Source organism: Streptomyces spiroverticillatus, assembly GCA_014650415.1.
Taxonomy (GTDB): Bacteria; Actinomycetota; Actinomycetes; order Streptomycetales; family Streptomycetaceae; genus Streptomyces; species Streptomyces spiroverticillatus.
In genome coordinates, this window is sequence record BMUX01000025.1 from 1 (window position 1) to 89794 (window position 89794).

An 89794-nucleotide genomic window follows, 5' to 3' on the forward strand; every position below is an offset into this window, starting at 1 on the left:
GAGTCGGGTCGGGTGCGGCGGGCGGGTGTGTCGTCGTTCGGTATCAGTGGGACGAATGCGCATGTGGTGCTGGAGCAGTTCGAGGCGGCTGAAGTGGTGCCGCAGGCCGAGGTTGTGCCAGGTGTATTCCCGTGGCTGGTGTCTGGCAAGACACCAGAGGCTCTGCGCGACCAGGTCGGGCGGCTGCGCACGTACGTCGAGGAGGCGGAGCTGCGTCCGGTGGACGTGGGTCTGTCCACGCTCACTCGGTCGGTCTTTGCTCACCGGGCTGTGGTGCTGAATGGCGACCAGGTCGTCGAGGGCAAGGTTCGTGCCGGGAAGACGGCGTTCCTGTTCTCCGGACAAGGGTCGCAACGGCTGCGTATGGGGCGTGAGTTGTATGCGCGTTTCCCGGTGTTCGCGGCCGCCTTCGATGCGGTGTGTGAGCAGTGGGATGTGCCGGTGCGGGAGGTGGTGTGGGGTGAGGACGCGGAGGCGGTGAACCAGACCGTGTTCGCGCAGGCCGGGTTGTTCGCGGTCGAGGTGGCCCTGTTCCGTCTGGTGGAGTCGTGGGGTGTGCGGCCGGACTTCGTGGCGGGTCACTCGATCGGTGAGGTCGCGGCCGCACATGTCGCCGGTGTCCTCTCCCTCGTGGACGCGTGCACGCTGGTCGCGGCGCGGGGCCGGTTGATGCAGGCGCTGCCCGAGGGCGGTGCGATGCTCGCCGTACAGGCCACAGAGGATGAAGTCCTGCCGCTCCTGGGCGAGTTGGTGTCGATCGCGGCGATTAACGGCCCGACCTCCGTGGTCGTGTCCGGCGCGGCGGACCAGGTGGAGTCCGTACGAACCCACTTCGAGGACCTGGGCCGCAAGACGACCCGCCTGCGTGTCTCGCACGCGTTCCACTCCCCGCTGATGGACCCGATGCTGGACGACTTCCGTACGGTGGTCTCCGGGCTGTCCTTCTCGGCTCCCGTGATTCCGCTGGCCAAGGATGCGGAGTCGGTCTGCGACCCGGAGTACTGGGTGCGCCACGTCCGCGATGCGGTCCGCTTCGCCGACGACATCGGGACTTTCATCGGCCTCGGCGTCACCCGGTTCCTCGAACTGGGCCCGGACGGGGTCCTGTCCGCCCTGGCTGCCGGCTGTCTGCCCGAGGACAGCGACGCCGTCCTCGTACCCGTACTGCGCAAGAACCGGGACGAGGAGACGGCCGCCCTCCAGGCACTCGCCGAACTCCATGTGAGTGGCGCGAAGGTCGACTGGGCGGCCCTCTTCGCCGGCAGCGGCGCCCGGTCGGTGGATCTGCCGACCTACGCCTTCCAGCACCGGCGCTTCTGGCCCATCGGCACTCCTGTCGGCAGGGGTGGTGCGGAGGCGCTCGGGCTGCGTTCCGCGGAGCACCCGTTGCTCTCTGGGGCGGTGGAACTGGCCGGCTCCGACGGGTTCCTGTTCACCGGACGCCTCTCGGTTGCCACACACCCGTGGCTGGCTGATCACGTGGTCATGGGCTCGGTCCTGGTGCCCGGCACGGCCCTGCTCGAACTGGCCGTCCGCGCCGGCGACGAACTCGGCTGCCCCACTGTCGAGGAACTGACCCTCGCCGCACCGCTCGTGCTGCCCGCACAGGGTGCCGCCGTGCAGTTGCAGGTGGCCGTGGCCGCCCCCGACTCCGCAGGCCGGCGTGCGCTCAGCGTGCACTCACGGCCCGCCTCCGGCGGCGCCCACGAGCCGTGGACGCGCCACGCCGACGGTGTTCTCGCGGGCGGCCCCGCACCCACCGGTGTGCCGCTCGACGCGACGGTCTGGCCGCCGACCGGGGCGGAGTCCCTCGACGTGACGGACGTCTACGAACGGTTCGCCGAGGCCGGGTTCGAGTACGGACCCGTGTTCCAGGGGCTGCGGGCGGCCTGGCGACTCGGTGAGGACGTGTACGCCGAGATTTCCCTGCCCGAAGGCACCGAGGGTTCGGCCTTCGCGTTGCACCCGGCGCTCTTCGACGCCACCCTGCACGCGTTCGCGCTGTCCGACGGGACCGACGGCGCCGCCGAGGGGCGGAGCGGAGGGGTCCCGTTCTCCTGGACCGGTGTTTCCCTGCACGCCTCCGGTGCCTCGGCGGTGCGGGCGCGGCTGAGCCGGTCCGCTACCGGCGGTGCGGTGTCCCTCGCCCTCACGGACGCCACGGGTGCGCCGGTGGCTTCCGTCGAGTCCCTGGTCGTACGGCCGCTGAGCCCCGAGCAGCTGGGTGCGGGCGCCGGGGTCCACCGCGACTCCCTGTTCCACCTGGACTGGACACCCGTCGAGCCTGACGGTGAGGGCTACGGCGACCTGCGTACCGCGGCACTCGCCACACCGCTCGCCACACCCGGTGGTGCTGCCACCACAAGCCCCCTGGGCGACCACCCGGTGTACGCCCATCTCGCCGATTTGGCCGCCGAGTTGGACGCCGACGCCGCGCGGCCCGTACCGGACGTCGTCCTCGTACCGCTGCTCTCCGAAGGCGGCCAGGACCGCCACGACAGCCCGGTCAGCCACGACAGCGGTACGCCGGAGACCGTGCACGGGACGACGCTCCAGGTTCTGGAGCTGGTACAGGCCTGGTTGGCGGAGGACCGCTTCGCCGATGCACGCCTGGTGTTCGTCACCCAGGGCGCGGCCTCGGGCACGGACCTCGCGGCCGCGGCCGTCTGGGGGCTGGTGCGCTCGGCAATCTCGGAGAACCCGGGCCGCTTCGGCCTCGTGGACCTCGACGGCGCGGAGGCGACGGCACTGCTGCCGCGGGCCCTCGCCACCGCAGAGCCACAGGTCCTCCTGCGTGGCGACATGGTCCTCGCGGCGCGGCTCGCCCGGGTCACCGACCCGGCGGGCTCCACCTCCGCCGGCACCGGACCGGCCGCCCCGGTGTGGGCTGGTGACGGTGCGGTCCTGATCACCGGTGGTACCGGTGGCCTGGGCCGGGTGATCGCCAGGCACCTGGTGGTCGAGCACGGCGTGCGCGAACTGGTCCTGGTCAGCCGACGGGGCGCCGAGGCCGAGGGCGTGGCCGAACTCATCGAGGAGCTCGCCGGGTTCGGTGCCCGTACGGCCGTCGAAGCCTGCGACGTCGCAGACCCGGCGGCAGTGGCCCGGCTCGTCGCCCGTCACCCCGTGCGCGCGGTGGTCCACACCGCGGGTGTGCTGGCCGACGGGATCGTCGGCCAACTGACCCAGCAGCGGCTCGCGGAGGTGCTGCGTCCCAAGGTGGACGCGGCCTGGAACCTGCACGAGGCGACCCGACACCTGCCTCTGGAGGCCTTCGTCCTGTTCTCCTCCGCGGCAGGCACCCTCGGTAACGCGGGGCAGGCCAACTACGCCGCCGCCAACGCCTATCTGGACGCCCTCGCCCGGCACCGCCGAGTCGGCGGCCTGCCCGGAACGTCGTTGGCCTGGGGCCCGTGGACCCGCAGCGGCGGCGGCATGACCGGCGAGCTGACAGCGGCCGAGGCCGAACGCATGGCCCGGGCCGGACTTCCGCCGCTCACCCCGGAGCAGGGGCTCGCATTGTTCGACACCACGGTGGGAGGCGCAGAACCGGCCGTGCTGCCGGTCCGCCTGGACCTCGCCGCGCTCCGCGCCCGTGGAGAGGTGCCCGCCCTGCTGCGTGGCCTGATCCGCGGGACCGTGCGTCGCTCCGCCGCGGCGGACGCCACGGGCAGTGGGTTCGCCGACCGGCTCGCGGCCCTGCCGCAGGCCGAACGGTACGACGCACTGTTCGCCGAGGTGCACGGTCAGGCCGCGTCGGTCCTCGGGCACGCCGGGTCATCGGACGTCGACCCGGGGCGCTCCTTCCAGGAACTCGGACTCGACTCGCTGAGCGCGATCGAACTGCGCAACCGGCTCGGCGCCCTGACCGGGACCCGGCTGCCCGCGACCCTGGTCTTCGACTACCCGACGACCCAGGACCTTGTGGACCACCTGTACGGGCTCCTCGACCTGCGGCCGCAGGCGCAGCCCGACGCCTCCGCCACCCTGCTGGCCGAACTGGCGCGTCTGGAGCTGGCGTTCACCGGGGCGGAGGTGAGCGACGAGACGTTCGAGCAGGTGGCGGGACGGCTCGACGTCCTGAAGGAGAAGTGGGGCGCGTTGCGCACCGCGGCTCCTGGCGAATCCACCGAGGAGGACGACGAGTTCGACTTCGAAGCGGCCTCCGACGAGGAGGTGTTCGACCTGCTGGACAAGCAGCTGGGCCTGTAGCCGCCCCGCCGGTCCCGGAACCCGGGCCGTATCCCGGGCCCGATCTCCGGGACCGACCCGGCCGGCTCGGTTCATGGCCGTCGGCCAGCGAAAAGCCCCCGGGCCCGGACTTCCTCGGAAGTCCGGGCCCGGGGGCTTCGTGCGTGCCCCGCACAGGACGGAGCACGGAGCGCGTGTGGTCAGTGCAGCGGTCGGCGGAAGCCGAGAACCGCCAGCACACCGCCGACGGCGGCGATCACACAGCCGATGACCAGCGCCGGGACGATCGCGTCCGCACCCGGGATGCCCAGCGCCAACGCGCGGGTCGCGTCGATCGCGTACGTGAGCGGGTTGACCCCGGCGACCGCGGCCAGCCAGCCGGGCAGGTCCTCGACCGGCATGTAGGCACTGGACGCGAACATCAGCGGCAGGATCGCGATCACCGCGAGGTTCTGCATCGGCTCGGCCCTCCGCAGCCAGGCACCGGCAGCGATGAACGCCCAGCCCAGTGCCCAGCTCATGAACAGGGTCAGCCCGACCGAGGCCGCCACGTCGGTTGCCCCACCCGCAGGCGCGTAACCGAGCACGCCGAACGCCAGCGCGAGGATGACCACGGCCTGCACCGCGCTGCGCACCAGGTTGGCGAGGCTGCGGGCGATGAGCAGCGACGACGGCATGATGGGCAGGGACCGCAGCCGCGCCACCACCCCGTTCTTGAGGTCGTCGACGAGCCCGACACCCGACTGGACCGCCGATTGCACCGCGTTGTCCACCAGCACCGCGGACAGGATGAAGTCGAGGTAGGTGATTCCGGCGGGGAAGTTCGGCGGAGCTCCCATTTTGCTGAACACCTGGGTCAGCACGAACAGGATGATCACCGGCTGGAGCAGTCCGAAGAGCACCACCCCCGGGTCGGTCGCCATGGAGCGCAGCGAACGTGTGGTGAGCACCCGGATCTGGAGGAACACCGAGCTGTCCGGCCATTTCTGCCGGCGCGGCGCGGCGGGGGCCACTTCGGTGATGGTGGTGGCGTCGGGGGTGACAGTCGCACTCATGCGGCGGATCCTTCGGACAGGGCGGGGGAGCCGGACCGGACGGGTACGGGGGTCCGGCCGGCCAGGGCGAGGTAGACGTCGTCGAGCGTGGGCTCGCCGAAGGACAGCTCGGATGCTTCGGCCCCGGCCTGGTCCAGGGCGCGGATCACGGTCGCCACGTCCTTCGACGCGTCGATCGGGATGACGAGAGAGTCGTTCTGCAAGGCCACCGACGGTTCCAGCGCGGCCCGGCGCAGGGCAGCAACCGCGCTCTCCAGGTCGGCGGCCGGGTCCAGCGTGACGGTGACGGTGCGGCGGCCGACGGCCGCCTTCAGCTCCGCCGCCGTGCCGTCGGCGATGACCCGGCCGCCGGACAGCACGGTGATGGAGTCCGCGAGCCGGTCTGCCTCCTCCAGGTACTGGGTGGTGAGCAGCACGGTGGCGCCTTCGGTCACCAGTCCCTCGACGATTTCCCACAGGCCCAGCCGGGCCTCCGGGTCCAGGCCCGTGGTCGGTTCGTCGAGGAAGACCACCTCCGGGTGACCGACCAGGCTTGTCGCGAGGTCGAGCCGTCGGCGCAGCCCGCCGGAGTAGGTGCGGGCGCGGCGTTCGGCCACGTCCTGGAGAGCGAACAGCTCCAGCAGCTCGTCCGCGCGTGCCCGCGCCGCCCGGCGGCCGGCGCCCAGCAGCCTGGCGATCAGCAGCAGGTTGTCCCGGCCGCTCAGCTGGCCGTCCACCGAGGCGAACTGTCCGGTCAGCCCGATGCGCCGGCGTATCTCGTGAGGTTGGTGCACCACGTCGTGCCCGGCGACCGACGCCGTGCCGGAGGTCGGGGTGAGCGCGGTGGTGAGGATGCCCACCAGGGTGGTCTTTCCGGCGCCGTTGTGGCCCAGCAGGCCCAGGACGGACCCGCGGGGCACGGACAGGTGCACCGAGTCCAGGGCGCGCACCGTGCCGAAGGTCTTGCTGAGGTTCCGTGCCTCGATCATGGTTTCGGGAGGTTCGATGGGGAGCCCGCTCATGGGAGTTCTCCAGGGTTGTCGGGGGTGCTCGGGAAGGGGGGAGCTCGGGAAAGGGGAGAGGGGAAAGGGAGGAGACGGAGGGCGGGGGCATGGAAACAGCCGACCGGCACGGATGCCGGTCGGCTGTGGCGTGGAACCGCAACGGCCCGTCAGCGGTCGATGCCGTCCAGGCGTCGGAACAGGTCCTCGTCCGAGGCGGTGTCGAGGTCGAAGGGGTCTGAGCCCGACCGGGGTGCAGGAACAACCGGTTCCCGGTGGGGTACGAGGGCGCGCAGGAGGTCCGCGCTGTCCGCGTCGAGGTCCGAGCCCGCCGACAGCAGCGCGTGCAGCTCGGCCACGAGTGCCGCCACCGTGCGGTCGCCCGGCCCCGCGGTCTCCGCGAGGTCCCCTCGCAGCAGGTCGGCCAAGGACGCCGGGGTCGGATGGTCGAACACCACGGTGGCGGGAACCCGCGCCCCGGTGCTCGCCCGCAGCCGGTTGCGCAGCTCGACCGCACCGACCGAGGTGAGGCCCATGTCCGAGAAGGAGAGGTCCGCGTCTGCGGCGCTCAGCGTCCGGCCGCCGAGTACGGCCCCGGTCTCCTCCAGCACCAGCCGGACCAGCAGCGCCCGCTGTTCGGCCCCGCCCAGCCCGTCGAGCCGCCGCGCGAACGGTGCCGGGGCTGATGCGGTCGGCGTCGGCGATACCGGTGCCCCGCCCGCGGCCCAGTAGGTGCGGTGCTGGAAGGGGTACGTGGGCAACGGGGCGGGCAGCGCGCCGTGCAGCACCGACCTCCAGGCCACCGGCACCCCGTACAGGTGCAGCCGGGCGAGCGCCGTGAGCACCGAGCGCTCCTCGGCCGTGCCGCCCGCGGGGACGACAGCCCCGGCGGCCGGGCGTCCGGCCAGGCACTCCTCCAGCATGGGCGCCAGCGCGGGCTCCGGGCCCAGTTCCAGGAACGCGCCGGTGCCGTCGGCCAGCAGCCTGTCGACCGCGTCGTGGAAGCGGACCGGCTCCCGGACGTGCCGGACCCAGAACTCCGGGTCGCACGCCTCGGCGGCGGTGAGCGGCGCCCCGGTCAGCCCGGAGACGACCGGCAAGGCGGGTGCGGCGAAAGCGAGTTGGGCGACGACCTCACGGAACGCGTCCAGCACCGGGTCCATCAGCGGGGAGTGGAAGGCGTGGCTGACGGCGAGCCGCTTGGTCCGGTGCCCGGCGGCCGACAGCCTCCCGGCCAGCTCCTCCAGAGGCTCCACCGCGCCGGAGAGGACCAGCGAACGCGGTCCGTTGACGGCGGCCACCGCCACCGGCCCATCACGCGTGCCCTCCAGCCAGGGGCCGAGTTCGGCCTCCGCGAGCCGTACGGCCAGCATCGCTCCGCCCTCGGGGAGTTGCTGCATCAGCCGGCCCCGGGCGGCGACCAGCTGGGCCGCGTCCGCGAGGGAGAGCACACCCGCGACGTGCGCGGCGACGATCTCGCCCACCGAATGCCCCGCCAGCCGGCCGGGCACCACCCCCCACGACTCGAACAACCGGTACAGGGCCACCTGGTGGGCGAAGAGGGCGGGTTGTGTGTACTCGGTACGGTCCAGGAGTGCGGCGTCCGGACCGTCGGCGGCCCACATGACCTCGGTCAGTGGCCGGTCGAGCAGTGGATCGAGTACGTCGCAGACCTCGCGCAGCGCCTTGGCGAACACCGGGTGCGCGGAAGCCAGTTCACGTCCCATGCCGGGGCGCTGGCTGCCCTGCCCGGCGAACACGCACGCCAGATCGCCCTCGCCGGCATCACTCGGGGGGAACTCCCGGTCGGCCAACTCCCTGACGCAAGCGAGGAGTTCCTGAGTGTCCGCGCCGACGACGAACGCCTGGGCGCCGGAATGCACGGTGCGTCCGACGGCCAGCGAGTAGGCGACGTCCGCCACCGGCAGTTCCGGCCGGGACTCCACGTGCGCCGCCAGTTGGTGGGCCTGGTCGCGCAGGGCGGGCGCGTCACGCGCGGACAGCACCCAGGCCACCGGGCCGTCCCCGGGCGCGGGCCGCTCGGCGACGGATTCCTCCGCGTCCCCGGGGGCCTCCTCCACGATCACATGTGCGTTGGTGCCGCTGATCCCGAACGAGGACACCGCGGCCCGGCGGGTCCGCCCGGCTTCCCGGGGCCACGGCCGTGCCTCGGTGAGCAGCCGGACCGTCCCCGGCGACCAGTCGACATGGGTGGTCGGGGTGTCCACGTGCAGGGTCCGGGGCAGCACGCCGTTGCGCAGGGCGAGCACCGTCTTGATCACACCGGCGACGCCCGCGGCGGCCTGCGCGTGCCCGATGTTCGACTTCACCGAGCCCAGCCACAGCGGCCGCTCGGGCTCGCGTGCGGCGCCGTACGTACCCAGCAGTGCCTGCGCCTCGATCGGGTCGCCGAGCGTCGTCCCGGTGCCGTGCGCCTCCACCGCGTCCACGTCGGTGGCGCTCAGCCCGGCGTCGGCCAGAGCCTGCCGGATCACCCGCCGCTGCGCGGGCCCGTGCGGGGCGGTGATCCCGTTGGAGGCGCCGTCCTGGTTCATCGCCGAGCCGCGGACCAGCGCGAGCACCTGATGCCCGTGGCGCCGGGCGTCGGAGAGCCGCTCCAGGACGAGCAGCCCGACCCCTTCCGACCAGGCCGCTCCGTCGGCGGCGTCGGCGAACGACTTGCAGCGGCCGTCGGGGGCCAGCCCGCGCAGCCGGGAGAACTCCGTGAACGAGGCCGGGGTGGCCATCACGGCGACCCCGCCCGCCAGCGCCAGCGAGGACTCGCCCGACCGGAGCGAGCGGCACGCCAGATGGAGCGCCACCAGCGAGGACGAGCAGGCGGTGTCCACGGTCAGTGCGGGGCCCTGGAGGCCGAAGGAGTACGAGATCCGGCCGGCCAGGGCGCTCCCGGCGGTTCCCAGGGCCAGGAGCCCTTCCAGTTCGGGCCGGTCCTCGCCGGACGCTGACGGCGCGTAGTCGTGGTACATGGCGCCCGTGAAGACCCCGGTGTGCGAGCCGTGCAGGGTGGCCGGGTCGATGCCCGCCTGTTCCAGGGCCTCCCACGCGGTTTCCAGCAGCAGTCGCTGTTGCGGGTCGGCGGCCAGTGCCTCCCGGTCGGAGAAACCGAAGAATCCCGCGTCGAACGCGCCCGCCCCGCCCAGGAATCCGCCCTCACGGGTGCAGGAGGTGCCGGGGCGTTCGGGGTCCTCGTCGAAGAGCCGGGCGAGGTCCCAGCCGCGGTCTTCGGGGAAGGGCCCGATCGCGTCCCGGCCGTCCGCCAGCAGGGCCCACAGATCCTCGGGGCCGCGTACCCCGCCCGGCAGTCGGCAGGCCATGCCCACGACGGCGACGGGATCGTCGGTCGTCGCGGCGGGGGGCCCGGCGGCGTCCGAGGCCGGCTCGCCCCGTAGGTGGCGGGCCATCGCGTGGGGAGTCGGGAAGTCGAAGGCCAGGGAGGCGGGCAGGGGGAGGCCGGTCGCCTCGGCGAGCAGGTTGCGCAGCCGGATGCTCCGTACGGAGTCCAGCCCGTGGCCCCGGAATGTGGTGGTCGCACCGATCGGGGCGGACTCCTCCGTGGGCGCCAGCGCCTCGGTGACGCAGGCACGGACCAGGGCCAGGGCCGCGGCGTAGGACGCGGGCACGGACGCGCCACCGGCGCCGGCACTCGGGTCCCGCTCTGCCAGCAGGGCCTCCAGGGAGCGCCGGTGCAGTTTGCCCGCGGGGGTGAGGGGCAGCACGTCGACCGTCACCAGCTCCAGCGGAATCTTGTAGTCGGCGACGCCGCGCTCCCGCAGGAACGCCGTCACCGTCGCCAGGGTGACGGCGCGTTCGGCGCGCCCGGTGACCACCAGGCACGGGTACTCGCCCAGCCGCCGGTCGGGCCTGGCGACGACGGCGGCGGGGCCGAGGCCCGGCAGGTCCGCGAGGATTCCCTGGATCTCGGTCGCGTCGAACTTCCGGCCGCCCACGTTGATCAGCTCGGCGGAGCGGCCCACGAAGCGGACCCGGCCGTCGCCGTCCACGCTCGCCCGGTCCCCGGTGCGCAGCCAGCCGTCCTCGGTGACCGCGGTCGCGGTCAGTGCGGGCTCTCCGTGGTAGCCGCGGAACATGCCGGGGCTGCGGTAGTGGAGCTCGCCCGTCTCACCGGGAGCGCACTCGGTGCCGTCCTCCCCGACGATGCGTACAGCCGCGCCGAGGGTCGGCCGGCCCACGCTGCGGGTGGCCACGTCGGCGGGGTCGGCGGCGGACGTGCAGGTGCCGGTGCCCAGTTCGGACATGCCCCACACCACGACGAGCGGACTGCCGAGGAGTTCGCGCACCTGGGTGACCAGTGCGGCCGGAACAGCCGCGCCCGCCGTGCGCACCTCGCGCGGACTGAAGCCGGCCGGTGCGCCGGACTCGGTGATCCGCGCGGCCACGTCGTGCAGCTGGGTGGGCACGGCGAAGACCACGCCGGGGCGGGCCGCGCGGGCCAGTTCGAGGAACCGGTCCGGGTCCCAGCCACGCAGCAACACCTGCCGGCAGCGGGCGAACAGGGCCGCGTGCAGGGACTGGAGGCCGAAGAGGTGGGTGAGCGGGCAGGCCGTGAGCACCCCGCCCTCGAAGGCCTCGGCCGCCTCCTGCGTCACCGCCGCCGTGTTGGACATCAGACCGTCGTGACTGTGCAGGCAGATCTTGGGCCTGGCGGACGTGGTCCCGGAGGAGGGCAGCAGCACGAAGGGCATCTGGGGCCGTACGTCCACACGGCGCGGAACAGCACCCGCCCACCGTTCCAGCAGCGCGTCGATGCCGAAGAGGCCCGCCGAACCCGCGCCCGCCACCAGGACCGGCCGCAGTGAGGGCACGGCCGTCCGCAGAGCGGCCAGGGCCTGCGGGTCGGCGGTGTGCGCGGAGTCCGCGGGCAGTACCGCCGCCACCGGCGCCACCCGTTGCACCAGCGCCAGCACGTCGGCGCTGCCGTGGCCCTGGTGGACGGGCATCATGACAGCGCCGATCGCCGCGACGGCGAGGTGCAGGGTCTGGTACTCCCAGCAGTTCGGCAGTTGGACGGCGACCACGTCGCCGACGTCGACGCCGAGTTCCTGGAGGGCCCGGGCGAGCGCGTCGACGTCCGCCGCCCACTGCCGCCAGGTCCGGTGCCGGTCGCCGTCGCTCAGGGCGACGGCATCCGGGGCCTGCCAGGCGGCGGCGCGGAACACGGCCGGCAGGGTGAGCCCGCGCAGTGCTCCGCTCGGATCGGCGGCCGGTCGGACCGCGTAGTCATCGACGTGGACGGACACCATTACTCCCGAGAAAGCCGGCCGCTGGGGATGTTGCGTCTCCATGCTGACTCCGCTCCCACCGGGAAAAGCCCTAGATGTGAGCCCCTTCGACCCGTTCCCCTCCGACGGCCCGGGCCCGGTCCGCCGCCGGGCCCGGTGCGTGCAGCAGGGCGCGCAGCGGCGCCGACTTGACCAGCGTCTCCTCGTACTCGGCGGCCGCGTCGGACAGGGCGATCACCGCGCCGCCCACGCCGTAACGCAGGGTGCCGCCGCTCAGCAGCACGGTGCGGATGACGATGCTCAGGTCGGCCGCGCCGGTCAGCGAGAAATATCCGATCGCGCCGGAGTAGACGCCTCGGGGGCCGCCTTCGAGCCGGTCGATGATCTGCATGGTGCGGATCTTCGGCGCACCCGTCATGGACCCGCCGGGGAACGCCGCGCGTACGCCTGCCACCGCACTCGTGCCGGTGCGCAGTTGCGCCCGTACGGTGCTGACGAGCTGGTGCACGGTCGCGTAGGACTCGACCTGGAACACCGGGTCGGCGACGACCGAGCCGACCTCGGCGCACCGGCTGAGGTCGTGCCGGACCAGGTCGACGATCATCAGGTTCTCGGCGCGGTCCTTCTCGCACTGTGCGAGATCGGCGACGAGCAGGGCGTCCTGGGCCGGGTCGGCGTGCCGTGGCCGGGTGCCCTTGATGGGCTTGGACTCCATCGCGCCCTGCCGGTCGATGCGCAGGAACCGTTCGGGCGAGGTGCTCAGCACTGCCAGCGGGCCGAAGCAGAGGAAGGCGGCGAACGGGGCCGGGCTCGCCCGGCGCAGGTGGCGGTAGGCCTGCCAGGGGTCGAGGCCGGTGTCCGCCTCGATCATGTTGGTCAGGCACACCTCGTACGTCTCGCCGGCGCGTATCTCCTCGTGGCAGACGTCGATGAGTTTGAGGTAGGCGTCGCGGTCGTGGCGCGGGCGCAGATCCGCTTCGGTGAGCCCCACCGGCGGCGGGCAGGGGGCGGGTGTCCGCCCGGCGAGCCGTGCCAGCTCGGCCGTGGTGCTGCGCAGCCAGGCGCGGGCGTCGTCCTGCGCACCGTCCTCGGTGAGCGCGAGGACGTACGTGGTGTCCGTGCGGTGGTCGAGTACGACGGCCCGGTCCGCGAAGACCATCACGGCGTCCGGGTCGGGGGAGTGGTGGGCCGCCTCGCCGCCGCACTCCGACTTGAGTTCGTAACCCAGGCAGCCCACCCAGCCCAGGGCGAACTCGAAGGGCAGTTCCGGGACCTCGGTGTGCAGCCCGCCCAGATCCCGCTCCAGCCAGTCGAAGAACGGGCTCCGCACGCTGTGCGCCTGCCCGTTCGCGGTGACGGTGACGGTGCCTTCGGACACGTCGGCGGTGACGGTGCGGGCCAGCGGCCCGGAGGCGTCGCCCATGACGGAGATCTGGCCGAGGGAGGGGTCCGTGCGGCTGCTGTCCAGCCAGAAGGGGTGGTCACCGGTGCGGAAGAGGCGGTCGAAGACCGGTTCGGCGTCCCAGCGGGTGGCGAGTTGTTCGGCCAGGACCCGCAGCCTGCGGACCGGAGCAGCCGGGGGCGGGGCTTCGGGTGCCGGCTGCGGTGCGCGCGCCGGGCTCCGTCTGCGCCTGCCGTGCGCGGACGTCAGGTCGCGGAAGTTGGCCAGCAGGTGGTGTCCGCCGGCCGTGCCGATCGACTCGGGGTGGAACTGCACGCCCCACAGCGGCAGGCTGCGGTGGCGCAGCGCCATGACGACCCCGTCGTCGGGGCTGTGGGCTATTGCCTCCAGGGCGGGCGGCAGCGAGGTGACGGCCAGCGAGTGGTAGCGGACCACCTCCAGCGGATCGGGGATGCCCTCGAACAGCCCGGTGCCGTAGTGCCGCACCCACGAGGTCCGCCCGTGGCGCGGTTCCGGTGCACGGCCGACCTCGCCGCCGTGCGCGAGCGCCATGCCCTGGTGACCGAGGCACACGCCCAGCACCGGGAGCCGGCCCTCCTCGGCGATGCGCGCGCACAGACCGAAGTCGGCCGGGCGGTGCGGGGTGCCGGGCCCCGGAGACAGCACCACGTTGTCGAACTCGTCGAGGAGCCCCGCCCGCCAGGCGGGGTCGTCGTTGCGGATCACCTCGGGTTCCCGGCCGTTGACCTCGGCGAGGTAGTGGAACAGGTTGTAGGTGAAGGAGTCGTAGTTGTCGACGAGGAGGGTGCGCATCACAGGATCCCGAGTTCGCGTGCCATCTCGTCACCCACGGACCTGATGTGGTCGGTGAGGAAGAAGTGACCGCCGGGGTACACCTCCATCCGGAAGGCGCCTTCGGTGTGCCTCTGCCAGGCCAGGGCCTCGTCGGACGAGGTGCGCGGGTCGGCGTCGCCGGTGAGCACCGTGATTGGGCAGCGGAGCGTGCGGTCGGGCGGGCACTCGTACTTCTCGATGGCCTCGTAGTCCCCGCGGATGGCGGGCAGTGCCATCCGCAGGATCTCCTCGTCGCCGAGGAGATCGGGGTTGGTGCCGTTGAGGAGTCTCAGTTCTTCGATGATGCCGTTGTCGTCGCGGCGGTGCACGGTCTCGGTGCGCACGGTGGAAGGACCGCGGCGACCGGAGGCGATCACCGACTTCGGTGCGTGGGCGCCCTTGTGCTCCAGCCGCCAGGCCGTCTCGAAGGCGAGCACCGCGCCCATGCTGTGTCCGAAGAACACGGTGGGCTTCTCGTCCTGGGACAGCAGCTCGTCGACGATGCGGTCGGCGAGGGTGGCGAGGTCCGGCGCGCAGGGTTCGTGTCGACGGTCCTGACGGCCGGGGTACTGCAGTGCGATGACGTCGACGGCCGGGGAGAACCGCACCGACACCGGGTGGAAGAAGCTGGCAGACCCGCCGGCGTGCGGGAAGCAGACCAGCCGGACGGGACGCTCCGCGGCCGGGTGGAAGCGGCGCAGCCACAGGGCCGAGGAGTGGTCCGTGCTGTTCAAGATGCGGTCCTTTCTGGGAAACGGCGGTACGGGTCCGGGCGGTCGCGGGGCCGCCCGTCAAGGTCAGTCCTCGTTGACGGTGATGGCGTGGGCGGGACACAGGTCGCCCGCCTGCTGCACGACGTCGTGTTCCCCCGGGGCCGGACGGGGGTCCAGGACGACCACCAGCCCGTCCTCGTCCTGGTCGAACACGTCGGGGGCGGACAGCACGCACTGTCCGGCGCCGACGCAGCGGTCGGAGTCCACGGTGATACGCATCGGTTCTCTTTCGGGAGGGCAGGAGGCGGGCAACGGCTACCAGCGGACGGGAAGTTCGTGCAGCCCGTACAGCACGCCGTCGTACTTGAGGGGGAGTTCCTCCACCGGTACCGCGAGTTCGAGGGTCGGAATCCGCTCGAACAGCCGTCGGTAGACGATCTCCATCTCGGTCCGGACGAGGTTCTGGCCGAGGCACTGGTGCACGCCGTAACCGAAGGCCACGTGATGGCGCTCGGTGCGGGCGGGGTCGAAGGCGTGCGGACAGGCGAACGCGGACTCGTCGTGATTGGCGGCCGCGGCCAGCGGGATGACCCCCTCGCCCGCCCTGATCAGGTGGCCGCCGATCTCGACGTCCTCGACCGCGACGCGCAGGGAGACCAGGTCGGCGACCGAATGGAAGCGCAGCGTCTCCTCCACGGCCCGCTGGTCCCCGACCCACTGCGGATTGAGGAGCAGGGTCACCACTCCGAGGGCGATGTTGTTCGCGGTCGTCTCGTGGCCGGCGATGAGCAGCAGCATCAGCACCCCGGTCATCTCCTGGACGCTGATGCTGCCGGTGGCCAGGAGCCTGGTGATCAGGTCGTCGCCCGGCCACTGCGCCTTGATGCCGACGAGCCGGTTGATGTAGCGCAGCAGTTCCTTGGCGGCGGTGTCGCGCTGCTGCTCGGTGGAGGTGCGGATGGAGACCAGGGTGCGGGTGCGCGACTCGAAGAAGTCCCGGTCCACGGGCGGGATGCCGAGCAGGGTGGAGATCACCAGGGAGGGCACCGGCAGGGCGAAGTCCGCGACCAGGTCCGCCGAGTTGCCGGCGGCCAGCATCGTGTCGATCAGCTCGTCCACGGTCCGCTCGATCGCCGGCCGCATCGCGCGCACCCGGCGCACGGTGAACTCCGGGATCAGAGCCTTGCGGAACCGGTCGTGCTCGGGTGAGTCGAGTCCGACGAACCAGCCGGGAATCTGCTCCTGGCGGGGCACGCCCATGGTGTCGCTGATGTGCGGGAAGCCCTCGCGGTCGGGGTTCGCGCTGATTTTCTTGCTGGTCAGCACGGCGCGTACCTCCGTGTGCCGGGTCACCAGCCAGACCCGGTTGCCGTTGGGCAACTGGGTCGGCACCAGCCCCTCGCGGCGGCGGTACTCCTCGTAGCGGGGCGGGGGGAAGGGTTCGCCCGGGACGCGCAGCGGGAAGGGTACGGTCTTCGGTTCGGTGCCGGTCATGGCCCTCGTTCTCCGTCGTAGAGGTGCGCGGGTTCAGGCCGCGTCGTAGAAGGCGCGGATCTTCCCGGTCACGTATTCCTGGTCCGCGGCGGTCAGTTCGGTGTACGTGGGCAGGTAGAGCCCGTCTTCGCTGAACCGGCTGGCGTTCAGGTACGGCCAGACGGGGTCGTGGTACCCGGGCTGACGGCTCATCGGCTTGAAGAAGACCCTGGTCTCGATGCCCTCGGCGGTGAGGAAGGAGCGCAGTTCGTCCCGGCGTTCGGCCCGTAGGTCGTACATCCACAGGACGTCACGCGGAGGCATCACGGTGATGCCGGGAATGCCCTTGAGGCCCTCGTCGTAACGGCGTTCGATCTCACGGCGCAGGGCGAGGAAGTCGTCGAGCTGTTCCACCTGGGCGAGTGCCACGGCGCCCTGCATGGCGGTCATGCGGAAGTTGTAGGCCAGCTTCTTGTGCAGGAAGCTGTGGTCCTCGGTGAACGCCATCGCGCGCAGGTGGGCCATCTGTTCGGCCAGCCGGGAATCGTTGGTGAGGCAGATGCCGCCCTCGCCCGAGGTAATGATCTTGTTTGCGAAGAGCGAGTAGCAGGCGACGTCGCCGACCGGGGGCACGCCGTGCGCCTCGGCGGAATCCTCGACCACGCGCAGGTTGTAGTCGTGGGCGATATTCATGATCGCGTCCATGGCGCAGCGGCGGCCGTAGACATGAACGGGCATGACTGCCTTGGTACGGGAAGTGATCTTCTCCTCGATTTTCGACGGGTCGATGTTGAGATCGTCGGCGCAATCGACGAACACCGGGGTCGCGCCGGTGTGGCTCACGGCCCAGGCCGAGGCCACCATGGTGAATTCAGGAACGATCACTTCATCGCCGGGGCCGATGCCGAGCGCGCGCAGTGCCAGGGTCAGGGCCGTGGTTCCGGAGGAACAGGCGACGCCGTGCGCGATTTGGTTGTACGAGGCGAATGCCTCCTCGAAGCGCCGGACATAAGGCCCTTGGGAGGATATCCAGCCGTCAGTGATCGTTTCAGTGACGTAGGCGAGTTCCTGACCCTTGAGACTGGGCCGGGAAACGGGGTACTTGATGGACATGTCGTCCTCGGTCGGAGTGGGCAGGGCAAGGGGGCTGTTCACGACAGGGCGGGCAGCTTGAGGAGGAGGTCGGCCGCGCGCTCGCGTCCGCCGGCCGCGTGCTGGAGTTCGCCGATCCGTTCGGCGCGTTCGCGGAATCCCGGTTCGCCGAGGACCCGGGTCAGCTTGTCGACGATGTCGTCCGGGTCGACGTCCCGCGGCCGGTCGAGGGTCAGGCTCAGCCCGAGGTCCTGGCCGCGCACCGCCTGGTCGTAGCAGTCGACCCAGAGCGGGCGGATCACCATCGGCTTGCCGAAGTACATGCCTTCGTTGAAGCCGTTGCCGCCGCCGTGGGTGAAGAACACCCGGACGTTCGGGTGCGCGAGCACGTCGAGCTGGGAGGGCAGCCAGCTCTCGATCCGCAGGTTGGCGGGCAGGGTGCCGGCGGCCGGCAGCAGGTGCTGCTGCTCGGCGGGCAGCCGCCACAGCACCTGATGGCGGTCCTGGAGGCGGCGGGCCACCTCGACCAGCGAGGCCACGTGCTCCCGGGTGAGCCGTGTGATGGTCCCGAAGCCCATGTAGACCACCGAGGACTGGGCGTCGAGCCAGTTGGCGAGCCCGTCGGCGTCCTGGCCGGGCGGTGCTTCCGGCAGCGGCGGCACCATGGCCCCGACCAGTTCCATCCGGTCCGGCACGGTGAACGGGTAGTCCAGCTCGGCGACGGAATTGCACAGGATCAGCTCCGCCCGCTCGACCCGGGTCATCGGACTGGGCCTGGGCAGGCCGAACTCCTTGCGCAGGCGCGCGTCCTCGGACAGCACTTTCCCCATGGTCGGGTGGAAGAACATGCCGAGGGTGCGGTATTTGAAAAGCTCATTGCGCACGCGCTGGGAAAAATTCATCGGATAGGGAAGACCGGAATGCGGAACGGGGAAGTCACGGGGAGTCCCGGACGGCCCGAACGGGTTGAGAGAGGTGAGGACGTTGGTCGGCAGGAAGGGGACGCTGAGCACGAAGGGAATGCCGTGGGTAAGTGCCACGTCGACACCGAAGGAGGCGACGCAGTCGATCACCATGAGGGCCGGTTTGGCCTTTTCCACCAGAGAATTCAGGCGCTTGAATTTCTCGGCCTGGAGGTCGGGGCGGTAGGACTGGCGGACCACCGCGCGGTGCGCCTTGAAGCGCGACGCCTGGGTCACCTCGCGGTACACCTCGTCCGGCCAGCTGACCGCCGACAGCTCGGAGAAGACCTCGCCCAGCGACGCGAACTCGACGCCCGAGCCCGCCGTCAGGCGCTCCACATCGGCCCGCCGGGGCTCGTCGGTGGCGAACCGGAGATCGGGCACGCCCCGCCGCGCGAGCTCGGCCGCAAGCACCAGCAGCGGGTTCACCAGTCCGCTCTCCGGCAGGCTGACGAAGAGGACGGGGCGCTGCGCGGTGTTCTGGGCGAGGCTCATCGCGCTCCTGGGGGCGTCGTCCGGTGGGGTTGGCTGCACCCCTACTTGGTCTCACGGGCCGTACCGGGAATTCCTTAGACTCGGTGGGTCCGGGAGGGGCGGCCGGGTGCCGGGGCGGGGGCGCAGGGGGTTGTTCGACGGGTCGTTTGGTTCCGTCAAGGCGGCGTTAGCTTTCTTGTTCTTGGCTGGATTCCGAGCAGATCGGTCCGGTTGACTCCGGTACGCTGCCACAGGATGATCGTTTTGATTCCTGCGGAAATTGGGTCTGATGGGGGTTCGACCCTTTCCGTTCCATGTAGGGGGCGTCTTTGTCTGACCAATCGAGCCCGGCAGGCTTGAGTGGAGCCGTATTCGGCCGCGACGCGGAAATCGGCGCGCTCTCGGCACGGGCCGCGACGGCTCGCGCGGGTCACTCCGGAATAGTGGTCCTCACCGGGCCGCCCGGTATCGGGAAGAGCAGCCTCCTCGACGCGTTCCTCGACGGCCACAGTGACGGAACCCCCCGCGGACCACGGGGCATGACGGCGCTTCGCGGAACGTGCGCGGAGGACACCGCCACCGTCCCGTACGAAGGCGTCCGCGCCCTGCTGAGGCCGCTCGGCCTGGTGGGTGAGAGCGCCCCCGGGCACCCGTTGCTGCGGGGGAGCGCCCGCCGGGCGCTGCCCGCGCTGATGCCCGGGACGGACCGCCCGCCCTTCGCCCATGACGCCGACTACCCGGTGCTCCAGGGGCTGTTCAGCCTCACCGTCCACCTCGCGGAGCGTCACCCCCTCGTTCTCGTACTGGACGACGCCCACCTCTGCGACGCGTACACCCTGCGCTGGCTCGACTTCCTGTTGCGCAGGGCGGACGGGCTGCGCCTGCTGCTGATCCTGGCCCGCAGCACCGAGGCCCCGACCGCCGACAACGCCCCGTGGGCGAGGTTCGCCGCCCACCCCTCGTGCACCACTGTGCCCCTGGGACCGCTGAGTCCCGCCGCGGTGGGTGAGCTGGCCCTTCGTACCTACGGCTGTCCGGTCGTGCCGTCCTTCGCGGCCCGGCTCGCCGACGTCTGCGGCGGCAACCCCGGCAACGCGGTCCGGCTCATGGCGGAACTGCGCAGCGCTGGGGTACGGCCCGACCGCGACGGCGCCCGGGACGTGGCCGAATTGGGCGGTCGCCTGATCGCGAGCTCGGTCAAGTCCCTCTTCAAGAGGGAAGCCGGCTGGGTGGAGTCCGTCGCCACGGCCCTGGCGATCCTCGGCCACGACCTGCCCGACCACGTCGCTTCGTTGGCCGGCGTGTCCGCCGTCCAGGTCGAGGACGCGATATCCGTGCTCTGCCGCGCGGAGGTTCTCGCGCCCGGTGGCACCGCCTTCACCGGCGGCGGTGTACGCGCAGCGGTGCTGGAACCACTGGGAGCCGCCGCGCGCGCCCGGCTCCGCGCCCGGGCGGCCCTGCTGCTCAGCGACGCGGGCCGCCCGGCGGAGGAAGTCGCAGGCCACCTGCTGGCGATCCCCGGGGCCCCGCGCCCGTGGATGACCTCACTGCTGGCGGACGCCGCCGCCACCGCCGAGGACCGCGGTGCCCCCCTCGATGCCGCGCGCTACCTGCGCCGCGTGCTCGACGCCAGGCCCGAGGACCACGCCCTGCGGCTCAGGTTGGCGGGCCTGGTCGCCCACAGTGACCCTGACGCCGCCCTCGCACTGCTGCGCGACACCCTCGACCGGGCACCCGACCTCCGGACGCGGGCCGACGCGGCCCTGCGGTACACCACCGTCTGCCTGGCCGCGGGGCAGAGCGTCGCCCCCGGCCACGGCCCCGTACGGGTCCTGGCCGAACTCCGCTCCGAAGCCGGCCTCCGGGAGCGGGCCCTGGCTCTGGAGTCCGCTCTGCTCCTGGCAGGTTCGTCCGCACGAAGAACCACCGCGGGGCCGGGCGGCGAAGAACGCGCGCCCGGGCCCCGTCCGGCCGGCGGGGAGGCGGACACGGAAGCCGTCAGCGCCCTGACCGCCGCGCTCTTCGACAACGCACGTGACACCGCGACCACCCACGCCCGCCGGGCGGTGGACGCCCCCGGCCCCCGGGCCTCCTGGCCGGTGCTCACCGCCTGCACGGTGCTCGCCCTCGCCGACGAGAGCGCCGAAGCACTCACCGTCCTCAACCGGGCGGTGGCCGGGCCCGGCGGGCCGGACGCGGGCTGGGCCGGCGCGTTCGCACTGTCGGCCCGAGGCCTCGTGCTGCACGCCACCGGGGCGATCCCCGAGGCGATCGCCGATGCCCGCGCGGCCCTGGCCGCGGCCGATGAGGCGTCGCAGCGCCTGGTGCTGCCCCGACTGGTGCTCGCGGCGGCCCTCATCGACAGCGGTGAGGCGGCCGGTGCGGAAGACCTCCTGACGGAAACCGACCCGCAGGCGTCGGCCGGGCCCGTCGTGGAGCAGCACCTGCGCCTGATGGCCCGCGCCCGGGTCCGCCGCGCCCTCGGCGACCGGGAAGGAGCGCTGCGCCTCCTGCTCGCCTGCGGCCGGGCACAGCGGGAAACCGGCCTCGCCAACCCGGTGTTCGCCCCTTGGTGGGCCGAGGCGTGCTTGCTGCTCGCCGCCATGAACCGCCCGCAGGACGCCCACGCCCACGCCGAGTTCGGCGCCGAACTCGCCCGGCGCTGGAGCACCGCGTACGCCCTGGGCACAGCCGCCCTCGCCCGCGGAGTCATCACCCCGGGCAGGGCCGGACTCGGACTGCTGGGGGAGGCCGTCGACGCACTGGCCGCCTCGCCCGCCCGTACCGCCCACGCCCGGGCCGGGTTCGCTCTCGGCCGCCGTCTGCTGGACCAGGGAGACCGGGTGAAGGCACGCCCGCACCTGCGTTCCGCCGCCGACCTCGCCCACAGCTGCGGGGCGGTGCCCCTCGCCCTCGGCGCGCGCCGCCTGCTCATCGCCGCGGGCGGGCGCATGCCTGAGCTCACCGGGTCGCGCGAGGACCTGCTCACCGGAGCCGAACGCAGGGTCGTCGGGCTCGTCCTGGACGGTGCCAGCAACCGGGAAGTCGCCGAGTCGCTGTGCGTCACGCTGCGCACGGTCGAGACCCATCTCACCAGTGCATACCGCAAGTTGGGTGTTCAGCGCCGGGCCGCTCTGGCCACCACCCTCCGCACCTCGGGCGCCCGCGCTCCCGTGTGCGGCGGCTGATCCCGGCACCCGACCCACCCGCGTCCCTGCGCACAGCCCCCGCGCCAACAACTGTCCGCGCCGACCGCACCGTCCACGCACCGCCGATCCCGGAACCCGGTCACCCTCATGCCACCCACGGCCTTCCCGGACCCCCGCCGCCCCGCTCCGCCGGATCCCACACCATGGAGCGCCGACGGCCCGTTGCCCCACCACGGCCGTGAGCAGCACACCCTGGGTCTCCTGCTCGACGGTCTCGCCGCAGGACACTCCTGCGTTGTCACCCTCACCGGACCTCCCGGCCACGGTCAGGACGCCCTGGCCCGCTGGTCCGCGCGGCTCGCCCCTTCACGGGGCCTGCGGGTGCTCAGCGCCAGGGCGGTGCACTCCGAGTCCGGGACGCGCCACGGGGTGGTCTCCCAACTGCTCACCGGTCTCGGCGTGTCCGTCCACGCCGGACCGGCTCCGGTACTGCGCGCCGCCCGCCGGCACCCCCTCCTGCTGGTTCTGGAGGATGCCCAATGGGCCGACGCCGATTCCCTGCGGTGGCTGCTGGCCCTGTTACGACGCGCCGCCAACGCCCCGGTGGGCGTGCTGGCCAGTGGCAGCGACACCGCCTTACCCGGCACCGGCTGGCGCTGCCTGGCCCCCGGTTTCCCCGACCCCGACGGCGCCCACGAACTCGTGCTGGAGCCGCTGACCCTGCGGGATGCCGCACGCACTGTACGCGCCGTCTGCGGGGCCGAGGGCGAACCGGAGTTCACCGCCGCCGCGCTGCGTACGTCAGCGGCGATCCCGGCCGTGCTCCTCACGGCCCTGCGGCAGTTCGCCCGGCGAGGGCACCTCCCGGTCGCCCGGCGCACCGCCGAACTCGAAGCCGTCGGCCGGGCGGTGCTGGACGACCACATCGGCCGGGTGCTGCGCGGACTGCCGTCCGAGACGGTCGCGGCGCTGCGCGTCCTCGCCGTCACCGACGGGGTCCTCGACTTCCCGGCCGTCTGCGCGCTCGCGGGACTCGGGCATCTCGCCGAAGCCCGGCTGCGCACCGTCCTGGACGCCACCGGCCTCCTCCGTACGTCCGGGGCGGTCCCTCGTATCGGCGTCGAGGCCGGCCTGCGAGTCCTGGCGGGAATGGAGGCGTCGGAACGGGCGGTCCTGCACGCCGCCGCCGCCCGTCTCGCCCGCCGCGCGGGCGCCACCGACCAGGAAGTCGGCGGACTCCTGCTGCACTCACGCCCCTTCGACGCCCCCTGGGCGGCACCCGTGCTGCACCGCGGCAGCGTGGCGGCCCAGAGCGCGGGCGACCACGTCCGCGCGGCGGCCCTCCTGGCCCGCGCCCTGCGTGAACCGCTCGACGAGGAGATGCGCGCCCGGACGATGCTCGACCTGGCCGCCGCCGAACTCCTCACCGTGCCGCAGGCGGGCATCCGCCGGATCGGCGCGCTCACCCGTACCCGGGCGAGGGCCCGCTCCGCCGTTCGGCTGCGTGCGGTGGACCTCGGGCTCGCGGCGGGGGACGCCGACGGGATGTGCCGGGCCGCGGCCGAGGCCCTTCCGGCCGCCGCGACTCCTGAGGAGGAGCAGGCCCTCGTCGCCCTCTTCTGGGCGGCCGACCCGGCCGACCGGGAACGTGCCGAACGAGTGGTTCCCCGGATGCCGCCGCTGCCGGCCCGCCCGTCCTGCGACGTTCAGGCCGGACCCCGGGCCTGGCAGCTCGCCCTGGCCGGAGAGGGCCTCGCCACGGCACGGGACCTCGCCCGTGCCGCGACGGCCCGGCCGGTGCGCGACACCCTGGTACTGCCCCGCCTCGCGGCGTGCGAGGCGCTGTGCCTGACCGGTGACTACGAGGAGGCCGACGCCGCACTGAGCGCGCTGCTCACCGGCGTCCGGGCCGACGGACGTCGGATCGCCGCCCCCCGGGTCCTTGCCGCGCGGGCGGAGCTCAACCTGCGCCGGGGCCTGCTCGCCGCTGCCGAGCAGGACATCGGCGCCGCCGAGCGCGCGATGCCGCAGCCCAGTACGACCGCCGCCGTGACCGTACAGCTGCGAGCCGTGCGCATCCTCGTCGACCTGGAACGCGGGGACACCGCACCAGCCGGAACACTCGCCGCAGAGCCGGCCGGGGAAGCCGTCCGCCACAGCACGCACTGGCCGCACCTGCTCTTCGCCCGGGCCATGGTGGCCGCCGCCGAGGACCGCACCGAAGCCGTGCACCTGTTGCGTGAATGCGGTCGTCTGCTTCTGCACCGCAACCACGTCAATCCCGCGCTGCTCCCCTGGCGTTCGACCGCGGCGAGGCTCCTGCGCGCGTCGGGACGGGAAACCGAGGCGCACCGGCTGGCCGCGGAGGAACTGCGGCTGGCACGCGGGTGGGGCGAGCCCGGAGCGGTCGGATGGGCGGAGCTCAACACCGGGCCGACGGCCGCCCAGGACGGTCCCGCTCGTGCCCGGCACGCGGCCGGCCTGCTCGGCCGCGGCCCGGCAGGCCCCGCCTACCAACGCGCGCTGGCCGATCTCGCCGCGGCGGAACTCAGGGCGGGGACGAACCGGCACGCCGCTGCCGCCGCCGTGGCCGAACTCAGGGCGCTCACCGCCACCTACCCACGAGGCCCGATGGCCAGGAGCGCCCGGGCTCTCGGCGCGGAACTCGCGCCCCTACAGGGGCCGGGCGTCTCCCGGCCCGTCGGCTGGGCCGAGCTTTCACCACCGGATGCCCGGACGGCGACGCTTGCCGCCCACGGGCACAGCAACACCCGGATCGCCGGAATGCTCTCCCTGTCGCGGCGTGCCGTGGAGCTCCGGCTGAGCCGGGTCTACCGCACCCTGCGGATCGCGGGCAGGGAAGAACTCCACGCGCTCGTACGCGACATGGAAGGACGCTGAGCCCATGCTTCTCGAACGTACATCCGAGACGGCGTGGGTGCAGGACGCCCTGCACGCGGCGGCCGTCGGGAGGCCTTCGCTCCTGCTGTGCACCGGGCCCCTCGGCATCGGCAAATCCAGCTGGCTGCGGGAACTCACCCGGAGCCTCGACGTCCAGAACGTGCGCGTCATGCGCGCCACCGCGGCAGTCATGGAACAGGACTTCGCCTTCGGCGTGCTGCACCAGCTCTTCGACAGCCTGGCCCTCAACTCCTCGGACGGGACCAATGCCCCGGACGAGTCCGGCGTACTGGACGCCCCCGGCGGTTCAGCCGGAGAGGTGGCCTCCCCCCTGACCGCCCCTCTCCTGGCGGCCGGTGCGGGGACCCCGCTGCCGACCGGTGGCGAACCGCGGCCGGAAGACCTGCTGCCCGCCCGCATGGACGACCCGTCGGCGCTCCGCGAGGCGATCCTGACGGACCTGTGCGCGCTGCTGACCAGGCTCGGCCGTGAGCGGCCCCTGCTGATCCTCGTCGACGACGTCCAATGGGCCGACACCCGGTCGCTGGAACTCCTGTCCGCTCTCGCGGGCCGCCCGCACGGCGTGCGGGCGGTGCTTGTGTGCACCCTGCGAGACGGTGACCCGCGCGCCCGCCACCCGCAGGTGTGCGCGGTGACCGATGCGGCCACGCAGGTGACGCGACTGGCGTCGCTGTCGCACGCGGCCACCGGACAACTGGTGCGCGAACAGCTCGGCGAGAGCGGCGACGAGGAGTTCGTACGGGCTTGCCACCGGGCGTCCGGTGGCAACCCGGCGTTCCTGCGCGCCCTGCTGCCGGCCCTCGACGCCGCCGGGGTGCGGCCCACCGCCCCGCACGCCGGGGCCGTCACGGCGCTGCGGCCCGCGCCTCTGCGTGAACGGCTCGCCGACTGCCTGCGCGCCCAGGATCCGCCGGTCCGCGACCTGTCCGCCGCGATGGCGATCCTGGGTGGGGAGTCGTCGTGCGGGCTCGCCGGGCGACTGGCCGGACTCGACGAGATCGGCGAGTTCGACGCCCTGGGCGTCCTGCACCGGCTCGGCCTGCTCGTGGCCGAAGGCGTGGCGCAGTTCATCCACCCGGTGGTGGGAGAAGCGGCCGAAGCCTTCATGTCCATTGCAGAACGCGGTAGTTGGCACGCTCGGGCGGCAGCGCTGCTGCACGAGACGGGACACCCCGCCGAAGAGGTCGCCGCTCAGCTCATGGCGGCCGCGACACCGGGTGACGACTGGTCCGCCGCCGTCCTGCGCACCGCGGCGGACGCGGCGCTTCGACGCGGCGCCCCGCAGGAGGCCGCGCGTTTCCTGCGGCGTGCCCTGCTCGACAGCCCCGAGCAGGGCGCGGAGCGCGCACGCCTGCTGATCGACCTGGCGACGGCGGAGAACGCCTACGACAGCGCCGCCTGTGAACGCCACATCGCCCAGGCGGTGGCCCTGCTCGACTCGCCGTACGACCGCGCCGCGGCCGCGCTGCGCATCTCGCCCGGCCTCCTCTGCGCGGTGAGCCCCTCCGGCGTGGAGATCCTCCGGCAGACCGCCGCCGATCTCGGCCCCCCGGCCCGGCTGAACGACTCGGCACGCGAGCTGGCCCTGCGGCTGGAGGCCCGGCTGCGCTACAGCGCCCGGCAGGATCCCGCCGAACTTGCGGGGGCGGTACGGCGACTGCGCGAGCGGCGCGAGGAGCCGGCCGTCGCCTCCGGCGCCGAGCGTGAATCGCTCGCCGCACTCCTGTACGCGGCCACCCTCAGCGGTCGGCTGCCCGCGCACGAGGCCGCCCGGCAGGCCACCCGCATCCTGGAACGGGTCCCGGCCACCGGTCCCGGGTCCGCGCACGTACTGCCCTTGCTGACCGCGGTGTTCACCGGTGCCGACCAGGTGGACGCACTGGCCGACTGGCTCGCGGCCCGCGAGCGGCACCAGCGCGAAGCCGGCGAAGCGAGGGACCCGCTGGCCCAGATCGAACTGGCCACGGTCTTCCTGGCCCGGGGCCGGATGGCACACGCCCGTGAGCACGCGGAGCAGACCTTCGGAAAAGCCGCGAACGCTCAGCACGGCGACAGTGCCGCGAGCGCCGTCGCGGTGCTGGCCGCGGTCGCCCTGGAGACCGGGGACACAGCCCTCGGGGAGCGGGTGAGGGCCGGGGCCGGCAGAGGGCGGGCAACGGAAGATCTGCTCTCCACCACCATGCTGCGCCTAACAGAGGCTCAGATGATGTTCCGCCGAGGAGAGTTGGACCGCTCGCTCGCCACCGTCCTCGCCTGTGGCCGCCGGCTGGAGGCCGTCGGCTGGCGAAACCCCGTGCTGTTCCCGTGGCGGCCCCGGGCGATCCGGCTCATGCAGCGCAGCGGCGATCTGGAGTCCGCCCGCGCGCTCGCCGAGGAGGAATACGCTCAGGCCCGGATTCTGGGCGCCCCGGTCGCGATCGGCCGCGCGCAGCAGCTTCGCGGCAGCCTTCGGGGCGACAGCGAGGGTACGGCCCTGCTGCGCGACGCCGTGCGTGTGCTGCGAGGATCGGCCAACGAGCTGGAACTGGCAAGAGCTCTGCGGGCGTTGTCCCGAGCGCTGCGCGTGGGAGCCGAGGCGCGCGACCTCCAGTGCGAGTCGGCGGCCCTGGCCATGGCCTGCGGGGTGACCTGGAAGACCGAGCGGGACCGGTCCGGCACGCCTGACCCGGCCGACCCACAACCCGAACCGTCGCTCACACCGACCGAGTCGAGGGTGGCGGCATTGGCCGGCAGTGGTTTCACGAACCAGGCGATTGCCACGGAACTGGGCGTCGGATGCCGGGTGGTGGAAAAACACCTGACGAATTCCTATAGAAAACTCGGGATTTCGGGGCGTCGGCAACTGCTGGCGCTCATGGCGGGCACCGGGACCATTTCCACCCGCACCTGAGCCGAGCGGTCTCACTTCGGTACCGGGGGAACGGTGCGGTCTCCGCAAAACTCGATTCGGTGCACCGCCCCTTCGGCCCTCGGTGCGCTTGCGTCATCTCCCCGGCCCTCTGAACAGTGGCGGAGTGGGACCGCACCGTACCGAACCACCGAAGTGCGCAGGCCGGACCGAACCATCGAACCCGATGACCACAGTGTTGATCCACGAAGGTTGTTGAGCGTTGACTGCCACGAAGTCAACTACTTAATGTTCACAACAGAGTTCAGCTCTTCCGGGCCTCCTCGATTTCGAGACCGCATGAAATCAGGGGGAGTTCACCCAGTCGTTCCGCAAAATCTCACGCCATGAAAGGACAGAGATATTCCATGGCGATTTCCGTACTCGCGCCGACAGATGTGGCGCAGACTGTGGCGCAGGACCAGCCCGCCGACCGGACGGGCCTGGCGCTAGGGGGACCGCTGCTCGACCGGCCGGGTCTCACCATGGTCTGCCTCGACCGGAGTCTGACGGTGCAGCAGGCGAATCAGGAGTTCTTCAGACGGTTCGGCGGTGACTCGGCGCAGCCCTGCGGCCGGCCGTTCGCCGACCTGGTGCATCCCAGCGCGCAGCAGCCGTTGCTGCGCAAGTTCGCCGGGCTCACCGAGGGCAGACGTGACCGCTTCAACAGCGAGATGCTCGCGGTCGGGCACGACGGACAGGCCTTCACGGCCTCGCTCTCGGCCTGTGCCGTGCGCAGCAGCACGCCGGACGTGTCGGCGATCTGGGTGATGATGACCTCGGACGGCGAACCCGTGGACACCGACGTCATGCCCAGCCGGAAGAAGATACTCAGCGAGGTCGACGCCCGGATCCTTGAAGGAATAGCGGCGGGCGTCTCCACTGTGCCGCTCGCCGCGCGCCTGTTCCTCAGCCGCCAGGGCGTCGAGTACCACGTGACCTGTCTGTTCCGAAAGCTGCGGGTGCCCAACAGGGCGGCGCTGGTGTCGCGCGCCTACTCCATGGGTGTACTGAAGGTGGGCGTGTGGCCGCCCAAGGTGGTGGAGGACTTCGTCAAGTAGTCGCCGCCGGGGTGTGCCGGGAGCAGCCGGTGCCGCACGTCCCGGCAGCCCTGCCTGCATACTCCGCAGGAACCGCGAGCGCGGCCACCAGGAGACCGTCACTGACCAGCCAGCGGCCGTTCAGTCGGTCGAGCGGCCGCCCGGCCTGCCGCAACGGCGAGGGCACGAGGACCCTTGCGGAATACGTCGAGGTCGGTGCGTTGATCGAAATGCGCGCGTCCTCGAACTCCAGCCGACGGGACGTCGCCGGGTACCACGCCTTGTATACGGTCTCCTTGAGGCTGAAGAGCAGCCGGTCCCAGTGGACACCCGGTGCGACGGAATCCAGCTCGCACACCATCGCCTGTTCCTCGGGAAGCGCGATGCTCTCCAACACCCCGGCGGGAAGGGGCGCATGGGGCTCCGCGTCGACGCCGAGCATGCGCACGTCCGAACTGCGTGCCACGGCGGCCGCCCGGTATCCGGCGCAGTGCGTGATGCTCCCGACCACACCCGTCGGCCAGCAGGGCGCATGGTGGCGTCCTGGCAGCAACGGCGCCTCGGGTACACGCAGTTTGACCAGCGCCTGTTTCGCACACCACCGCCCGGTGGAGAACTCGCTTCGCCGGGCGGTGGTCGCCTGTCGTACGACCAGGGCTTCCAGCGGATGCAGTAACGCCTCGGGCAGATCGCCGAACGTTTCGACGCCGACTGCGGACCCGGGAAGAATACGCTCGATCATGCGGAACCTGTCTTGGTAGGAACGGCCACCGCACGATCCAGCCGGGGCCAGAGGCCGGCCAGGGCGGCGGACCACTGCGGATTGTCGGCCCTCGGCCCTGCCCCCGCCGAGGGCTCTGCCGCGGCATCGGGAGCCGGCTCCCAGGCCAGGACGGAGTTCAACGAGTGCAGGTCACCGACCCAGGCCAGCAGTCCGTACACGCCCGTTCCAGCATTCGACGTCAAGACCTCACCCCTCATCCGTCACCGGGCTTCGAGGCTACGGATGCAGAGCTAGTGAAACTCGTAGGGGCGCCTTGGCGATGCTGGGCCACATGGTGACACTGAACGGGAAGCTCGTATCCGTCGATGATCTGCTCCCTCTGGCCCTCGTCAACCTGGGGCATTTCACGACCATGCGTGTGGATGCCGACGGCAGTGTCCGCGGCCTCTCCCTCCACCTGGAACGCCTGGTGAGGGATTGCGGAATCGTGTGGGGCGCCGACTTGGACCCCGGACGCGTCCGGGACTACGTACGGCAGGCCCTGGAGGGGCGCAGCGGACCGTGCACCGTACGCGTCACGGTCCACGACCCCAGGGTTGACCTGGTGCGTCCGGCGGATGCGGGGAAGCCGCAAATCATGGTGTCCGTGCGCGGGGCCTACGCGTTCCCGGTGGAGCCGCTGCGCGTGATGAGCGTGCCGTATGAACGCGACCTTCCCGAGGTCAAGCACGTTGGTCTGTTCAGCTCCCTGTATGCCCGCCGCACGGCGCAGAACGCGGGATTCGACGACGCGTTGTTCGTCGGCCGCGACGGACTCGTCAGCGAGGGCAGCAGCTGGAACGTGGGATTCGTCGATGCTTCCGGGACCGTGGTCTGGCCGCACGCCCCGGTGCTGCCCGGCGTGACCATGGCCCTGCTCCAGCAGCGCACCGGGCATCGGATCGCCAACGTCACCCTGACTCGTGCGAAGACCGCGGTCGCAGCCTTTGCGACGAACACGAGCATCGGCGTGCGCTCCCTGGCCGCGATCGACGACGTCGAACTCCGCACTGATCATCAGGCGTTGAAGCTGCTCCGCGAGAGATATTTGTCCGTCCCGGGGGAGACGCTGTAGAGCCGTTCCATGGTCGGCGCAGCCGTCCGGGTGCGGCTGTGCGTCCGCCTGCGTCGCCGACGGCAGGGCGTGAGTGCCGTTCGTCGAACACGGGGCCTCGCCGTACCGGCAGCCACGGGCGAGAGTTTCCCGGGAGGAGGTCCACTCGGTCTGCAGTTGGGTGTCGACTTCGGCTCATACAAGATTTTCGTGAGCGTTGATCGTCCAGATGCTGTTGTCAGTTGGAGGCTTGGGGGTGCGGCGTGAGTGGGCGACGAGGATGACGCGTTTGCGCAGAAGCTGGATGCCGGCCCGGCCTCGATCCGGTTGAGCCAGGAGCTGTTGGTCGGGGTGTAGGCGATCTCCACGTTGTTCGCCGCAGCCCAGGTCCCGATCCGCTGGCACCGCTTGGTGGTCAGGTGCGGCGAGTAGTTGTCGACGACGATCGCGATCCGGACATCCATCGGATAGAGAGTTCGTAGGTAGCGGCAGAACTCCAGGAACTTCGACCGGTTCTTCGTCTTCTTGATGTGACCGTAGAGCTGGTCCTTGGCCAGGTCGTAGGCGGCGAACAGGTGCCGGACGCCGTGCGGGCGGGTGTAGGTCGCCCGACGGCGGGGCCGGGGCTCGCGGTCGGGGTCCTTGTGCCGGCCGCCACGTTCGGCCCACTGCCGTCCGGGGTGGGGCTGGAGGTTGAGCGGCCCGAACTCGTCCATGCAGAAGATGACTTCGGGCTCGCCTTCCTCGGGTATGACTTCGTCGTCGGCTATCGCGTAGAGGTGTTCGATCCGGGCCTTCTTCGTGGCGTAGTCGGGGTCACGGGAGGTCTTCCAGGTCTTCACGCGTTGAAAGGAGACGCCTTCCTCGCGGAGCGCGATGCGCAGGCCCTCGTGGCTGATGTCGTCGACCACCCCCTCGGCGACCAGGAAGTCCGCCAGTTTGGCCAGGCTCCAGGTCGAGAACGGCAGGCCGTGTTCTGTCGGCTTGGACTTCGCGATCTTCTTGATCTCACGGCGCTCGGGCAGGGTGAACGTCCTGGGCCGGCCGCCCTTGTACTTGGGGTAGAGCGACTCGAAGCCGTCGGCGTTGAAGTTGTGGACCACGTCCCGGACCCGGTCCGGACTGGTGAACGTCACCTCGGCGATCTTCACCACCGGCATGCCCTGCGCGGACAGCAGCACCATCTGGGCCCGCCGCCAGGTCACCACCGAGCCGGTGCCTCTGCGGATGATCCGCAGCAGTCGCCTGCCCTCGTCGTCATCGATCTCCCGGACCTGCACGCGTTCAGCCACGTGATCATTCTGACCGCCCGGCGCCGCCCAGCGCAGCAACCGGGCGACACGTCAGGACAGGGCAAACGTTGCCTGATGCGGCACTAGTTGGATTCTGGGGCGCCACTTCTCGAAGATCCACAAGCCCTCGGCGTCGGCTTCGTGTCACCACCTGCCGCACTGTCCCAGGCTGAGGTGTGTGATCGTTGCGCAGGGCGAGCTCGACATGGCGTCGGCGCCCCTACCGCGCCAGGCGACGGACGCGGCCGCCGCCATCCACCCGGCCCTCGTCCTGGAGACAGCCGCGGCGACCTTCGCAGACACCACCGCACTGAACCTGCTGCTGCCCCTCCACCAGACCACCACACTGCACATCCCCCCAAGAACAGCTGCTGCGACTGCTCCACATCACGGCCGCCGATCAGGTCCTCCACCTTTACCCGGAGCCTGGCACAGGCCTGCGTCGAGGCCAGCACGCTGTCGACCCGGACCGGGCAGCGTCGTAGCGACGGCTCCTGCCGCAGGTCAGCTCCTGCTGATGCCGCCGCGCGGTACGGCTCTGAAGGATGTGTCGTGCGTCGCGGAAGGGGGCGGTGATAACGGCGGCATGACCGCGCACCGCCGGGGCACAGGCCGCATCCCCGACACAGCGCCTACGGGAGAACCAGGTCACGCGCCGAGCCCACCCGCCGATCGCCTCCGCGACGACGCGCCGGCCGCCGCGCGCCTCGCGGTAGGGCGGGCGCCCGGGGCACTCAGGGTGGCCCCCGGCAATCGCTGACGGCGCACGCCCGCCCCGACTGGGGACTAGCAGGCCAGCCTGTCGAGCAACGAGCCGGTCGACGCCCGGCGGTCGTGCACCGCGTCACAGGCCGAGAGGTACTGGGGGAACTCCCCCCTCAGACGGGTGACATGCAGCAGCTGGCCAATCGCAGGGTGGGTGTAGACCAGCCGCAGCCACCCGGCCCGGCACACTGCCGTGCGGCGGGCCTCGCACACCACACGCAGGAAGGTGACGTCCGCGAATGTCACCTGGGACAGGTCCAGCACCACCAGCGTATCGCCCGGATCGTCCAGCGCGGCGTCGAGAACAGCGTGCAGAGCGGGGGCCGTCAGGATATCGAGCTCCCCTTCGGCCCGCACGACCCGGCACTGCCTGCCGAACCCCGGGGAGGGCAGGGGAAAGCAGGGGCAACAAGAGCAAGAACACGTTCACAGCACACTCCCGGACTCGTACCGATCAGGGCACGACGCCGGGGACCAGGGCGACGTCGTCCAAGGATTCCAGCGGCAACACCTCGCGCAACGGCGCAGAAACGTCCCCCTGGCAAAACAGCCCCCACCAACCACTCCTGCGGGTGAATCCCCGAACTGGAGACCTTTTTTGGGTGCGGGGTCTGCCTGGTGGCGCAGTGGGAGATGGTGGATCGCTGCGACTTCCTGCGACAGCGCGGGCACAGCCATGCTCACGCTCCTCCCCCTCAGACTCCCGGGAAAGGCGGCTCCGACAACGTACGGGCCGAAACCAGGACGTCGTCCGGGCCTGGAGAAAGGGTGCATGGGGTCGCCGGTCGTCGGTCTCAGCAACCGGGACCAGAAGTACGCTACCGGGAGTGGGTTGGCTTTAACGGTGCAGGTGGCCCCACCTCTTCCGGTTCCAGCTGGGCTCTGGCAGTGATCACGGGGAGCCGTCACAGTCGGTTACTGAAGCAGGATCATCTTGCGGAGGAGTTCGCCAGAGCCCACCTACATCCGGTTCCCGGACTCGCACGCTGAACTGGCCCGCACGGACAGGACGGCGCTGTCCTCCACGCGATCCTTCCCACCACCGACTACCAGCAGCTCATTGACCAAGTCCCTGATGCCCGAACGGCTTGTGTTCTGCCCCTCACCTGGCACCACCCGCTGCTCTGCGCAGTCCTGGCGGACGGCGACGCCGTACTGCGCGCCCGCTGGTGACCGGCTCCTGCACGCGAAGAAGACGCAGGCTCCAAGCGGGTCAGAGTTGCGGAGGTGCTTGGCGTCCCGCCCAGGCGGTCGTCGGTGGTGGCGTAGCGGGGGAAGTCCTTGGCCGCACCTAGGAGGGCCAGGAGGCGTTCGATGAAGGGCTGGTCGTAGACGAGGCGCAGTTGGTGACCAGCCTGTTCGCAGTGTTGCTGCGCGATATTCAGCTGTTGCAGGACGGCGGAGTCCATGAAGGTGACCGGCCGCAGGTCGACGATGAGCCAGGCGTCCCCGGGTCTGCGGAGTGCTTCCTCGCAGTAGGACGGCGAGTCCGTGGAGGTTGGCTATGTCGAGTTCTCCGCTCAGCCGCACGATGCGGCAGTCGGTTCTCGTAACGGGCCATGGGTTGTTGTCGATGGGGTTTTGCCTCTCCTTCGCATGGCACCAGGCACGAGCAACGCGAAGAGGACAGGAAACTGCACGTCGGAGTGTCGTGGCGGAGGCCGCCGCTTTCGGGGCGGCCTCGTGCCCCTTTTTGTGCGGCGCGGCCCCCAGGGGCGCCACGGAGCACTCCCTCCAAGCTGTCGGGGGCATGCATCGGTCCGGCGTTGAAATCTGCTCCGAGGGACGGTCCGGGCATGCACAACATCCGCGGGAGGGATGCGGGGCCCGGCGTCTGTGCTCCGCAGGCTCACTCTGCTGCGGGAAGGGGAACCTCTGTGGCAGCACCCGGCTGGCGTGGAGAGGTCGTGCCTTCAACATAGAGCAGACCCAGCACCCCGACACCCCGTTCCCGGAAGCCCGCGCGAACATCGCACTCCACCACGATCCGGACATGGCATCGGCAGGGGCAGTAGCCCGTAGCCGACCTCCGCGGTGGACCACGCGGTGGCCACCTCCACCACGGTGCAAAGCCGCATGTCGCCCAAGGTTTCGAGGGGGCGGGGCAGGAAACAACAGCACCCAGGGGGCACGGGAGCGAGCTCACCACGCTGTCGCGTGGGGCGGGGAATCGCCCGCCCGGACCGTGCAGCCCCGCAGTCTCCTGGCGGGCAGCGGAGACTGCGGGAGTACCCCGCTGCGCACAGGCCGGGAAGAGGGCTGGAGCCGTGCAGTCGGCGGTGCGTCTCCAGCCCCGCCTGAAGACCCGCCTCAAGACCAGTGGCGGTGAACGCCCCGTGTCGCGAAGGGGAATCACGCTGGACAGCAGTGCGTGGGCGGTCCGCTACCGGCCCGGGAACATGGCCCAACCCGCTGATCGGCCCGATGCTGGAACACCCCCGCCCTGATCGGACGCGGTAGTCAGCCGGTGGGGTTCAGAGCTTCGTCGAGAGTGGGATACAGGTGCAGAACCTGGTCGGTGCCGGTGATCTCCAGGAGCTCGCGCAGCTGGTCCGGGGCTGCGGCGATGCGCAGTGTCGTCAGCCGGTGGGCGGTCAGCAGGAGGTTCAGGGCGGAGGAGTCCGTGAACGTGACGGCCCCGGCATCGAGGACGACCACCTCATGCTCGTGGGCGGCACCTTCCAGGGCGTGCCGGAGCGGGGGCAGCGAGCGCAGATCGAGGTCTCCCTGTGCGGAGACCACCCAGATACCGTTCTTCGCATACTGGGCACCCAGGGACTCAGAGGCGGAACTCATACAGGCGATGTCTCCTCCAGCACCGTGAGGCCGGACAGCCTCGCTACAAGCCCAGTGTCCGCCACCGATTCCCCTCTCGGAGCACTCGGCAGCTGCGGGCACCCCTTCCTGCATACAGGCAGAGACAGAATGCGCCTTCCACGCAGGCAGCCGCACAAGTCCGCCCACGGGAGAGGGTATTGCGGAGCACCTGATCCTTGCGGAGTGTGGAAACATTGATCATGGGTACGCGGACTGTGCCCGTGCCACGCAGAACACACGCCGGGCGTAGCGGGACGCAGTAACAAGGGCCGGGAACATCCTGGCCGAGAAGAGGTGTCCCCCATTTGTCCAGTGCGCAGGAGCCGGTGAAACTGCCCATCACCAGGACGGCCGGGTACGACGGCAGTACCGCGGGCATCGCCGCGGCGCGGGCCTTCGCCATGGACTTCCTCCACCTTCTGGGAACACGGTGCGGGCTTGTGGTTCCCGCCCGGCTGCGGGAGGTGGTGCCGTTGGTGGTGAGCGAGCTGACCACCAACGCCTGCAAGTACGCGCCCGGACCCCAGCGGCTGGAACTGGAAGCCGACGAAGCCGACCTCCGGCTGTCCCTGTGGGACACCAGCCCCGCCCTCCCGGTGGTCCTCGCCGCCGATCCCGGCCGGATCGGGCAGCACGGCCTGGCCATCGTCACCGCTCTCTGCCAGGACTACACCGTCCACCCGCAGCCACCGGGGAAACGGACCACGGTCCGCATCTCCCTCGCCGACAGCCCCGGACACACCACCTTGGCCTGAACCTGCAACAAACCTGTCCGGAGAAGGGGTGGGACGGCCGCCGCTGACCCGGGCGGCGGCCGTGACCCATGAGGCTGCGAGTCCCCCCGCGATCCGCCTCAGGGCTGCCCTCCCGGACAGCAGGGGTGCGGGAGAGCCCCCTGCGGTGGTGGGAAGGCGGAGGCCGGGGACGCGTGCTCGGTCATGCACCCCCAGCCGGGCCTTGGATCATCCATCCGTGGCTCGGGGGCCGGGAGCCTGCCGCCCGCACCCGGGGTATTCCATCGGGCACAGCGCGTCCACGCCAGGGTGGAGCGCCCCGCCCGGTACCGGAACCGGCTTTTCAGCCCACCGCTTCGAGCCCGTCGGCTCATGCCGGATGGCGGGCCGCCGAAACAGATACGGAACGAGCGTCCTCAACTCCGTTCATGTCCTGCTGGATTCGTGATGCGAGGGTCCGGTGGGTCGGGGCGGCGCACCGTACAGGCGGGGTGGTCTCCCCCAGGGGCTTCAGCGGGGCTCGGGTGTTCTGCGTACGGGGGGCGTAGAGGGGCGTTGACGCTGGTACCCCGCAGCAGGACGGTGCCCGCAGGCCGTGCACGTCCGCGGTGCCACGAGAGTGAAGGGGCGCGTCATGACGATCGCGAAACTCGACACCGGCCTGTGGGCCACCGGTATCGGACTGGCTCCCGGGCAGGAGCACTCCTGGACTCAGGCCGACCAGAACTACGGCCAGGTCCGCTGGTTCGTCGCCCACCCCCTCGCCCTGCCGGGGACCGAGCGCCGGCTGGAGGTCACGCACGTGGGCGAGTGGGTCAGCGCGACGCGCGCACGCACCATCAACGTCGTCGTCAGGAACGTCGGTTCGACGACGGCGAACTACGGCATCTTCGTCGCCCAGAACGTCTGACCTGAAAGGAAGTCCATCGTGCGTGCTTTCGTGCTCTACGACAAGGACGGCACCATCACCTCCGCCGGCATCCCCGCAGCTGCCGACACCGGCAGGCAGGCCCTGCTCAACCAGCCCGGCACCGCTGTCACCGAAGTCGACCTCCCCGACACCAGCGCCTCCGGCACCCGCATGACAGAACAGGCCACCGGCGAAGACCTCACCGACAAGCTCACCCAGGTCATGGCGGACTACCGGATCGAGATGTCGGGCAACGGGCCTTCTCTTACCCGCAAGTAGCCAACGACGAAAGCCTGTCTGCCGTTGCCGCAGCAACGCCGACACGCTTCGCTACGCACTCGGCTGTTGCGGTACCCGGTGCAGGAGTACGTCGTGCCCGCGCGCAAGGACTGGCCCCGCTCAGCGGTCCGACGCAGGAGCGCGCCGCCTGGGCACGAACACGTTCCGGGGCATGCTCAGGCGGTGGGCGGCTGCTGCTTCCTGCCTGGCGGTACGGCGGGAGTGTCGGGCACCGTGAGGGTGCTGCTGACGATGTCGCCCGCGACGTCGGCGATGCGCCGACGGTGGTGGCGGGCGTAGGTGCGCAGCCGCTGGAAGGCGGTGTCGGGGTCGATGTGCTGGCGGGCGGTCAGGAAGCCCTTGGCCTGCTCGATGATGCTCCGGGTGGAGAGGGCTTGCTGGAGCTGCATGCCCAGGGTGCGGTGGTGGTCCAGGGTGGTCTGCTGGAGCAGCGAGACAGCGGTGGCGTCCGCGAGCGCGCGGGCCAGCTGCTGGTCCGCCTCGCCCAGCGGTTCGGGGATGCGGCGGAAGAGGTTGAGGACACCGATGGTCTCCTTGCGCAGCTGCACCGGGACCGCATACACGGACAGGTAGCCGTCCTGGTGGGCGCGGGCGGTGAAGTCGGGCCACAGGCCCTCCACCGTCAGGTCGTGCTCGACGGCGTGGCCTTCGAGGTAGGCGGACCGGCAGGGGCCCTGGGCTGCGTCGAGCTCGAAGAGCTCGACCATCCGCACCCGCTCCGACGTCGCGGCGACCAGGCGCAGGGGTCCGCCCTGCGGGGCCAGCATGACGCCGGCGTCGCCGATGTCCAGCAGGGACGTGCAGTGCTCCGCGACCCGGTACAGGAAGTCGACTGGGTCGAAGTCGTCCACCAGGGTGTCGGCCAGGTCCACGAAGGCGGCAGCCAGCCGCGCCTCACGAGAAGCCCCGCTGCGACCACCGGAGGGACCCGCTTCGCCAGCGGGAGGAGGGATGAAGGAAGAGGAAGAAGAGGACACGGGCGTCTCCGATCGTCGGTCTCAGCGACCGGGACCGGAAGCACACTACGGGGACTGGGTGGAATACCACCCGGAGCCAAACGCGCTGAGTGTTCGTCACGCTACTCCCCGCACTGACACTGTGGAAGGGACCTGCCGTGTGGGCACCACGGTCGTCCCCCTCCCGTACGCGGACAGACAACGGGACCGTCAGTGAATCTGCTGCTCCAAGCGAACACCCGTCTGCTCATCCATCCCTCACCAACCGGCTCCTCCTCTTGGGCCCTGCGGCCACGCGGGAATGACGGAAAGGGAGCAGCATGACGGTGTCAGCCGGTACCTCGTTCGGGAGTACTCATGACCACCACCTGGAATCAGCGACCCGTCAGAAGCGATGGGGGCGGCGGTGAGTATCTCCCGGCCCTCGACATCCCCGCCCCCGGTCGGCAGCGGCGTCGGGCTGGCCTCCTCCACCGTGGCCGCGACCAAGCCCGCCGACACGCCGGACCGGCCCTGTGTGGGCTCTGGGGTGCGAGGGAGGTCCGGGGTGGAAGTAGATGTGTTCCTTCCCCCTGTGGGTGCCATTTGTGGGCTGAAGAAACGCTTCTTTGACCAAGCTCTCCCTACGGTGGAAGAGCCAGCACCCCAGACCCCGGTGGCCTCACCCCTGCCTGCGCCCGCGCAGCGTGGGGTCCTGACGTATTCGGGGGATCCTCGTGGGGATCACCGACCGGGAACCGGCTACCGCCAACCCGGGCCACGCCCAGCACATACCGGGTCCAGGACTGCGGGCCCGTACCGTCCGTCTGCACGGCTTCAGCATGGCCGAGCTTCACGGCGAGATCGACCTCCAGAGCGCACCCGAAGTCCAGGACCACCTCGACGCAGTCATCGCCTCCACCGGCGCCCAGATGGCCGTGGACCTGCGGCGCGCCCTCTTCCTCGACTGCATCGCACTCGCCCTGCTCTGCCGCGCCCACCGCCACAGCACCGAACACTGCGGGCAGTTGCACCTCCTGCGTACCCGCCCTGGCACCGCAAGGTCCTGGACACCGCCGGGCTGCGCACCCGGCTCCACCCCGTCAGCACTCTCGAAGAAGCCCCCCCGCACGGCAGACAGCGGCCGACCAGGCTCTGCATGAACACAGGACCGGCCACCACCTCGCCCGGAACGGGGGCCGGCTTTTGTCAGCGGCCGACATGGGTGGGCATGGTGGCCGGGACCGACGTTAGCGCGTACCGCGAAAGCACCGGGGCCCTTCGATGCGATACGCAGTGCAACAGGCCCGACTGACGAAAACCGTCGTCGAAGCTGTGATCGCCTGGGACTACCCGACGGCTGCCGGGTGCCCCTTGTTGCCACTGCCCGACGACTTTGAGGGCACCTTCGGCGAGACCCTCGCGGGAGCGTTGGCACAGATCAGCAAGGACGAGCCAGACGTCGGTGCTCGGTAGTCCGTGGCGGACTGCAACAACGCCAAACCCCTGATCATCGCGGTACGGGGAGCCGACCTTCTCGTCATGGGCAACCGCGGCCATGGTGCGTTCCCCCAGGCACTGGTCGGTCCGGTAGGTCAGCACTGCCTACATCTCACGACCTGCCCGGCGGTTGTCGTCCGCCAGGTCTGACCGGATGAGCGCGACGGCAAGTTCGCATGGTCGGCACGGTGACAGATGCGTCCGCTGGCCGCCGGGGCCTCCCCCTGAGTGGTGGACACGCTGATACTGGATCTTGATTGATCTGGAGGAAGCGAGAAGACCACCGATGGCATTGAAGGACTATCCGGACGAGTTCAAGGCCGATGCCGTGGCCCTGTACGAGTCCACACCCGGGGCGACGTACAAGAGCATTGCTGCTGACCTGGGCGTTAACCGGGCAACCCTGCGTGTGTGGGTGCTGCGGGACCGGGATCGCCGTGGCGTCACTGCCGCGGGTGCGAAGCCGGCCGCCGGTCACCGGGCGGCGGTGTCGCCCGCTGATCCGGACGAGCGGGTCCGGCAGCTGGAGGCACGGGTGGCGGAACTCGAGGCCAGCGAGCGCAAGCTCACCACCGAGCGGGACGTCCTTCGCAAGGCGGCCAAGTATTTCGCCGGAGAGACGAACTGGTGACCAGCCGCTTCCAGTTCGTCGACGACCACCGGGCCACCTACGAGGTGAAGCGGCTCTGCCAGATCCTGGACGTCAACCGGTCCAGCTACTACAAGTGGCTCGCCGGCGCCGGGCCCCGGGCCGCCCGCCAGCGTGAGGACCGTCTCCTGGCCGAGGAGATCCGCGAGATCCACGGCGAGTCCGGCGGCGCCTACGGCTCCCCGCGCGTGACCGCCGAGCTCCGCGCCACAGGACATGAGGTCAACGAGAAGCGGGTCGCCCGGATCATGCGGGCGTACTCGATCACCGGCATCCGCCTGCGCAGACACATCCGCACCACCCTCCCCGACCCGTCGGGCTCACTGGTTGAAGACCTGTTCCAGCGGGACTTCACCGCCATCGAGCCGGGACAGAAGTACATGGGCGACATCACCTACCTCCCCCTCGCAGAAGGGGAGTTCCTCTACCTCGCGACCGTGCTGGACTGCTTCAGCCGCAAGATCGTGGGCTGGTCCATCGCCGACCACATGCGCACCAGCCTGGTCGCCGACGCACTACGGATGGCCGCCTCAAGCCGCGGCTCGCTGGACGGATCGGTATTCCACTCCGACCACGGAGCCCAGTACGGATCTGGGGCCTACGCCGAACTCTGCGACCAGCTCGGGGTGACCCGCTCGATGGGCGCGGTCGGCACCAGCGCCGACAACGCGGCCTGCGAAAGCTTCCACGCCTCTCTGAAACGCGAAACCCTCCAAGGAGGCCCCGCCTACGCCGATGCCGGCAGCTGCCGCCGGACCGTCTTCGCCTGGCTGACCCGCTACAACATCCGCCGGCGACACTCAACCAACGGCCACCTCAGCCCCGACGAATACGAACGACGACACCACGCCGCTAGACTCACACTCGCCGCGTGATCAATAACCGCGTGCCCACCTTCTTGGGGGAAGGCCCATCATCATGGCCTACGCGCCGCCGCCGGAGCAGACGATTGCATCATCGCCTGCACACGTTCGCTCACGCCCGACCGTCAACGCGCAAGCGCGGCCCGTATCCAGGGACACCATAGAGACCTGCTCCAGGGACAGCGGCAGCCACACCGTCGGCCGGACAAGCCCTATCCGCATCCACGGGCGTTCAACGGTGCGCTGCCTCTGAGCCCTTCGCGTGGATCAGGTAGCGGCGGCGACGCGTGGCCGCTGAGGTCATGGTGGTGGCGGTGGTCCCATACGTGGGCGGAGATCCGGGCGATCAGTCGGGCTGCCGGGTCGCAGACGGCTTCGCCGGAGGCCAGTGGGCCGGTGTAGCAGACGGCGATGACGTAGGCGGGCGCGTCGTGCGGGCGGACGACACCGACGCTGTGCCGTACTCCACGGCTCCAGCCGTTCTTGAACGCGATCCACGTCTGGGGCGGCAGGCCCGCCGCCAGGTCCACGCGGTGCACGTTGCCCGCCACCAACTCCAGCAGATCCGGCGGAAGCCAGCACAGCAGCCGCGCCAGGTCGTTAGCGGTCACCAGATTCGTCACCCCGGCGGCGCGTGCCCCGAAGTCCTCGATGCCGCGCCGGGTCACCGCATGCCGGGCGCCGGCCAGTTGCCAGACCTCCGCGACTGCGTCGAGTCCCACGTGGGCCAGGCAGGTGTTCGCCGCGAGGTCGGACGAATGCCGCACCATCCGCTCCGCCAGCCAGCGCAAGGGCACACGGTGGCCGAGCATGCGCCACGTTTCGGCGTCGATTTCCCAGTCCTCGGAAATGCGGTAGGCGGGCCCGGGGACCGCTGAGACGAAACAGTTCTCCACCAGCACCGGGGCGTCCAAGTCGAGCCCGCTCCGGTGCAGGGCCGCAAGGATCGCCACCTTCATCGTGCTCGCCGCGTAGTGCCTGTCCTGCGCGCCCCGGGTGACGAAGGGCCGCTCGACCTCGCCCAGCCAGGAGGCGTACACCGACAACATTTGACCTCTCTACCCACCCGCACCAGCGCCCATCCACAGCGCACCCAGTGAACTGGGATAGGCACCTGGACGCTGCCCCGGTACGGATTTGTTTCCGTCCGTACCGAGGCAACGGGCTGCGGTCCCGCCCGGTGCCCGTCTTTAGCGGGCCGAATTGTTGCTCGTTCCCACAGGGGTCACATGGAGGAGGCCGACGCCCTCATTGCCTGTGCCGGGTTCGGCGTCGACCTCGGCTTGGATCGTGACGAGATCGGCGCGGCCGAAGGGGACCACCTATGAAGCGCCTGGTCTGGATCGGGGAATCATGTGCAGGGCTCGGGGGTACAAGACGAGGCCCAGTGTGGGGCGTGGCTGTGTGCCGGGTGAGATCTCCAGGCTCCAATGGGCAGCGAGAGTGGCCAGGGCGAGAGTGGTTTCGACTACGGCGAACGTATCGCCGATGCACTTGCGGGCACCGCTGCCGAAGGGGATCAAGGCGCCGTGCGGAGGCCGTAGGCGCCCCTGAACTGTTGCCCAGCGGTCGGGGTCGAAGCGTTCCGGATCGGGGTACAGACCGGCTCACGTACCCAAGGACGGCCGTCCCGCTGAGAACACGACCCGCGAAGCCATGGGCGACTCGCTCCCGGACAGCCCTGTGGCGGCCACGCCCAAGAGGCGTGGCCGCCACAGCCAGAGTCAGGAGTGGTGGAGGGGGTTGAGGAGGTGCTCGTCCGGAGCCGGGAGCGGAGTGACGGCCGGTGCCCGGCCCCAGCCGCGGAGGTCGTCCTCGGCTGCACGGTGCAGGAGTTCCAGTACGGGGCTGTGCTCGGGTACGGGCATGACGGGTTCCCTTTCGTCTTGGGCGGGTGGGGTTCAGGAGACCCAGGCGTTCACGGCGAAGCGGTAGTCGCCGAACTCCCGGGACGCACACTGGATCGGCAGGACCTCGTGGTAGGCAGTGCCGGGGAAGAGGAGCAGGGTGTCGAAGCCGGGCTCGATCTCCCGGTAGCTCTCCGCCCGCCATGCCTTCCCTTCCCGGGCGGCGACGTCGTACAGGCGCAAGGCACCACCGGTGAACGCCTTGGGACGGCGGTGGAAGTAGTAGAGGGCGGTCAGCTGGTGCACGGGGTCGAAGCCGAGCTCTCCGGCGTCGGTGTGTGCGGCGAAGCCGGCACTGTCGCCGTAGGCGGTGATCTGGGTGGCGACCTTCACACCGGGGGCCTGGATACCGAGCACGGAACGGGCCAGGGGCAGGCAGTTCGCCAGTGCCTGCCGCAGGAAGGGACTGTCGAGCGGGAGGTAGGCGGCCTGCCGGCCGAACTCTGAGTCGTCCCCCGCCACGAACTCCGGCCGATGCGCGACCGCGAACGCGTGCAGACGCTCCGCATTGGCGCTGCCCAGAAAGTTCTCCAGCCGCAGTACCGGAACGGGCATCACCGCCGTCGGCGTCGCATGCCCGGTGAGTACACCGGGGCCCACCACCGTGTCCGCCACCACCGGGCCCGGCCCGTCCTTCAGCGCATCGGTCATACCATTCAGCCAACCCCACACCCGGAACTCGCGGCAGGGCGCACGCCAGGCGCACATCGGCGCAGTCTGGGGAGATAGGGGCAGACGGTGGGTACGGCTGTGATTCCACCAAGTCTGGAGAAGGACGGGTTCGAGTCAGGGGCGAATTCACGCGGGCTGCGCGGCTACGGTCCGCACCACGAAGGGCCACGACCGACCGTGAACGCGGCAATCACCCCCAACCCAACCGCTCTGGCCCTTCACGGCACCCCCGACGCTGAGCTGCCACCATCGCTCCACCAAGAAGAAGACGGAGGCAGGGGGCACACGAGGGCCACACCCCGCATCAGCTTCACCGAACCCCTCGCCCGGCTGCCCCCCACCCTCGAACGATGGCCGTCGGGGTGTAACGGAACCCTGTATCGCACTTCAGCCCAGGGGGATGCGGTCGGGGCTGGCTGTCTCAGTTTCTGCGGGAGTGGTTTGGCGGTGACTTCGGGAGTCGTTTGAGCTCGTCGGCCATGATCAATGTCAATGCGCTTTGATGTCGCTGGATGGCCAGGGCCCACGCCGGTTGTTCCGGCAGTGACGGGAGCGCTTTGGAGGAAGAAGAGCGCGAAGGGTCCCCTTCATACCAATTTTTGCGTTCTGGGTACGATCTTCCGTTTATTGTTCTATGTTCAAAGGACAGACAGCCTCTCCGCACCAGTCAGGTGCTGCCACGACAGAGGTTCTTTTCCGCAGCAGAGTGAGCCTGCGGAGCACAGACGCCGGGCCCCGCACCCACTCCCGCGGGTGCTGTGCAGGCCCGGACCGTCCCTCGGAGCGATTTCGACGCCGGACTAATTCATGCCCCCGGCGGCTTGGAGGGAGTGCTCCGCGGCGCCCCAAGGGGGGACCGCGCCGCACGGGCACGAGGCCGCCGCCCCGAATGCGGCGGCCTCCGCCATGCCACCCGACGTGCGGCTTCCTGTCTTCTTCGCGTTGATTCGTGCCTGGTGCACCGCGAAGAAGAGGAAACCCCATCGACAACACCTCATGGCCCGTACCGAGAGCCGAATGCCGCATCGTGCGGCTGACCGGTGACCTCGACATCGCCAACCTCCACGTCCTGACCGTCCTGTTACGAGGAACCACCGACCAGACCCGGGACGCCTGGCTCATCGTCGACCTGCGGCCGGTCACCTTCATGGACTCCGCCGTACTGAACGAACTGAGCACCGCCCAGGAACACTGCGAACAGGCAGGCCACGGCCTGCGCCTGGTCTACGACCAGCCCTTCATCGGCCGCCTCCTGGAGATCCTCGGCGCGACCAAGGAGTTCCCGCGCTACGCCAGCGCGGACGACGCCTGGGCAGGCCGAGAGGCACCCCCCAAGCTCTGACCGGCCGCCTCCCGAACCGCGGGCGCGGACGGCAACCAGGCCCTCGCAGAAACCGGAGACGCTGAGCTCGCGGCTGAACTCAGCAAGCACGGCGAAAGCCTGGAAAACGAGACGGCCACCGCGTGGATGACACTCGCCTGGCCAGGCGCGGGGCTGTGATGAGGATTCTGGGGTAGCCGGGGTGGGAGAGCAGAACGCTTCGGCAGTGAGGCGCACAGATGATTTTCGCTGAGCAGGACGCAGAACAACAGCTGGTCGGGCCCCTGGGAGCGGTTTCCGTTGCCGTGAACGACACCGGTGAGATCGGTGGTGCCCGTGACACCGCGCGGGACTTCCTGGAGTCCTTGCAGGCCGTGCACGGGCTGCCCGTGTCGAGCCGGGCGATCGGCATGGCCCAGCTGGTGGTAACCGAGCTGGTGACCAACGCCCAGAAGTACGCCCCCGGCCCCTGCCTGCTGACCCTTGAAGCCACCGGGGGCGTGGTCGCGGTGACGGTGTGGGACAGCAACACCACTCTTCCCGTCATCATGCCGCCGGACCCCGCCCGGATCGGCCAGCACGGCCTGGAAATGGTCACGGCGCTCTGCCAAAGCTTCGAGATGCACCGCGCGCCGGTCGGCAAGCGCGTCCGGGCAACCCTGACCCTCGCCGACGACCCGGGCGGCGCCGCGGCCGGCCGCCAGATGCTGTGAACAGAGAGCAGAATCGCCCACCAGCAAGTGCGCCACCCGTCCGCCGCTGAGAATGCACACGGCAAGGATGCGTCCGGTGGGCGGCGGGTAAACCCGAGTGGACCCGTGCTGAGTGCGGGGGTCCGGCCGCCGCCGCGTTCGCGGCGGCGGCGGCCGGGCGCGAGGCCCCCCCTCTGGGACCAGCCCTCGCGCGGGTGTCCTCGTCGTGGACCCCGGGCGGCAGCGGGAGATGCCTCTCCAGGACCCGTGCGGAGGGCGGAGGCTGAAGCAGCACGTGATCGGTGACGCTGCTCCAGCGGGTCGCAGCGAGTCGTCACGGCCCAGGGTCCGGGGAGCCGATGCGCGGGCGAAGCCCGACGTCTCTGTGGGCAAGAGTAGGGAAGCGTCGGCGCGAGCGGAAGAACACCCCGTGTGATGGGGCCGCTTCAGGCCGCGAGCGACCATTTGCTGGCCATTGCAGATCCCGGTAGTCAGTCACGCTCCGCTACACGACAGGGAAGGGCAGCTTCACCAGTACAGAGCCGACAACGTGGTTGCGGACCCGTCCGCCACGTCACGTTGTGCACGCGCTGGAGCGAGCGCAGCGACATCCCGGAAGGTGATCCCGGCGGATCGCGGCGTACAACTCAACCTTTGAGTACGAGACAGCTATCAGGTCCCCCGGCTGCAGAAGCACACCCCACAGTCACAGCGCAAGACCCCGACCGACGTCAGAACAAACTGACATCGCAAACTCGGTCAGACACCGACTCCCGCAGTCATCGAGAAACGACGCCCCCACTCAGGCTCTGGTCCACTTCGTGTGGTGTCTGCCTGGCACCCTGACGTGTACTTCTACCGAAGGCGCTTGACCTGCGCAGCACTGAGCCGACTGCCTCCCTGTCACCGCAGTTTGGGCTGTCACCACACGAAGTGGACCAGAGCCCCCACTCACTTACTTAAGAAGGCGTTGTCTTTCCGGATGTGATCGCTGAGTTTCCGCTGTTCAGGCATGGTTTTGGTGTTGCCGAGGGAGGGTTGGGGCGTTCGGTTCGTTCTCGGTGGCGCGGAGGTAGCTGGTGGCGTCGGTGATGGGGTTGCTGGAGAAGCGGGAAGCCGCTGCCCGGGTGCGGGTGGAGGAGCTCCGGGTGGAAGCGGACCGGATCCTAGCGGAACTCGGGGCTGCCGAGGTGGTGTTGGAACGCAGGGCGATCGCCCGGGCGGAACTGGGTGAGGCCCTGGCCTCCGACCGTGATGCGGTGGTCGCACCCGTTGCCGAGGCGCCAGATCCGGCGCCCGTTGTGGCCGGGGAGGGGCAGGTCCCGGTGGCCGGGTCGGTCGTGCGGCGGTGCGGGGAGGGGATGACCGTGCAGGCGCTCGCGCTGGATTACCGGCGGATCGTCGAGTTGGTGGAGTGCGGGCCGGGTGGTGGTGAGGGGGTGTCGGCGAAGGAGCTGGCGGCCCGGCTGGGGCTTGAGGTGGTGCCGGCGAAGGTCGAGACGGTCCGCTCCAGGGCGAAGCGTCTGGTCGAGCGGGGTTGGCTGTCGGCGTCGCCGTCGGGGCGGTTCATGCCGCGGCAGCCCATTGCGGCTGCTCGGAGGGCGGTCGGCATGCCGGGCGGGCCAGTCGGCGGCTCATGAGCATGGCCAGGGAGAAGTAGATGAACGTCTCGCTGGAGGCGGGCAGCGTCTCGAAGTCCCGCACCAGACGCCGCGATCGCATCAACCACCCCAACGTGCGCTCCACACACCACCATCTTGGCAGCACCACGAACCCCGCCATGTCGTCGCTGCGTTTGACGATCTGCAGCGTGAGCCGGAGTTTCTCCTTCGCCCAGGTAACCAGGTGGCCGGTGTAGCCATTGTCCGCCCAGATGAGGGTGCTCTTCCTGAACCGGGCATGGAGTGGGGGCAGCATCATGTGGGCGGCCTGCCGGTCGGTGACGTTCCCCGCGGTCACCAGCACCATCAGGAGCAGGCCGAGACTGTCTGTGATTACGTGCCGCCGCCTTCCGTTGATCTTCTTGCCGCCGTCGTACCCGCGTGAAGCGGCAGGCACCGAGGCGGCTCCCTTCACCGACTGCGAGTCGATGATCCCTGCGGTCGGCTCCACCTGGCGCCCCTCGGCTGTACGGAGGCGTCCGCGCAGCCGGTCGTGAAACTCCCGGGCCATGCCGTTCTTGCGCCACCTGCGAAAGAATGCGTACACACGGTCCCAGGCGGGAAAGTCGCACGGCATCGCGCGCCACTTGATGGCGTTGTCGGTGACGTAGAAGATCGCGTCCAGCATCTGACGATGGCAGTAGCCTTCCGGCTGTCCGCCCCGGCCCTCCAGCCACGCCGGCACCGGCAACGCGTCACGCGCCACCGCCCACTGGGCATCCGTCATGTCCGACGGGTACCGCTGCACTCTGTCCGGGCGGTCGGCCGCGTTCCCGAACCGGTGCGCGAGACAATCGCACGCCGAAGCGCGGGGGTTGGATGGAAACAGGGCCGCCACGCAAATCTGGGACAACAGGGCCTCCTGGTGCACGAGTGGTGTCGCAACCCGAGCTACCAAGAGGTCCTGCTTTCATGCATCCACCCAGTCGAGATCACCCGACCAGGGACCTCTGTTCGGTCAGAGCAGTCCTCATGATCGATGGGGATACGGCTTCTGACATGGCGATGAGTTACGGAAGCGGGAGTTGATCGTTCTTTGGGTGTGGCCAGCTCCATACAGGGAGTTGGGCCGGCTAAGGAGAGGATCGCGATGTCCGCCACGGACTTCGTCACGCTGAAGATGACGCACTACTTCGATCTGCTCGACGCAGACGGGGATGGGGTCCTCACAGAAGAGGACCACATTCTGATGGGCCAGCGGGCCGCGCAGGAGTTCAACTACGCCACCGGGTCGTCACAGGAGCAGAAGCTGGTCGACGCCTATCGCTCAGCCTGGAAGAAGGTCCAGCTTCCCCATGCCGACGAGGAGGGCAAGGTACGCCGGGACTCCTTCCTCACGGCGATCCGGGGCCTTTTCGCCCGGCCGGAGCTGTTCGAAGAAGTCTCCGGCGAGCTGATCGACAGTGTGATGAGCGTTGCGGACATCAACGGCGACGGTGTGATCCAGCCTGACGAGTACGCGGGCTTCATCCTGGCGCAGTCCCCGAAGATGTCCCGCACGGAGATCGAAGAAAGCTTCCTTCGTCTCGACCGTGACGGCAACGGTGTGATCGACAAGTCGGAGCTGGAGCAAGCCACCGTCGAGTACTTCACCAGCAGTGACCCCGAGGCCGCAGGCAACTGGCTGTACGGCAGGCCGCCGACGGCTGCCTAGGCTCACCCCGCCCATGCGAGGCCCCCGCGCAGCCGCAAGCACGCCGCTACGCGGGTGGCAGCCTCTGGTGGGGGACAAATCCATCTCGACCTCCACCGATACAGCCGCGAAGCCATCGAGGGCCCGCCCCCCTTCCCGCGCGTGAACAACTCTCCGGTCTGGGTTGGCCGACCGGCGTCGGCGCTACACCTACCCCCGACTGTCCCAGGAGCACAGCCCGCGAGGTCGTCCTCCTCCTGGACGGAGTGTGGAGCTCGGGACAGCCTTCTTCTCCGTCGCCCGTGCCGGTGGGGCGACCGGTCCGAGATCGGACACGGCCACGGATAGGGGCGATCTCGGATCGGTATGGCGCCGGTCTTTCGGTTCACTGCGCGCATCGCCCCGATCGCTGACACCCCGTTCACCTGTAGATCACGGAGAGTCGTGTTGCCGCCTATCCCTTCAGTGCCTTCCGGCACCTGTCTTCGCTCCAGCATCGCCCTGGCCCACGAACGGGGCCGACTGCCTCTGCGCCCCCAGCCGCGCCCGCTCCACGAGGCGTGGGGTACTGCTGCGTCTCTCGCCGCCCACTGTTCGGACCGCAGCCCTCTGCTGTTTGACGCAGACGTCAATGGCCTGGAGGAGATGATCCGCACCGGTTGCGTGCTGGTGTGGTGCCACAGCCGCTCCCGTGACGGCCGACCGCTCGACCCGGTATCCCGAGCCGCCCTCGACCGGGCCCGGGCACCGTTCGCGGAGGCCGACCTCACCCCGATCCTCGACGCCTGCGCCGACTGGGCCGCCCACACCCACGTCCTCGACGACGACGCCCTGCTGCCCATTTGGCTGATGAACCTCCTCGTCGGCCTCACCAGCACCCTCGCCTCCCGCGCGCGTCCCGTTCCGGCACCTGTCGGCGCGTCCCTGATCGACATCGCTGTACAGGACCCGCCCCACCCCGCGGACTCCACCGACACTCTGTGCCTGCTGCCGCCCAAGGATCTCGGGCGCCGCCACTTCAACCCGCCACACGACTGGGCCGCCCTCTGCGCCGATCTGGGCTTCGCCTGGCGCGGCGAGAATACCCCCACCTGCGTCTACGGATGGACCGGCTCCTGGGCGATGACGTACGGCCCCACGGACGAGGAGTCGATGGCCTGGTACATCTGCGGCATCGACGACCACGCCCTGGTCGTACGCGACGGCTTCGCCTCCCACGACGTCCACCTCCCCGACGCCACCGCCGGCCCCGGACAGCAGGCAAGTCTGATCGAAGTCGTCACCGGCGCCATGGACATCGACCTCCAGGAATACGTTCACAGCCTGCACACCCCCCACCGGGAAACCGGCCTCACCTACGACGTCCACCACGAACTGTGGTGGCTGACCAACGGCTACAACTGCGCCGGCCCCGGCTACATCCGCCACGGGGACGCCCCCTTCCCCGACGAACTCACCCAGATGAGCCTGAGCATCTGGGCCGCGGGCCTGTACGACATCCCCTACGACTGCGCCTACGGGAACGTCCTGACCCACTCGCGCCTCCTCATCGGCCGTCTCGACGAACTCGGGCTGGACCGGGAGGGCGCCTACCACGCCGTCGCTGGCTGCCTGCTGCGCAACGTCACCGATGTCCTCACCGGCCGCGACATCGCCTCCGGTGCGCAAGGGACCCTGAACTGGTACATCTGGGCGCTGGTCATCCCCCGATACAGCCCCGGCGCACTCCTGGCAGGCGCCGCCCTCCAAGTCGACCGTGCCACCGTCGCGGACCTGTGCGAAACCGCCCCACACGGCACTCACCTGACCAGCCGGGACGCCTACCACCGTGCCTTCGACGGCAAGACCGAGCTGTGCACCACCTGCCGGCCGATCCTGCTGCCCGCGATCTTCGACCTGCGGACTGCGGCAAGTGTCCCCGAAGCTCTTCGCGCACGTACCGTGCCGGCCGATACCAGCCTGCTCGGCACAGTCGACGCCGACGACGTCGACTGGAACATCGTCGAGGACTTCGACCGCTGGGCCGAGCGCGCACTCGATCTCGCTCGCGGCGCGAACCCCGCCACCGTCCCTTCACTGGACCATGACGGGAACGAGGTACTGATCCGGTTCATGCGCCTGGCCACGACGGGCGACCACCAGCAGGTGCGCACGACCGTCGCAGTGTGCGCCCTCCTCTCCATGGCCCGAGGCCGCAACATCTCCCGCCTGCTGGGCGTCCTCAACGTGCGCTCCAGCACCAGACCCACGACCACGCCCGCAGACGGCGAAGTCCCCTAAGACGGTATCCCCGGTCGCCCGGGACCCGCCCCACACCGCGTCCCTCTTGTCCCACCACCGAAAGAGCCCATGACCCCCGCCCTGCTCACCCCGGCCGGTTCCCTGTCCCGCGCGCCCGGTCACCTTCCCCTACTGGGGCATTCGGTCGCCCTCCTGCGTGACACCAAGGGCTTCCTGGAGTCCCTCGCCGGTGTCGGAGACGTCGTCCGCGTCAATGTCGGAACCGTCCCCGTCTACTTCCTCACCACGCCCGAACTCGTCCGTCGCGTCCTGGTCACCGACGCGGCCTCTTTCGAGAAGGGACGCTTCTTCGACCAGCTGCGGCCCTTGTTCGGCAATGGGCTGCTCGTCTCCAGCGGATCCTGGCACCACCGGCAACGCCGCCTGGTCCAGCCCGCGTTCCACCGCTCGCACATCAAGGACTACGCCGGGATCATGCGGCGCCACGCCCAGCAGCTGGCCGATTCCTGGCACCCCGGACAAACCGTCGACGTCGTCAAGGCCATGAGCGATCTGGCTGCCGCCGTCGTCTCCGAAGCGATGATCCGCACCCCGCTCGGAGCCACCGTGCGGGCCGTGATCGGCCGTTCTCTACCCGACTTTGCCCAGGGTGCGGTGATCCGCGCCCTCATGCCCGCAACGCTGAGCAGGCTTCCGTTGCCGTTCAACCGCCGCTTCGACACCGCGGCTCGCGAACTGCGCTCCGCCATCGAAGGAGCCGTACGCACCTACCGTGCCGACGACGGCGACCACGCAGACCTGCTCTCCATGCTCCTGCGCGCCCGCGACGCCGACACCGGCGAGCCGATGACCGACGCCGAGATCCGCGACGAACTCATCAACATCCTGATCGCCGGCACCGAGGTCACCGCCATGACCCTTGCCTGGGCCTTCCACGAGCTCGACCAGCACCCCGACATCGCCGAACGCTGCCGCGCGGAAGCGTTGGCCGCCACTGCCGACGGGCCCGTCACCGTAGAGGCCCTCCCCGGTCTCGGCCTCATCGACCGTGTCCTCAACGAGGTCTGCCGACGCCACGCCGCCCTGTTCCTCATGCGCCGCACCACCGCCCCGATCACCCTGGGCAGCGTCCATGTCCCCCAGGGCGCCGACATCGGGTACAGCATCCACGCGCTCCACCACGACCAACGCCACTACACCGACCCCGACCGCTTCGACCCCGACCGCTGGCTCCCCGGCCGCCAGGCCGACCTGCCCAAGGGCGCCTTCATCCCCTTCAGCGCGGGCAACGCCAAGTGCGTCGGCGACGGCTTCGCCTGGACGGAAATGAAGATCGTGCTCGCCACACTCCTCTCCCGCTGGCACCTACGTCAGGCCACAGGAAACATCGTCGGCGAATCACTGGCCACCATCCCCCGACCCACCCACCTGACCATGTCAGTCGAGTCCGCAACGGCTGCGGACATCTGATACGTAGGCGGTCCACCAAGGGCGTTGCGGCACTCGTACGCCCGCAGCCACCGACCCTATGCCTGACCAGTGAAAACACCGTCATTAGTCCGGAAAGACAACAGCTTCTAACCACGGGGCGGTTCCGGGCGACGGGGGTGTTTCAGCGGGGCATGGTGAATGCCTGCTGGGGGGTGCTGGTGGTGTAGTAGGCGGCGACCGCGGAGAGGACTTCGTTCTCGGTGACGAGTCCGTCGGCGTCGGTGCGGTGTTCGGCCGCGACCCTGCGGGCCTGGGCCGGGTCCGCGCCGAGTGCGACCAGCATGCACTCCACTGCGGCGACGCTGACACGCTGGTCGCCGTCGTGGTCGGCGGCGGTGAAGACAGCCTGGTGCCAGGGCAGCGCAATCCGGGCGAACCCCTCGGGGTCCTGGTGCATGCCCGACAGCGCGGCGCCGATGAATTCCTCGCGGGTGATCCGCCCGTCGCGGTCGGCGTCGGCGAGTGCAGCCATGCCGTTCCAGTACTGGTCGGCTGCCTCCGCGAGGGGGGCAGTCTGGTCCTGCCCGTCGGAGCGGGGACCGGGAAACGCGCGAGCGGCTTTCTGGGCCATCAGCTGGAAGTCCTGGCGGGTGAGGTGGCCGTCGCCGTCGTGGTCGAAGGTGTGGAAGCGGGCTGCCATCTTGGCCCGGTAGTCGTCGAGCTCGCTCACGGAAAACCCCTCGCGGATAGTGGTGGTGGGTGCGAGAGCCGAGACTAGGCGGGCCACACGGCCCTCCATGGGCGGTGTTCGCGTGCCCCCGTGCGCCGCCGTCGCGCCCCGCCGCCCTGCCTGCTGTCGTCCGAGGATGGGCTTGCGGGCCCGGCCGGCAGGGCCGGATGCCCCTGTCCAGCGTCATGAGAGGACGACCGTGATCACGCTGACCGAGACGCTCGCCGTACGTTCCGTGCCCGGCTTCCTGGACCCGAAAGAGATCGCCTTCCTCACCGGGCTCCTTGACGACCACCTGGCGGCCACCGGCTGGTCGCCCGCCTACGTGGGCGAGGAACTCGACGATCTGCCCCCGCGGGTGCAGGAGGTTCTCGATGCCGCTGTCGCCCGGCATCTTCCGCAGATCCAGCAGGTCTTTCCCTCAGCGGTGGGCACCTCGCCCTGGCAGTACATCGAGTTCGGGCCGGGCGAAGGCGCGGTCCGCCACCTGGACGGCATCGGGCCCGACCCGCTGGCCCGACCGCGGCACGTCGCCCGCATCGGCGTGAGCGTCGAAGACGCAGTCACCGGAGGCGAGTTCTTCATCGAGACGGCCCCCAGCGACGGCATCTGGGACACACGCTTGGCCGACGGCCCCCACCGCGGCTACGAACCCGGCATGCGCTTCACCCGCATCGCGCCCCACGACAAGATCTCGCGCGGCGAGCAGGACACATCCTGGATCCACACCGTCACCGGGCACCCCGACGTCCTGCCCGCCGACACCGGCACCGCCACCGTCTACGGCGCCCAGCTCATCCACGGCATCCGCCCCGTGGGCCAGGGCCGCTGCCGCAAATTCATCACGGGCCTCCTCGCCGACCAGTAACCACCCCCGGACGGCAGAGCCAACAGCCCTGGCCGTCTGGGGCACACCGGGAAGCGCCTGCCACAGAAGCAGACCGTCACGGGCAGGGTGCCATGCCGCCGAGCGTGGTCCTCAGGAGCTCTCGACGTCCAGCATGGCCGTCTTCGAATCCTCGTTCGCGGTGAAGTCGACCTCGATGGGAACCTCCCTGCCCGGCCGCCGGGGCGCAAGAAGAACAGGTGCCTCCCCGGGCCGCTGTGCCGTATCGGCGTGCTCGCGCATCAGGTTCTGGCCGGCAGCAGCGGTGTGCTGGCGTGCCTGCTCCGCTCGGACGGGGTCATCCTCGTCGGCCTGCGCCACACCGCCGGTCAGCAGCAGCGCGCCTGTAGCAAGTCCTGCCGTCACATATTTGATCACCCGTGAGAACGACTGCGACCTCTCGGATGTCACGCATGAAGACGCCTTCCGATATGGCGATCTTCGCGGAATCCGGTCTCACTTAAAGGAGGGTTTCGGGGTACTTCTGAGAGCGCGGCTCCTCGCCGGGGACCCGTCCCCGATCACAGCTTTGCAGAAGAGGATCAGTGAGCTGGAGGACGACAGAGTGAACCAGGTATGCCGAGGGAGGGGACGGCGCAGACGCCCCGCTCTGCGGCTGGTTCCGGACCGGGGGACATGGGTCCGCCTATGCGTACGAGGAGCGGGTGCCGGTGCCCCCGCCGGAGCCGAAGCGGCCCAGGCCGGCCGTAGCACACCGACGGACCGAGGCAGCCGAGACGCCCGCCTCGCCAGCAAAGACGGACGGGCGTCTCCGATCCTGCCGACGGTCAGAGGGGGTAGAAATCCGACTGCTCCACCAAGCTGGCTCCGCCGAAGTCGGGCAGATGCACCGTCACCAGGCACCGAGGCAGTCGCAGACAACGCCGCGCACGCTGCCCGCCGGCCCGGTTCACGCCCTTGCGTGCGCTCCCGTGCGGATATCTTCTGCCGCCCTGCGGCAGCCCGGCATATCTCCGGACGGTTGCGGCCACCGTGGCCAATTCCGATGGTTTCGGACGGTCCAGGTGAAAGGTAGCGTCCAGGTCGAAGTTGCCCCGTTCGTATGAGCGTAAAGGAGAGCGTCTGTGCCCAGCATCTTCGTGAACGGCAAGTCCACCGGCCCGTACATGTTCATCCACGAGGTCACCGGTACGTACCTGGAGACCGACAACTACCACGACGGCATCGGCCAGGCCGTGCAGATCTGGAACCTCGACCCGGTGCAGAAGGACAAGGGCTTACTGGGGCACCTCTGGCACATCGAGGCCGCGCCCGAAAGCGGCTACTTCCTGATCAAGAGCAACGAGAACGGCCGCTGCCTCACGGCGGGCAACAGCGCCACCGACTACCCCCGCCTCCAGCAGCCCGACAACAGTCCCAAGCAGCAGTGGCAGCTCCTGCGGGTGCACGGCAGCGACGCCGTCGCCCAGGACGCCGACAGCTACGCCCTCATCCCCCGGGCCTTCCCGGGCCACGCGCTCGCCCCGCAGGCCAACCGCCAGCTCAACGACGTCTACGTGGTGCCGACCTCGATGTGGGGGACGTCCCCCTCGTTCTCCCAGTACTGGAAGGTCGTCCTGAAGACCGAGAAGACGGAAGCCGCAGCGGACGGCATCGCCTGACAACCGGGCGCCGGGGCGAGCCGTATACGCCCCGGCGCCTGCGCCTTCCACCTCCGAACGCCCCTGCCCCACTCCACGGGCACCGGGTCGGACCGCTGTCGGCTGGTGACGGTTGCTGCCCGCACGCCGGCGAGCCGAGCGGCGGCGCAATGCAGGCGTCAGTGGTGTCCGTACAGGTGCAGCGGCATGGCCAGGTCGATCTCCTGGCCGTCGTTCATCGCGTACCGGACCATTTTGATCGCGAGTTGCGTCATCGTCGCGGACGGTGTCGGCAGTCCGCCGAACTGGGTTGCGGCGAAGAAGCCCCACACGGCGGTCGGCACCACCGCATCCCACATCGAGCGCTCCAGGCCGAACTCGTCGGCGTCCGCGTCACCGAGCATGTAGCGCACCAGTGCGGTCGCCGGGGGCACGGTCATGTCCTTTGGTCCGGCCATGGAGGCGAAGTGCTCGATCGTCGCCTTGACGTACGTCGCGGACTGCGGCGTCACCCGCGCGTGGAGGGTGTCGACCGCCTTCGCCCGCTCGCGTGCCGCAGTCAGGGTCATGGGCATGCCGTCGTCGGACATGCCCAGCAGGTGACCGCCCACCCGGCACTCGTGGAAGTAGTCCTCCGCCTCCTGCTCGCTCGGGTCCACGTTGAGCTTGTACAGGTGATCGATCAGGTAGCTGGTGAACAGGTTCCCCTCGGCGAGCATGTCCAGCTGGCTGAGCGGTGCACCCCACTTCGCGGTGTCCCAGTTCCCTTCCGTGTGCAGCAGGTAGCGCACCGCGGAGTGCGCCATGCGCACCCGTACCGGCGTGACGAACCCTGCCCCGTCGGGACCGTAGGGGTCCGGGCGGAGCATGTCGCCCACGGCCCGCAGCGCCTTGGCGAAACCCTGTTTGTTGTCGTGCGGGCCCTCGATCCCGAAGATGGCCGCGGCCGAGGCGGGGTAGCGCATCCGCTCGGGCGTCACATCCAGCACCGCGGCGAACGAAATCTGCTGCGCGTTGGCCCGGGCGAAACGGTGCCCCGCGGCCATCTGCTCCGGGTCGGCCCACGACGGCAGCTGGAAGGACGACTCCAGGAAGTCGCGCAGCTTGGCGGGCAGCCCGTCCGGCACCGCCTGGCCGTTGGTTTCCCAACCCTTGAGCGCCTCATTGACAGCCGCGCCCTGCCCACGCCGGAAGACATCGGCGACGGCTTCGTCGCACGGCGGGTCCGCGAGCTGCTTCAGACGCTCCAGATGGGCCCTCTCCTTGGGGTCGACCTCGGCCACAGTCCGCAAAGGCTCGCGGTTCGGTGCGACCCGGGCGGATGCGGTGGCCGGCCCAGCGCCCACCAGTGCGGTGGCACCGGCCGCCGCTGCCGTACTGAGGAGGTGACGTCGTGTCATGGCGTTGCTCATGAGCTGATCTTGGTCAATCGCTCCCGTCACCAGAGCATGGGAGCGCGGACAGTCCCCCGATCGGAGCAGCCTGGGATCGAGACGGGCAGGCCCAGACTGCGAAGACGAAGACCGTAGACGGGGTGACGTACAGCTATGTGACGCCGTCCGTGGCAACCGGCATACGGTGACCGCCGAGGTGGCTGAGAGGGGGCTTTCCCGCAGGCCCGCGTTGGCGGGCCTGCGGGAAAGTCCCGGCTGATGACGCACAGGCTGCTGCCCTGCAGGGCAACTTGCCTATATCGGGATTCAGCTGACCTTGGAATCGATCCAGGTGCGGTAGAGAGCGGTCTCGGTATAAACACCGTAGGTGCCGGCACGGGCGCACCCACTGCCCCAGGAGGCGATGCCAACAAGTCTGCCGTTTTGAATGAGGGGGCCGCCCGCGTCGCCGGTGCAGGCGTCCTTGCCACCGGCGTCCTCGCCGGCGCAGATCATCCCGGCGTGGATCGGCATGTTGTGCATGTCCCTGCACTTAGTGAACGAGACGAGCGGAATCCGCACATAGCGCAGGGATCCGGCTGCCGGGCCGTGGCGGAAGGTGGGCCCTGGCGGGGGCTCGGAAGTACTTCCCCATCCGGCCATGGTCGCGCTGCCGGTGAACTTCTGGCCCTGTGTGGGCAGGGCGGCGGTGGTGAGGTTGAGCATGGGTGCCTTGAGCTTGATCAGGGCGATGTCGTTCATGATGGTGTACTCGCTGAAGCCCTGGTGTTTCACGATCTTGACGACCTCGCGGGTCTCGGTGACGCCGGGCACGGTGTTGCCCAGGCCGAGCAGCCCTCCGGTCACCTTGAACTGGCTGGGTGCTGCCCGGTCCACGCACTGGGCTGCGGTCAGTACCCAGTCGGCCTTGATGAGGCTGCCGCCGCAGAAGTGCTTCCCGTTCTTCTGCACACTCACGATGTGGGGGAACTGTCCGGCCACAGCCGGGTGACCGCCGATGACAGCATGCGCGGCAGGAGCGGTGGCGACGAGCAAGAGCAGCGTCGCAACCAGTGCGCCGACCGAGGCCAGAAGGCGCCCAAGGTCACTGCAGGGGGACGTCGTTGTGGGGTTGCTGTGGGTCATGGAGTGATCATGGCAGTGGCGCTGATGTGATGGAGCTGTGTTCTCCGTCCTTGGCCAGAAATGCTCAACACGGGCTGGACGGCGCGCGTGAGCAAGAGCAGGACACGTGTTGCATGATCCATGGTGCTGGGGAAGGCAGGTGGCACTCAAGAGCGTCGATGGCCAGCTGCGTTGGGGCAAGAGCTGTTGGAGCCATTGAGTAGCGGAGGACTCGCGAGGCCGTCCCTGCCACAACTGGTCACTGACCGCCTATGCACAAGGATCGGCAAAAGAGCAGTGCCTGGGCCCCAGGACCAAAGCCCGTCCGTCGCCAGTCCTGCCGAGTACCAGCTCGATACCCCGGGCTCCTGCTGACGCCCGCAGGTCTCTGACGCCGTGCCGGGACCTGCGCCTGTCCCGGTGAGGCAGCAGGAGCAGTAGCGGGGCCAGTGACTCCCTGGATTCCAGACGCAGCACCAACTGGTCGGTGCCAGGGATGACTTCACTGATCCCGAGAGGGTGTCGTCCTCGCCCGCCGCCGAGGGCCTGCAGCACGTAGGACTCTAGCCGGGCCTGGTTTCCCTCCCTGGCCGCAGGCACCAGCTCGGACCAGTCCCGAAGACTGCTGAGGCGCTCGCGCGCTCCCATCAGGCTCTCGCCGGTGAACTGGCGACGGACGTCGACGACGTACTCCTTGATGAGCATCACGCTCTCCTTTGGTCCCGCCCCGGCCCGGCAGGGAGTACGTGAAGTTTCAGAACCGAACGTTCTGTGCTGACATCGTTAGAGGAGGTGTTCTCCGTCGGTGACAGGGCCGGTTAGCGCCACCCGGAACTGGCCGCCACGTAACAGCCAGGGAAGCAGCAGACAACCGTGCCGTTCCCTCCGGGCGCAAGCCCTGAGACGTGCGACGGCGAGGAATTACCTCAAACGGAGGATGGCAGGCCTGCTTAGGGCTGACAGCCGTGGCCGCGAGCTGTGCTCTCCACAGGCGCCCTGAGCCGCTGCATGCCGGAGGGGCCCGTACGCTTCAAGAGCCGGACGGCCGAACAGGTCGGCGGCGGCTTCATGATCCTCGTCCGCGGCATGGAAGCCGTCCCCGATGACCATCCCCATCGACGAGGTCGTCCTTCGTCGAGGAGCCCCGCGAACTGAGCGACGAACCAGTCTGCGGAAGCGAACCGGAGGAATGGACGCGCTCGGCCGCTATCACTGAGGCCAGAAATCCTCCGGACCGCCTTCCCGCGACGGTAGCTTCCCGGTGAGGCTGTTTCGTTCGAGCCACAGGGGAGTCGGTTCTTGGGATTTGAAGACGTTGACGTTATCCGCTTGGCGGGTCTGCCGTGCTATCCAGCAGCAGATCGCCCTGCCGGTGCCGTCACCCTGGGCGAGCTCACCCAGTACGGTCTCGAGCGCCGGCGTGGAGGCACCCAGGCGCCGACCGTGTGGCTGGTGGAGGCTCAGGGCGGAGGATTTCGCCACCGCCTGGCCTACGGCCCGCTCGGCCTCGCGCCCGCAGAGCCGCTCGCGGATGCCAGCACCGACAAGCAGTGGCGGGCCATTCAATGTCAGACGGCGTCACGGATGGTCGCTCTGGAGGCCAAGGAACTCCTCGCCCGCGCCCGGTACCGGGCAGGGTTGGTCGAGGACCGGAGCCGTAACGGCATGGTTCTGAGGCCGCGGAGGCGGCCTTACGAGACCGGCCACCCGCTGGTCGTGGCGGCACGTACCGCTGCCTGCTGCGGGCGTCTTACCGAGCTTGCCGTCCGTTCCGTGTATGAGCGGATCAGCGAGCACTACCTGCTACGAAGCGAACCGGGACCGCTGTGCGAGCCGGAGCAGCACCCCGGGCAGGGCGTGTACTTCGCCGAGATCCTGCCGCAACTGGAAAAGCTCGTCGCGCACCGAGCGAAGGGCGAAGGAGTTTTCGTCTGGGGTGCTGCCCCACTCCTTGCCCTGTACGCCGAGGTGAAGATCGCCCGTGGAACGGTCAGGCGCAAGGACACGTACCGACTGAGAGGCCGCTGGCACGACCTGCAGGCCGACGAAGCACGGTGGCGAACAGGGGAGGGGAGCCTGCGCCATCTGCGGGCGTTTCCCGCCGGTGATGATGCGGCTGGGGACGCTGCTCATCTGGTGACGCTGGTCCATGAGATTGCCGAGTCCTTCGACATCGAGCGGTCTGCAGACGACTACCGGCTCCCGTTGCCCGGCCCGTCACCGGCCCCTCCCGTGGCCGACGAGTACCTGCTGCCGTGCGTGATCGGCACGGCTGCACCGCTCGCCGAGGCCCCAGATGTGGTGACCGTGCCGGCGCGGCTGCTGGACGGTCCCACGGACACTTCTCGGGTCAGCCGTGGCCGGCGCGAGCAGCCGTTGCTCCGCCAGTGTCTGCTCCGGCAACGGATTGCCGCACCGTGTTCGCTGTGCGGAGACACGTACCCGTCGGCATATTTGCGCGCGGCGCACATCAAACGCCGTGCAGAGGCGAGTGAGGACGAGCGGCGTGACCTCGCTGTGGGGATGCTTGCCTGCACTTTCGGCTGCGACCAGATGTTCGAACTGGGCGACATCTTCGTGGAAGACGACGGAACGGTCGGCGGCCGTGAGCAGACGGGAAGCGACGCTTTGGACCTTGCGATCGGCAGAATCGCGGGCCGCCGATTCCTTGGCTTCGCCTCCGACCAACGGCCCTATTTCCGTCACCATCGGCAAGCGCATGGTCATGAACCGGATGCGCCGTAGTGGTGGCCGTGCGGGCAATCCCCACCGGCTCCTTCCACGGTCTCGATGGGTCGGCGGAGCGACTTCAATGAGGGGTTTGTCCGGGCTCCTCGCGAGTGGGGGACGTACTATGCGGCACCTGCTCTGCAGAGCACGGCGAGGGTGTCCGGAGACATGATCTGTGTGTCTTCGGTGGGGGGAAGGCGCCGGAGGACAGCATTCCAGGTTTCCTGCGGCATGCGGGAGGAGGGTCGTTCCACGGTGGCCCGGAGATCGAGAACTGCCGTTCCGGCCGGGTCGCAGAGGACGAACTGCTGGTCGACGTCCAGTCTTTCGTCGGTATCGCCGCGGAAGCGCTGGAGGCGAAGGGGGAGCCCGAAGGCGGGATCGACGAGTGCGGCCACCAGGCGATGAGGCCCGGGGCCACGTCCAGGAGTGTGCGAGGAACGTAGAACGAGCCGCGTGATCTCGCTGCGATAGCCGTCCAGGAAATAGGTGTTGGAGACGGTGTGCAGCAGGGCGGCCCGGCGCAGGAGACCGCTGCCCAGCCAGTCACCGCGTCGCTGTTCCTGGGTGAAACGATCGCCAGGGTTGTTCCACCGCGTGCGGTGCTGAATCTCCGCGCTGGTCCACGCTCGGGGGGAAGATTTCCAGCAGAGCAGCGCGTCATCGGGGTTGGTCCACTGTTCCAGCATCTGCTCGATCGCCTTGCGCCACGATCGTGCAGGAATACCGGTCAGGCGAAGCCGTGCGGGCTGGCCCAGTACCTGCAGTTCGATCGCCGTGCGGGCGCGGCGGGTGATGCGCAGCCCCGGTACTCCGTAGACCTCTTCGTCCGAGACGTACGAAGGCAGCAGGTTGAAGAGAATCTCCGCCGCCCGCTCCTCGCTTTCTACCCGGAGGGAGACGCTGTCCGGTTCGGGGCGTACTGCGGCGATGCCCAGGGGGTAGCGCGTGAAGACGTTGCGGAACTCCAGGAGGCTGAGAAGCACTCGTGACTCCAGGAGGACCTGTTGCGGTGTTGCGGCCGGGGGAATCGGCGGCGCGTCCGGTCCGAGTGCGTCGACGGCCTGCCGAGCCTGTTGGACGCTCTCTCCGGTGTACGTGCGCCGAAGCATGGAGATGGCCTGGGGTGTCGCAGTCATGGGTCTCCTGCACGTCTCGGCCCAGAACGCACGAATTCCCATCGAATGCCAGAAGGCGGGCTGTGGACCGGTTCACCCGAGCGCGGAGAAAGCAGGGCCGAAGTATCTCCAGGGAGCGGTGGTTGGCCGCAGCGCAAGACTAGCCGACCTTCCACGCATCCGTGCGCTCCTGCCGGGGCTGGACAGTGCTCTGTGAGTCGTCTTCGGGCGGCATGAGCGGAGCCTGACAGGGGGCAGCTCGCAGGAGGTTGCGGCCGGGGATGGTGTTCGGCGTGCGCAGTGACTTCAGAAGGGGGCGCCGGCTCGGAACGGAATTCCATTTCGCATCGCTTTATGGAATTCCATCCGCATGGAATTCCACCTCGCGGTGAGGGGCTGTGCATGCCCGGGTGCAGGCGTTCTGGTAATTCTGCATGCCTGCTGGCCTAGTGCGTCGGGGAACGGTCAAAAGTGGTCCGCGTATGGTCATTTATCGAGTGCGAAGGATCGTTCACCTGGCGTTATCCGCCACCGATGGGAACGGGCGTGCGGGGCGAGGTGGTCCGGTTAGCGGTCTTTATTTTTGGGCCCAGATTTTCGGGAATTCGAGGAGCGGGAGGCGCTATGTTCGTCGGACAAACACGGAATCCCCCGGCGCGGCATGCCAACCAGTACCGGGGGGCCGTGGATTCACCGTTCTCGAAGGAGGAGGTCCTTATGAGGGGCGATTCTGATGCCGGCCCGCGGGGGCTGGCGAGGTTCGACGGTAGCAACCGGAGGGTGCCGCGGCGCAGCGAGCGTGTCTGGGCTGTCATGTCGTTGGTGGGAGCCGTGATTGCGCTGGCAGTGGTGCCCGTTGTGCTGTTCTGGCCGGTCTGGCAGAACGCGGCCGGAGCTTCCATCGCGGTGGCGGCGCTGAGCGCGGGGGTGATTCCGCCGCTGTACGCCGGTTGGCGTCGCCGCCACTAGCGGCCCGGCGGCCCAGGGTCACGGCTCTGGTCCGCCCTTTCCGGGTCGGCTGGCGCAGGGCGGGGGTGTTTACGCCCCCACGGAATCGGATGAGGGTTGCTGTGGTCGAAACAAGGGGACAGGGAAGCGCGGTGCCCGAGGAACCGTCGGAGGGCCAGTGCATTGCCTGCGGGAAGAGCTTCGTGCGCTCTGCCGTGGGACGCCGGAGGCTGTACTGCAACCGGCGGTGCCGCCGCCGCAGGGCGGCAGGACAGCGGACCGCCGCTGTGCGGACGGCACCGCACGCGTTTCCGACGGCGCTGAGCATGGCTCAGGCGCTGCAGGCGGCGGCGGACGCTCTGCTGGAGGGGGAGTACACGCAGGAGCGCCTGGCCGAGCTGTTGAAACGGGCCGACCGGGTCAGCGAGGCGGTGGCCTGCTACAAGGCGGCGGCGGTCATGGACGCCCGGGGGCGCGGGGACACCTGGCCGCAGATCGGGGCCGCGGCATTCGTCTCCCCGGCCACCGCACGCTCACGGTGGAACGCCGCGGAAGCGGAGCGGCAGTTGCGCCGCTGCGTCGAGCAGGGGCACTCCGCGGGCGGCGCCGCTGCGGCGCCGCGCATGCCCAGGAGTGCTGACCGGTGTGCGGCCGCCGGTGAGGGCGGTGCAGGGATGCGGGCGCGTGCGGCGCGGATGCTGTCGGGAGTGCTGTCGCTGCTGGTGCGCTACAGCGCGCTGTCCCTCAAGGAGGTGGCGGACAGGACGGGGATGTCCCCCTCCTATCTGTCACGGATCGTCGCGGGAGAGCGGGTGCCCGCCTGGAGCGCCGTGCTGGCTCTGACCGCCGAACTCGGTGCCGACCCGCAGGACCTGCGGGCCATGTGGGAAGCGGCACAGGGGTGGGCGAAGCCGCCGCGTCCGGGGCTGGAGACAGCCGTTTCCAACCTCGCGGCGGCGCTGCGCGGCACCTACCTCGCGGCCGGCTGCCCGCCCTACGAGCGTGTCGCCGAGGCCACAGCCGGTGTCGTGCCGGGCGCAGCGGTCCAGGACGTGCTGCTGGGCAAGGCGGTGCCCTGCTGGGAGATCACCAGCGCGCTGCTCACCGCGCTGCACGCCCACCCCGGCGACTTCCGCGGACTGTGGGACGACGCCAACTACGCCTTCCTGCTCTGCGTTGTCCCGCCCGCCGACCCCGGCACCTTTGACCTGCCACCCCCACTCCCGCCCCACGACACTGGTGAGTGATGCCATGAACCTGCGAGTGCAGACGCCCCCGTCCTCGGCCCGTACCGCCGCTGCGGTGCGCGCATATGCCGCCTTCCGCGACCAGCGGCAGCCCCACTACTACCGCTACGCGCTCCTGCGGCTGGGCGACCCGGACGCAGCCCGCCGGTGTGTGCAGGAAACCCTGGACGAACTCGCCCTCTTATGGTCCGAAGTACTGGTCAGCGCCCACCCCGCCGCAGTGGCCTGGCAGCTTCTGGGCCAACGGGTCAACGACGCCAGGAGCCGGGCGGGTTGCCCACCGGAACCGCAGCGGGACACCGAACTCCTCAGCCAGGAAATGTCGCTGTCACGGGCGGAAATCTCCACCGTCACCGGACTCGACGAAGCCGCCGTGGCTAGCCACCTGCTCCAGGCTGCACGCCGACACCAGTGAGCCCCCGGCATATTCACTCTGGCGCAATCATGACCTTCGACACGTCGTCACTCGGAGGAGGACTGTCGGGCCCGCACTGAACCTTCCTACGATGTCTGCTCCAGACAGCGGGGACGGCAGAAGGGGCTCGATGAACAGTCAGCAATGGAGCCTGCCGGACACCAATCCCAGCATTCCCAGCGTCGCGCGCATGTACGACTACCTGCTCGACGGGCGCGACAACTACGCAGCCGACCGGACAGCGTGCGAAGTCCTCCTCAGGGAGGTGCCCAGCATGAAGGACCTGGCCCTGAACAACCGGGAGTTCCTGCGCCGTGTGGTCCGCCACCTCGCGGACGAGCGGGGAATCTCCCAGTTCATCGACCACGGATCGGGCCTGCCCACACGGGACAACGTGCACCAGATTGCCCAACGGCACATCCCCGACGCCAAGGTCCTCTACGTCGACAATGACCCCATCGTGCTGGCCCACGGCCGTGCCCTGCTCGGCAACAACCCGCATACCGACGTGCTCCAAGCCGACATGCGCGACACCAAGGGCATCTTCGATCACGCCGACAGCAGCGGGCTGATCGATTTCCATCAGCCGGTGGCCGCCCTCTTCGTGTCCGTACTGCACTGCATCCCCGACCGGGACGACCCCGCCGCCGTCATCCGCAACGTCGTGGACCGGCTCGTGCCCGGCAGCTTCCTGGTGATCTGCCAGCTCGTCAGCGAAGACAGTGAACTGCGCGACAGTGTCACTGCGTTCATGCAACGAGAGACACAGGGCCACTGGGGGCGGGTGCGGCAGCGCCACGACGTCCGGGGCTACTTCGAGGGACTGGACATCATCGATCCGCCCGGCCTGGTCGAGGTGTCGACCTGGATGCCGGACAACGAACTCATCCGTCCTCAGCGCACCTTCGAGTGGGAGGAATGGGGTGGACTCGCCAAGGTGCCGGCCTGAGCTGCCCGGTGCCCGGGTGGCGGGCCGTCACCGCCACTCGTGCACGCGGTCCTGCAGCCACTGAACGGACTCCTCCGGGGTACGGATCACCGTTGCCAGCCGGTTGAGAAGTTCGAAGTAGTGCTCCACCTGGCCAGGATCCCGGAGGAACACCGAGCTGGCCGTCTGCTCGATATACACAGCGTCGGGCAGCTCATCCAGATTGAACCGCAGGTAGGTGACGTTGCTGGTGATCGGCACTTTGCTCCGCGCCTCGGCGGGGACCACCTGCACGGTGACCCGCGGGTGCCGGGCGCACGAGAGCAGGTGCTCGGCCTGCCGCAGCCGCACCCCTGGGTCCGCCACCGAGTGCAGCAGCACGTCCTCACGGATCGCCACCCACAGATGGGTCGCGTCCTCGTCATCGCGCTGGTCACCGAACTGCCGCTGGCGCTCGCGGCGCAGGCTGACGATCCGCTCCACAGCGTGATCGGTGTACGTGGGCCACTCGGCACGGACCACCGCCCGCGCGTACTCCTCCGTCTGCAGCAGCCCCGGCACGTAGTCCGGCTCGAAGACGCGGACCAGCGAAGCCGCACCCTCCAGGGACAGCAACGGGGCGAAGAAACCCTGCACCGAGTCGTGCCACGGCTGCCAGAACTCCGGGCGCTTCGACAGCTCCAGTACGCGCATGAACTCCGCCACATGCAGCGGGTACGTCACCCCGTACAGGTCCAGCAGCGCCCGGGCGTCTGCTTCCTTGAGGCCCTGATCCCCCAGCTCGATCCGGGTGATCTTGGGCTCCGAGTACCTCAGACGTTCCTTGACATCGGCCGGCTTCAGGCCCGCCGCCACCCGCAAGGCACGCAGCTTCCCACCCAGAATGATCTTCAGGGCGGAGGGACTGTCCTCCACCCTGCCGAGCACCGGCATCAGCGGCTCCGCAGCCGCCGACATCTCCGACGGCCCTATCGGGAAAGGGGAATGCGCATCAGCGGCGGGCATCGGAGACTCCTTGCGGCAGTACGGACCGACCTCAGTATCGCGCCCGTACCGCGCTGCAAGGCGGAACACTCCCCTCCGCAACCATTTTCAGCCGATAATGAAATCGAACTGACCTTCCCGAGCTCCCGCGAGGAATGCCTCCGCCTCGGCAGGTGTGAATACCAGAGCCGGGCCGTCCGGGAAGCGGGAATTGCGCACCGCCATGCCGCCCCCGTCGAGCGCGGCTACCTCCACACAGTTCCCCTGCCCGTTGCTCTGTTGGGCCTTCGCCCACTGGACACCCTCGATCATGCTCGCCGTGATCCCGTTGCCGATCGCCGAAGACGACATTGCCCGCTCCTCACATCGCACGGTCACGCGCCTCAACCAACGCGCTGGAATTCCGTATGGAATTCCATTCCCGGCAGACGTGGCGAGTATCCTCAAGGCTGAGACGCAGTGGTGCCGTTCGAATGAAATCCCCCACAGGAGTCCTCCCTCGATGGCTCTGCCAGCAAGGAAACCTCAGATCACCCACCCGTCGACACCCACCGAAACTCCCGAAAACCTTGGCCGGGATGCATCCCCCCGCCCCGCTTCCGGCAGCTACCTGTCGAACGTCCTCGAACTCGGGCTCGGCCCAGCGGTATTCTCCGCACGCCAGTACCAGCACACCCCCCAAAGTGTGGCCGAATCACGCGCCTTCACCTTGCAGTGCCTGACCCGCTGGCGACTTACCCACCCCCACGAGGACTTCGCCCGCACGGCCCAAGACCTCGTCGGCGAGCTGGTACACAGCGCCGTCAGCCACTCCAGCCCCGCAGCGGCCCATCCCGCCAACGGCCCCTGGGTCTCACTGCATTTACGCCCCCATACGCTGATCTGCGCGGTGAGTGACCTCAGAGCCGATTTCGCCCATCCCCCGCCACGGCCTGCGGCCCACTCTGACAAACACGGGCTCCTGCACATCGATCACCTCAGCAACCGATGGGGCTGGCACCCGATATCACCGCAGGGAATAACCGTGTGGGCACAACTGCAACTGCCCGCCCACGAAGGCGCTCCCACCTCACCCCGGGAAGGGGGAGCACCCAACCCGCCCCTTTGACCGAGTCCAGCCTCCGCTACATGCCGGGTGCATCGAAGTCACCCGCGAGGACGGGCGTGAGCAATAGTCAAGAGTTATGGTTGGGGCCTTTCGGCGCGGCGACCTCGGCTGCTGCGAGGCGGGCGTCTTCGCGCACGTGTGGGCGGGGGTGGTGGAGGTACGGCTCGATGTGCAGTCGGGCCAGCGGGTTGTGGGTGGCGCCGCCGCCCCTCTCAGTCGACGGTCACCGCAGATCGCTCTCACTGCTGCGTTGGTGGCCGTCACCCTCGGCAATGTTGTTGCGCGTTCGCCGACTCGCTGCCGACTGTCATGGCCGGGCGGCTGCTCGTCGCCGCCGGGGCCAGCCAGTTCACCCCACACGCGTCCTCCCTCGCGGCTGCCCTCGCTCCGAAAGGCCGCTCAGGTAAGTCCCTCGCCCTGGTCACCACCGGCCTGGTGATGGGGTCGGTGGTAGGGGTGCCCTCGGGTACCTGGGTGGCAGACATCTTCGGCTGGCGTACCACGCTCGCAGTCCTCGCAGCCGGCCACCGCTGCCGTGGCTGTGCCTCTCGCAGGCGGGCTGCGCGGCGTAGTCTCTGAGCCCACCGCGCCCCAGCCGAGGGAGAGGTTCGCTGTCCTACGAGGATCACTGATTCGGATGGTTCTGACAGTCACGATCTTCGCAGTAATCGAGGAGTACGCCGTGCTGACTTACGCCGCCACCGTGTTCGCCGAGGCCGCTGCCAGGGACGGCAGCCGGCTCGCAGTGCCGCTCTTCGCCTTCGGACTCGGCGGCCTAGCTGGCAACGCTATCGCTGGCGCCACCCCCAGGTCGTGCGGGGTGGTGGCCGGATCGGCACGCATGAGCTGCAGGCGCCGGTCGTTGATCAACGTGTCGTCCCAGGTGGACTCCGACAGGAAGAACTGTAGCCGCTGCACGGCCGCGTCCTTCGAGCCGGTGACCGGCTCGGCGCCGGCCAGACAGGTCAGTGTCTTGTTGTGGTTGCGCGGCGCCAGCAGGGCCGTGAGGTACTCGCGCAGGCCGCGCCGCTGGGCGAGTGAGGCCAGCAGTCATCGAAGCGGGCCGCGTACCCCTCCAGCGGGCCGGGGGCGGGCGGGCAGGTACGTCGCTCGGTCATCGCTCCTCCCGGGAAGCGGTCTCTCCTACCGCTGTATGAGCATCCCGAGAAGCCGTCAAGCCCTGCTACCACTGGGTTTAACGGACTACCGGTAATTGCGGACTAATGCGCGTACGTAGGGAAGAAGCCTGCTCTGCCGCTCGTCGTTCCTGTGAAGTGGTAGGTAGCGGCCTCGGAGAGCACCTTGGTAGGCGGGTCCCCGTTCTCGATAATGATGGCCTGGCCGGGAAAGGACAGCATGTCCTTGTAGAACCGGTCCACGACGGTGGAGGTCAGCTCCACGTCGTCGATGTCATTAGGTTCGGGGTCGCGGTAGGTGACCACCGGGGAGTCCAGGACAACGAAGCCGAGATGGTGCAGATCCCGATCCATGCAGAAACGAGCCAGCGACGTAGTGAAGGCCGAGTGCAGTACCGAGCGCATCCCTTTGCCGCGCTCTATCCGCTTGCGGCCGCCCGCGCGAATTTCAGCGTAATACTGGTCGTATTCCGCGTGATCGGCGGCCGGTACCTGCCAAGCGTTGAGGGTCTGTTGGAGGATGGAATCGAAATCACTCAACGTGGCTGTAGGGATGTGCTGGGTGGGGCGCGTAGTTGCGACGGCGCCTTCTCCGACGAGCCTGGACTTTTTGTCCTCCAGCTCAGCAATTCGGGCTTGCAACTCCAGTTCTCGCTCAACGACCGAGCGTTCCTCGATCAGGCCTTCGACGTCGGAACGCAACGAGGCGATCCCTCCTTCCAGCTCCTCGATGATCTGATCCCATACCCCTATGTCGGATTGCTCCTGCACCCTGCGGTTCATCAGAGCCGTCTGCTCGTCATCAAGAGCGGAGATCGTGGGCAGCAGGTCAGCGAGCAGTGCGCTGGTCTTGGCGGCTTCTGCTTCCACGGCAGTGTGCAGCTGCGTGGTTTCTTCCAGGCGGTGGTTGGACTGCTGGTGCTCACGTTCAGCGCCGCAGAACGGACAGGCGCCAACCTTGAAGTACCCCAAGATGCTGCCCGCTTCGTTGACCATGGCGAGCCGTTCCAGGTCCGAGCGGTACTGCGCCTCCAGCAACTTGAAGCGGCCTAGCAGATCACTGACCTCGGTCAGCCGCTCATCGAGCGCGGCCAACTGGCGGGCAGTTTCCATGCGAGCGTCGACCGCTTCGCGGTGAGACTCGTTGGTCTGACGCAGCGGCGCAGACTGCTCATCCAGCGCGGTACGGATCCGAATGTGCCGATCCCGGAGTTGGCGCTCATTCTCCTGCGTGCGGAGCTTCGACGAGAGGTCGAGGACGAGCTGGTCGAGCAGTTGTACCTGGCCCTTGTGGACCCGACGCTGCCCGGCGTTGGGCCCGGATTCCACGGCCGGGTCGCCTTCGCCCGTGACCAAGAACCGCATTACCGACAACTCCGCAGTCCGCGTATTAGCCGCTCCTGTCCGCAGCACTGGCGGTACGTCGCCGACCATGCGGTTTTCGGTGACAAGAGCCATGTGTAGCAGATCGGCAAGAGCGAGGGGGCGGGTACCTCCAGCCTCATTCTTGCGAATAAGGACCCCGTCCAGGCCCAGCTCGCGCAGCAAATGGATGGACAGACTGTTGCGGCTGCGGGCGTTGTGGACCGCGGTCACGGACGCATGTGGCATGTCTGTCACATAGTCACGTAGGTCCGCGGAGTAAAGGAAGATGCTGTTGCTGTCGGGAGCGCGTAGCAGGGTCAGTGGACTGCCATCCGGCATTAGCAGGCCCAGCAGGATCTGCGTGTAGCCCTCGCTCTCGGGAACCAACGCGATGTCAGCTCCGCCCAGCATGTACTCGATCGACTTCACGATGAAGGACTTGCCGGTGTCGGAGGTTCCGTAAATGACGGTCAGCTCCGGTCCGAAACTGATCTGTGCCGGGGGACGATCTGCCCCGCAGTAAGTCAGGTGGGTCAGTTGCAGTTCACTCACGGTGGCCCTCGCGAGGCGTGGATGCGAACAACGTGCCGTTCACCAGGTCCGCGGTGGCCTCGCGAACATCGATGCCTGGGGCCCAGTGGCGCACCGCCCACTCAGCGCGCTCACGCAGCCGCTCGACGTAGGGGGCTTCAAGGATGTCGACGAACGCGGGCCCACGGTCGGTCGCTCGGTAGACCATGCCCGTCTCATCGGCCTCGACGCCGGCGAGCCCGGCACGGATGAGGACGAGGAGCCCTTGTTCCAGCACGGTGCGCTTCATGCCCAGTTCTCCGGAGTGTCCAGGCAGCGAAGGGTGTAGGGACGGAGGGCCGTCGAGGTCGCCGCTGTGCAGGACGGCGTGGTCGAGGACGGCCAACTGCGCCAGGTCGAGCGGCTTGGGGTGGTTCTCGGCCAGAAGTACTAGCGCCCGCACCCCAATCTCCAGCGGACTGTTGAGCGGATTCATGCGGCTCCCCCTTCCTCGCACCACGTCACTCGGTCATCGTTCGCCAGGTGATGGCATACCCCTATGCGGTCCAGGGGCCTCACAAAACGCGTGAGAACTGTCTGTGTCAGCGCAGCGCCCCCGGCTGCTTCCAGCACACCCTGCAACCGGTCCCAACCGAGCTCGAAACGCTTGTCGCACACCTCTACCGCAATGGTGCAGACGTCGTCCATGACCGCGTTGAAGTGTCCTTCGGGATAGGCGTCCCGGGCGAAGCGCCGTAGGGACTCGGCGCTGTAGAACGCCTCGCGCTGGCGCCTCAGGTGCTTACCGGCCGTAGGGTGCTGCGCGATCAACTGCAGCGTGTTTGCCTCCGACTTCCATCGCTCTGCGTACACCTCCACCAGCTGCTGCACATATCGCGCCTCCTCCGCGTCATGCTCGTCCGGGGGCGTCATGATTGCGGGACGTTCACGCTCATCGTCGGAGAACCGCATCACCCAGTACGGCGTGGATTTGTGCTGCTCCAGCATCTGGTCCATGTCGACCGGCGAGAACATGGAAAAGTCTGTCTGCTCGGCCAGCTCGGTCACTTTCTGGCGCTGATCCGTGGTCAACCGGGTAATTACCTCATCACCCGTTGACGCCAGCTCCGCCAGAAATTTGACACGAGTCTGTTCGGGCTTCGCCAGGGCATCGCGCAGCGGGCGGGCGAAAGCGGGGGCGACGAACACGTACTGGATGGGCCGGGTGAAGTGCCCCAGCACCACTCCGGCGAACATCTTGCGGATCTCACTGGCTGCTGTACTCCAGTTCAAGGCGCTCTTGTAGCGCTTGCACTGGAAGTTGTCCCACGGGCCTTCCAGCCCCTGCGTGCTGCGGTAGGCAGCGACGTCGATGCCGTGGTCTCCGGTGCCGCCTTGGCGCTCAACGCGCTCATAGCCCTGTTCGAGGGCCGGAACCCATTCCTTGACGAACTCCTCGAACTCGTCGGGGTCGTAGCCGAAGACGATCTTTTTAGGGCTCGGCATGTACGGGAACTGCATCGACGGGCGCTGGAGTACCAGCGGCGGTTCGGCGGGGCCGCCTTGTGGCGCGCGTGTTTGGTCCGACACGTTCCCCCCTCGTGCTGACCGGTCGGTTGCCGTCCAACGGCTGCGACTAGGGATATCACTGATCGATCGTTTACAAAAGAGGTACCTCTGAGGTACCGAGGGTGACGGCGTAACGCTTCTGCGCACGGCCAATGCCCAGAACCGGGCGGGAACCAACGCCGCCGCAGCAGCGCCGGGAACAGGGCCTGTGCCCTGAGCACGGGACACCGCCGGGCCTGTCGGGGGAGTGCATCCACTGCTATCTCGACTGTGCGACCGGCGGCGTGCCGGAGGCTGCGGTGGTACCGCGTCCCCGGGACCACACTCCGCGTGCCGAATGCGCTGGCTGCGGAGCGCGCATCGTACTGACCGGCCACGCGCTGGACGATGGCCTGTGCAACCCGTGCCGGACCACGCTTGCTCCTGCGGCTGCGCCAGTACCCGAGGAACACCCCACCTGCTCGGGGAACGACGGTGGTACACCGTGCACACGCACCGCCGTGCCGACGCGTACGGTCTGCGTGTGCCACTTCGCGGCCGAACTGGCCAGCGTGTGAGCACGCAACGACGTCCCGCCCGGCCGTCGATGCCGGTCAGCCGAGTTTGATGCTGGTGTGCGTGTCCCATTCGTACATGTGGTGGTCGCGGTGCAGGACGATCAGTTCAGCTGTGGTGATCCGTGCGCGGGCGGGCTGAGCGTCGAGGTCGGCGAGCGCCTGCGCGACGGGGGCGATGGGTCCGTCGGCGGCCGCATACGCGACGGAGACATGCGGGCGGAATCCCTCGGCAGCCTCCGGGACTGCGGTCAGGACGTCGCCGAGGGCGGCGCGGATCGCGTCTCTTACCTGGGCGACCGGTGCGGCGGGTCGGACGGGGAGCAGGATCGCCTCGGGGTCCAGGACGACGGGATCGGCGCCGACCTCGATGTCGAAGGCCGGTACGGCTGCCAGACGCGTCCTTGCGGCCTGGACGATTGCCTCGACGTCGGTTTCGGCGATCTCGTCGACGAAGGTGATGCCCTGCATGGTCAGGTGCAGTCACGGGTCCGGGATGAGCGACAGCCCCTCGACGTCCTTGAGGGCGTCGCGGTACTGAGCGGCGAGCCGGTGGACATCGTCCTGTCCGGCGAACGTGAGGTGCCAAGTCAGAAAGCGGCGGCCCGTGGCCCAACCCGGCCGCCACCACCAGTGATTGCGCATCTGACCGGGCTCAGGACTCATGGCACCTGTCACCCGAACTTGCACCAGACCCTTCCTCGCCGCCAGACGCTTTCCCGGTCTGGCACCGGCTGCTGGGAGCCACTGCATCACCGGGTAGACGTACCACCACAAGAAGAGCCCGGAAGAAAATCTGACTCAACTCCCTTACGTTTAAAGGTAGTTGCGGCGATCAACTCCGCAACCAGCGCCGAGCCGTCCGTGAAGCTGCTGCAGCAGATCGCACTGATCGCGTGTGGCCAACGCGAGAACAAGACGCACTCGTGCGCGGCGTGCGCCAGCAAGGCTCCGGCCCTGCTGCGTATCGCCTCCACGGGCGCCTTGAACGCCCTTGCAGCAGCCATCTGCGGCGCTCACCACAGCGCATGTCAGGACTGCCGTCACAAGGCCAGGACGATCATTGACGAGACCATGGAGACGCCGTGCACCGTATGAGTGGCGAGATCGGTCCGCAGTCGCTGCGAACCCGCTTCATGGGAGAGCTTCTGCCGCTGGAAGGCTGGCTCAACATCGAACTGCACTGTCACCTCGACGGGGTCGGCCCCTCCGAGCGGCACCCCGACCTGGCGCAGGTCCTCCTGTCGGTTCCCCCGCCGGACGGTCCCGGCCGTACGGACGAGCGGGTGGAAGCACTCGCCGACTACATCAGCCGCACCATGGAGCTGGGCGCTGGCATCGAGGAGACGGAGCGCGAGCACCCCGCAAAGGCCGCCGCGTACCAGCACCTCGCCGAGGCCCTGGTGCCGTGGCTGGTGGCAGCCCCGAAGAGGGAGCTGAAGGAAGCGCGGGACGGCGGATATGCGGCAGCAACCGCACGCTACCGCGTTACATGAAAGAGTTCGCCCGAAGGCGGGGGGCACCGCTTCTTCTGCGAGGGAGGCCACATGAAACGACGGCGCCGGCGGTTCATGATCTGGGAGTGGTTGAACGTCCTGACCGCGAACAATGGGGAATGCCTCTACTGCTTCGACCAGTCTCAGACCATGGACCACGTCATACCGTTCTCTGACGGAGGGGCGGACGAGCTCAAGAACCTGCTGCCGATATGCCGTTCCTGCAACCGGAAGAAGGGCAAGAAGAACCCGGTCGTCTGGCATGTCGCACAGGACCTGTGCCTGCGCTGGCATGGTGAGGGCTCATTGCTCGATGGCGCGGTGCTGCACAACGAGAGTCTGCGAGAGCTCTACCTGCACACCCATACAGAGGTGTTGGAAGCTCTGACCGAGCTCGAAGAGGTGCAGACCGAAGTCATCGACGAGCGTCGGCTGGACTGGTTCAAGCGAAGCTTCGAACACCTTGGGTACCCATCTGCCAACTACGGTGTCCCCCGAGCCAGAGCCCAATCTGGTGAGCGAATCCGCGAGGCTAAGGCCAAGGGGTATCCCACGGTAGACGAGGAGTGGCCCGACTTCCTTAAGCAGCTCGAAGCTGTGGCAAAGCTACTCGAAGCTCCGTCAGCGGCAGACGAGACAGCGGGATGAGGGGCCGCCGTGCATCATGACTTTCTGCCCCCCTCCGCCATCTGCCGCGCGTACTCCGCCGCGACCTTCCTCGACACTCGACAGGCCCGCTGAACCCGGTCTGGACGCCAGCGGATGAGAAGGGAGTTGTGCTTACTCCTATTGCAGTGAATGCACGAGAGCACCAGGTTGGACACCTCATGCCGGCCGCCGCGGGTGAGCGGACGGATGTGGTCTACGTCGCCCTGGTGCGCGGCCGGTCGGCCGCAGTAGACGCATTCCTGTGCGGCCCGAATCGCGGCATACTCGGCTGCAGTGACCTTGTCCTTCCCTTCGGCGGCGAGAAGCCGTGCACGGCGGGCATTGCTGTAGGCCCGCGACTGATTGGTGCGGATCTCCGGCGGGACCTGCTTCCACTTGCAGGGGCCACAGCACCTGTCGCGGCTAAAGAAGTGAGTCCCGCAGTCGGCGCAGTCCCGTTCCGTGGCCTCGCACCCGGGGCACCTGGTTCGGGTTCCAGAGAAGACACGATTGCATTCGGGGCATTCGCGGTCCCGCGATCGGCATGCACTGCAGAACCAGTTGTGAACCGTGGGGAAGGGGTTCCCGCACCCCTGGCATTCCCTCATTTCCTTCAGGCACCGGTTGCAGCGTCTCCGCCTCCCGCAGAACGGCGCCCCGCAGTCGACACACTCACGGTCGGACTTGAGACACTCGCGACAGTTCGCGGTTTCACCAGTGAACGTCCTTTCGCAGCCGCCGCATTCGCGCAGAGTGGTGCGACAGGGACGGCACTTGAGCTCTTTGCCCCAGAAGGTGCTGCCGCACTCGACGCAGTCTCGATCGGCCGTCTGGCAGGTACTGCACCGAAGCATGTCGCTGACGATGGACCGTCCGCAGTCTGTGCAGTTGCGCCGCTTCTTCCGGCACGATTTGCAGAGCCTGTTGGTCCCTTTGAAGACGTTGTGACAGTTGGTGCATGTCCTGGTCCGCATGTTGCACAGGTTGCAGATCCGCCCACGCCCGTAGAACTCGCCCCCGCACTTCTTACAGTCGCGCAGAGAGGACATGCAGGGATTGCACTTGGCGGCCGTGCCGCCGTAGTCCGTGCCGCATGCGCATACCCGACGCTCGCCTGCCACTGGGTGCTCTCCTGATCTCTTGGGGGTGTCGCCAGGACGATCGAGTTCGGCGCGGTCACGACCGCGGTGATGCTCCACGTCGGCCTGGTGGTGGCGCTGATCACCGCAGGAGCGCGCGCCGTGTGCATAGCGGTCGCAGCGCGGGCCTTGCACGGTCTGTTTGGCGGCGGACGAAAGAAGTAGGGCGGCTACGGCTCCCTACCAGCGAATTGATTCTCTGAGGGCCTTTACGCGGTCGGCCTTTCGCGGCTGGTGAGCGGCACAGAAGGAGCCTGACGCCTCGTCGGCCGCCGTGGCATGATCCACTCCTATGGGGAGAACCAGATGGATACGGGCTGCGGCAGGTGTACTGCTCACGGCAGCGGTGATGGGGACGAGCGCTTGCGGGGGCGAGGCGGAGGCGCAGAAGAAGGCGCCGACGACGCCGGCTGTACCAAGCGTCACTGCGGCGGCGAAGGCGTTTCAGGAAGCTGTCACCAACTTCGATACCACTGACGGCTGTCCGCGGCCAGCGGGCGAGTGCTGGGACAAGATGCAGGCCGTCGCCAAACCCGCGCGGACGCTCCGGGAGGCGATGAACGCCGACAAGGCGGTCGGTCCGGAATTCTGGACGCAGGCGTACGTGCTCCTCGACAAGATGGAGAAGGGGATGGCCGTCGGCTCGGACAAGATCACCAACCGGCCTGACGTTCTCGGATCGGCACACGACCTGACCGACTGGCTCAGTGAACACCCCGTCCAGTAAGTGCCCTCACACTGAGGGCACTCCCTCCTGAAGTCGCTGCCACGCCGGTATGCAGCGGCTTCAGGCTGCGCTCTTGCCGCTGGCACAGGCCGCACATCCCACGCCGCTGCTGGCCAGGTCGGCACAGACCACGCAATCCTGCTCGCCTCCGCTGGCAGAACGGCGGCCCGTGAGGTCAAGCCCGCACAGGGCCCAGTCCGGTGAGCAGCAGCAGTCGTGGACGATCCCCTCTTTCACCCGGGACGCCGTGGCGGAAGTTTCGGCTTCGGGGAGTTCGCCGCGGACGCGCGCGACGACGGTTCGGGTGGCCTGCTCAAGGGCTACGAGGAATGGGTCCGTCATGGCAGGAGAGTAGCGCGACCGGCTGAGGGGCGGCCCGGAAATCAGCCTGGTTCGTCACCAGGGGTACGAATCCAGGCTGAGGCGTCCCCCGGAGTGTGGACACAGGGGCTCATGCTGCGATGGCGAGTGTATCTGCTCGTAGGTGCTGTTGTTCGAACTCGGCAGGTGAGAGGTAGTTGAGGGCGCTGTGGCGCCTGCGGGCGTTGTAGTAGGTCAGCCACTGGAAGATCTCCAGCCTCGCCTGACGCACCGTCGAGAACAGCCTCCGGTGCATCGTCTCCCTCTTGAGGCCCTGCCAGAAACTCTCGGCGAGGGCGTTGTCGTAACTCGAGCCGACCCGGCCCATGCTCCTGCGGATTCCGAACCCGTCGCAGACCTGCGCGAACGCGTCCGAGGTGTATTGCGTGCCCCTGTCCGCGTGGAAGATCACTCCGTTGACGTTGCCGCCGCGAGCCGCGACGGCCATCGTCAGGGCGTCGATGACCAGCTCGGCCCGCATGTGGGTGGCCATCGAGTAGCCGAGCACCCGGCGTGAACAGATGTCCAGGACGCAGGCGAGATACAGCCACGAGCCGCCGACCTGCACGTATGTGATGTCGCCGCACCACTTCTCGTCCAGTTTCCGGGCGGAGAAGTCACGTTGGACGAGGTCCGGCGCGGGTGGCGCGAGCCGGTCGGGGACCGTGGTGCGCTTACGGCGCCGCAAGTGACGGCCCTCGATCCCGTTGATGCGCATCAGGCGCTCGACGCGCTTGCGGTTGACGGTGTGCCCAAAGCCCCGCAGCTCGGCATGGACGCGGCGAACTCCGTACGTGCCCTTGTGCTCGGTGTGGATCTCGCGGATCTCCGCGACCAGGGCGCCGTCCGCGGCCTGCCTCTCGCTGCGGGCCTTCGCCCCGGCGAGCCACCGGTAGAAGCCCGAGCGCGAGACCCCAAGAACCCGGCATACCCGCTTCACACCGTAATCGGCGCGATGGGTGGAGATGAAGTCCCAGCGGCCGGTCATGTCCTCATCTCCTTCGCGAAATACTGGGCCGCCCGGCGCAGGATCTCCCGCTCGAGTTCCCACTCCTTCTCGGCCTTGCGCAGCCGGCCGTTCTCCGCCCGCAGCCTCGCCAGCTCTTCGTCCCGGCCCTCTGCCGCCGGTTCTCCGCGGCGGCTGTTGTCCCGGCCCGTCTGCTCGTCGGCCTGGCGCACCCAACTGCGCAGCGTCTCGCCGGTCACCCCGACATCCGCCGCCACCGCCGCATACGTGCGCTTCCCGCCCGCGGCCCGGTACAGCGCGACCGCATCATTCCTGAACTCCGCCGGATACGGAGACCTTCGTCCCACCAGGACACCCTTCCTCGAATCCACAAGATCCATTGTCAGAGTGTCCACACCACCGGGGTCGCCTCAGCGTGCTCTTTGCCAGGGAGTTTGACCAGCACCACACGAGGCCGCCGCGATGATCGTCCACTTCTGCGACGACTTCGGGGTCAAGCCCGTCTGCCAGGAACTCAACTGGGGTCTGCTGCACGATCGGGTGACCTCTGAACTGGCTTGCCCTGTGGGGCGGGTGGGAAGGATGTCGCTGTGCCGAAGCCTTATCCGGATGAGTTCCGGGACGATGTGGTGCGGGTCGCGAGGAACCGCGGCCCGGGTGCGACGCTGGGGCAGGTGGCCACCGATTTCGGTGTCCACGTGATGACGCTGTCGAAGTGGATGCGCCGGGCGGACATCGACGAGGTAGTGAAACCCGGAACGACCAGCCAGGAGAACGCGGAACTGCGGGAGGCCCGGCGGCGGATCAAGCTGCTGGAGCAGGAGAACGGGGTCCTGCCTCGGGCTGCGGCCTACCTGTCGCAGGCGAACCTGCCGGGAAAAGGATCTACCCGCTCGTGAAGGAGCTGGCCGAGGACGGATGCCCCGTCACGGTCGCGTGCCGGGTGCTGAAGCTCGCCAGGCAGCCCTACTACCGATGGCTTCAACGGCCGGTGACTGACGCCGAGTTCGAGGAGGCTCATCGTGCGAACGCGTTGTGCGACGCCCACCGTGAGGACCCGGAGTTCGGCTACTGCTTCCTGGCCGACGAGGCCCGTGACGCGGGGAAGATCATGGCGGAGCGGACCGCGTGGCGGATTTGCCGGGACAGCAGGTGGTGGAGCGTGTTCGGCAAGAAGCGCGGCAAGGTCAAGAAGGCCGGCCCGCCGGTTCACGACGATCTCGTCCGCCGCGACTTCCGTGCGGACGGCCCGAACCGGCTCTGGCTCACCGACATCACCGAACACCCCACTGGTGAAGGGAAGTTGTACCTCTGCGCGATCAAGGACGTCTTCAGTAAGCGGATCGTCGGCTACTCCATCGACAGCCGGATGAAGTCCCGCCTGGCCGTCACAGCACTGGACAGCGCTGTTGCCCGGCGCGGGAACGTCGCCGGATGCGTGCTGCACAGCGACCGAGGATCGCAATTTCGGTCCCGCAAATTCGTCCACGCGCTCAGCCGCCACCAGATGGCCGGATCGATAGGGCAGGTCGGAGCGGCAGGCGACAACGCGGCCATGGAGTCCTTCTTCAGCCTGCTGCAGAAGAACGTCCTCGACCGCCGAAGCTGGGCCACCCGCCAGGAACTGCGGCTCGCGATCGTGACCTGGATCGAGCGGACCTACTACCGACGCCGCAGACAGGCCTCCCTCGGCCGGCTGACCCCCGTCGAATACGAAACCGTCATGACCCCACCGGCCCTCCGGGCCGGGTGACCCAACCTGTCACCTAAAACTGCAGCAGACCCCCCTTGGGGTGTTCCTCCGTTGCTACGGCGCCGATACGCGGACCCCTGGCACTCGTTGGGGGCAGGGGTGTGCACGCGCGGCGCTGTTGGCGACGGCGGACCAGGGCGAGGGTGCGGCGGACGGTGTCGAGCGCCGCACCGGAGGTGAATGTCGGTGCGCAGGGTGTTCACCAGGGCGGGGCGTTGCCGGGGTCGGACTTCTTGCGGGAGACGGAGGTCCGGTCGCGGGTGGTGTGCGGTGCCCCGCTTGTTGCCTCGGTGCACGCGTGACATCACGTCGACAGCATCCAAGTTGTTGGTTCAAGTCACCAAGCAGCCACGTGCAGTTCATTGCCTGGCATGCATGCACATGTCATGCTCCCGACCATCTCCCCATGGAACACGCGTAGAACGGACGGCCTTCGATGCCCGGAACGCTGACCCGCACCCCCCGCTGGAGGAGCGTGGCGCTCGCCACGTCGGCCGTCATGGCGGCCTTCACGCTTCCCACGATGACGGCCACCCCGGCCGGCGCGACGACGACCGCATACGACTCGACGTACTACAAGAACGCGATCGGCAAGACGGGTACGACGCTGAAGTCCGCGCTGCACACGATCATCAGCAGCCAGACGAAGATCTCGTACTCCGCGGTCTGGAACGTGCTCAAGGTCACCGACCAAGACCCGAACAACAGCAGCAACGTGATCCTGTTGTACAGCGGTGTCTCGCGCAGCAAGTCACTCAACGGCGGCGGCGTCGGCGACTGGAACCGCGAGCACACGTGGGCCAAGTCCCACGGCAACTTCGGTGAGGCGACCGGCCCCGGTACGGATCTGCACCATCTGCGCTCGGCGGACGTCACCGTCAACAGCATCCGCGGCAACCTGGACTTCGACAACGGCGGCAGCCCGGTGGCCAACGGCGGGGGCAGCCTCAAGGATTCCGACTCCTTCGAGCCACGCGACGCGGACAAGGGCGACGTAGCCCGCATGATTCTTTACATGGCTGTGCGCTACGAGGGAGGCGACGGCTGGGCCGACCTGGAACCGAACGATCAGGTCAACAACGGAAGCAACCCATACATAGGCAAGTTGTCCGTGCTCAAGAAATGGAATGACGAGGATCCGCCGAGCGCCTTCGAGGAGAAGCGCAACCAGGCGATCTACGACACGTACCAGCACAACCGCAACCCGTTCATCGACCACCCGGAGTGGGTCGAGGCGATCTGGTAGACGGCCCGGCGACGCAGCCCGTCCCGCCCTGAGCTCCCCGTCCCCAGGAAGTTCAGGGCATGTGCCGTTCCGGGCTTACTTTGGGCTGGTCACCTCACCCGTGTCCCACCAGGGGATGGCGGCCGGGGACAGCAGCGACGCGGCGGCCAGCACGGAGACCAGGGCCAGGGACCGGGGCCGTGACGGTCCTGCCTCCTGTCGTGCTGACCTCACCGTGCAGAACATCCGCACTCGCCCAAAGGGTCCGTTCCCAGAGCAGGATCAGACAGGTGTGCACTGTCGGTTTCCGAAGTCGCGAGCACGGGTGAGCTCGTGATTCGCTGTCGTGTGCGGGGAACTGTGAACGCGCCGGACGGCCGAACTCGCGCTGCATGTCGGCGAGTGTCACCGTGCCCATCAGGGTGGTGCGGGCGGCACGGGCGAGATCGCTGATGCCCAGCGGGAAGCGGGGCAGCGGGAAGTTCTCGGGGTGGTACAGGGTGGCGATGAACGTGTTGGGGCGTGACAGCCGTCCGAGGGTGGCGGTGTTCAGATCGGCGGGGCACAGCCACGTCGAGGGCATGTCCAGCGTGTTGTTCTCCTGCATCCACCACGCTGGCCAGAGGTATGTACTCAGCGGCCCCCGGACAAATCGACTACCACCCACCGGCCGTCGTTCCGCTCGATGAGGACGAGACGGCGGTCCAGGGTTCCGATAACGCGGACCCGTTTCACGTACGAACTGGCGTAGTCCTCGATCCAGGCCCGCAGCCGGTTGGGCGCGACGAACAGGGGGTTGAGAGCGGCAGTGGGGTCGTCCCGTTCTTCTCGGCGGGAGAAGTCCGAGTTGGCCAGGTGTCATGCGGTGAGGAGACGGTGCGTGTGCTCTTCGTACCTGGCGTGCAGGTCACCCTCCGTTGGTGGTGTGCCTGTACGGGTTGGGGGTGCGGTAGAGGCGCGGTGGGCCCGTCGCGGGCGGCGGGCCCACCTGCCTGACTGCTAGGGGTGTGGGATGGCGGACTGCACGCGCTGGAGTGCAGTAGCCAGATCCCGGCAGTAGTCGCGAAGTACGTCCGGGTTTCCCGGCTCGGCGCACCCGTTGTTCGTCAGGGAGCCTGCTCGGTGGCAGGCATGCTTCACCCCGCGCCGCTGGTGTTCGGCCACGAGGTTGTAGTTGACCTGGGGGAGCAGTGTTTGAGCGGCGGTCACAAGGTCCTTGGCCAGCTCCAGGTAGTCCTCGTGCGACCGTTCGCCGGGGAACTGGGTGGTGGCGGAGACCAGGCGTCCGGCGATCCACCGTGGGGTGACCGTGTCGCTGCTCATGCTGCCACCCTGAGTCCGCGCTCGTGCGCGGCCTCGTCGCCGACCCTGCGAACGATCTGGAAGTAGTGCTCCACGGGTGCCTTGGCCCACGCTTCGCGGGCCCATTCCCAGTAGTCCATTCCGGAGGGTCCGTCGAGGAAGTCGGCGAGCTGGGTGCGCAGGTGTTCCTCGCTGATGAGGCCCGCCGCGTGCTGGTGCGCCCAGTAGGACACCCAGGCGTTGCACTGCACCAGGGTCTTCTTCTCCTCGGGTGTTGTGCCCTCCAGCAGCTTGCTGCCGTAGTCGGCGCAGTTCATCAGCAGGCTCAAGTGGTGGCCGGCGGCGGTCTGGACGCGGGCGCGCTTACTGTCGCGGGCGTCCTGGACGCGCTGACGTTCGCGGTTGCGGGCCGACAGGACGGTATGGGCGGCCAAGACCGCCACACCAGCGGCCAGCAGAACGGTGAGGGGGTTCTTCACGGTGTCCTCCAGAAAGGGGTGTCGGTGGGGTGCGGTGATCCGCGTTGGGGCGGGGCGCGGCTGCGCGTGCCGCAGTAGGCACTGGGCACCGGGGGCCTAGGTGACGGGTTCGAGGGGCATGGCGGGATCGTGGGGGGTCTGCGTGGCAAGGACGGCGGCCAGTTCCCTGACGCAGCGGGCGATCTGCTGCACGTGGTGCAACGCGCCCAGCTCCCGCGGCTCCCCAGGGTTACCGCGCAGGGCGGTCTCGGTCTGGGCCACCAGGCGCATGCCGTTCAGCAGCGCCGCCCGGTGCCCGGCCTGAAGGGTGGCAGGGATGCAGCTGGTGTTGATGGCGTGCGCGGTCGTCCAGAAGAGCCTGGTGAGGTCGTCGGCGGCCCGCTGGAGGCTGCGCCAGTCCGGCGGCATGCTCCAGGTGATCACGGCAGAGGCTTCGGCCCGGACATGCGCCGGATCGACGGCACCGGGGGTGTCCAGGGGCAGCAGCCGCCGCTGGTAGGCCAGGCTGACCGCCTGCGCGGCGGTGGTGGCGCCCAGCGCTTCGCGGACGTCCTTGATGCAGCCCTTCGCCGTGCGCCCGCTGATGTGGAAGGCAGAGCGGACTTCCTCGGCACCGCCGCCCCGGGCGAGGATGCGCAGCACCTGGAGCTGCCTCTCCCGCACCACCGGGCAGGTTCCACGCGGGAGGGGCGGCAGCGCGATGTGCCCCTCGCGGTAGGCGGTGCTGACCATGACGGCCCGCGGTTGATCCATACCGATCTTCAGGTGCTGGCGGATCTTCCCAAGGCGCTGCCGGAGCGTGCTCAGGGACATGAACTCGCTGGACGCGATGGACTCGTTGGTCTGTCCCAGCGCCACCTTCTCCAGGATGCTGTGCTCCTGTGCGCTCAGCCGTGCGGGTTCGGGCCCGGCAGAGTGCGGCGTCGGGCGGGCGGTGACCGAGGCCGACCCGGGGTGCGCGGTCATGAGAAGTCCTTCCGGAAGGGGGAGGCAGAGCAGCCGGTTGCCAGCAGGGGGCTGTCCAGCGGGGCGTACGGCACAGGGTGGGCACCAAGCGCCGGCGAGGGGCTGGTGCTGGCAGGCCACTGCCGGCACCCGGTCTCCGGCCCCGCCTCGGGGGTGCGTGCCGCGGGTTGCGGGGGAAGGGGCGGCGGCGTGATGGCCGGTGCGGCACCGATCTCGATGAGGTGCTCCACCAGGTGTTCCACGGCACGGGCGCAGTGCCGCAGATGGTGCAGGTCCCCGCTGGGGCCGGTATCCACCGCATACAGGGCGTGCGCCGCCCGCGTGATCAGTCCGTCGAGCCCGGCGGCATTGCCCGGCGCCGCCCATACCGGGTGCTTGAGGTGGGGCAGGGCAAGAGCGGTGAGTTCCCGCAGCCCGTCGCGAAGCCGCGCCTGCACCCAGGAGATCGCCTCCTCGGGCAGCGCCACGTGGTCGAGGGCGTCCGCGAGGGCGTCCAGCACCGCATCCAGCGGTTCGTCTCCTTGAAGGTGCAGCAGGACGCGGACCAGGGCACCGTCGGAGTCGTTGAAGCGGAGCGGAACGCTCATGACAGCCCCTCTTCTTCACGTTGCCTGGCGTGGGTGTCGGGCACCGGCTCGGTGTCCGGGCTCTCGACGTCGGACGTGTCGGAGCCGATGGAGGACGGAGGCCGGGTGGTCAGCCAGGCGAAGCCGATCAGCAGCAGCGCCGCGATGCCGATGACCCACCAGTCGCGGGGGTCCTGTAACTCGGGCACCATCACCTCACCCACTGGCCGTCGATGTGCGAGAGGAAGCAGCCGCGGTCGATGAGCTGCCGCAGGAGGTGTTCGTAGGTGCCCGCGTCCCGGCTTACGTCGGCGGTCGTGCGCGTCAGAATGCCGTCGGCCCGGCCCTCGGTCACCGCAGTCAGCGCCTGCGACCAGGCCGACAGCCCGGCGGGGGCGGGCGGGCTGTCCCTGTCGTCGCTGGTGTCGAAGAACACGTCGTACAGCCGCACCTCCAGGAACCGGGCGTGAGCCTCGATCACCTCCCGGACGTACGTCTCCGTCTCACCGGCACACAGACGCGCGTACCCGGCGACCCGGGCGCCGGGCTCGTGAGCAGGGCGCAAAGCCTGCCGTTCACCAGCACGCCGCAGCGCCGTCAGCCGGCGCGCGGGGTTTGCCGGGTGGAGCTCCGGACGCCACCGGCGGTCCGGGTCGCCGTCCGCGAGCCAGGCCACCTGGTACTGCTTCACGCTGCACCTCCGCCGGAGAGGAGGGCCTGGACGGTCTTCCCGCCCGCGTCCTCGTGCATGGACCACCTCAGCGACGGCACGCAACTGATCGCCGTTTCGGCATCGAGCTCGGCATCGCCGCCGGAGACCTCCAGGAGGAGGAACCCGTCGTCCCTGACGGTGAGGGAGGCCGTCAGCGGCTTCACGTGCCGTACATCGGCGGCCCACAGATCGCCCAGAACGAAGAGGACCAGATAGGCGAGCGTGTCGGCCGCACTCTGGACGTCTCCGTCCCACCGGGCCTCAGTCAGTACGGTCTGCGCCCACACGCGGGCCTTACGGGGAGCGGCGGGAGCGTACGGGTACGTGGTCTCGCGCGACCGTGCGGTCTGCTCAGCAAGGGGCACGGTCACCGCTGCACCTCCAGCGGCGATGCGGCAAGGCGCGCCCACACCCGCAGGTTGGCGCCCCGGTGGGTGTAGCCCCACTCGCTCGCCAGGACCGCCACGATCATCAGGCCGCGCCCGGACTCGTCCGTCAGGGACGTCGCCCGCACGATCGGCTCCTGGTCGCCGGCTCCGCTCTCGACCGAGATCAGCAGCGAGTCCTCGCAGCGACGCATTTCCATCACCACGTCGCCCACGCCGTGGTGCAGCGCGTTGGCCACCAGTTCCGTGACCACGTAGGCCACCGCGTCACGCAGTTCCGGCGCTTGGTCGTATGGGGAGCGCTTCAGCGCCAGGTCGGCGTCACGCCGTATGCGCCGCACCCACACCGCGTCGTCGTCGACGCGACCCCGGCTGAAGGCCACGGACAGCGACGCGCACTGCGCGAGCGAAACGGTGGGTACGAGGGGCTCCAGAAGAGCCGGACTACGGGTCATTGGGAGAGTCATCGCCCAGTCCTCTGCGGTCGGGGCAGGTGCGCTTTGCGGGCACCATGAAGGAAGAGAGCCGCTCCGGTGTCGTAGCGAGTGGCTTCTCAACTACCTTGATGCACGCCATAGTTAACGTTCAAGCGAACTGGCAGAAGTGCGTTAGATGGCAAGTGCCAAATAACGACAGGGGGGTGTGATGCAAGGACAGGGCGTGCCAGAATCCGGGCAGAGCCCTCGGTTTGCCGAGCAGGGGCCGCGATTCTCCGGACAGGGCCCTCAGTTTTCCGGACAGAGCACTGAAGCGAGGCGACAGATGGCAGCACGGCGGGGCCCCACGACGATGCGGGTCATGCTCGGCAAGGAGTTGCGGGCGTTGCGTGAGAAGAAAGGGCGGAGTCTTGACGGCGGGCTTTCGATTGAAGCGGCGGCGAAGGCGCTCGGCTTCTCACGGGCGAAGTTGAGCCGGATCGAGTCCGGCGAGATCCCGCTGCCGAAGCTGGCTGACCTCAAGGCTCTGCTCGAAGAGTACGAGGTCACGGAACGAGCCGATCAGGAGGAACTGCTGCAAATGCAGCGGGACTCTCTGAAGTCCGAGCCCATCACGTCCTACCGGAACTACCTGCCGTCGGGGATGCCGCGCTACCTCGGGCTGGAACGCGACTCTGCCGCTATCCGGGGCTACGAGAACTACAACGTGCACGGCCTGCTCCAGACCGAGGACTACGCGCGGGCCCAGATGCTCTCTGCCAAGGTCGTTGAGGAGCGGACCACGGATCAGGTTCAGAGCAGTGTCCGGGCGCGGATGGCGCGTAAGGAACTTCTGGACGGCGAGCGGCAGGTCCACATCATCCTCACCGAGAACGTGCTCCGCACGCTCATCGGAACGCCCGAGGTGATGCGTGGTCAGTTCGCGGAGATCAAGCGCCTCTCCAGCGAGAAGAACGTTGAAGTGCAGGTCATTCCCGAGGATCTGCCCAACATGTACCGGGGCGCGTATAACTTCACGATCCTGGAGTTCCATGAGGTGTTGGACCCTGTCGTGCAGAGCGACAGCCACAAGGCCACCACCATGTGGTCGACAGAATCCGACGTGGGGTTCTACGAGCGCTCCTTCAATGCCATGGCCAAGGCGGCGCCAGGACCGTCCTACACGGCCCAGATCCTGGACGATCTCGAAGAGAAACTATGGAAATGAATCAGAACAAGCCCCTGACCCTGAACGACATCACCTCGATGATGCACACGTGGAAGTCCTCCTACAGCGGCCAGGACGGCGGAAACTGCCTGGTCATCGGCACGGAAACCACTGCGGTCCATGTCGGCGACAGTAAGAAGCCGGACCACCCGGTCCTGACGGTGACGCCATCTGCCTGGGACGGCTTCCTGGAGACGGTGATCCGAGACTAGGGCCGGTAGCAGCACACCGGTGGCCCTCCCCAGGGGATTTGGGGAGGGCCGCCTTGTGTTCCGCCTCCACCCTGCCTGACAGCACCGACAGCCGCCAGAGATCCCGCTATGGGCGCAGAAGGGCGACGTCGAAGGGGCCGTGGTTGGTGGCCTTGGCGGGGCGGTGTCGGCGTACGGAGTTAGCTGGACGGCCCGGTGCACGGGAACGTCCTCGGCTTCAGGGCCGCCGCGGATAGCCAGCCAGCCTCGGGACAGGGCGATCGGTCCAGGGTGGGGCGAAGCCCCATCGCGCAGCGGCGCCCGTAGGGCGCCCTTGACGGATCGTCGTGTCCCGCATCCTGGGAAGTCGGGTGGCCCCGGCTTCACGACCTGCACACGATCACCTTCAGGGCGGGGACGTATCCCTGTACCTCACTGGCCACGCAACTGTGCACGCCGACAGGCGGACGTAGACGCTTTCGAGGACGGGGGAGACTTCCTTCCATCGGCCAGCGATAGCGATCATCTTTGCAGTGGCGCCATGTTCGGCGAGGTCCGTGGCGGCGCCGGCGCGGAAGCCCTGGGAGGAGATCGGGTGGCCGTCGCCTGCCGGGTTGTGCGCTGGCAGTCGGTCAGGTGTCCGCGTACTGGTCTGAGTGGCCCTGGCAAGTTTCCGTGAAGCGGGGTGTGCTTCTGTGCGCCGGTGGCACTCCGTCACCTGTATTGGCGTCTGAGCAGGGCGATGAGTATGACGCGGTGGTGGAGTAGGGGTACCCCTGCACGTCCGGCCATGATCAGCTTTTGGAGTTTCAGGTGGGTGAGGCGGCCTTCGTTGACGCCGGAGTTGAACGGGGTGGTGATGCCCTGGATGACTGCGGGCTCGTCTTCGCGGATGGCGTGGGCCAGGCTGACCAGGGCCGGGAGGCCGGAGTTGGTGGGTTGATCGAGCCCGTGCGTCAGCAGGGTGGCGTCGCGGGCGTCGAGCATGGCAGCGAACTGACCTACCAAGTCATGGGTTTGGTTCAGTTCTGGGCAGTGATCGAGAAGCCGCCTCAGTGCCTCGGTGGCGTGCAGGCCGCGCCGGGGCGGCGTGGTGGTGATCCAGCGGGCGGTCTGCCGGGGGTGAGGGCGGCCGCTCGCGCGGCGTGTCGATCGGCAGGCCCCGGCGAAGCGGCGCGATGGCCGTCTTGCCCCGCTGATAGTGGCCTTGGTAGCCCTTTGCGGCGATCTCCTGGTGCAGAATCCTCGCGGTGTGCTCGCCCTCCTCCCACCGCTGCCGCAGGTACTCCAGATACGGATCAGAAGCGCAACTTCAGCGCACCGGAGCGTTGTTCCCCTGGTGGTAACCCGTCTGAAGGTTTGCGGGCGGGGAAAGCCATCCGTGCATTTCAATGCTGCCGAAGCACGTGGTACCCACCTTCGGGTCCGTCACCCACCTGGGGCCACCAATCAAGGCGTCTGTATCTGTGAAGTAGCCAGGCTCGAAGCTCTGGGCGAATTTCGTCAGCCCTTTGATGATCTGCTGGCTCCAACGACGCTGCTCATCCAGGCCCTCTCGGTCGTGCGGCCCGAGGTCCGGATAGTTCAGCTCTACATTCATCAGCGGCCCGTCCTGACCCTCGCCCGAACAGCCACCGAACCCTTTCGTGACATGAATCCGACTAACGTACAAGCCGATCAGACGCTTCGTCTCGTGCGGAAGGTCAGATTTTCGGACCCACTCTCCGGCGTCCGCAGTCGTTGCCCGGCCGAACTCCTTGACCACCCCATCACTGCGTCTGGCCGGTGGCTCATTCGGCTCCTGGCCGAAGCCGCACGAGGGCAGAGTGAGTAGACATGCTGTGGCCGCCAACCCCCTAGGTAAGGCCCTCAGCCTCGCAACGTTCCGATAGATCATTCCCGCTCCCTACCTACGTCGTCACTCCAGCTGGTCGACGCCATCCGGCGTATTGGGCAAGCTCAGGGCCCTGCCCGGCCCTGACGAGATAAGGGGACCGTGCCGCCCAGGACCAAGCTGTCAAACGATCACCTTACGAGCGCCCAGCAGGCAGCCGTCAGCGTTTCGCGGGAACGGCTGAACGAACTCCCACCGCACCCCTTGAGCCTCGGGGCGGTACGCATTCCGGCCCTGTCAGCGCCTCGGGCTACTGTTGAACACATCCGAAACACGCACAGGAGACCGGGTTGCCACGCAACACCGTCGAGATGGCGCTGAAGCGACACGTCCGCCACCCACAGCCCGAGCCCGCCTAGTGAGCCGGTCTTGAGTTGTGTGGTCGCCTCGTGAGTCGTGTTCTGTCGCCTCTTGCGGTGTTTGGCTGCGGTTGGTGA

At 68.9% G+C, this 89794-nt stretch carries 77 protein-coding genes and 3 pseudogenes; 34 read left to right on the top strand and 46 right to left on the bottom strand.

The genetic code is table 11. The features are described 5' to 3' along the window. Positions 1–4212, top strand: a 4212-nt coding sequence (locus IE269_RS38245) for a type I polyketide synthase (RefSeq protein ID WP_189827935.1), incomplete at its 5' end; no start/stop codon positions are given. A gap of 179 nt (positions 4213–4391) precedes the next feature. On the opposite strand, the gene IE269_RS38250 is transcribed toward IE269_RS38245, so the two are convergent. From IE269_RS38250 to IE269_RS38290, 9 genes are all read right to left on the bottom strand, one after another. Continuing rightward, positions 4392–5246 (bottom strand): ABC transporter permease, encoded by an 855-nt coding sequence (locus IE269_RS38250; protein ID WP_189827936.1) that lies wholly within the window; start codon positions 5244–5246, stop codon positions 4392–4394. Then, entirely contained in the window at positions 5243–6247 is a 1005-nt protein-coding gene (locus IE269_RS38255; protein WP_229898459.1) for an ATP-binding cassette domain-containing protein, read from the bottom strand. The genes IE269_RS38250 and IE269_RS38255 overlap by 4 nt, the downstream gene beginning before the upstream one ends. Before the next feature lie 149 nt (positions 6248–6396). Then, positions 6397–11508, bottom strand: coding sequence for a type I polyketide synthase (locus IE269_RS38260; RefSeq protein WP_189827937.1), 5112 nt, complete (start codon positions 11506–11508; stop codon positions 6397–6399). Positions 11509–11578: 70 nt separating this feature from the next. Then, positions 11579–13702 (bottom strand): aminodeoxychorismate synthase component I, encoded by a 2124-nt coding sequence (gene pabB, locus IE269_RS38265; RefSeq protein ID WP_189827938.1) that lies wholly within the window; start codon positions 13700–13702, stop codon positions 11579–11581. Further along, the gene (locus IE269_RS38270; RefSeq protein WP_189827939.1) at positions 13702–14457 is read right to left on the bottom strand and encodes a thioesterase II family protein; all 756 of its coding nucleotides are present in this window, start codon (positions 14455–14457) and stop codon (positions 13702–13704) included. The genes pabB and IE269_RS38270 overlap by 1 nt, the downstream gene beginning before the upstream one ends. Before the next feature lie 63 nt (positions 14458–14520). Next, the gene (locus tag IE269_RS38275; RefSeq protein WP_189827940.1) at positions 14521–14715 is read right to left on the bottom strand and encodes a ferredoxin; all 195 of its coding nucleotides are present in this window, start codon (positions 14713–14715) and stop codon (positions 14521–14523) included. A 36-nt stretch (positions 14716–14751) separates the two neighbouring features. Continuing rightward, a complete protein-coding gene (locus IE269_RS38280) occupies positions 14752–15930 on the bottom strand; it encodes a cytochrome P450 (RefSeq protein ID WP_189827941.1) in 1179 nt (392 codons plus the stop codon). 33 nt (positions 15931–15963) lie between these two features. Further along, positions 15964–17022: a DegT/DnrJ/EryC1/StrS family aminotransferase gene (locus IE269_RS38285; protein WP_189827999.1), complete on the bottom strand. Its 1059-nt coding sequence runs from the start codon at positions 17020–17022 to the stop codon at positions 15964–15966. 38 nt (positions 17023–17060) lie between these two features. Continuing rightward, positions 17061–18458, bottom strand: coding sequence for a glycosyltransferase (locus IE269_RS38290; protein WP_189827942.1), 1398 nt, complete (start codon positions 18456–18458; stop codon positions 17061–17063). A gap of 335 nt (positions 18459–18793) precedes the next feature. On the opposite strand from IE269_RS38290, the gene IE269_RS38295 reads away from it, so the two are divergent. The 4 genes from IE269_RS38295 (at position 18794) to IE269_RS38310 (ending at position 28456) form a co-directional block, all read left to right on the top strand. Further along, positions 18794–21625 carry an ATP-binding protein gene (locus IE269_RS38295; protein WP_189827943.1) on the top strand — a complete coding sequence of 944 codons (2832 nt, stop codon included), beginning with the start codon at positions 18794–18796 and terminating at the stop codon, positions 21623–21625. A 108-nt stretch (positions 21626–21733) separates the two neighbouring features. Continuing rightward, complete coding sequence (locus IE269_RS38300) at positions 21734–24487, top strand: helix-turn-helix transcriptional regulator (protein WP_189827944.1); 2754 nt, start codon at positions 21734–21736, stop codon at positions 24485–24487. Between the two features lie 4 nt (positions 24488–24491). Next, entirely contained in the window at positions 24492–27398 is a 2907-nt protein-coding gene (locus tag IE269_RS38305) for a helix-turn-helix transcriptional regulator (protein ID WP_189827945.1), read from the top strand. A 482-nt stretch (positions 27399–27880) separates the two neighbouring features. After that, the gene (locus tag IE269_RS38310) at positions 27881–28456 is read left to right on the top strand and encodes a LuxR C-terminal-related transcriptional regulator (RefSeq protein WP_189828000.1); all 576 of its coding nucleotides are present in this window, start codon (positions 27881–27883) and stop codon (positions 28454–28456) included. On the opposite strand, the gene IE269_RS38315 is transcribed toward IE269_RS38310, so the two are convergent. Further along, complete coding sequence (locus IE269_RS38315) at positions 28449–29177, bottom strand: 4'-phosphopantetheinyl transferase family protein (RefSeq protein WP_189827946.1); 729 nt, start codon at positions 29175–29177, stop codon at positions 28449–28451. The genes IE269_RS38310 and IE269_RS38315 overlap by 8 nt on opposite strands. Positions 29178–29490: 313 nt before the next feature. Between IE269_RS38315 and IE269_RS38320 the strand changes: the two genes are divergently transcribed. Next, positions 29491–30273, top strand: coding sequence for an aminotransferase class IV family protein (locus tag IE269_RS38320; RefSeq protein ID WP_189827947.1), 783 nt, complete (start codon positions 29491–29493; stop codon positions 30271–30273). Between the two features lie 293 nt (positions 30274–30566). On the opposite strand, the pseudogene IE269_RS38325 reads toward IE269_RS38320, so the two are convergent. The 4 genes and pseudogenes from IE269_RS38325 to IE269_RS38340 form a co-directional block, all read right to left on the bottom strand. After that, a pseudogene (locus IE269_RS38325) lies at positions 30567–31544 on the bottom strand (IS630 family transposase); the annotation flags it as partial. A 786-nt stretch (positions 31545–32330) separates the two neighbouring features. Continuing rightward, entirely contained in the window at positions 32331–32666 is a 336-nt protein-coding gene (locus IE269_RS38330) for an STAS domain-containing protein (RefSeq protein ID WP_189827948.1), read from the bottom strand. 689 nt (positions 32667–33355) lie between these two features. Further along, a pseudogene (locus IE269_RS43885) lies at positions 33356–33751 on the bottom strand (STAS domain-containing protein); the annotation flags it as partial. A 1018-nt stretch (positions 33752–34769) separates the two neighbouring features. Next, entirely contained in the window at positions 34770–35105 is a 336-nt protein-coding gene (locus IE269_RS38340; RefSeq protein ID WP_189827950.1) for an STAS domain-containing protein, read from the bottom strand. Positions 35106–35452: 347 nt separating this feature from the next. Here IE269_RS38340 and IE269_RS38345 point away from each other — a divergent pair, with 347 nt between their 5' ends. From IE269_RS38345 to IE269_RS38355, 3 genes are all read left to right on the top strand, one after another. Then, positions 35453–35881: an ATP-binding protein gene (locus IE269_RS38345; protein ID WP_229898457.1), complete on the top strand. Its 429-nt coding sequence runs from the start codon at positions 35453–35455 to the stop codon at positions 35879–35881. Between the two features lie 613 nt (positions 35882–36494). Then, on the top strand, positions 36495–36770 hold the full coding sequence (locus tag IE269_RS38350; protein WP_189827951.1) for a hypothetical protein: 276 nt from the start codon (positions 36495–36497) through the stop codon (positions 36768–36770). An 18-nt stretch (positions 36771–36788) separates the two neighbouring features. After that, positions 36789–37049 carry a hypothetical protein gene (locus IE269_RS38355; RefSeq protein ID WP_189827952.1) on the top strand — a complete coding sequence of 87 codons (261 nt, stop codon included), beginning with the start codon at positions 36789–36791 and terminating at the stop codon, positions 37047–37049. Between the two features lie 176 nt (positions 37050–37225). Here the strand turns inward: IE269_RS38355 and IE269_RS38360 are convergent, their stop codons facing one another. After that, a complete protein-coding gene (locus IE269_RS38360) occupies positions 37226–38047 on the bottom strand; it encodes a GAF and ANTAR domain-containing protein (protein ID WP_229898456.1) in 822 nt (273 codons plus the stop codon). 695 nt (positions 38048–38742) lie between these two features. On the opposite strand from IE269_RS38360, the gene IE269_RS38365 reads away from it, so the two are divergent. From IE269_RS38365 to IE269_RS38375, 3 genes are all read left to right on the top strand, one after another. Then, positions 38743–39168, top strand: coding sequence for an STAS domain-containing protein (locus tag IE269_RS38365; RefSeq protein WP_368861149.1), 426 nt, complete (start codon positions 38743–38745; stop codon positions 39166–39168). A 316-nt stretch (positions 39169–39484) separates the two neighbouring features. Continuing rightward, positions 39485–39655, top strand: a complete 171-nt coding sequence (locus tag IE269_RS43890) for a universal stress protein (RefSeq protein WP_368861148.1) — start codon at positions 39485–39487, stop codon at positions 39653–39655. Between the two features lie 136 nt (positions 39656–39791). Then, positions 39792–41029, top strand: a protein-coding gene (locus tag IE269_RS38375) for an IS3 family transposase (RefSeq protein ID WP_438817655.1) whose coding sequence is annotated in 2 segments (ribosomal slippage) — positions 39792–40122 and positions 40122–41029 — 1239 coding nt in all. Because the reading frame shifts where the segments join, the coding sequence is not laid out codon by codon here. A 200-nt stretch (positions 41030–41229) separates the two neighbouring features. On the opposite strand, the gene IE269_RS38380 is transcribed toward IE269_RS38375, so the two are convergent. From IE269_RS38380 to IE269_RS38395, 4 genes are all read right to left on the bottom strand, one after another. After that, complete coding sequence (locus IE269_RS38380) at positions 41230–42066, bottom strand: serine hydrolase (protein WP_189827954.1); 837 nt, start codon at positions 42064–42066, stop codon at positions 41230–41232. A gap of 273 nt (positions 42067–42339) precedes the next feature. Then, positions 42340–42618 (bottom strand): cytochrome P450, encoded by a 279-nt coding sequence (locus IE269_RS38385; protein WP_189828004.1) that lies wholly within the window; start codon positions 42616–42618, stop codon positions 42340–42342. Positions 42619–42741: 123 nt separating this feature from the next. Beyond that, complete coding sequence (locus IE269_RS38390) at positions 42742–42885, bottom strand: hypothetical protein (RefSeq protein WP_189827955.1); 144 nt, start codon at positions 42883–42885, stop codon at positions 42742–42744. A gap of 33 nt (positions 42886–42918) precedes the next feature. Continuing rightward, positions 42919–43575, bottom strand: coding sequence for a 2OG-Fe(II) oxygenase (locus IE269_RS38395; RefSeq protein WP_189827956.1), 657 nt, complete (start codon positions 43573–43575; stop codon positions 42919–42921). 1048 nt (positions 43576–44623) lie between these two features. Between IE269_RS38395 and IE269_RS38400 the strand changes: the two genes are divergently transcribed. From IE269_RS38400 to IE269_RS38410, 3 genes are all read left to right on the top strand, one after another. Further along, positions 44624–44938 (top strand): STAS domain-containing protein, encoded by a 315-nt coding sequence (locus IE269_RS38400; RefSeq protein ID WP_189827957.1) that lies wholly within the window; start codon positions 44624–44626, stop codon positions 44936–44938. Between the two features lie 284 nt (positions 44939–45222). Continuing rightward, the gene (locus IE269_RS38405; protein ID WP_229898454.1) at positions 45223–45630 is read left to right on the top strand and encodes an ATP-binding protein; all 408 of its coding nucleotides are present in this window, start codon (positions 45223–45225) and stop codon (positions 45628–45630) included. Positions 45631–46688: 1058 nt separating this feature from the next. Beyond that, the gene (locus IE269_RS38410) at positions 46689–47249 is read left to right on the top strand and encodes a hypothetical protein (RefSeq protein WP_229898453.1); all 561 of its coding nucleotides are present in this window, start codon (positions 46689–46691) and stop codon (positions 47247–47249) included. On the opposite strand, the gene IE269_RS38415 is transcribed toward IE269_RS38410, so the two are convergent. Further along, positions 47176–47997, bottom strand: coding sequence for an IS5 family transposase (locus IE269_RS38415; protein WP_189827959.1), 822 nt, complete (start codon positions 47995–47997; stop codon positions 47176–47178). The genes IE269_RS38410 and IE269_RS38415 overlap by 74 nt on opposite strands. 363 nt (positions 47998–48360) lie before the next feature. Between IE269_RS38415 and IE269_RS38420 the strand changes: the two genes are divergently transcribed. The 3 genes from IE269_RS38420 to IE269_RS38430 all read left to right on the top strand — a co-directional run bounded on the left by IE269_RS38420 (position 48361) and on the right by IE269_RS38430 (position 52614). Further along, positions 48361–48924: an EF-hand domain-containing protein gene (locus tag IE269_RS38420; RefSeq protein WP_189827960.1), complete on the top strand. Its 564-nt coding sequence runs from the start codon at positions 48361–48363 to the stop codon at positions 48922–48924. A 624-nt stretch (positions 48925–49548) separates the two neighbouring features. Continuing rightward, positions 49549–51183, top strand: coding sequence for a hypothetical protein (locus IE269_RS38425; protein WP_189827961.1), 1635 nt, complete (start codon positions 49549–49551; stop codon positions 51181–51183). 69 nt (positions 51184–51252) lie between these two features. Beyond that, positions 51253–52614 carry a cytochrome P450 gene (locus tag IE269_RS38430; RefSeq protein WP_189827962.1) on the top strand — a complete coding sequence of 454 codons (1362 nt, stop codon included), beginning with the start codon at positions 51253–51255 and terminating at the stop codon, positions 52612–52614. Between the two features lie 142 nt (positions 52615–52756). Here IE269_RS38430 and IE269_RS38435 read toward each other — a convergent pair whose 3' ends face one another. Then, positions 52757–53305, bottom strand: a complete 549-nt coding sequence (locus IE269_RS38435; protein WP_189827963.1) for an EF-hand domain-containing protein — start codon at positions 53303–53305, stop codon at positions 52757–52759. A 199-nt stretch (positions 53306–53504) separates the two neighbouring features. Between IE269_RS38435 and IE269_RS38440 the strand changes: the two genes are divergently transcribed. After that, positions 53505–54173: a hypothetical protein gene (locus tag IE269_RS38440; protein WP_189827964.1), complete on the top strand. Its 669-nt coding sequence runs from the start codon at positions 53505–53507 to the stop codon at positions 54171–54173. A 111-nt stretch (positions 54174–54284) separates the two neighbouring features. Here IE269_RS38440 and IE269_RS38445 read toward each other — a convergent pair whose 3' ends face one another. Beyond that, positions 54285–54569, bottom strand: coding sequence for a hypothetical protein (locus IE269_RS38445; RefSeq protein WP_189827965.1), 285 nt, complete (start codon positions 54567–54569; stop codon positions 54285–54287). A 707-nt stretch (positions 54570–55276) separates the two neighbouring features. Here IE269_RS38445 and IE269_RS38450 point away from each other — a divergent pair. Continuing rightward, positions 55277–55813, top strand: a complete 537-nt coding sequence (locus IE269_RS38450; protein WP_189827966.1) for an RICIN domain-containing protein — start codon at positions 55277–55279, stop codon at positions 55811–55813. A gap of 158 nt (positions 55814–55971) precedes the next feature. On the opposite strand, the gene IE269_RS38455 is transcribed toward IE269_RS38450, so the two are convergent. Together IE269_RS38455 and IE269_RS38460 are read right to left on the bottom strand one after the other, a co-directional pair. Beyond that, positions 55972–57204 carry an oxygenase MpaB family protein gene (locus IE269_RS38455; RefSeq protein ID WP_189827967.1) on the bottom strand — a complete coding sequence of 411 codons (1233 nt, stop codon included), beginning with the start codon at positions 57202–57204 and terminating at the stop codon, positions 55972–55974. A gap of 288 nt (positions 57205–57492) precedes the next feature. Next, positions 57493–58311, bottom strand: coding sequence for a serine protease (locus tag IE269_RS38460; protein WP_189827968.1), 819 nt, complete (start codon positions 58309–58311; stop codon positions 57493–57495). A 1278-nt stretch (positions 58312–59589) separates the two neighbouring features. On the opposite strand from IE269_RS38460, the gene IE269_RS38465 reads away from it, so the two are divergent. Further along, complete coding sequence (locus IE269_RS38465; protein ID WP_189827969.1) at positions 59590–61035, top strand: hypothetical protein; 1446 nt, start codon at positions 59590–59592, stop codon at positions 61033–61035. Between the two features lie 107 nt (positions 61036–61142). Here the strand turns inward: IE269_RS38465 and IE269_RS38470 are convergent, their stop codons facing one another. Next, on the bottom strand, positions 61143–62159 hold the full coding sequence (locus IE269_RS38470) for a hypothetical protein (protein WP_189827970.1): 1017 nt from the start codon (positions 62157–62159) through the stop codon (positions 61143–61145). Between the two features lie 801 nt (positions 62160–62960). Here IE269_RS38470 and IE269_RS38475 point away from each other — a divergent pair. From IE269_RS38475 to IE269_RS38490, 4 genes are all read left to right on the top strand, one after another. Beyond that, positions 62961–63107, top strand: a complete 147-nt coding sequence (locus tag IE269_RS38475; protein WP_189827971.1) for a hypothetical protein — start codon at positions 62961–62963, stop codon at positions 63105–63107. Positions 63108–63412: 305 nt separating this feature from the next. Then, positions 63413–64333, top strand: coding sequence for a helix-turn-helix domain-containing protein (locus tag IE269_RS38480; RefSeq protein ID WP_189827972.1), 921 nt, complete (start codon positions 63413–63415; stop codon positions 64331–64333). A gap of 4 nt (positions 64334–64337) precedes the next feature. After that, positions 64338–64748: a hypothetical protein gene (locus IE269_RS38485; protein WP_189827973.1), complete on the top strand. Its 411-nt coding sequence runs from the start codon at positions 64338–64340 to the stop codon at positions 64746–64748. A gap of 130 nt (positions 64749–64878) precedes the next feature. Beyond that, entirely contained in the window at positions 64879–65697 is an 819-nt protein-coding gene (locus IE269_RS38490) for an SAM-dependent methyltransferase (RefSeq protein WP_189827974.1), read from the top strand. A gap of 27 nt (positions 65698–65724) precedes the next feature. On the opposite strand, the gene IE269_RS38495 is transcribed toward IE269_RS38490, so the two are convergent. Together IE269_RS38495 and IE269_RS38500 are read right to left on the bottom strand one after the other, a co-directional pair. Beyond that, entirely contained in the window at positions 65725–66681 is a 957-nt protein-coding gene (locus IE269_RS38495) for a helix-turn-helix domain-containing protein (RefSeq protein WP_229898452.1), read from the bottom strand. 87 nt (positions 66682–66768) lie between these two features. Further along, positions 66769–67011 carry a DUF397 domain-containing protein gene (locus IE269_RS38500; protein ID WP_189827975.1) on the bottom strand — a complete coding sequence of 81 codons (243 nt, stop codon included), beginning with the start codon at positions 67009–67011 and terminating at the stop codon, positions 66769–66771. Positions 67012–67906: 895 nt separating this feature from the next. On the opposite strand from IE269_RS38500, the gene IE269_RS43895 reads away from it, so the two are divergent. Further along, complete coding sequence (locus tag IE269_RS43895) at positions 67907–68347, top strand: MFS transporter (protein ID WP_368861147.1); 441 nt, start codon at positions 67907–67909, stop codon at positions 68345–68347. Between the two features lie 222 nt (positions 68348–68569). On the opposite strand, the pseudogene IE269_RS38510 reads toward IE269_RS43895, so the two are convergent. The 6 genes and pseudogenes from IE269_RS38510 to IE269_RS43495 all read right to left on the bottom strand — a co-directional run. Beyond that, positions 68570–68886 (bottom strand): annotated as a pseudogene (locus IE269_RS38510) (IS701 family transposase); the annotation flags it as partial. A gap of 102 nt (positions 68887–68988) precedes the next feature. Next, positions 68989–70821 carry a hypothetical protein gene (locus IE269_RS38515; protein ID WP_189827977.1) on the bottom strand — a complete coding sequence of 611 codons (1833 nt, stop codon included), beginning with the start codon at positions 70819–70821 and terminating at the stop codon, positions 68989–68991. Beyond that, positions 70814–71275 (bottom strand): ABC-three component system middle component 2, encoded by a 462-nt coding sequence (locus tag IE269_RS38520; RefSeq protein ID WP_189827978.1) that lies wholly within the window; start codon positions 71273–71275, stop codon positions 70814–70816. The genes IE269_RS38515 and IE269_RS38520 overlap by 8 nt, the downstream gene beginning before the upstream one ends. Then, positions 71272–72369, bottom strand: coding sequence for an ABC-three component system protein (locus IE269_RS38525; protein ID WP_229898451.1), 1098 nt, complete (start codon positions 72367–72369; stop codon positions 71272–71274). Before IE269_RS38525 ends, IE269_RS38520 begins: the two co-directional genes overlap by 4 nt. A gap of 572 nt (positions 72370–72941) precedes the next feature. After that, positions 72942–73373 carry a 2'-5' RNA ligase family protein gene (locus IE269_RS38530; RefSeq protein WP_308437000.1) on the bottom strand — a complete coding sequence of 144 codons (432 nt, stop codon included), beginning with the start codon at positions 73371–73373 and terminating at the stop codon, positions 72942–72944. Positions 73374–73385: 12 nt separating this feature from the next. Next, entirely contained in the window at positions 73386–73568 is a 183-nt protein-coding gene (locus IE269_RS43495) for a hypothetical protein (protein ID WP_308436999.1), read from the bottom strand. A gap of 198 nt (positions 73569–73766) precedes the next feature. Here IE269_RS43495 and IE269_RS38535 point away from each other — a divergent pair, with 198 nt between their 5' ends. From IE269_RS38535 to IE269_RS38545, 3 genes are read left to right on the top strand one after another with little or no spacing between them, the layout of a single operon-like run. Further along, the gene (locus IE269_RS38535; protein ID WP_189827979.1) at positions 73767–74000 is read left to right on the top strand and encodes a hypothetical protein; all 234 of its coding nucleotides are present in this window, start codon (positions 73767–73769) and stop codon (positions 73998–74000) included. After that, a complete protein-coding gene (locus IE269_RS38540; protein ID WP_189827980.1) occupies positions 73988–74398 on the top strand; it encodes a hypothetical protein in 411 nt (136 codons plus the stop codon). Before IE269_RS38535 ends, IE269_RS38540 begins: the two co-directional genes overlap by 13 nt. 51 nt (positions 74399–74449) lie before the next feature. Next, positions 74450–75046: an HNH endonuclease gene (locus tag IE269_RS38545; RefSeq protein WP_189827981.1), complete on the top strand. Its 597-nt coding sequence runs from the start codon at positions 74450–74452 to the stop codon at positions 75044–75046. 14 nt (positions 75047–75060) lie between these two features. Here IE269_RS38545 and IE269_RS43900 read toward each other — a convergent pair whose 3' ends face one another. Beyond that, on the bottom strand, positions 75061–76095 hold the full coding sequence (locus tag IE269_RS43900) for an HNH endonuclease (RefSeq protein ID WP_474200933.1): 1035 nt from the start codon (positions 76093–76095) through the stop codon (positions 75061–75063). Positions 76096–76534: 439 nt separating this feature from the next. On the opposite strand from IE269_RS43900, the gene IE269_RS38555 reads away from it, so the two are divergent. After that, complete coding sequence (locus tag IE269_RS38555) at positions 76535–76912, top strand: hypothetical protein (RefSeq protein ID WP_189827983.1); 378 nt, start codon at positions 76535–76537, stop codon at positions 76910–76912. A gap of 60 nt (positions 76913–76972) precedes the next feature. On the opposite strand, the gene IE269_RS38560 is transcribed toward IE269_RS38555, so the two are convergent. Both IE269_RS38560 and IE269_RS38565 read right to left on the bottom strand, forming a co-directional pair. Next, complete coding sequence (locus IE269_RS38560) at positions 76973–77254, bottom strand: hypothetical protein (protein ID WP_189827984.1); 282 nt, start codon at positions 77252–77254, stop codon at positions 76973–76975. Between the two features lie 109 nt (positions 77255–77363). Further along, positions 77364–78586, bottom strand: a protein-coding gene (locus IE269_RS38565) for an IS3 family transposase (RefSeq protein ID WP_189827985.1) whose coding sequence is annotated in 2 segments (ribosomal slippage) — positions 77364–78328 and positions 78328–78586 — 1224 coding nt in all. Because the reading frame shifts where the segments join, the coding sequence is not laid out codon by codon here. Between the two features lie 243 nt (positions 78587–78829). On the opposite strand from IE269_RS38565, the gene IE269_RS38570 reads away from it, so the two are divergent. Both IE269_RS38570 and IE269_RS38575 read left to right on the top strand, forming a co-directional pair. After that, positions 78830–79992, top strand: a protein-coding gene (locus tag IE269_RS38570) for an IS3 family transposase (protein WP_189827986.1) whose coding sequence is annotated in 2 segments (ribosomal slippage) — positions 78830–79114 and positions 79117–79992 — 1161 coding nt in all. Because the reading frame shifts where the segments join, the coding sequence is not laid out codon by codon here. Between the two features lie 436 nt (positions 79993–80428). Then, entirely contained in the window at positions 80429–81238 is an 810-nt protein-coding gene (locus tag IE269_RS38575; protein WP_189827987.1) for an endonuclease I family protein, read from the top strand. 978 nt (positions 81239–82216) lie between these two features. Here IE269_RS38575 and IE269_RS38580 read toward each other — a convergent pair. The 8 genes from IE269_RS38580 to IE269_RS38615 all read right to left on the bottom strand — a co-directional run bounded on the left by IE269_RS38580 (position 82217) and on the right by IE269_RS38615 (position 86095). Continuing rightward, positions 82217–82540, bottom strand: coding sequence for a hypothetical protein (locus IE269_RS38580; protein ID WP_189827988.1), 324 nt, complete (start codon positions 82538–82540; stop codon positions 82217–82219). Next, complete coding sequence (locus IE269_RS38585) at positions 82537–82998, bottom strand: DUF6082 family protein (RefSeq protein WP_189827989.1); 462 nt, start codon at positions 82996–82998, stop codon at positions 82537–82539. Before IE269_RS38585 ends, IE269_RS38580 begins: the two co-directional genes overlap by 4 nt. A 96-nt stretch (positions 82999–83094) precedes the next feature. Beyond that, a complete protein-coding gene (locus IE269_RS38590; RefSeq protein WP_189827990.1) occupies positions 83095–83964 on the bottom strand; it encodes a helix-turn-helix domain-containing protein in 870 nt (289 codons plus the stop codon). Beyond that, positions 83961–84551 (bottom strand): hypothetical protein, encoded by a 591-nt coding sequence (locus IE269_RS38595; protein ID WP_189827991.1) that lies wholly within the window; start codon positions 84549–84551, stop codon positions 83961–83963. Before IE269_RS38595 ends, IE269_RS38590 begins: the two co-directional genes overlap by 4 nt. Then, entirely contained in the window at positions 84548–84742 is a 195-nt protein-coding gene (locus tag IE269_RS38600; protein WP_189827992.1) for a hypothetical protein, read from the bottom strand. The genes IE269_RS38595 and IE269_RS38600 overlap by 4 nt, the downstream gene beginning before the upstream one ends. Further along, on the bottom strand, positions 84742–85221 hold the full coding sequence (locus tag IE269_RS38605; RefSeq protein WP_189827993.1) for a hypothetical protein: 480 nt from the start codon (positions 85219–85221) through the stop codon (positions 84742–84744). The genes IE269_RS38600 and IE269_RS38605 overlap by 1 nt, the downstream gene beginning before the upstream one ends. Further along, complete coding sequence (locus IE269_RS38610; RefSeq protein ID WP_189827994.1) at positions 85218–85613, bottom strand: hypothetical protein; 396 nt, start codon at positions 85611–85613, stop codon at positions 85218–85220. Before IE269_RS38610 ends, IE269_RS38605 begins: the two co-directional genes overlap by 4 nt. Further along, positions 85610–86095, bottom strand: a complete 486-nt coding sequence (locus IE269_RS38615; protein WP_189827995.1) for an ATP-binding protein — start codon at positions 86093–86095, stop codon at positions 85610–85612. Before IE269_RS38615 ends, IE269_RS38610 begins: the two co-directional genes overlap by 4 nt. A 331-nt stretch (positions 86096–86426) precedes the next feature. Here IE269_RS38615 and IE269_RS38620 point away from each other — a divergent pair, with 331 nt between their 5' ends. Beyond that, positions 86427–87272: a helix-turn-helix domain-containing protein gene (locus tag IE269_RS38620; protein ID WP_189827996.1), complete on the top strand. Its 846-nt coding sequence runs from the start codon at positions 86427–86429 to the stop codon at positions 87270–87272. Next, on the top strand, positions 87269–87484 hold the full coding sequence (locus IE269_RS38625) for a DUF397 domain-containing protein (protein ID WP_229898450.1): 216 nt from the start codon (positions 87269–87271) through the stop codon (positions 87482–87484). Before IE269_RS38620 ends, IE269_RS38625 begins: the two co-directional genes overlap by 4 nt. Before the next feature lie 693 nt (positions 87485–88177). Here the strand turns inward: IE269_RS38625 and IE269_RS43500 are convergent. Beyond that, positions 88178–88450 (bottom strand): hypothetical protein, encoded by a 273-nt coding sequence (locus IE269_RS43500; RefSeq protein WP_229898449.1) that lies wholly within the window; start codon positions 88448–88450, stop codon positions 88178–88180. A 325-nt stretch (positions 88451–88775) separates the two neighbouring features. Next, on the bottom strand, positions 88776–89228 hold the full coding sequence (locus tag IE269_RS38635) for a hypothetical protein (RefSeq protein WP_189827997.1): 453 nt from the start codon (positions 89226–89228) through the stop codon (positions 88776–88778). Between the last annotated feature and the right edge of the window lie 566 nt (positions 89229–89794).

Coding starts and splice junctions, on each gene's coding strand:
- IE269_RS38250 (WP_189827936.1), bottom strand. CDS start 5,246: ATGAGTGCGACTGTCACCCCCGACGCCACCACCATCACCGAAGTGGCC.
- IE269_RS38255 (WP_229898459.1), bottom strand. CDS start 6,247: ATGAGCGGGCTCCCCATCGAACCTCCCGAAACCATGATCGAGGCACGG.
- IE269_RS38260 (WP_189827937.1), bottom strand. CDS start 11,508: ATGGTGTCCGTCCACGTCGATGACTACGCGGTCCGACCGGCCGCCGAT.
- pabB (WP_189827938.1), bottom strand. CDS start 13,702: ATGCGCACCCTCCTCGTCGACAACTACGACTCCTTCACCTACAACCTG.
- IE269_RS38275 (WP_189827940.1), bottom strand. CDS start 14,715: ATGCGTATCACCGTGGACTCCGACCGCTGCGTCGGCGCCGGACAGTGC.
- IE269_RS38280 (WP_189827941.1), bottom strand. CDS start 15,930: ATGACCGGCACCGAACCGAAGACCGTACCCTTCCCGCTGCGCGTCCCG.
- IE269_RS38285 (WP_189827999.1), bottom strand. CDS start 17,022: ATGTCCATCAAGTACCCCGTTTCCCGGCCCAGTCTCAAGGGTCAGGAA.
- IE269_RS38290 (WP_189827942.1), bottom strand. CDS start 18,458: ATGAGCCTCGCCCAGAACACCGCGCAGCGCCCCGTCCTCTTCGTCAGC.
- IE269_RS38300 (WP_189827944.1), top strand. CDS start 21,734: ATGCCACCCACGGCCTTCCCGGACCCCCGCCGCCCCGCTCCGCCGGAT.
- IE269_RS38305 (WP_189827945.1), top strand. CDS start 24,492: ATGCTTCTCGAACGTACATCCGAGACGGCGTGGGTGCAGGACGCCCTG.
- IE269_RS38310 (WP_189828000.1), top strand. CDS start 27,881: ATGGTCTGCCTCGACCGGAGTCTGACGGTGCAGCAGGCGAATCAGGAG.
- IE269_RS38315 (WP_189827946.1), bottom strand. CDS start 29,177: ATGATCGAGCGTATTCTTCCCGGGTCCGCAGTCGGCGTCGAAACGTTC.
- IE269_RS38320 (WP_189827947.1), top strand. CDS start 29,491: ATGGTGACACTGAACGGGAAGCTCGTATCCGTCGATGATCTGCTCCCT.
- IE269_RS38340 (WP_189827950.1), bottom strand. CDS start 35,105: ATGAGTTCCGCCTCTGAGTCCCTGGGTGCCCAGTATGCGAAGAACGGT.
- IE269_RS38350 (WP_189827951.1), top strand. CDS start 36,495: ATGACGATCGCGAAACTCGACACCGGCCTGTGGGCCACCGGTATCGGA.
- IE269_RS38380 (WP_189827954.1), bottom strand. CDS start 42,066: ATGTTGTCGGTGTACGCCTCCTGGCTGGGCGAGGTCGAGCGGCCCTTC.
- IE269_RS38390 (WP_189827955.1), bottom strand. CDS start 42,885: ATGCCCGTACCCGAGCACAGCCCCGTACTGGAACTCCTGCACCGTGCA.
- IE269_RS38395 (WP_189827956.1), bottom strand. CDS start 43,575: ATGACCGATGCGCTGAAGGACGGGCCGGGCCCGGTGGTGGCGGACACG.
- IE269_RS38415 (WP_189827959.1), bottom strand. CDS start 47,997: ATGACGGATGCCCAGTGGGCGGTGGCGCGTGACGCGTTGCCGGTGCCG.
- IE269_RS38420 (WP_189827960.1), top strand. CDS start 48,361: ATGTCCGCCACGGACTTCGTCACGCTGAAGATGACGCACTACTTCGAT.
- IE269_RS38425 (WP_189827961.1), top strand. CDS start 49,549: ATGATCCGCACCGGTTGCGTGCTGGTGTGGTGCCACAGCCGCTCCCGT.
- IE269_RS38430 (WP_189827962.1), top strand. CDS start 51,253: ATGACCCCCGCCCTGCTCACCCCGGCCGGTTCCCTGTCCCGCGCGCCC.
- IE269_RS38455 (WP_189827967.1), bottom strand. CDS start 57,204: ATGAGCAACGCCATGACACGACGTCACCTCCTCAGTACGGCAGCGGCG.
- IE269_RS38460 (WP_189827968.1), bottom strand. CDS start 58,311: ATGACCCACAGCAACCCCACAACGACGTCCCCCTGCAGTGACCTTGGG.
- IE269_RS38470 (WP_189827970.1), bottom strand. CDS start 62,159: ATGACTGCGACACCCCAGGCCATCTCCATGCTTCGGCGCACGTACACC.
- IE269_RS38480 (WP_189827972.1), top strand. CDS start 63,413: ATGGCTCAGGCGCTGCAGGCGGCGGCGGACGCTCTGCTGGAGGGGGAG.
- IE269_RS38485 (WP_189827973.1), top strand. CDS start 64,338: ATGAACCTGCGAGTGCAGACGCCCCCGTCCTCGGCCCGTACCGCCGCT.
- IE269_RS38490 (WP_189827974.1), top strand. CDS start 64,879: ATGAACAGTCAGCAATGGAGCCTGCCGGACACCAATCCCAGCATTCCC.
- IE269_RS38495 (WP_229898452.1), bottom strand. CDS start 66,681: ATGCCCGCCGCTGATGCGCATTCCCCTTTCCCGATAGGGCCGTCGGAG.
- IE269_RS38500 (WP_189827975.1), bottom strand. CDS start 67,011: ATGTCGTCTTCGGCGATCGGCAACGGGATCACGGCGAGCATGATCGAG.
- IE269_RS38520 (WP_189827978.1), bottom strand. CDS start 71,275: ATGAATCCGCTCAACAGTCCGCTGGAGATTGGGGTGCGGGCGCTAGTA.
- IE269_RS38530 (WP_308437000.1), bottom strand. CDS start 73,373: ATGCAGGGCATCACCTTCGTCGACGAGATCGCCGAAACCGACGTCGAG.
- IE269_RS43495 (WP_308436999.1), bottom strand. CDS start 73,568: ATGAGTCCTGAGCCCGGTCAGATGCGCAATCACTGGTGGTGGCGGCCG.
- IE269_RS38545 (WP_189827981.1), top strand. CDS start 74,450: ATGAAACGACGGCGCCGGCGGTTCATGATCTGGGAGTGGTTGAACGTC.
- IE269_RS43900 (WP_474200933.1), bottom strand. CDS start 76,095: ATGTCCTCTCTGCGCGACTGTAAGAAGTGCGGGGGCGAGTTCTACGGG.
- IE269_RS38555 (WP_189827983.1), top strand. CDS start 76,535: ATGGGGACGAGCGCTTGCGGGGGCGAGGCGGAGGCGCAGAAGAAGGCG.
- IE269_RS38560 (WP_189827984.1), bottom strand. CDS start 77,254: ATGACGGACCCATTCCTCGTAGCCCTTGAGCAGGCCACCCGAACCGTC.
- IE269_RS38575 (WP_189827987.1), top strand. CDS start 80,429: ATGCCCGGAACGCTGACCCGCACCCCCCGCTGGAGGAGCGTGGCGCTC.
- IE269_RS38580 (WP_189827988.1), bottom strand. CDS start 82,540: ATGAGCAGCGACACGGTCACCCCACGGTGGATCGCCGGACGCCTGGTC.
- IE269_RS38590 (WP_189827990.1), bottom strand. CDS start 83,964: ATGACCGCGCACCCCGGGTCGGCCTCGGTCACCGCCCGCCCGACGCCG.
- IE269_RS38595 (WP_189827991.1), bottom strand. CDS start 84,551: ATGAGCGTTCCGCTCCGCTTCAACGACTCCGACGGTGCCCTGGTCCGC.
- IE269_RS38600 (WP_189827992.1), bottom strand. CDS start 84,742: ATGGTGCCCGAGTTACAGGACCCCCGCGACTGGTGGGTCATCGGCATC.
- IE269_RS38615 (WP_189827995.1), bottom strand. CDS start 86,095: ATGACTCTCCCAATGACCCGTAGTCCGGCTCTTCTGGAGCCCCTCGTA.
- IE269_RS38620 (WP_189827996.1), top strand. CDS start 86,427: ATGCTCGGCAAGGAGTTGCGGGCGTTGCGTGAGAAGAAAGGGCGGAGT.
- IE269_RS38625 (WP_229898450.1), top strand. CDS start 87,269: ATGAATCAGAACAAGCCCCTGACCCTGAACGACATCACCTCGATGATG.
- IE269_RS43500 (WP_229898449.1), bottom strand. CDS start 88,450: ATGCTCGACGCCCGCGACGCCACCCTGCTGACGCACGGGCTCGATCAA.